The organism is Phytobacter diazotrophicus (assembly GCF_052061655.1).
Classification (GTDB): Bacteria; Pseudomonadota; Gammaproteobacteria; order Enterobacterales; family Enterobacteriaceae; genus Phytobacter; species Phytobacter diazotrophicus.
The window spans coordinates 1-113,650 of the sequence record NZ_CM125428.1 but is presented as its reverse complement, the minus strand read 5'-3'; the positions used below and the strand labels follow the sequence as shown (position 1 = coordinate 113,650).

The following is a 113,650-nucleotide window of genomic DNA, read 5'->3' as shown; positions in this document are numbered from 1 at the left end:
ATGAGCACAAAAGCAATTTATCCCGGTACGTTTGATCCCATCACTAACGGGCATATTGATATCGTGACCCGCGCCGCCACCATGTTCGATGAAGTGGTGATGGCGATTGCCGCCAGCCCAAGCAAAAAACCAATGTTTACGCTCGATGAACGCGTGGCGCTGGCTCAGGAAGCAACCAAACAGATTCCCAACGTCACGGTGATGGGCTTTAGCGATTTGATGGCCAATTTTGCGCGCGCCCAGCAGGCGAACATTCTGATTCGTGGCCTGCGTGCGGTGGCAGATTTTGAATATGAGATGCAACTGGCGCATATGAATCGCCATCTGATGCCTGACCTGGAAAGCGTATTTCTGATGCCATCAAAAGAGTGGTCGTTTATTTCCTCCACTCTTGTAAAAGAGGTGGCGCGCCATGCCGGTGATGTCACTCATTTCCTGCCAGCCAATGTCCACCAGGCGCTGCTGAAAAAGCTGTAGGGCGTTCTTCCCGGAGGCGGCGCTTGACGCGCCTTGTCCGGGCTACCAGTCCGTAACCTTTAGCCCGGCTAAGCGCAGCGCGAGCCGGGATAAACGCAACCACCGCACTTTACTTCTGGCACTGGCGGCAATAAAACGTCGCCCGCTGTGCATGTTTTGACGCAATAATCGGCGTACCACACGCCCGGCACGGCTCACCTTTACGTCCATAAACCTGCAATTCCTGCGCAAAATACCCGGGCTTACCGTCGCTTTGCAGAAAATCTTTCAGCGTGGTACCGCCCTGCTCAATCGAACGCAGCAGCACGGCTTTAATCACCCGCACCAGCAGCTCACACTCCTCGCGCGACAGTGACGAGGCAAGTCTGTCAGGATGGATCCCGGCGGCAAACAGCGACTCGCTGGCATAGATATTGCCCACCCCCACCACCAGCTTGTTATCCATCAACCACGGCTTAATGGCGGTCTTTTTCTTCGCACATTTCTGTTGCAGGTAATCGGCATTAAACGCCTCGCTTAACGGTTCCGGCCCCAGATGCGCCATCACATTGTGACCTTCCAGCTCTTTCGCCCACAGCCAGGCGCCAAAGCGTCGTGGATCGGTGTAACGCAGCACTTTGCCATTGCTCATTACCAGATCGACATGGTCATGTTTTTCCGCCGGGAGGTCTTCGGTGAGAATACGCAGGCTGCCGGACATCCCCAGATGGATGATTATCCAGCCGTCCGGTAACTCCAGCAGCAGGTATTTGGCACGGCGCTGCACGCTGAGAACCGGTTTATCGCTCAGCCGATGAATTTCATCCGAGACAGGCCATCGGAGGCGTCCGTTACGGACGATAGCATGAAGAATTTTGGCACCGACCAGATGCGGTTCAATACCGCGGCGGCTGGTTTCTACCTCGGGTAATTCTGGCATGTTTATTTCTCCTTATTTCCCCAATGTAATTTGAGTCACAGGAAGGCGGCAAGAAGTGAATCCCGGGCGCTTACCTGAGTAGGGGACCAGGGTGAGCGTACACAGCTAACGTACCTGCGGCTCAAACTACGAAGGGCAAAATGCAAAAAACCCCGCCGAAGCGAGGTTTTCGTACAAAGAAAGCGCAAATTATTTAATTTTTGCTTCTTTGTAAAGAACGTGCTGACGGACAACTGGATCGAATTTTTTCAGTTCCAGTTTTTCCGGCTTAGTACGTTTGTTCTTCGTGGTGGTATAGAAGTGACCAGTACCAGCAGAAGAAACCAGCTTGATTTTCTCACGAATACCTTTAGCCATGATTTATTTCCTCTAAGTACTTAGTACTTTTCGCCACGGGCACGCAGTTCAGACAGAACTGTATCGATGCCTTTCTTATCGATTACACGCATACCTTTAGCAGATACGCGCAGGGTGACAAAACGCTTCTCGCTCTCAACCCAGAAACGGTGAGAGTGCAGGTTCGGCAGGAAACGGCGTTTAGTCGCGTTCAGTGCGTGGGAACGGTTGTTACCGGTCACCGGACGCTTGCCAGTAACTTGGCAGACTCGGGACATGTCTATTCTCCAAAAATCAAATTAGCTCGAGCTTCGTATGGGGTATTGGCGCCTCGTCAGGCTTTCACAGCCTGGTCTGACGGTTCTAAGCGAACTCGTGTAGCCAGGCCCAATTGCCAAACCCGAGATTCTCAAAGGTGGCGTAGTATACGCTGAGTCGGCGATGTGCTCAAGTCCCGAACAGACAAAGATCCCGATGGATCGCCCAAAGAGGTCTAAATCCAGCCCCGTTCTGCGAACGAAACGTACTCTCCACGGCCAATCACCAGATGATCGAGCACACGAATATCCATAAACTGACAGCACTTCACCACCCTTTCGGTGATGATTCTATCCGCTTTACTGGGTTCAGCGCTACCCGAAGGATGATTATGCGCAAGGATCACGGCGGCGGCATTCACTTTAATCGCCTCGCGGACAATTTCGCGCGGATGCACTTCCACCTGATTAATGGTGCCGGAAAAAAGACGGCAATGCTTCAACACCCGATTTTGGTTGTCGAGAAAGATCGCCATGAAGATCTCGCGCTCTTCGCCCGTCAACTGGCTTTGCAGAAATTCCCGGGTCAGCTCCGGGCTTAACAATGATGTTTCTTCCAGTAGCCGAACGCTGTAGTAGCGCCGCGCCAGCTCGGCAATGCCTTTTAATTGCGCGTATTTCGCCACCCCAATGCCATTAACGTTGGCAAAATCTTTATAGTCCGCCGAGAGCAGCCCATAGAGTGAGCCGAAGTGCTGCAGCAAATCACGGGAAAGCGTCATCACTGATTTCCCCTGTGTGCCAGTGCGTAAAAACAGCGCCAGTAGCTCGACATCCGTCAGCGACTCAATGCCCGCACTCATCATTTTTTCTCTGGGCAATGGGGGTAAATAAACTATATCCATGTCGAATCCTCCCTTTTACGCACCATGCTGCCACAAGCGAAAAGGGCCATCGACACGGGATCGCCACACTTGCGTAATACCTCGCAAAGAGCACGACGGGCAAAAGCACGACAGCACCAGGATTGTGATAAAATGCCCGCCTTCTGGTGAAATCCAACAGGAAAGAGTCATGATGAGTCTGGCGGGTAAAAAAATCGTTCTCGGCATAAGCGGCGGCATCGCGGCTTACAAAGCGCCTGAACTGGTGCGTCGTCTGCGCGATCGCGGCGCCGATGTGCGCGTTGCGATGACCGAAGCAGCGAAAGCCTTTATTACGCCGCTGAGCCTGCAGGCGGTTTCCGGCTACCCGGTTTCCGACAGTCTGCTCGACCCGGCCGCCGAAGCCGCAATGGGCCATATTGAGCTTGGCAAATGGGCCGACCTGGTCATTCTCGCCCCCGCCACCGCCGATTTAATCGCGCGCGTCGCCGCCGGTATGGCCAATGACCTGGTGTCAACAATCTGCCTTGCCACGCCTTCTCCGGTTGCGGTTGTGCCTGCCATGAACCAGCAGATGTACCGCGCCGCCGCCACTCAGCATAATTTAGAGGTGCTGGCCTCGCGCGGCCTGTTATTGTGGGGCCCGGATAGCGGCAGCCAGGCCTGCGGCGACATTGGGCCGGGCCGGATGCTGGATCCGCTAACCATCGTTGATCTCGCCGCCGCGCATTTCTCGCCTGTCAACGATCTGCAACATCTGAACATCATGATTACCGCCGGTCCGACCCGCGAGCCGCTGGATCCGGTGCGTTATATTACAAACCACAGCTCCGGCAAGATGGGCTTTGCCATCGCTGCGGCGGCTGCCCGTCGTGGCGCTAACGTGACGCTGGTGGCAGGCCCGGTGTCGTTGGCAACGCCAGCATGGGTCAAACGGATTGACGTGACTACCGCTCTGGAGATGGAGGCCGCAGTACAGGGTCTTGCTCAGCAGCAGCACATTTTTATTGGCTGTGCCGCCGTCGCGGATTATCGCGCCGCCGCCATTGCCGACGAAAAAATCAAAAAGCAAGGCGATGAATTAACAATAAAAATGGTCAAAAACCCGGATATCGTCGCCGGTGTCGCCGCATTGACCGAGCATCGCCCCTATGTCGTTGGGTTTGCCGCCGAAACAAATAATGTGGAAGAATATGCCCGGCAAAAACGTGCCCGCAAAAACCTCGACCTGATCTGCGCTAACGACGTTTCGCAATCAAATCAAGGCTTTAATAGCGACAATAACGCTTTGCATCTTTTCTGGCAGGATGGCGATAAACATTTACCGCTAAAGAGCAAGGAACAGTTAGGCCACTTATTACTGGACGAGATCGTTACCCGTTATGATGAAAAAAATCGACGTTAAGATTCTGGACCCGCGTGTAGGCAAGCAATTCCCACTGCCGACCTACGCCACCGCCGGTTCTGCCGGCCTTGATCTGCGTGCCTGTCTCGACGACGCCGTAGAGCTGGCACCGGGCGCGACCACCCTGCTGCCGACCGGTCTGGCGATTCATATTGCCGATCCGTCGCTTGCCGCAGTGATTCTGCCGCGCTCTGGCCTTGGCCATAAGCATGGTATTGTGCTGGGTAACCTGGTAGGGCTCATTGACTCTGACTATCAGGGGCAACTGATGGTATCCGTCTGGAACCGTGGTCAGGACAGCTTTACCATTGAACCCGGTGAGCGCATCGCGCAAATGGTGTTTGTCCCGGTCGTTCAGGCTGAATTTAATTTGGTTGAAGAGTTTGACGCCACAGATCGTGGTGAAGGTGGCTTCGGTCACTCCGGGCGTAAATAAGCAGCCCATTTAACGCATCCTGCGGCGAAATAACGCCATAACATTTCCGCAAACACCGGTTTGCGGCCGCCGCGTGGATGTTCGCCTGATAAGCGCTTATTTCAGGGGTATTTTGCAACATGGCAGAAAAACAAACCGCGAAAAGGAATCGTCGCGAAGAAATACTTCAGTCTCTGGCACTGATGCTTGAATCCAGCGATGGAAGTCAACGCATCACGACGGCAAAACTGGCGGCGTCTGTTGGCGTCTCCGAGGCCGCTTTGTACCGTCATTTCCCTAGCAAGACACGCATGTTCGATAGCCTCATTGAGTTTATCGAAGATAGCCTGATTACCCGTATCAACCTGATCATGAAAGATGAAAAGGACACCACAGCGCGCCTGCGTCTGATTGTGCAACTGATTCTGGGGTTTGGTGAGCGTAATCCAGGGCTGACCCGCATTCTTACCGGTCATGCGCTGATGTTTGAACAGGATCGCTTACAGGGGCGTATCAATCAGCTTTTCGAGCGTATCGAATCCCAGATTCGCCAGGTGCTGCGCGAAAAGAAGATGCGTGAAGGCGAAGGCTACGTCACTGACGAAACGCTGCTGGCAAGTCAGTTGCTGTCGTTTTGTGAGGGGATGTTGTCGCGCTATGTGCGTAGCGAGTTCAAATACAGTCCGACCGATGAGTTTGAAGCACGCTGGCCCTTGCTGGCTGCACAGTTGCAATAAACGATAAGTTATCCCGGATGGCGGTTAACCGCCTTATCCGGGCAACTCTTTCGATCTATCCCAGGTACGCCGGGAATACTATTAAATCCCGTACTCTTCCCGATATGCCTTCACCGCGGCCAGATGGTCAGCCATTTCCGGCTTCTCTTCCAGATAAGCAATCAGCTCTTTCAGGGTGATAATTGAAATCACTTTGCAGCCGTAGTCGCGCTCCACTTCCTGGATCGCGGAAATATCCGCGCGTCCACGCTCCTGACGATCAAGGGAGATCAGCACGCCTGCCAGCGTCGCGCCGTTCGCCTGGATTATCTCCATGGATTCGCGAATTGCAGTACCGGCAGTGATCACATCATCCACCAGCATGACGCGGCCCTGCAATGCGCTGCCGACCAGCGTGCCACCTTCACCGTGGTCTTTGGCCTCTTTGCGGTTAAAGCAATACGGCACGTCACGCTCGTGATGCTCAGCCAGCGCGACTGCTGTGGTGGTCGCGATAGGGATACCTTTGTAGGCCGGGCCAAACAACAGGTCGAAATCAATTTTCGAATCCACCAGCGCGGCGGCATAAAAACGGCCCAGCAACGCCAGATCACGCCCGGTATTAAACAGGCCGGCGTTAAAGAAATAGGGGCTCTTACGCCCGGATTTCAGGGTGAACTCGCCAAACTTGAGTACCTGTTTGTTAAGCGCAAACTCAATAAACTCACGCTGATACTGTTTCATGGATTCGCTCCTCATCTAAGAACCTGTCCCCATCAGGCTATCTTACTTGCCAGTTTTAACCTGGGCAGTGCTCAAATCCTCACGTACTTCGTGTACGTTCCGGATTTTCCGCGCTGTCCGCGTTCAAACGGTCTTCGCCGATAACGCCGGCTGGGAAAGGGTTTCACTTTTCTATGGACAAAAAAAAGGCGACTTCTCAGTCGCCTTAAAAACTAGTTTGCCAACGCCGCTTTCTGCGTCGCAATAATCGATTCGATTCCCCCTCGGGCCAACGCCAGCAAGGTCAGGAGTTCTTCGTGGGTGAACGGTTCGCCCTCGGCGGTGCCCTGAACTTCAATGATGCGCCCATCTTCGGTCATCACTACGTTCATATCGGTTTCCGCTGCGGAGTCTTCCACGTATTCCAGATCGCAAACCGCTTCGCCATTGACGATGCCGACTGAAACCGCCGCCACCAGCCCTTTCATCGGGTTCGCTTTCAGTTTGCCTGCGCTTACCAACGCGTTCAGCGCATCGGCCAGCGCAACGCATGCTCCGGTGATGGAGGCAGTACGGGTACCGCCATCGGCCTGAATCACGTCGCAGTCCAGGGTAATGGTGTATTCACCCAGCGCCGTTAAGTCTACCGCCGCACGCAGCGCACGGGCGATAAGACGCTGAATTTCCATGGTGCGCCCGCCCTGTTTGCCCTTCGCCGCTTCGCGCGCGTTACGGGTGTGGGTGGAACGCGGCAGCATGCCATATTCGGCGGTGATCCAGCCCTGGCCCTGGCCTTTGAGGAAACGCGGCACACCCTCTTCAAGGGTGGCGGTGCACAGCACTTTGGTATCACCAAATTCAACCAGCACGGAGCCTTCTGCGTGTTTTGTGTAATTACGGGTCAGGGTGACGGGACGCACCTCGGTGGTGCTACGGCCTGATGGACGCATGATGATTTCTCCGGCTGTTACGAATGTGGCTGCGCATTATACTGGCTTACCAAGGTTATTCCTATCCTGATAAGCCCATGAAAGCTATAATCCCCGCATCTCTCCTTAAAAAACGGGAACGTCTATGATCCGCAGTATGACCGCCTACGCCCGGCGTGAAATCAAGGGTAGCTGGGGCTCTGCCTCATGGGAACTGCGCTCGGTAAACCAGCGTTATCTTGAAACTTACTTCCGTCTGCCGGAACAATTTCGTAGCCTGGAACCTGTGGTTCGCGAGCGCATCCGTACGCGTCTGACTCGCGGGAAAATCGAATGTAATCTGCGTTTTGAACCTGACGCCAGCGCCCAAAGCGAACTGATTCTCAACGAGAAACTGGCAAAACAGCTGGTGAACGCCGCCAACTGGGTCAAAATGCAGAGCGATGAAGGCGAAATCAACCCGGTGGATATTCTGCGTTGGCCGGGCGTTATGGCCGCTCAGGAACAGGATCTGGACGCCATTGCCGCTGAAATTCTGTCTGCCCTTGATGGCGCGCTGGACGATTTTATCATCGCCCGCGAAACCGAAGGCCAGGCGCTGAAAGCCTTAATTGAGCAGCGTCTGGAAGGCGTCAGCACTGAAGTGAAAAACGTGCGTGCACAGATGCCGGAAATCCTGCAATGGCAGCGCGACCGCCTGGTAGCAAAACTGGAAGAAGCGCAGGTCCAGTTGGAAAATAACCGACTGGAACAAGAGCTGGTGCTGATGGCACAACGTATCGACGTTGCCGAAGAGCTTGACCGTCTGGAAGCGCACGTTAAAGAAACCTACAACATCCTCAAGAAGAAAGAGGCTGTGGGCCGCCGTCTCGACTTTATGATGCAGGAGTTCAACCGTGAGTCGAACACCCTGGCGTCTAAATCTATCAATGCCGATGTCACCAATTCAGCCATTGAGCTGAAAGTGTTGATTGAGCAGATGCGTGAGCAGATCCAGAACATCGAATAATCCCGAGCCCGCGCCCTGAAAGCCCGCAACGCTGCGGGCTTTTTTATTTTCTGCCCTCCGCTCCCGGCCATCGCTTTACAGGTCCGTACCGCCCCCGGTATTGTGATTTTCAGGTTTCCACCTGTCCGGACTTTTTATGTCTTCACCCTCGCGACCGATTCATGTTCGTACGCTAACGGCCATACTGATGCTCTGTGCCGCAGGGGCACAGGCAGGAGATACGCGCACCGTCACCCAACCCGTCACACCGTCGCCTTGTCAGACCCTTTATGCCAGCGGAACAGACGATGCAACGCAGGCAATCCAGACGGCGCTCAATACCTGCGCTCGCGGAAAAACAGTGCATCTGGCCGCAGCAGAAAACACGGATACCTTCTACAGTGGCCCACTCAGCCTGCCATCGGGCGTTAGCCTTGCGATTGATAAAGGAGCAACGCTGAGGGCTGTCGCCAACCCGGCCCGCTTCGACACAGGCAAACAGACCTGTGGCACGCTGGATGATTCAGGGAAGGGCTGTAAACCGTTTATCTGGATTAGGGACGCGGTCGGCAGCGGGATTTATGGACAGGGGACAATTGATGGTCAGGGTGGCACGGTCATGGCTGGGCGAAACCAGACATGGTGGCAACTGGCAAAAGAGGCGCAAAAAAGCGACAGCAAACAGAATGCGCCTCGCTTAATCCAGATTGATAACTCCTCAGATATCACGCTGTACCAGATAACCCTTAAAAACGCGCCGAATTTCCACATAGTGGGCAACCGCAGCAACGGGCTGACCCTGTGGGGGATCACTATCGACACCCCCGCTTTCGCGCGCAATACGGATGGTTTTGATCCTATGGGCTCGACGAACGTGACGCTCACCCACAGTGTGATCGGCACCGGGGACGATAATGTCGCCATTAAGGCCGGGAATACCAGCGCATCCCATATCTCCATTGTGGATAACCACTTTGGCTCCGGGCACGGCATGTCCATTGGTAGCGAAGTCAATAAAGGTGTGAGTGATGTGGACGTCAACCAGCTCACCCTGAACGGCACAACCAACGGGCTGCGCATTAAAAGCGACCGCTCGCGCGGTGGTCTGGTCACCGGAGTCACCTATCGCAATATCTGCATGGAAAACGTGAAAAACCCGATTGTTCTGGACACGCGCTACGAACCTAAAGAAGGGCATCTGCTCCCCATCTTTCGCGATATCACGTTTGATCATGTGAAAGTGCTTACGGCAGGTACGCTGACATTTCAGGGAGACAGCGACAGCAATCCGATTGTGACCACCCTGAAAAATGTGACGCTTGCCAGGGGTTCGGAAATGCACAAAAAATACGCCATTATCCAGGGCACAATCGCGCCAGGCCCCACGGGATCATGCCCTTGAGATAAACACGTGGGAACATCGCAAAGCAAAATATGGCCGTCATAGCGAAAGATCTCATCGCTGCTGCAAAAGTGACGGCGCTAAAAGCCAGCAATTCCGTGCTCACCCAGCCAGGCCACCAGCGTCTTAACCACTGGCTCCTGAATAAAAGTCATGACCTGGCGGGCTTTCCGGGCACCGATGCCCGGCAGGCGCTGCCACGCCTGGTCGCTTCGGTCCTGCATCTGCTGCCAGTGGGTATCCCCGGCAGCCTGAATTGCCGACGTCGTTAACGGCAGACCAAGGGCATAAACCCAGCGCACAAAGGGCCGCTCCCGGGCAAGTTCGAAGCGATGCCAAAGCTGCCGTCCGCGAGCAGGTGTTATCCCGGCTGTTTCCTGTAGCTGCGTTTCGGTTAACGCCAGCCAGGAAAAGAGATGTTCAAACCGATGCGCCTGATGCAACGCACGCCAACCCGCCTCCCCCAGCCCCTCAATATCCAGCGCCTGCTTTGAACTCAGCCACGTCAGCCGGGCCAGAAATTGATCCTGACATTCTGGCGAGGCATAAAAACAGGTGAGCGGCGTGAAAACCGGGGCAGGCGGCTGCGGTTTAACGCGAACCTGCCCGCGCCAGACCACATCATCAATACGTGGGATCCCTTGTCCTGCAAGGCTCACCACTACCCGGTCGCCAGGCGCAATATCCAGCTCCTGCCAACGCCGCACGGAACCAACATTGACCCGCTGCACACGTTTATCGTCCAGTTGTACCGGCTCCAGATGAGCAACGACAGCAATTTTCCCGGTACGCCCGACGGTAAAGCGGATATTTTTCACCTCGGCGACCTGTTCAACTGGCGGATATTTCCATGCCGCGACCCAGACACCCTGCCCAGGGAGCCACTGTTTTCCTTGCGGCTCTTGAGCACTTCGTACCACCACGCCATCGGTCACAAAGGGCAGCGCGGTAGTGAACCAGCGTTCGCGAAGGACCTCCACCTCATTGATATTGGTGACGGGCACACTGTAGCGTTCCACCCAGTCAAACCCGGCCTGCGTTAATAATTGCAGGCGATGCGCTAACGCTTGCGGCCCGTCCGGCCAGCTCCAGATAAAGACGGCAATGTCGCTTAACACATCCGACCCGCCTCGTCTCATCATGGCGCCCGCCACTTTGGCCCGGGCGTTCATGCCACCCATCTGTTTTTGAATATGGCCATCGCGCTTTAAAAACAGCTCGCCTTGTAAGACGCTGTTTGCCAGTGCGCCGGTAACAGTTTGCGGCAGTGCGGGAATACGGTGGGCATTCTCCGTCCAGTCTTCGCCTGCCAGTCCATTCCCCCGGCTGATGACCCGCTCCAGTTTGCCGTGGCGATAGACCAGTGTGACCGCCACGCCGTCCACTTTCGGCTGTGCCCAAAGAGCTGCTTTACCCGCCATCCATTTACGCAGCGCGTCTTTATTACGCAGTTTATCAACCCCCGTATGGGCAATCGGGTGCCTTACCGTACCGCCCGCTACGGCTGGCGCATCACCGACCGTCTCCTGCCCAAAACAGCGCCGCCAGTTCGCAAGCTGGGCATTGAGATTGTCGTAAACATCGTCGCTCACGGCGCTCGCGCCCTGCAGCCAGTAATCCTCATTCCACTGCGCAATCTGTTTTTCCAGTTGTGCAATCTCTTGTTCTGCTCGCGCTGGCGTCCACACCGGGCAGGCCGCGTTGCTGCATACGCTCCAGACCACCGTGCCGATCATCATAAATATCCTTATCCACATTTCGCCGTCTCCTTAGCTGAATGCAGCGGGTATATCGCGACGGAAATAGGTTTTCGAGGCACTAAAACAGAGTTTGCGAGGTGGGTTCCGGCGTTTTTCACCGTTTGCAGAAAAAGGGTGGCAAATCAGGGAAAAGGCGCGCAAAACACCATTATCCACAGTAAAAAGTGTGACGAGGGCTACGTCACGTTGCGCCGTTGTGTATAATAGGCACGTATGTAAGTTTCCTTTCGCAATTCACATACAAAAGACTCTCATGGCTCAAGGCACGCTTTATATTGTTTCCGCCCCCAGTGGCGCGGGTAAATCAAGCCTCATTCAGGCTTTATTAAAAACCCAACCGTTGTATGACACCCAGGTTTCTGTTTCACACACCACGCGCGCGCCGCGTCCGGGTGAAGTGCACGGTGAACACTATTTCTTCGTTAATCATGCCGAATTTAAAGCGATGATTGATGATGACGCCTTCCTTGAGCACGCCGAGGTATTTGGCAATTATTACGGCACATCGCGCGCTACGATTGAGCAGGTTCTTAAAACCGGCGTAGATGTATTCCTGGATATTGACTGGCAGGGCGCACAGCAAATCCGCATGAGAATGCCGCAGGCGCGCAGCATCTTTATTTTGCCGCCGTCGAAAATCGAGCTGGACAGACGTCTGCGTGGTCGCGGTCAGGACAGCGAAGATGTTATCGCAAAGCGCATGGCGCAAGCAGTTGCGGAAATGAGCCATTACGCAGAATATGATTACCTTATTGTGAACGATGATTTCGATACCGCCCTGGGCGACCTCAAAACCATCATTCGCGCCGAACGTCTGCGTATGGGCCGCCAGATGCAGCGACATGACGCTTTAATCAGCAAACTGTTGGCAGACTGAACTCACATTCAGTATCATGCCCAGTCCATCACCATCTGTGGAGCATTTTAAATATGGCACGCGTAACTGTTCAGGACGCTGTAGAGAAAATTGGTAACCGTTTTGACCTGGTACTGGTCGCCGCGCGTCGCGCTCGTCAGATGCAGGTAGGCGGAAAGGATCCGCTGGTACCGGAAGAAAACGATAAAACCACCGTTATCGCGCTGCGCGAAATCGAAGAAGGTCTGATCAACAATCAGATCCTCGACGTACGTGAGCGCCAGGAACAGCAAGAGCAGGAAGCCGCTGAATTACAAGCCGTTACCGCTATTGCTGAAGGTCGTCGTTAATCAATAAGCGGGTCGCCCTTGTATCTGTTTGAAAGTCTGAATCAACTGATTCAAAACTACCTGCCGGAAGACCAGATCAAGCGTCTTCGGCAGGCGTATCTCGTTGCACGTGACGCTCACGAGGGCCAGACACGTTCAAGTGGTGAACCCTATATCACGCACCCGGTTGCCGTAGCCTGTATCCTGGCCGAGATGAAACTCGACTACGAAACGCTGATGGCCGCGCTGCTGCATGACGTGATTGAAGATACCCCCGCAACCTACCAGGACATGGAACAGCTATTTGGCAAAAGCGTTGCCGAACTGGTAGAAGGGGTGTCAAAGCTTGATAAGCTCAAGTTCCGCGATAAGAAAGAGGCGCAGGCCGAAAACTTTCGCAAGATGATTATGGCGATGGTGCAGGATATCCGCGTCATTCTCATCAAACTCGCCGACCGTACTCACAACATGCGCACGCTGGGCTCTCTTCGCCCGGATAAACGTCGCCGCATCGCCCGTGAAACTCTCGAAATTTACAGCCCGCTGGCGCACCGTTTAGGTATTCATCACATCAAAACCGAGCTTGAAGAGCTGGGCTTTGAAGCGTTGTATCCGAACCGTTATCGCGTCATCAAAGAAGTGGTAAAAGCTGCGCGCGGTAACCGTAAAGAGATGATTCAGAAGATCCTTTCTGAAATCGAAGGGCGTCTGCAGGAAGCGGGAATTCCGTGTCGCGTCAGCGGTCGCGAAAAACACCTGTACTCCATCTACTGCAAGATGGTGCTCAAAGAGCAGCGTTTTCACTCGATTATGGATATCTACGCCTTCCGCGTTATCGTCCATGATTCCGACACCTGCTATCGCGTGCTGGGCCAGATGCACAGCCTCTACAAACCGCGTCCGGGTCGCGTTAAAGACTATATCGCCATTCCAAAAGCGAACGGCTATCAGTCTCTGCACACCTCGATGATCGGTCCTCACGGCGTCCCGGTTGAAGTGCAAATTCGCACCGAAGACATGGACCAGATGGCGGAAATGGGGGTTGCAGCACACTGGGCCTATAAAGAGCACGGCGAAACCAGCACCACCGCACAAATCCGCGCCCAGCGCTGGATGCAAAGCCTGCTCGAACTGCAACAGAGCGCAGGCAGCTCGTTTGAATTTATTGAGAGCGTTAAATCTGATCTCTTCCCGGATGAGATTTATGTTTTCACCCCGGAAGGCCGCATCGTGGAACTGCCAGCAGGCGCGACCCCGGTCGACTTCGCCTATGCGGTTCACACCGACATCGGCCACGCCTGTGTGGGCGCACGCGTCGACAGGCAGCCATATCCTCTGTCGCAGTCGCTTTCGAGCGGGCAAACCGTAGAAATCATTACCGCGCCGGGCGCTCGTCCGAACGCGGCATGGCTTAACTTTGTCGTGAGCTCAAAAGCGCGCGCCAAAATTCGCCAGTTGCTGAAAAACCTCAAGCGTGATGATTCGGTGAGCCTTGGCCGCCGTCTGCTCAACCACGCACTGGGTGGAAGCCGTAAGCTGGCGGAAATTCCGCAAGAACATATTCAGCGCGAACTGGACCGCATGAAGCTCGCCTCGCTTGACGATCTGCTGGCGGAAATCGGCCTCGGCAACGCCATGAGCGTGGTAGTGGCGAAGAACCTGCAGCAGGGCGAAGCGACGGCGACAGCGCAAAGCACCGGTACCGCCGCGAGTGTCAGTGCCAGTGGCGGACATTTGCCGATCAAAGGTGCGGATGGTGTGCTGATCACCTTCGCGAAGTGCTGTCGTCCGATTCCCGGCGACCCGATTGTAGCGCATGTTAGCCCCGGCAAAGGGCTGGTTATCCACCATGAATCTTGCCGTAACATCCGTGGCTACCAGAAAGAGCCAGAGAAGTTTATGGCCGTTGAGTGGGACAAGGACACCGCGCAGGAATTTATCACCGAAATCAAGGTAGATATGTTCAACCATCAGGGCGCACTGGCGAATCTGACCGCGGCAATCAACACCGCGTCTTCCAATATTCAAAGCCTGAACACGGAAGAAAAAGACGGCCGCGTTTACAGCGCCTTTATCCGTCTGACGTCTCGCGATCGCGTCCACCTGGCGAACATCATGCGCAAAATCCGCGTCATGCCGGATGTGATTAAAGTCACTCGTAACCGAAACTAGTATGTCCTACACCAAAGCATTCGAATTGCATCGAGGCAGCAAGCGAATGAAACCCCAGGAGCGAACAGAAGTACGTAACTGGGGCGAGAGAGTGCAGCTAACGCTGAGGCAATTTGAAGGATGAAGTGTATATGAATGCACAACGTTATGCGCGAATCCGCGAGATGCTAGCCAGACGTCAGCCGGACCTGACCGTATGCATGGAGCAGGTCCACAAACCGCATAACGTCTCCGCGATTATCCGCACCGCAGACGCCGTCGGCGTACATGAAGTTCACGCCGTCTGGCCGAGTCGTCGCATGCATACCATGCTGTCATCCGCTGCGGGCAGCAACAGTTGGGTGGAAGTGAAAACGCACCCGACCATCGGTGACGCCGTTTCCCAACTGAAAGCGGCGGGAATGCAGATCCTGGCGACACACCTCTCAGACAAAGCCGTAGATTTTCGCGAGATCGACTACACCCGTCCCACCTGTATTTTGATGGGGCAGGAGAAAACCGGGATCAGCCAGGAAGCATTAGATCTGGCGGATCAGGACATTATCATCCCGATGATCGGTATGGTGCAGTCGCTGAACGTCTCCGTCGCCTCGGCGCTTATCCTCTACGAAGCCCAGCGCCAACGGCAAAATGCTGGCATGTACCTGCGCGAAAACAGCATGCTGCCGGATGAAGAACAACAGCGTCGGCTGTTTGAAGGTGGTTACCCGGTACTGGCGCGCGTGGCAAAACGCAAAGGTCTGCCTTATCCCCGCGTCAACGAGCATGGCGAAGTGGACGCCGACGACGCCTGGTGGGCCACCATGCAGGCTGCGAGATAACGCCTATGCAAGGTCGCCTGTTGGATGCCGTTCCCCTCAATACCCTTACCGGCGTTGGTGCGGCGCAGGCCAGCAAACTTGCAAAAATCGGCCTGCACACGGTGCAGGATTTACTGCTGCACCTGCCTCTACGCTACGAAGATCGCACCCAACTCTACCCCATTGCCGACCTGCTGCCGGGCATTTATGCCACGGTGGAAGGCGAAGTGCTGAACTGCAACATTACCTTTGGCGGGCGTCGGATGATGACCTGCCAGATAAGCGACGGTTCCGGCATTCTGACCATGCGTTTTTTCAACTTCAACGCGGCGATGAAAAACAGCCTCGCGACCGGGCGTCGCGTGCTGGCCTACGGTGAAGCAAAACGCGGGAAGTTCGGCGCAGAGATGATCCACCCGGAATACCGTGTTCAGGGCGATCTCAGTACCCCGGAATTACAGGAAACCTTAACGCCTGTTTATCCGACGACCGAGGGGATAAAACAGGCGACGTTGCGCAAGCTCACCGACCAGGCGCTGGACCTGCTTGCCACTTGCGCGATTGCTGAACTGCTACCGCCAGAGCTGGCACAGGGGCTGATGACACTGCCGGAAGCCTTGCGCACTCTGCATCGTCCGCCGCCGACACTGCAGCTTGCTGAGCTGGAAACCGGGCAACACCCGGCGCAAAGACGTTTAATTCTCGAAGAGTTACTGGCACACAATCTCAGCATGCTGGCGTTGCGTGCCGGGGCGCAGCGTTATCACGCAAAGCCGCTGAATCCTCAGGATAGGCTGAAAAATGCCCTGCTGGCCTCGCTGCCGTTCAAACCTACCGGCGCGCAGGCGCGCGTGGTGGCAGAAATTGAACGCGATATGGCGCTCGATGTGCCGATGATGCGCCTTGTACAGGGCGACGTGGGTTCCGGGAAAACGCTGGTGGCGGCGCTGGCGGCATTGCGGGCGATTGCCAACGGCAATCAGGTGGCCCTGATGGCGCCGACCGAGCTGCTGGCTGAACAACACGCCAACAATTTCCGCAACTGGTTCGCGCCGCTCGGCGTGGAAGTGGGCTGGCTGGCGGGTAAGCAGAAAGGCAAAGCACGCCAGGCGCAGCAAGAGGCCATTGCCAGCGGCCAGGTACAAATGATCGTCGGCACGCACGCCATCTTCCAGGAACAGGTGCAGTTTAACGGCCTTGCGCTGGTGATCATCGACGAACAGCATCGGTTTGGCGTACATCAGCGCCTGGCGCTGTGGGAGAAAGGCCAGCAACAGGGCTTCCATCCCCACCAGTTGATCATGACTGCAACACCCATTCCGCGCACCCTGGCGATGACCGCCTATGCCGATCTCGACACCTCGGTTATCGACGAACTCCCACCGGGCCGAACGCCTGTGACCACCGTTGCCATTCCGGATACCCGACGCAGCGATATTATCGATCGCGTACGCAACGCCTGTACCGGGGAAGGTCGCCAGGCCTACTGGGTCTGTACGTTGATTGAAGAGTCCGATCTGCTGGAAGCCCAGGCAGCGGAAGCCACGTGGGAAGAGTTAAAGCTGTCCCTGCCGGAGCTGAATATCGGCCTGGTCCACGGACGCATGAAGCCTGCGGAAAAACAGGCGGTGATGCAGGCCTTCAAACAGGGCGAGATGCATCTTCTGGTGGCGACCACCGTGATCGAAGTGGGCGTGGACGTGCCCAACGCCAGCCTGATGATTATCGAAAACCCGGAGCGTCTGGGTCTTGCGCAACTCCACCAGCTACGCGGTCGTGTCGGTCGCGGCGCGGTAGCCTCACACTGCGTGCTGCTCTACAAATCACCGCTGTCGAAAACCGCGCAAAAACGCCTGCAGGTGCTGCGCGACAGTAACGACGGCTTTGTGATTGCGCAAAAAGATCTGGAGATTCGCGGCCCCGGTGAATTGCTCGGCACCCGTCAGACCGGGAATGCCGAGTTCAAAGTGGCTGATTTGCTGCGCGACCAGGCGATGATCCCGGAAGTGCAGCGCATTGCTCGTCATATTCACGAACGCTATCCCCGGCAGGCCGAAGCCCTTATCGAGCGCTGGATGCCGGAAACAGAGCGCTATTCAAACGCCTGATTACTGTTTGTGATAGACGTTATCAAAACTGACGTTCATGCCGCCGCAATAGCCGCTATCACGAACGATTAAGTTGCCATTAACCAGTTGTGCCGCCCCGCTGCAAGTGTATCCCTCTTTCGGGTTTCCCCAGTGCAGCGCATTCCCTTGTGGCGTTATTGTCTCATCGAGATCGCCGGTATGGACAATGTCATATCCTTGCGAATCTTTTCCGCCATACCAGGTCGCCTGTCCCTCGACGTTAATCTGCCCTTTCCCCACAGACGTAATATGAATTTCATTGTCACCCAATTCGGCATGCCATTTACCGGTCCATTCGGCGAGCGTCACGTTGTGAATCGGCTGCTTTTCTAAGGACTTAGTGGGCATCCAGCCGACAAATTCATGCTTTTTCCCTGAGTACCAGACGCAGCTCCAGCCCGGCACTTCTTGTGCTACCAGTACCGTGTCACCCGCCACCAGATACGGTTTTGTTGCGCACACTTCACCCTGTCCCGGGCAGCCATCATCGTCGCGGTAAAAATGCACGTTGGCATTGGCATCGGTTTTCACTTTCGCCTGGTTGAAGACGCCTGGCCAGGTGGGGAAACTGCCATTACGACAGGTATGCAGATCGTATTCGTCAGCGAGACATCCGGCGGAGAAAAAGGCCAGGGCGAGCAGTATTTTTCCTTTCATATCAATCCCTAATTTTTAATTATCATGCGCGATTGCCGATGATTTTAGCATTGCGCAAATTCTGCGGAACGATAAAAGCGCGAACCACCTAAAATCGGGGGGCCTTAGAACCCAACTTGCCGCTCTCAACATTCTTTATAAAAGTACGTTTTATTGTTTAGCAACCGTTTGCTTTTACCAAACAGTCCGATAGAATCTCCGCTTTTCCATCAGGGGATTGTTTGCGATGTCTGTCAACACCATCGAGTCCGAAAATGCGCAAACGGTTGCGCATACCCAGCCCAGTGAGCTGATCTACCGCCTTGAAGACCGCCCACCGCTGGCGCAAACCATTTTTGCCGCGCTACAGCACCTGCTGGCGATGTTTGTTGGCGTTATCACGCCAGGCCTGCTGATTTGCCAGGCGCTGGGTTTACCGGCTCAGGATACGCAGCACATCATCAGCATGTCGCTGTTCGCCTCCGGCGTCGCATCCATCATCCAGATTAAAGCCTGGGGCCCGGTCGGGTCCGGCCTGCTGTCTATTCAGGGCACCAGCTTTAACTTCGTTGCGCCATTAATTATGGGCGGAACCGCACTAAAAACCGGCGGCGCCGATGTGCCGACGATGATGGCCGCCTTGTTCGGCTCCCTGATGCTGGCAAGCTGTACCGAGATGGTCATCTCCCGCATTCTGCCGTTTGCCCGCCGCATCATTACCCCGCTGGTCTCCGGCGTGGTGGTGATGATCATCGGCCTGTCGCTGATTCAGGTCGGCCTGACGTCTGTGGGCGGTGGCTTCGGCGCGATGGCAAACCATACCTTTGGCGCGCCGAAAAACCTGCTGCTGGCAGGTATCGTTCTTGCCATCATCATTCTGCTGAACCGCCAGCGTAACCCGTACCTGCGTATCGCCTCCCTGGTCATTGCGATGGCGGTCGGCTACCTCGTCGCCATGATGATGGGTATGCTTCCGGCTTACAACGCGCCGGGCAGTACCTTTATGATCCCCACGCCGCTGTATTATGGCCTGAGCATCGACTGGAACCTGCTGCTGCCGCTGATGCTGGTGTTTATGATCACCTCGCTGGAAACCATCGGCGATATCACCGCGACCTCTGACGTTTCTGAGCAGCCGGTTTCCGGCCCGGCCTATATGAATCGCCTTAAAGGCGGCGTACTGGCAAACGGTCTGAACTCCTTTGTTTCTGCGGTGTTCAATACCTTCCCGAACTCCTGTTTCGGCCAGAACAACGGCGTGATTCAGCTCACCGGCGTCGCCAGCCGTTATGTGGGTTTCTTCGTTGCCGTCATGCTGATGGTGATGGGTCTGTTCCCGGCCGTTGCCGCCTTCGTTCAGCAACTGCCTGAGCCGGTGCTCGGCGGTGCAACGCTGGTGATGTTCGGTACCATTGCCGCATCTGGCGTACGTATTGTTTCCCGCGAGCCGCTGAACCGCCGCGCAATCATGATCATCGCCCTGTCGCTGGCCGTTGGCCTGGGCGTCTCCCAGCAGCCAATGATTCTGCAATTCGCTCCTGACTGGCTGAAAAACCTGCTCTCTTCCGGTATCGCTGCCGGTGGCATCACCGCTATCGTGCTGAACCTGGTTTTCCCTACCGATAAGCAGTAATCCCAACAGAGGCAGCGGATGTTTTCCGTTGCCTCTGTAACGCTCTTTCACCATTCGTGCCTTGAGGAATGCGCATAAATCGTGCATAACTCCTGTACAGGCTTACGAGGGTGGAAGATCATGAAATTTATTGGAAAGCTGCTAATTTTCGTCATTGTCGTCCTGCTGCTGGCGATGGTGGCCGGTTATTTCCTGCTGCAGACCCGCTGGGGTGCAACGCAGGTTGCTAACTGGGTAAACGAAAAGAGTCAATATCACCTCACCGTTGAGGCCATTGACCACCAGCTTTCCTCGCCTTCCCATGTGCTGTTACGCAACGTCAATTTTGGCCGTAAAGGGCAGCCCGCTACTCTGGTCGCCAAAACCGTTGATATCGGCCTGAGTAGCCGCCAGTTCACAGACCCTCTCCACACCGACACCATTTTGCTGCAGGACGGCACGCTGAATCTGTCCCCGGCCACCGCGCCACTCCCCTTCCAGGCTGACCGTCTGCAACTGAGCAATATGGCCTTTAACAGCCCGGCGACCGGTTGGGATCTGAGTGCGCAACGCGTCACTGGCGGCGTAAGCCCCTGGCAGCCTGTCGAGGGCAATGTGCTCGGCACGCAGGCGCAAATTCAGATGAGCGCCGGTTCGATGACGCTTAACGGCGTGCCCGCCAGCAATGTATTGATTCAGGGCAGCATTGATAAAGGCACGGTTACATTAACCACCATCGGTGCGGATATGGCGCGGGGTTCGCTGACCGGGAATGCACGACGCGACGCGGATGGCGGCTGGGTGGTGGATAACCTGCGGCTGACTGATATTCGCCTGCAGAGCGACAAATCGCTGAAAGATTTCTTTGCACCGCTCACGACTCTGCCGTCGTTGCAAATCGGGCGGCTGGATGTGACCGATGCCCGTCTGCAGGGGCCAGAATGGGCAATTGCCGATCTGGACCTGACGCTGCGTAACCTGACGCTAACCAAAGGCGACTGGCATACAGATGACGGCCAGTTGTCGATGAATGCCAATGAGTTTATCTACGGTTCGCTGCATTTGTTCGACCCGATTATAAACGCGGAATTTACCCCGGCGGGCATCGCGATGCAGCAGTTTACCACTCGCTGGGAAAACGGAATGGTGCGCACATCCGGCTACTGGACGCGCAGCGGAAAAGCGCTGGTGCTGAACGATGCAGCCATCGTCGGGCTGGAATATACGCTGCCTGCCAACTGGAAGCAGTTGTGGATGGACACCCTGCCCGACTGGCTGAATAGCGTCACGCTGACCAGGTTCAGCGCCAGTCGCAACCTGGTGATTGATATCGACCCGGCTTTCCCGTGGCAGTTGACGTCACTGGATGGCTACGGCACCAACGTGCAACTGGCTCGCGACCACAAGTGGGGCGTGTGGAATGGCGATGTGAAGATCAATGCCGCCGCTGCGACCTTTAACCGGGTGGATGTGCGCAGGCCGTCGCTGGCGTTAAGCGCCAACGGCAGTTCGGTGAACATTACCGAGCTGAGCGCCTTTGTCGAGAAAGGGATGCTGGAAGCCACCGCTGTGGTCGGGCAGACGCCGGACCGCACCGTGCGGGTGAGCCTGAACGGGCGTGGCGTGCCGATGAATGTATTGCAGCAGTGGGGATGGCCCGCGTTGCCGATCGGTGGCGACGGTAATCTGCAGTTGAGCGCCACGGGCCGTATTCAGGCCGATGCGCCGTTAAAACCAACGGTTGATGGTGAGCTTTCCGCTGTAAATGCCCAGCAACAACAGGTGAAACAGACGATGCGCAGCGGCGTGGTGTCAGGCGGTGAAGCGGCTGCGCCAGCGTCGGCACCTGTGCCAGTGCCCGCTGAGACACAGCCCACGCCGTAACCCTTTTCCCCGGTGGCGCTGCGCTTACCGGGGCTACCGTTGAGGATGGACGCGTTGTTTACGCCGCATCCGTGAACCTGGCAACCGTGCCGCCAATGCCCCTCACCCCTGCCCTCTCCCTCAAAGGGAGAGGGAGAAAGGCACGCCGCATCCGGGAAAATCACGTCACATTCAAACGCCCATACTCATGGCATAACAACCACTTCACGGGCACATCCTCGTCGATGGTTGGGAAACGCCCGCCGGGCTCGAGGAAATGGTTATCGCGCTTATCATCATTCACCATCGAAATCTCCCAACCGAGCACAAACGCTTTCTCGGCCCAGAAACGGTGATACAGACGCGGTGGCAGACACACCCCCTGCCCCGGTTTTAACACCAGCGTCTCACCGGGCTTAAACGTACGCCGCCGCCCGTCCACACGCACCTCCACCGAACGCCGCTCGTCAAACAGCGCCTCATCCGTCGCCCAGCCGAACTGCATACACAAATCGCCACCGCCCCGGTTCAGAATATCTTCCATTTTATGGCGATGAAAATGCCACGGCGTCTGCTGCTCCTGCTGGATTTGCAACATCTTTTCGGCATACGGCTTCGGGTAGGTGGCTGAATTCAGCGCACCGTTACGCAACGTCAGCAGCGTCAGGCCGGTTTTGCTAAAATCGCCGTGGCCAAAATCGGTGATATCCCAGCCCAGTTGCAGATCCAGCACCTCACTCCATTCCTCCAACGGCTGCTTTCGCCAGGCATCGACGGTGAAAAAGGCAAACTCCGGCAGGCACACCCGGAACGTCTCGGCGATGGCGTGCGCTTTATCAATGGCATAGTTAATCTGTGAACGTTTCATTCTGTTCTCCCGGTTCGAATGGCAAGCCAGGCAGCGCCGCGCATGCCGCTGCTGTCGCCGTGATGGGCTTTCACGATAGGGGTAGAGAAATGATCGGTAAAAACGAAAGGGGCAACGTCGGCTTCAAGATTAGCGATAAGCGACTCTGCATTCGATAACCCACCGCCAATCACAATCACGCCGGGGTCGAGAAGATTCACCACCGTCGCCAGGGTGCGGGCAAGCTGTTGGCGAAACCGCGCCACCTGCCGCACGGCGTTGGGTTCATTCTGCTGCGCCAGCGCCACAATCGCATCACCTGTAAGATGTTGCCCACTGAACAACTGATAGCGCTCGCTCAACCCCGTCCCGGAGACAAACGACTCCACGCAGTTATCCTTACCGCAATAACAACGCACCGTCGGGCCATCGTGCTGCTCGCGGTATCCCGGCAGGGTAATGTGACCGCACTCGGCGGCATTTCCCCACGCGCCGACAAATGGCTGGCGGTGAATGGCTATCCCGCCGCCGCAGCCGGTACCGAGCGTGATACCAAACACCACTTCATGCTGCTGCCCCGCACCGTCACACGCTTCCGACAAGGCGAAACAGTTGCCGTCGTTCGCCATCACCACTGTCTGCCCCAGTAATTGCTGGAGATCCGCCTGCAACGCGCGGCCATTAATGACCTGAATATTGGAATTTTTAATCAGCCCGCTCAGCGGCGAGACGCTCCCCGGCAGGGCAATCCCCGTCATCATCGGCTGCTGCATGTCATGGCGAATCTGGTCAATAAAGGCGACCACCGATTCAACAAACTGCGGATAGCTCGCTTTTTGCGTCGGGCAGCGGTAACGCGCCTTTTCCTGCCCTTGCTCATCCATCACCACCGCCGCGATTTTGGTGCCGCCGATGTCCAGCCCCAGGTAGTACATATCCCTTTCCTTATTGCGAAAGAGGCGGGCGAACCCGCCTCCATGGCCTTAGTAGAGTGACGCTTTCCCGGTTGATCCAAACAGCTTCATTTTGTAGCGGATCACCTCTCGCGCGGCGTTGATCGCGTCCGGGTAGATCACGTTCGGATCCCACCAGGTTTCGCGGGCGAGGATCTCACGCACTTTCTGGAAGTAGGCGTATTTCATGTCGCTGGAGATGTTGATTTTGCCCACCCCCAGGGTCACGGACTCGGCGATTTCCGCATCCGGGTTCGCCGAACCGCCATGCAATACCAGCGGAATATCCAGACGCCCGGCAATGTCGCGCAGAATGTTCATTTGCAACTTCGGCTGCATTCCTTTCGGGTAGATACCATGCGCCGTACCGATCGCCACCGCCAGAGTGTCTGCCCCGGTGCGGGCAATAAAATCCTCTGCCTGTGCCGGGTCGGTATAGGTCACTTCCGACACGCCGCCTTCCACGGATGTGCCCGTTTGCCCGATGGTGCCCAGCTCCCCTTCCACCGAAACGCCCACCGCATGCGCCAGACGCACCACTTCTTTGGTCAGCGCCACGTTCTCCTCATAGGGCAGTAGCGAGCCGTCAATCATCACCGAGGTGAATCCGCACTGGATCGCCCGCAGCACATGCTCGACCGACGCGCCGTGATCCAGATGCAGGGTGAACGGCACCGGGCTGCGCATGGTGATATCGCGGACATAGCCGAAAAAGCTATCCCCGACAAAATCGTGTTCGCTGGGGTGGATGGAGATAATCGCAGGCGTGTTAGTGGCTTCCGCTTCTTCCACCACCGCGCGGATGAAGCAGCTATCCGCCACGTTGAACGCACCAATGGCGAAACCGTGTTGGCGGGTGGGTTTCAGTAACTCTTTCATCGAAATTAACATGTTAATTCTCCAGTTTCGGGGTGTAGCAAGCCCTGCCGGTGCGTCGTTGCAGAGGCATAGAAGGCGTAACAGAAAAAAGAATCAGGCTTTGCCGATAGCGCCGCTGGCCTGTAGATACGGGATAATGGCTTCTTCGCTGGCCTGCTCCATGGCGATCAGCACATCCACCAGTTCGCGGGAACTGTCATGACACAGGGTATGCAGCAGCGCGGCCTTTCCAGCTTCGAACACCGCCGCGCCGACATTGATCTTGGCGACGCCAAAGGACGGGCAACGCTGCATCTGGTCAAACGGGGTGCCGCTACCGCCGTGCAATGCCAGCGGGACCGTCGATTTACGGGCAACCTCTTCCAGGCGCTGAAAATCGATAGCTGGCGTGATGCCGGGGGCGTACATGCCGTGCGCGGTGCCAACGGAAACCGCCAGCAGATCAATCCCGGTCTGCGCAATAAACGGTTCAACGTCGGCGGCCTGCGTCATGAGATCCGCATTGGTGGCGTGGTCATAGCGCGGCGCATCGGCCAGATGGCCCAGCTCACCTTCCACACACAGCCCGGCGCTGGCGGCCAGCTCAACCACCGCGCGGGTCTGGCGGATGTTCTCTTCCAGCGGGAAGGCAGAGGCGTCAATCATCAGCCCGCTAAACCCGGCGCGAAACGCCTGACGAATGCGCACCGGATCTTTCCCGTGGTCAAGGGCCAGCGTGACCGGCACCGTGGCCTCGTCGGCCAGTGCTTTCACCACCGCCACGGCAACCGGTGGCGGAAAATGCGCCAGATGTCCCTGATACAGGTTCAGGATAATCGGCGCGCGATGTTTCTCGGCAACCCGCACCGCCGCGCGGGCGCTTTCGAGGTTCATACAGTTGATGGCCAGAAGCGCATAGTGTTCACGCCAGGCTTTGGTCACCATACTTTTCATGTCGGCAAACATACGGTCTCCGTTTATTCCAGGGTGAAGGTGATCTCTTCGTCTTTCAGTTTCTTATCGCTAAGCTCGTCAAACTCTTCGTCACGTTCGGTCACCGGTTTCTTCCACAGCGAGAGCATCACGCCGCAGATAACCGTGCCTATCCCCAACGCCAGGCAGAACAGCAGCGGATGGGTAAACAGCGGCACCACAAACATGCCACCGTGCGGAACCGGGCTTTCCACGCCCCACACCATGATCAGGCCACCCGCAATCGCCGAGGCCACCACACAGGAACCGACCACGCGCAGCAGATCACGCGCCGCAATCGGGATAACCCCTTCGGTAATCATGCAGATCCCCATCGGGAAGGCCGCTTTCAGCGCTTCACGTTCGGCGCGGGTGTATTTGTGGCGCGTCAGCAGGAAAGAGAGGGTGATGCCGAACGGCGGAATAATGGAGCCGACAAATTTCACCGCTTCCGGCCCGTAAACACCGCTGACCAGAAGACCATCGGCAAACAGCGACATGGTTTTGTTCACCGGGCCGCCGAAGTCAAACGTTGCCATCGCGCCAAGGATCGCCCCCATCAGGAAACGTGAACCGCCCTGCATCGACTCCAACATGTGGATCAGCGCTTCCTGCAGCCAGGCAATGGGTTTGCCAATCAGGGTCATCATCAACAGGCCGCCGATAATGGTGCTCAGGACGGGCAGCACCATGATGGGCATCAGCCCCTGCATGGATTTCGGCAGACGGATATAGTGTTTAAGCAGCAGGACGGTGTAGCCGACCAGAAATCCACCCAGCATCCCGCCGATAAACCCGGTATGAATTTGCCCACAGACAAAGCCGACAATCAGGCCCGGCGCGAATCCGGGACGGTCAGCAATGGAGTAGGCAATGGCGGCGCTGATCAGGGGGACAATCAACCCCATTCCCCAGCCGCCAATCTGATTGAGCATCCAGGGGATGGTGCCCGTTTTTTCTCCAACGTTTGTGCCGCCGAGTACCTGGCCGAGGGCAATACAGATGCCCGCCGCCACAATTAACGGAATCATCCACGAGATGCCCGTCAAAAGATGTCTTTTTATTTCCTGCGAAACAGGAACTTTATTTTCACTCATGTGACCTCCAGATAAGGATCACGCATTAGCTAATGATTTCTCGACCTTTTCAAGAAACTGAACGGGTGATTTAATGACAATTTCGGTTTTAACTCGCACGATGCGTTTATTAATGAAACGTTCTTCTCCTTTTATTTTGACATCGACCGCAAGAATAACGACGTCGGCTGCGGAAATATCTTCCGCCAGTAACTCATTTTCGGTACCGATTGTTCCCTGAGTTTCAACTTTAATATTATGCCCAAGCGCTTTTGCGCCTTTAATTAACTTCTCGCGGGCAATATACGTATGTGCAATACCTGCCGTACAGGCAGCGACACAAACAATATTCATAACATGCTCCACTTTTTATTTAGCAAACATCGGATTCGGCATATTGACTAAACAAGTCAATAATCTTTTGTGGACTACGTTCGACCAGTAATTGCTCGATGATCTCTTCATCCGCCAGTGCACCCGCCACCTGAGAAAGCAGGCGAATATGCGTCGTGTTTTGATCTTCAAGCCGTACAGCAAATAAAATAATGCAGCGCACATTACTGCCATCCAGAGTTTCCCAGGGAATATCCTGGCGTGTGCGTCCAATCGCCAGGGTGGTATTGACCACTGCTGAAGATTTACCATGGGGTATCGCGATATGGTTTTCGAAGCCGGTCGACCCTTCTGATTCACGTTGCCAGACATCCTGAATAAACGTTTCCCGGCAACTAATAGCGCCATCTTTTTGCAACAGGTCGGTTAATTCCTCAATCGCCTCCGTTTTATTTGTAGCTTTCATATCTAAAATAACGCGATTCGTATTCAGGATTTTTGTTATGTCCATTAAACATACCTCATGGATTCAGATATTAATGTTCGACGACCAGAGACGTCGCACGATGCAATTTTTCCGTAATAACCGTTTCCGTCACACGCTTAATATCGGCATCATTAAAAAACGCGGTGACGTATACCACCGGCAGAGTAATGACCGGCAGATTGATCGTCGAGACAACCAGTTCAATATCGTCCGTCAGTACGGACGGCAGGCTTCCCGCAGAGACCACGCCAACGATGGTCCAGTCCGGGAAGGCACGCAGAATGCGGCTTTTCAACAGATGTGAGGTTCCGATACCCGTCGAGCAGACCAGCAATACGCGCTTGCGGGCGATCTGTCGCTCCATCGCAGCCTGGAAATGAACGGTCAGATAACCAATTTCATCCTCCGACACCGCCTGTTCCCCCCAGCCGCTGAACACCCGATTCACCGCGCACCGGGTCAAGCGCCAGACGTCCTGCAATTCGCCTTTGATATCATCAAGCAGCGGGTTACGAATGCGAATCTGGTAATTCAGGCGGTTAATCAACGGCTTAATATGAATCAGCAACCCGTCATAGAGCGCGACATCCTGGCTAAAGTCGCTATCGACCATATCGGCGAAGGTGGCGATAAGCCGGTGAGTAATCAGCCGGGCTTCGTCGCTGGAGTGCATATGACCAATCATGCTGACGTCGTTATGCTCTTCAATCACCACGCCGGACGAGATAATGTACTGATAAATAAACCAGACTTCGTCTTCCGGCAGCGGGTGGGCGATGCGCTGTTCAATCCGCTGGATCATACGACTGGCAACGGCAAAGATGTTTTCATCAAAGGTACTGGCGTTGTCGTCTTTTTTTGGCAGCGCATTGCCGCGGGTAATGCGGTACATCATGATTAAAATATGGGTGAAAATATTGACGTAATAGGGTTCACCTAATGACCAGCAAAGATCGTTTTCCATCTCCTGTAATAATGACTGAACGAATAAAACATCTTCCTCACCAAAGTAATGGACCAGCGCGTTATAACTGCCCGGATCGAGGCGGGAATAAATTACGCTTCCCGGTTCGTTATGGTTAATAACACCATTGATCAGCGAAGCCATTGCCTGACGCACGCTACTTTCGCTGCCTTCGATATGCGTTCCGCTCTGGCTGCGAATTAACGTCAATCCCAGCGGAGCAATCCAGGACTCAATCACTTTCAGATCATTCACAATAGAGGCGCTACTGATAAAATAGCGCTCCGATAATTTGCTGATGGACGTTTCATGTGGCGTTTCGCTTAATAATTGCGACGCTATTTTCACGCGCCGGGAATTATTCATCATGCCGTCTGCATCATCACCTTCAGTGCCAAGCAACTGATCGAGGTGCAACAGGTCAGTGACATTGTCTGCGCTGAGCATGACCCCGGCACCGGCACGCTTATTAATGCCGATATTCCATTCTGCCAGCCACGGTTCAAGGATGCGTAAATCCCGCTGAATAGTTTTTTCCGATACATTTAAGTATTCAGCGATTTTTAACAATGTAATAAATTCCCTTCGCGGAAGAAGGAATTTCAATAATCTGTTTTGTCGCGAGGTAATCATTTGCATTCTTTACCCTTACACAGATTAAAAATAATGATGAAGCTCTAAAACAGATAAGCTCCGCTTGCAATCCGTAATGATAAATATAAAAGGGCATTGAAATAACGACAATACTAAATCGTGTCCTGCCTTCCGGACAAAAAATAAGACAACAAGCGGGATCTCAGAGATATTTACAGCGCAGATCACACTTTTCGCGCTAATTAACGTGATAGCGCTCGCAAATATGGAGGAATAAAAAATTTTAAATAAGGTGATTTTTTTCGGGATGTCTGGAAAGACGTGGCGGGGCACGGGAGATATGCCAGTGATTGTGCTGCTCCCGCCCCGCTGCACGCTCTGCGCCAGGGAAGCAAAGATGTCGCTGTGGTTGTCATGCTGGACAATGGTCAACCGTGGCTAAAAGAGGCTGAAAACGTTCACAGTCTCTACGGGTTGTGCGTGGTGCGCACGAATTTAGCTACCGAATTGCGCCTGTTGTTTACTATGACGGCGATTGTGCCGTAAGAGAAAGTTTCAATAACCATATGAATAAGTTGGTATTTAACCTAAACGTATGGAAAAGCGGACAGCAGACCGAGAAAAAAGTGTGATGGGGGATGTGGTAAATGGTTGAAAGTGGCTATAATGCGCCCCGCCTCCATGTAGCAATCGAGGCGCGGAAGATCGTCGTCTCCGGTGAGGCGGCTGGACTTCAAATCCAGATGGGGCCGCCAGCGGTCCCGGGCAGGTTCGACTCCTGTGATCTTCCGCCAAAGTTCCTCATATATATCCCCCCTTACGTTAATTTTTAAAGAAAAGACGGTAACTCATTTTCTTTTAAACTTAGCGCATGATTTATCATCAGAATTACAATCAAAATGTATAAATAAAGCGTTTGAGTTGATAGCTACGTTAGAAAAATAGCGATGTGAATCATTCTTTTGATTCTATTAAAGGCCTGATGTCGAATAACCGGATGCGGCGCAACGCCTTATATGGGCTACCGTTCGTAGCCCCGGTAAGCGCAGCGCCACCGGGGTTTTGGTGCCCACAAACACCCTCAAATCATGTTCTATTTTTTTGAACGTTATCGGCAAATAGTTTAGATTTTCATCACCCGATGGTCGGCCTATTATTTATCACATCAGGGCAACACGCCCTACTACGAACAAATAACTTAAGGAATACGACCATGAAATCTATCAAAACTTTCGTTGCAGTTGCCGCTCTCTCCATGATGTCCTTCGGTGCTTTCGCTCAGAGCGTGACCGCAAGCGCCTCCACCATCGACGGTGCAGAAGCCAAAATCGCCGCTCAGGCACAGCAGGAAGGGGCTTCTTACAAAATTACCGAAGCGACCGTGAACAACGTTGTTCATATGACCGCTGAACTGAGCAAATAAGACCGAATGGTCGCAGAGGGACCTGCCGGACAGGTCGCCGCAAGGCGGCCAGGTTCGCCCTCAAAGAAAACCCTTCAGGCCCCTTCGGGGGCTTTTTTGCGTTTGTGGTTCGGTAAATATTGCTCTGGTGGATCCCCGGATGGCGGCGCAGGTATCTTGTCGACCAATAGGTGTTATGCCCATATCAGTTGTTCACCTAATGAACCGCAGGCTGTGTTTCTGGCATACTTGATAGATTCGGCTCGCGATTCGGAGGTGGCATGACAAATGGAGAATTAACCCAATCGCCCGCAGGTGAATTCTTAATGTTCACCAGCGGCGACGGGAAAGTGCGTATTGAATGTCGCTTCGAGAACGATACTCTTTGGCTTTCTCAGGCAATGATTTGCGACCTGTATGGCAAAGCCAAATCCACTATCAGTGGGCATATAAAGAATATCTTCGAAGACGCAGAGCTGGACGAAAATTCAGTTGTTCGGTTTTACCGAACAACTGCCGTCGATGGAAAAACATACAATGTTCAATTCTTTAGTTTGCCGCTGATTCTCGCCGTAGGCTACCGCGTCCGTTCCATACGAGGCACGCAATTCCGCCAGTGGGCAACGCAAACACTTCAGGAATACCTTGTTAAAGGTTTCGTGATGGATGATGAGCGTTTGAAAAATCCACCCGTGGGTTCTTCAGCTGTTCCCGATTATTTCGATGAGATGCTCGAACGCATCCGCGATATCCGTGCCAGTGAACGCAGGGTTTATTTACGGGTTCGTGAGATCTTTGCCCTTGCCGCTGACTATCAACCTTCGCTCAAAGAAACCACGCTTTTTTTTCAAACCATCCAGAACAAACTGCATTTTGCCTGCACCGGCTATACTGCGGCGGAACTCATCAACCAACGCTCTGACGCCAGTAAACCTCATATGGGGTTGACCAGTTACAAAAGTGAAGAAGTGCGCAAAAGCGATGTCACGGTAGCCAAAAATTATCTCAATCCTGAAGAGATCGGCGAACTCAATCGCGTGGTCAATATGTGGCTGGACTTTGCCGAAGACCAGGCCCGCCGACGCAAACAGGTTTTCCTGCATGACTGGCAGATAAAATTGGATCAGTTTCTGCAATTTAACGACCGTGAGGTGTTAAAGGATGCGGGTTCAGTCAGTAAGAAGGCCGCTGACGAAAAAGCACAGGCTGAATATGTTCAATTTGCCGAGCAGCAACGTCGGCTGAAAGAGGCAGAGGGTGAAAAAGATATTTCAGGATTGCTCCAATGGGAAACAAAGGCCGGGAAATAGCATTTAACCCGGCAAGTATCGCGCCGCCAGGTTCCTTCCCGGATGCGGCGTAAAAACCTTATTCGGGCTACGCCTGCTTTTTACGACTGCGATCCGGCAACGCTCAATATGTGGACATCTTACGACGTAAGTAGAGTAACCTTATTAACCCTGGTTGGGTGACAACAGGCACCCATCGTTTACGTGTTAAAAGGTCGCCTCAAGATGAAAACTATTGCCGCCCTCGTGACATCTTTATTATTTACACTCTCTTTCTCGTCATTCGCCGCTGAGAAAAAGTCTGCCGAAACCTGTAAGACACAGGCAATTTCAGAAGCCAAAAAACTGCTGGTCTTTTATCGTGATAATGATGACAGGGCGGAAATTCATGACCATGTCACCCCGCAGGCAAAACGCCAAAATCCGCAAAACAGATCACAATATTTCGATGTATTGCAGGCATGGGGAAATATCTATAAAGGCAAATATCGGATGCGGTTTATCTTCCTTAATGACTGCACGCTGATGGGCGAAGAAATCCTCGAATACGCTAATCCATAACGTTGGCAGCCTATCTGCGAGTAAAAGGACTATATGTAGCCTGCAAGCAAAAAAAGATTTTATCAAATTTGGTATACCAAAAACCCCTAACTCACTGTTAAGCAATACTTTACAATATTTCAGTGTTACTACAATTTTACCATTAATCATTTCGTGTCAAAAATATAATTTTATATCAAAAAAATATATAATTAGGATTATTACAACAAATACATCTATGTTTTATTCAACATGGATTACTAAAAGCTGAGAAAATGAACTTCTCCACAGTTTTATTATTTATTTAAAATGAACTATTGCTTTATGCAAAAACATCACTTAATTTAAGTTTATGGCGTAGTAGCCTACGGCGGTGGGGTAAAGTACCCAGCATCTTGGATGCTGATGCCTTGTGCTTCGGAAACGTAGCACATGACAGTGACTTTAGTTACTGGAATCCCTGACTAACAACCCCACCGTCGGTCCTTTTATCATGTTTCTTATCTACAATAACAGACGACAAAGAAGAAATGATAAACGCAATTAAAAAAGAAATCAAAAGACTATCCAAAAAAGCTTTTCATAAAGAATTAGTTCAAAAAAAAAGGGATGAAAAATATCGTTATCAATTTGAAAAACGCACCGGGGTAAATGCAGGAATTCCCAAAGTACATCCGAACCCTGTTTCCCATAAACATTTTGATGCTGCATATTGTGCCCGGCATGCAAATTTTCTCGCAAAGTCAATCTGGTATAAAATTTTAAAACTCGAATACGAACCAGTTGCAGCAATTAATTATTTGATTCCAAAGCCTGACGGTTCTAAAAGAAGTATTATGGCTTTTTCCATTCCTGATGCAGCTCTTGCTAATGTTGTATTGAGAAGAGCCAGAGACAGAAATTTGAAACGGTTATCTCCGTCTTCTTTTGCGTACCATCCAGATAAAAATGTTTTTGACGCAATAATTGCTTTAAATTCATACAATAGAAAAGGTAAATTATTTGCAGTTCAGATCGATTTTGAAAAATATTTTGATTCAATTCCTTCTTGGTATCTCAAACAACAAATTAATGACGAATCAAAATTAAGTTTAACCCCACACGAAAAACATATATTTACCGCTTTTTTACATCATAAATACTCACCTCATGATACTTATAATAGCAATAAGCATAAGAAAAGGATAACTGGCACTCCGCAAGGATCCTCAATTTCTCTTCTTTTAGCAAATATAACAAATCATGATTTGGATGTAGCACTATCAGCAACGTCTGGAAAATTTGTTCGTTTTGCAGATGATGTAGTTGCACTTTGCGACAATTACTCCCAAGCTAAGGATATTGAGGATTGCTTCTTTAATCATTGTCAAAAAAGTGGGTTAAAACTAAACACAAAAAAATCCCCAGGCATTGCAATAATTTCCAATACAAATCAAGAAATGCGTACATACGCATACTTTGATTACCTCGGATATAGATTCCATGAAGATGGATTAACAATCCCAGACAAAACCATATTAAAGATAAAGCAAAAAATATCACGATTAGTAAATTTATACTTAATATACTATTTAGGTTTTGGATTTAATCCTAGCAGAGTATCAAAACAGGATGGTTATGACTGGGATCTCTTAGGTTTATTATACGAAATTAGAAATTTCCTTTATGGCGGACTTGCAGAAGAAGATATATTAGCATTTATTAACCAAGGTAAAAGACTAAATAGAATGCAAGGTCTAATGGGATTTTACTGCTTAATCGAAAACCCTAAAAAATTAAAAGAGCTTGATGGATGGATGTTAAATGTAATTAAACGCGCAATGATAAAAAGACAGGCCATTTTAATTAGTAAATATCAAATCCAAAGTTTAACACCAAATAATATTGATTTCATTAAAGGGAGCTGGTTAAATATTAATGCATGGAAGGGCAATGATACTCCTAACGCAACAATGCCGAGCTTCATTCGGGGCTGGAGAGCAGCAAGGAAGCATTATTTCACTTTTGGACTTGAGACTGTAGCCCCACCGGCTTATGGTCACTCTTCTGATATTGAAAGCTTTGACAGCTATTAGCCCCTTTCTGGCTCAATACCTCGTCGTATTAATTCCTTTCGACCCAAGGTCTTGAGCCAATTCCCCAAACTCATCCCGGCATCTTTCGCCGCTGCTTCAAACTGCGCCTTTAACTCAGGGGTAATCCTAATCTGAAAAGTCGGTGATTTACCCGATTTGGACTGGTTGGTATCGCGTTTAGCGGTTGTCATGTACGTACCTCAAGAGTAATCTTTAACCACTCAGGTACGTACCTTAACATAAGTCGTCCTGACTTTTTAAACGCCCTCATCAGGTAATTGCGATACCTGACGAGAGCTAACCTCACCAACTATCAAGGAGTTGATTATGGCTGATTTGCATTCTACCCTGGACTTTACGCCTGCTGGAACCGAACGCCAGTTAATTGTGGGATATCGCCCACATCATGGTGAAACCAGCACGCCAAGTTTGACGCTTTCCGGCAAGTGGCTACGTGAAGCGGGGTTCGACACCGGGCGTCAGGTGAGTGTAAAGGTGATGGATGGTTGCATTGTGCTGATGACAAATAGCGACAAAGAACAAGCGCTGGCAGAAGAGTTAAAGCAGGCGAAGCGAGCGTTGAAGGAAATTAAAGGCGCACTTGCGGCGGCGTGATGTCGAATAACCCGGATGCGGCGCAACGCCTTATCTGGGCTACCGTTCGTAGCCCCGGTAAGCGTAGCGCCACCGGGGTTTTGGTGCCCACAAACACGCTCAAATCATTTTCTATTTTTTTGAATGTTATCGGCAAATAGTTTAGATTTTCATCACCCGATGGTCGGTCTATTATTTATCACATCAGGGCAACACGCCCTATACCGAACAAATAACTTAAGGAATACGACCATGAAATCCATCAAAACTTTCGTTGCAGTTGCCGCTCTTTCAGTAATGTCTTTCGGTGCGTTCGCTCAGAGCGTAACCGCAAGCGCCTCCACCATCGACGGTGCAGAAGCCAAAATCGCCGCTCAGGCACATCAGGAAGGGGCTTCTTACAAAATTACCGAAGCGACCGTGAACAACGTGGTTCACATGACCGCTGAACTGAGCAAATAAGACCGAATGGTCGCAGAGGGACCTGCCGGACAGGTCGCCGCAAGGCGACCGGTTTCGCCCTCTACCAGACAACCGTTCAGGCCCCTTCGGGGGCTTTTTTGCGTTTGCGGTTTGGTGAATATCACGCGGTGGGTTCCCGGATGCGGCGCAAGCGCTTTATCCGGGTTACATCAGTCACCAGACTTACAAATTTTCATATAAAGAAGAGTCGAAGGTACTAAATAAAGAATGAATATCAGGAATATATATTCCAAGGCTCTTTGCAAAATCGCTTAGCCAAACCAGCTCGTCTTTCAGTGAAGTGACCAGTTCGTTTTCAATAATATCGTTTACCGTCGTGATATTTTTGATAAAGCCGTCGCGGGTAAGCTCATGCTGTTTTGCCAGTTCGACTTTTTTATTTTCGAACGCTGCGGCTGCCCTTTTAACCTTCTCAGTCAACTTATCTTTAATTGAGGCGTCATGCTTAATCTGCTGCGTTGCCGTTTCAACCGTGCGGGAGGTACTGGCTGGATTCCTGATAAGGTTCAGTAGCACCTCCAGATCGACATTCTGGCTAAGGATAGTCTGTTGAGAAGGCACTAAACCTGTATTCGCAGCGATTGGCGCTAAATATCGGGCATTATCTTTATTGTTTTCGATAATGATAGATTGCAGTCTTTCCGGTAACCCCGGATTTTCAAGATACTCCGGAACGAAAAATGCACCAAAGATCCTGTTGAACATTAACTTGAATCCCTTATCTATCTTTCCGTAATTAAACTTACCAATTGACGGATTACACAATAAATCGTCGTGGTATTTTGTTAACGCAACCATTTCGTTGAAGAGATCTTCACTAAGGTTTTCATTTCTGCAAAGCTTATTCTTGACCCGTTCATCGCGGTCGCCCGCCGATGTGTAATAACTTCTGGAATACAATGTCCGCTGTGCTTTTGGTGAAATGTTAGGGTTAACGGTCAGACTCTCATCAATTCTGATTCGATTAATTGCCAGCAACATATCGCACACGCTTTCCCCAACGATCGGGTTCCGCGCCATAATCGCCAGCACATCGCTGTCTTTATGCCCGACCGCCATCAACTGCACCTCTTCGCAGAGCGACGCGTTCTGCATCAGGCTTTGCTGGGTGGCCTTCCGGCCATTCTGATACAGATAAACCTGCACGGTCGGCACCAGCGCGGGGTTGATGGCCAGCGCATCGCGCACCGCCGGGTTGCCTTCACTGGCAAGAATTTGCTGAGTCTCTGCCGTTAATTTCGGGTTCACCGCCAGGGTCGCCAGCGCCGCTTCATTCGTCACTTTCTGAGCAAACCGACGCTGCACCAGCGCGGAAAGATTGCGCCGCTCCGCCAGCGCCAGTAAAGCGTGAACATCACCTTTGTCGAGCTGTGCCAGCAGCGCGCTGTCATCATTGCCGCCGCCAGCGCTCTCCTGCGCCGGTGCGTCGGGTTGCTTCTGCGCCTCTTCCAGGGCATCCACCACCGCGCTGTCATTGTCCTGCGCCAGTTGCTGTTTTACCTCTTCGGCCAGCGCCGGGTTTTTCGCCAGCGCGATACGCACCACGGATTTATTGTCCTTGAGCAACACCGCCTGCTGTGCGGCAGTGAGGGCCGGGTTAAGCGCCACGGCGGCTCTTAGTGCATCATTTTGCTCGTAGAGATACTCTTCACGCTGCGCTTCCGGGCAGTTGGCGTGACGTAACACCGCCTGCTGCAACGCACTGTTTTTACGCGATAATAGTGCATCCAGCACGCTCTCCACGCAGTGCGCTTTCTCCGCCAGTTGCAGCAAAATCTCATCATTAAGCTTGTTCTTCTGAATCAGCGACAGCAGCAGGTTAGTTGGCGCGTTATGGTGTACGCAGGCCAGTGCCAGCGACGTTTTATCGTGAACCTCGCCGGTTTCCGCCGGGGCAATACAGGCCGACAGAATACGCGCGGTGCAATACGGGTTGCTGTATACCGCGTGGCGCACTTCTGCATAACTGTCTTTCGCCAGTTTTTCGAGCAGATCTTCGCTGCACTCTTCTGCCTGCGCTACCCGCAAACGCTCGTGCGGGTTGGTGTCATCCGCCAGTCGGATCATCTCCGCCAGGCTGAGCCCATCGATATGCGACGCCGCTTTCAGCTTCATCTTCTCGAACAGCGCTTCATACTGGCCCACCTGGTCACGCAGGGTCTCTCGCAGCGGAACCGTGCGCTCCAGCGCCCGGCACAGGCGGGAATAATCGATATTCACTCCGGCCAGGAAGGCGCTCTCGCGGGCATCATTCACCGCGTTTTGAATATCCGCTCCGGCAAAATTACGGCACAGCACCGCCAGTTGCTGTTGCTGTTCTGCCGTGAAGGTGTGCCAGGCCGCTTTCAGGTGGATACTGAGAATGGCTTTACGCTCAGCCAGATACGGGAAGCCGACGTAAAAGACATCGTCGAAACGCCCCTTACGTAGCAGCTCCGGCGGCAGTGCGGTAACGTTATTGGCCGTTGCCACCACAAATACCGCGCTGGTTTTCTCCTGCATCCAGGTCAGGAAGTAGCCCAACAGCCGGGAAGTCACTTCCGATGCATTAGAAGACCCGATACCGACGAACGCTTTTTCCAGTTCATCCACCCACAGTACGCAGGGGCTGATGGTCTCAGCCATCGCCAGCGCCCGGCGCATATTGTGCTCACTCTCCCCGACGTATTTACCCAGCAGAGAGCCGATGTCCAGACGCAGCAGCGGCAGCCCGAACAGGTTGGCGACCGCTTTGGCGGTAAGGGATTTACCGCAGCCCGGCATCCCCGCCACCAGCACCCCTTTCGGTGCCTGCAACCCAGCCTCTTCCGCCTCCGGCAGGCGCTGCAAAATAGCGGCTTTACGCTCCAGCCATATTTTCAGGTTCTCCAGCCCGCCGATGTCCGTCAGGTTCTCGCGCACCTTGACCATTTCCAGCACGCCGCTTTTGCCGATGATCTGCTCTTTTTCCTGGAGCAGCGCGGCGAGCGCTTTCTCGTCAAGCTCACCGTGTTTTTCCAGAGCAACGGCCAGAGACTGGCTAATCTGGCTGGCGGTCAGACCGGTCAGCGTGGTGCTGATCCTGTTAAGCAGCGCGTCAGACACGGTTAAGTGACGTTCGCGGGCGAACTGTTCCGCCTGCTGGCGAATGGCCTCGCGGCGCGGAAGCGGCAATTCAACCAGAGTAATCAGCGGCTCAATCAGTGAGGGAATGTCCACGCGGTCATCCACGCAAACCACGCAGCACTCACCGCTGTGGTGACGGCGGATACGCAGCAACAGTTGTTGCAGACGCGCGGCCACCAGCGGCGAGGAGTCCAGCACGGTTCTGATATTGCGGAACACCAGGATGGTATTTTCCAGATCATCATCCAGCAATCCGGCCAACATCTGATCGGCCTGTGGGGGGGCTGAAATACCAGCAGCCACCAGCGGATGACGATCGTCGAAATCCACCCAGCCCCAGGCCAGGTTCCATTCCCGCAGCCGAAAACCGGTCTCTTTGGCTACCGCGCTTAACAACGTATCAATGCGATCATCTTCACCGCTGTGCAGATAAAAACCGGCGTGTCCGGCGCGGATCCAGGTTATCAGCCGGGTCGTTAACAGACTGTCCATTCTTCCCCCTTACCAAAAACTGCTCAGGAAACTGCCCACGGAACTGACGACGCTCGAAACGCCCCGCCCAATAGCCGACGCGGTATCCGCAATCACCGAGACCGCGGCTTTAGCGACCGTTTTCCCGGCTTTGTAGACTTTGTCTGCCACCGTGCTACCCAGCATGCCGCCGATGACGCCCCCCGCCAGGCCACCCATAAAGGTGCCCACCGGGCCGAAAACAGTGCCGATAGCCGCGCCAATTCCGACGCCCGCCTCCGCCACTGCGATGCCTGCCACGGTAGTAACGGTGGTGTTGGCGACGCGATCCAGCGCCTCTTCTTTGGAGATATTGCCTTTCGCCAGGTCGTAGAGGTTCTTGAGGTTATCCACCGCCACCGAACCGATCATCGCAATGCGTCCGGCTGGCGTGTTTTTCATCACGCTGCCCAAAAAGCCCCGACGGGAGGCCACCAGCAACGCCCCTGAGGTGGCGACGGTCAGCATGGTACTGCCTGCGGTCTTGAGTGAGTCTTCGACAAATTCCTGCACATCTTCGCCCGCCGATGCGTTTTCCTTGCCGGTCAGGCTGTTCCACAGGCGACGGGCCAGAATGCGCCCACCCTGGAAGCAGACCCCGAGGCCAGCCGCCACCAGCGCGGTTTTGCCAATCTGTTTGCCAACGGTGATAGCATCCGCGTTATGCCAGTCCATCTCGCTGATCTGTTTCTCTTTATGCGCCTTCTCGCGCTGGCGGACCGCCTCTTCTTTCGATAACGGTGTGGATTCCACTCCGTCATAATCAATGGTTTCGACCGCTTTACGCTGCATATCCGCCGAGTGGCCTTCCGGCACCAGGGAACCCTGGCCGCGGTAATCGCCGTGCTCGAACAGTTTTTCCGTGCTGCCCGCATCCGCGCCATATTTCGCCTGGTAGCGACGCACAACTTTGCCACTGCCATCTTTGATCTGAATATCCACGGAGTTTTTGCCGAACGCCTTGCCCGGTTTCACCACCAGTTCAGCCCGCGCCGAGGAACCTGCTGCCTTCGCGTTGATATTAAAGGTGTTGACGTGGTGCACCTCGGCGATAAACCCGTCGAGATTGCGCGCCATGCTGATCTGCCCGTCGTTGCGGGTGATAATGTCGCGCAGCAGGTTATTGGCATGTGTCAGCGCATTATCAATTGATTGCCCGTACTCCCCGGTGCTGAGCACGCCATGGCGCTGGGCCGAATGCTGCATCTCTTTGCCCAGCCAGTTATCGCGGCTTTTGCCCTTCTGCCGCGCGGCTTTCAGGGACACTGTCAGTTCTTGCTGGCGTTTTACGGTTTCGACGATTTCGCCGGCATCACGGGTGAGCGCGTCATCATTCGCCCATAGTTCCGCATGCTGGCGAAACTGCACCTGTAGCCAGATAAGCGGGTCGGCATCCGACGAATGGCTCGCCTGCTGCGTAAACTGCTGTAGCAGTTGCGTCGTCGCCAGCGGATCGCCGCCCGCCTCGCGCCATGCTGCGTCCATATCCACCGCCAGTTGTTCCTGATGTGTCTCGTCTAAGAGATCTAACGGCGCTGGCGTCGCGCGATGTTGTTCGCTAATTACGTCATTTTCAGCCATGTGTAACACTCCTTATTAATGTTTTTCTGGCGATGCGAAAGCCGTCAGCGCGTCGGCCAACTGCGTCTGCAAAGTCGCGTGTAACGATGCGGGGGAGAGAATGGTCAGGTTGGGCAGCCAGTAGCGCACCCAGGGTAATAGCTGGCGTTCATCGGCAATTTTGCAGGTAATTTCCAGGCTACCGTCGCTGTTTTGCGTGTCGATAACCTGGCCTGGCAGCACATCACGACGCAGGAAATAGCCCGCCACGGAAGCATTCACATGAAGGCGTACCGGGAATTTGTTGAGGCTGAACCAGACGTCATCTTCTTCATCGATGCACTGCTCAATGCGCGCTTCCGGCACAAACGTCTCGTCACACAGTTCCAGCCACTCCAGGCCGCTCAGCAAAAAGCCTTTGAGGTTTTCCTGTTCCATGGCCGCCAGGTACCAGACGTTTTTCACGTTCACCAGGCGGTACGGCTCAACGACGCGCGACTTCTCTTTATAGAAAAATGTGCATTTGCGGCGTTCGCTAATGGCCTGGCGGAGCAGACTGAAATGACGGGACAGCGCATTTTCACTCTCATGTTCTGCCGCCGGGTGTTTAATCGAAAATTGTGGGATACCTTCCGTCTGTAATAGCGCCGACCAGAAGGCCGGGTTCTGCCCGGCAAAAAGCGGTGAAACGCCCGCTATGTCCAGCAACTGGCGAATATCGCGGGTACGCAACGCCTGATGATATTGCGGAGCCAGGCAGTAACTGTCGCCGCTGATGTGTTCAATGATCGCGCTCAGGCGGCTAAGGTCGCGAAAGACAGTGCGCCCGGAAACGTTAAATGTCTCGGCTAACTGTTGGCGCGTCACCTGCTCTTGCTGGTGAAACAGGATGATTGTTTCGGCCAGACGGTGCGCCAGCTTTTCGTATGCTCCGGTTGCTTTCCCCACTTCGAATCCCTCACTCGCAGAAAATAACCGCAGTGTAATGGCAACGGATGACACGTTATGTCAGTGAGCGCGCGATAAAAAACACATTTTTCATATTCTGCGACACCGAAAGAAACTTAAGTCAAATCCCCTTCAGTTTTCTCTTCCCGATGCAAAGATCGCAGACGAATGCTTACTGTCGTTATCGACGTAAGGAACAGTTTAATAAAGCAAACCCGTAGCACGCTTTCGTTTACGGGGAATCCCGTTCATTTTTAGAAACTAAATTTTCTCCCAAAAAAAGTGACGTTTACTTTATGATAATAAAAGAAGGATTATATTAGGCCAACTTTTACTCTGTCTGACTAAATCGTCAATAATATATAACACACATATATACCCGTTAAATTATTGACCACATGAATATTATTCACTAAATATATATTTAGTCTCGCTTGCGCCTTGTAAAAAAGTGGGCCAGATAATTCACGTTCTGTTCAGAGATATTAGGTATGAAGACGCTTATTTCCATTTTATTAACATTTGTATTGTTGTTGACTTCCGCACAGGCAGGCATCCTTATCGACACCACGCGGATTATCTATCCTGCGGACAAGCAGGAAGTGACGCTTAACATCACAAATAATGCAAACACCCCGCGTCTGATTCAGGTCTGGGTGGATGACGGCAATCCTGATACTAATGCTAATAATGCTAACGTGCCTTTTATCGTTACCCCGCCCATTTTTCGCATTGACCCAGCGAAACGTCAGACTTTACGTATCATATACACCGGCGGTAAGGTGCCGCAGGATCACGAATCGGTCTTCTGGCTTAATGTCCTTGAAATACAGCCAAAATCCTCAGCACAAAAAGAAAGTGCGAATGATTATGTGCAGTTTTCCATCCGTTCGCGCCTGAAACTTTTCTTTCGTCCCAAAGGGCTGTCAGGTTCACCAGAAGAGGCGGTTTCCACGCTACGCTGGCGCGTCGCGCATGGCGGGGTGGAATGTATAAACCCTTCTCCATTTAACGTTTCTTTCCACAAGATAAGTCTTTCGACGACATCAGAAAAAGATAATGAATACCAGCATGGAATGTGCCGGGCCAAAGCAACATCTGTCTTCTCATTTAAAGAAAAGACAAGTCAGAAAATATTTTTCACCACAATAGATGATTATGGCGGCTTAACGAAACACGAAGCAAGACTGAGCCATTAAAAAGCACCGGGATAATATTATGCAAAAATATATCTATTCTATAGCGCTTATTATTTTAGCATCACTGTTTGTGCCCGTTAGCTGGGCAGGTTGCACGGTAAGCAACCCAACAAGTTATACGGCAACAATTCCAGCCACAACACTCTCTATCGCGCAAGATAAACCATGGGGGCCGATTGGCGACGTTATAACTATTCCGACCGGGCCAGATGCAGGCGTCGTTTGTACAGAACAACCAGTACAAGTTATGTTAAAGTATGGAACAGCGATGCCGCCGTCACCTTTCTTCCCGGATGTATATAATACGAACGTACCGGGGATCGGTATTAAAGTATGGGATGACTTTGTCTCGTCGACAGGCTGGGCCTATGGCTTTGATATTGCGGTCAATAATGATCTTCAGTACTGGTATTCCTGGCCACCAGACTACCTTACTTTGCCTAACCGTCTCACGGGTATAAAAATTCAGTTTTATAAAATTGGTGAAGTTACTACCGGGAAAATACAATTACCTTCGCCGTTAGTTGAAGGCTGGGTTAACACGAGTGTCAGCGCTGCCGGGGCGGTACGCTATGGCGTGGTAAACGTAGTCACTTCTAATATCTCTCTGAAAATTGCGGCCTGCCAGACACCTGATATTTCAGTTGATATGAAAAAAAACGCCTATTCTGATTTCCCTGATGTCGGCTCTACCAGCAAACCTGTGCCATTTAAATTTCAAATCAATAACTGTGATGCAGGTATGAGTGCGGTAAGTTATACCTTTAAACCTGCATCAGGGGTTACGCTCCAGGGCAGTGGTACCGGGCAATATCTCACCTTGAAAAACGATTCAACGGCCAGTGGCGTAGGAATTCAGTTGCAGTATGAAAATGGAGACAATGTCCCTTTTAATACTAAAACAAAATTCACAGGCTACAGCGGTGCAGGCAGTTACACCATTCCGATGCAGGCTCGCTATATCCGTACCGGGACAATCAAAGGTGGCTCGGCCAATTCAGCCGTGGAGTTTGAAATGACCTACGAGTAGGCTTCGCTGTTAAATTTCCCCTCTCTCTCAGGGAGGGGAGACACCGCCCTCCCTTCTTACCCAGGCAGTTCCCCCATTATTCAAAACCTCGCTATAGATCACGTTTCCCTGCCCTAACTCGGTTCAGCCTGTTGAACCACATGTATTCTCCCTTACACATGATGGATAAACTTTTACTCAATCAATAGAGGAGCCGTTATGGGCGGTAAAGGGTGTAATTCACTTATTCGGGCTGAGAAAATACTGACTTACATTGCCTATGTTGGCGCGGCGAGTTTTATGGAGTTGCTACGGGAATTTCAGTATCCGAAGAGCAGCCTGCTGAATTTATTAAATGTCATGGTTGATTGTGGATTTCTAACGAAAAGCGATCGCAATCAATATTCACTTGGCATTAAAAATTATGAGCTTGGCTGTCAGGCATTACACCGCAAAAATATTTTTGAGGTGACCAAACGCCCGATGCAGGAACTCTCGCAAAAAAGCGGGCTGGTCTGTCATTTAGGGGCCATTGAAGACTGCTATGCCATTTACCTCGATAAAGTGGAAAGTCCCGGTTCTGTACCCACGAAAAAAAGCTGGATAGGTAAGAAATTAGAATTACATATCACGGCGCTCGGCAAAGCGTTACTTGCCTGGAAGCCCCGTGAAGAGATGGATTATTTTCTGGATGCGTTAGCGCTCACCAAACATACCGAAAATACCTTTACAGATAAGAAGTTATTTCGGGAAGAGTTGCAAAAAACGCGTCTACGCGGATGGGCCATAGACAATGAAGAATCAACCTATGGCGCTGTATGTCTGAGTATGCCGGTATTCAATATGTATAACCGGGTTAATTATGCGATCTCACTGTCGGGCGATCCGGTGGTGTATTCAGGAAATAAGATCGATGGTTATCTCGAATTGCTCCGCCAGTGCGCCGGGCAAATATCATATGGGCTGGGATACCGGAGTGAAAGTGAAAACCTAAGAAAAGGAAACTGATGTAATGAAAAAGTTCAGGGGAATTATTCCGCCGGTCTCCAGCACCTTTGATAACGACGGAAATATCGATAAAACCGCCATGAAAGCGGTCGCGGATTTCCTGATTGAGAAAGGGGTCGACGGACTGTTTTATCTGGGGACCGGCGGGGAATTCAGCCAGATGAACACCAGCCAACGGATGGCGCTCGCCGAAGCGGCGGTCGCCACAGCAGATAAACGCGTTCCTGTGCTGATTGGCGTGGGTTCCCCCTCCACCGACGAAGCGGTAAAACTGGCGCAGCACGCTGAGGTTTGTGGCGCGGATGGTATTGTTGCCATCAACCCCTATTACTGGAAAGTCGCCCCGCGCAACCTGGACGATTATTACCACCGCATCGCGCAAAGCGTAAAGCTGCCGGTGATCATCTATAACTTCCCTGATCTGACCGGCCAGGACTTAACGCCAGACACCGTTAAACGCCTGGTTTTACAGAACGACAACATCGTTGGTATTAAAGACACCATCGACAGCGTCGGTCACCTGCGCACAATGATTAACACGGTTAAAGCAGTGCGCCCGGATTTCTCCGTTTTCTGCGGCTATGACGACCATTTACTCAACACGTTGCTGTTGGGTGGTGACGGGTCGATTACCGCCAGCGCCAACTTCGCGCCGGAGTTATCCATCGGCATCTACCGCGCCTGGCAGGAAAACGACCTCGCCACGGCCGCCACACTCAATAAAAAATTGCTCCAGTTGCCGTCGATTTATGCGCTGGAAACCCCGTTTGTCTCGCTCATCAAATATGCCATGCAGTGCGTGGGGCTCCCGGTGAACACGTATTGCCTGCCGCCAATTCTGGAAGCATCGGCGGAAGGAAAAGAGAAAGTGAAGGCGATCCTGGCCTCTCAGGGAATTTTAAAACAATAAGGGGAACACCATGTCTGTTCGCGAAATATTTGATAACGACAACCGGGAGATTTACCGCGTCAGGACGCATGCCGCTGGCCCGCAAGGCGAGCTGCCTCTGACCCCGGATATGCTGATCAACCGACCCAGCGGCGATATTTTTGGTATGACGATGAATGCCGGGATGGGCTGGTCGCCAGACGAGCTTAACCGTGATGGCATTCTGCTACTGAGCACGCTGGGCGGGCTTCGCGGGCCAGACGGGAAACCTGTCGCGCTGGCGCTTCACCAGGGCCACTACGAGCTGGATATCCAGATGAAAGCGGCGGCAGACGTTATCAAACACAATAACGCTCTGCCTTACGCGGTCTATGTCTCCGACCCGTGCGATGGCCGCACGCAGGGCACGACCGGGATGTTCGACTCGCTGCCCTACCGCAACGATGCCTCAATGGTGATGCGCCGCCTGATTCGCTCCCTGCCGGATGCCAAAGCGGTGATTGGCGTGGCGACCTGCGACAAAGGGCTGCCCGCCACCATGATGGCGCTCGCCTCTCAGCATGACAAAGCCACGGTGCTGATCCCAGGCGGCGCGACGCTGCCTGCGTTGCACGGCGAAGATAACGGCAAAGTGCAGACTATTGGCGCGCGTTTTGCCAATGGCGAATTGTCATTGCAGGGCGCTCGTCGGGCGGGATGCCAGGCCTGCGCATCATCCGGCGGCGGCTGTCAGTTCCTGGGCACGGCGGGCACCTCGCAGGTGGTGGCCGAAGGGTTAGGGCTGGCAATCCCCCACTCCGCTCTGGCGCCATCAGGCGAACCGGTGTGGCAGGAAATCGCCCGAGCTTCCGCCCGTGCAGCGCTGCAACTGACCCGGAAAGGCATTACTACAAAGGATATTCTCACCGATCAAGCCTTTGAAAACGCCATGATGGTTCACGCGGCCTTTGGCGGTTCCACCAACCTGCTGCTGCACATCCCGGCGATTGCCCATCAGGCGGGTTGTCATATCCCAACCGTGGAAGACTGGATCCGCATTAACAAGCAGGTGCCGCGCTTAGTGAGCGTACTGCCGAACGGCCCGGTCTATCACCCAACAGTGAATGCCTTTATGGCAGGCGGCGTGCCGGAAGTGATGCTGCATCTGCGCAACCTGGGTTTACTGCATGAAGATGTCATGACCGTCACCGGCAACACGCTCAAGGAAAACCTCGACTGGTGGGAGCAGTCTGAACGTCGGCAGATTTTCAAAGAACTGTTATTTAAGCAAGAACAGGTTACAGCGGACGAGGTGATTATGTCGCCGCAACAGGCCGCTAAACGTGGGCTGACGTCTACTATTACTTTCCCGGTGGGCAATATCGCGCCGGAAGGATCGGTGATTAAATCCACGGCTATTGATGCGTCGGTGATTAATGAAGAGGGCGTCTATTACCATAAAGGCGCGGCGAAAGTGTACCTCTCGGAAAAAGCCGCCATTTACGATATCAAACACGACAAAATTAAAGCGGGCGATATTCTGGTGATTATTGGCGCAGGCCCCTCCGGTACGGGAATGGAGGAGACCTATCAGGTCACCAGCGCGCTGAAACATTTGTCATATGGTAAACATGTCTCGTTAATTACCGATGCCCGTTTCTCCGGCGTCTCAACCGGAGCCTGTATTGGTCACGTCGGGCCAGAAGCTCTGGCGGGTGGGCCGATTGGTAAGCTACGTACCGGAGATATTATTGAAATTAAAATCGACTGCAAACAACTACATGGGGAGGTGAATTTCTTAGGAACCGATGGCCATACTATTATGCCATCGCGTGAGGAAGCGGCTGCAATATTAAATGCCCGTAATACGCATCCGGATTTAATGCCTGACCCGGAATTACCGGATGATACGCGCCTCTGGGCAATGCTGCAGGCCGTGAGCGGCGGGACATGGCGCGGCTGTATTTATGACGTTAATAAAATTAGTGAAGCGCTACAGGACTATATTAATAAGCCCTGAGTTAAGACATACCCATTATTAAATTATTTATTATTCGGCTGCCTGATTCAGGCAGTCTGGTAGATCACATCTGTATCCTGGAAAGAGAGGACGTTATGCCACTATTTATCGTCGTGGCAGGTATTGCTGTACTCCTGCTTTTAACTATAAGAATAAAATTAAACACCTTTGTTTCGTTAATTATCGTCTCAATCGGGGTCGCCATCGCCAGTGGAATGAACCTGAATAAAGTTGTCACCTCTGTCGAATCCGGCCTTGGCGGTACGCTGGGCCATATTGGTTTGATATTTGGTTTCGGTGTGATGCTTGGGCGTCTGTTGTCTGACGCGGGTGGCGCACAGCGTATCGCGCTGACCATGCTGAAATATTTCGGTGCGAAGAAACTCGACTGGGCGGTGGTCTGTTCGGCGTTTATCGTCGGGATTGCGCTCTTTTTCGAAGTCGGCCTGATTCTGCTGGTGCCGATTATCTTCGCCATCGCCCGGGAAGCGAAAATATCACCGATGTATATGTGCGTGCCGATGCTCTCCGGTTTGCTGGTTGCACATGGCTTTCTGCCGCCGCACCCAGGCCCTACCGTGATCGCCCGTGAATATGGCGCAGATGTCGGGATGGTGCTGATTTACGGCATTATCGTGGGTATTCCGACCTTTATTCTCTGCGGTCCGCTACTGAATAAAGTGTGCCAGCGTTTGATTCCGGATGCCTTTAAAAAAGAGGGTAATATTGCCTCTCTCGGCGCGACGAAAAGTTTTAGCGAGAGCGAAATGCCGGGCTTTGGCATCAGCTTCTTAACCGCCATGCTGCCAGTGATTTTGATGGCGCTGGTGACCATTATGCAAATGGCTCGCCCGAAAGACGCAGGCGATCCTGGCACGCTCTATAACATTTTTCTGTTTTTGGGGAACTCCACCATCGCCATGCTGATTTCGCTGTTGTTCGCGATTTACACCATGGGTGTGGGACGTGGGAAAACCATTTCGGAACTGATGGACTCTTGCAGCAAAGCGATTGCCGGGATTGCCGGTCTGCTGCTAATTATCGGCGGCGGCGGCGCGTTTAAGCAGGTGCTGATTGACTCCGGTGTGGGTCAGTACATTTCCACGCTGGTGTCGGGGATGGATATCAACCCGATTCTGATGGCCTGGGGTGTGGCGGCGTTCCTGCGAATCTGCCTGGGTTCAGCCACGGTGGCGGCGATCTCTACGGCCGGGCTGGTCATCCCGCTACTGGCGGCGCATCCTCATACCAATCTGGCGCTGATTACGCTGGCAACGGGTGCGGGGTCCTGCATCTGTTCACACGTGAATGATGCCAGTTTCTGGATGATTAAGGATTTCTTCGGCCTGACCACCAAAGAGACGTTGTTGTCCTGGACGCTGATGTCGACCCTGCTCTCCATCTGCGGCCTGCTGTTTATCTTACTGGCGAGTATGGTGATGTAGGTCGTACGGTAATTCGGGGGAGTGGCGTCACCGTGGGCTTCGTGCCGCGTAGACATCTCTCCCTCAGGAGAGGGAGCACATCGCGCTACCATCCCGCCACTGGCATTAAATGGCGTAGCGATAACCTTCCAGTGCTTTTACCGTCATTGGTAATCCCTGTTTAAGTAACATCGTCAGAAATTCATCAACGGTGAGCGGCGGATGCCTGAGGGACTGGCGTTGTCGTCTCACCGCTTCGAGCACCAAAGCATGGTTGAGATCGAATAGATCAGAGATGAAATCATCAGGATGGAGCGCTTCAATATCAAATGTATTGAGCACCGCCTGAGGAAAATCTTTGCGATTAAGCGTGACAATGATTTCTGCTTTGGCGCGAATCGCAGCAGCCAGAACATGTCTGTCATCTTCATCTGGCTATTCAAGGCCCGCAATTAACGACTCGTAACCAGTGACATTGGCATCGGGCAACGCAATGTTCATTAACTCAACCGTTCGCTTAAGTGATGCGGGGGCGATATCCATCCGATTCTGCAATAGATTTCGGCACCACTCCTCATGGATACGGAGACTCCACTTTGGTTGATACAGACCAGCAATCCCTAAATGCATCAGCAAATCCCTTAGCCTCGCAGGGTATAAAACACATGCATCCAGCATCACCGGGTAAGGTGAGTGTTTCATTAGTACATTCCTAAGTCTTGTGCCTGATCGGCCAGCGCCTGCATGGCATCCAGGCTTTCATGTTCCCGTTTGTTTTTATATTTCATTAAATCTGCAAACAAAACTCTGCGATGGCGACCTGTTTTGTGAAAAGGCAATTGCCCTTCCTCAAGCAGTTTGACCATATGGGGACGAGAGACATTAAGTATGTTTGCTGCTTCCTGCGTGGTGAGCTCGGCCTGGACGGGCACAATTTGCACAGCATTACCGGATGCCAGCTCGCCAAGAATATCCATTAGCAACGTCATCGCACTGGTGGGCAATTCAATTGTGTGGGTCTTTTCATCATCCCCAATAATCGAGATACGTTGTGTTTCCAGCCGGGTCGACAGCCATGTTGCGAGCTCTTTCTGTCCGCGCTGTGCCAGTTCACTCTCACGCGTATCGGGAAGATTTAATGAGGTCGATTTTGTTATGTGATTACCCTCCTTCTGCAATGGGAAGAAGTTTAAACGAAATAATCGAAATCAACAATAAACGAAATAAACGAAACAAACGAATGATCAACCAGTGAGTATCTGTTTTGAGCCGTCACGCCCTGGTACGACTAATCACCACTTCTTGTTTGATATTACGGGCGGAAAAACGGACTTTTAAAACACAACGCGCGAAGCTCTCCATCGAAAAACGTCCATTGTTTTTATCAAAAAATGAAAAAGAAAAAGAGATAAAAGTGAATTAAATAGCTTAAAAGCATTCATAAAATATATAAAACAAACATTCAAATCACCCATAAAAATATTAAAAAAGCAAAAACCATCACCCCCAAACATTCACAAAAAGAATATCAAAAAACGAAAAACCATAAGCGTGTGACAGCGCTCAACAAATTAGTATGGAATACAAACTAAATAAGCAAAAACACTTTACATAAACAGTATTCCTGGCAATAAATACGCAAAAAAGGACATCGAAGTCAGTTAATACTTACGATTAAGTATGGAAAGCAAACTAAAGGGTATTCATTATGACGCCTGTGGTTCCCAATACCTTACGCCAGATGAACGCGACGCTGGTGCTCAACATCATTCGCGAGCAGGGTCCATTATCACGCGCGCAAATCGCCAAAATCAGTGGACTGACCAAAGCGACCGTTTCAGAAATTATTAACGATTTACTGCTGGAGAAAATCATTTTTGAAGGCGGCGTCAGCGAACAAACCGGGCAAGGAAGAAAAGGCATTCTGATTAATTTTGATCCACACGCCAGGCTGGGGATTGGCATCGATCTGGGCGGAACGAAAATTACCTTTTCACTGTTTAATCTCGATGCCACGATTTTGTATGAAAAACGCGAAGCGACTTACCAGACCGACGATCGTAATGCCTTTATTGACCTTTTATCCAACAGCATCGCCAGCTTTATCGTGGAAAGTGGCGTTGAACATCGCCGTATCGGCGTTATTGGTCTTGCGACGCCCGGCATTATCGATATCAGTAATGGCGTAGTGCTGGAAGGCTCGCCCAATCTGCCCGACTGGTCCAGTCTTCCCCTGGCGGATGAGCTAACAAAGCGGCTTTCTCTGCCGGTCATCCTGGAGAATGACATTCGTGCCGCGCTGGTGGGCGAGATGTGGTGCGGTAAATGTCGCAACAGCAACAGCGCCGCGCTGATTGGCATCGGGACTGGCTTAGGCTCAGCCCTGCTGATGGACGGTAAGATCATTCGTGGCGCCAATAACGCAGCCGGCGAGATTGGTTACATGATTTTTAACCGCGGCCAGCTCTATAAAAACTGGCGCAATAAGGGGTGCTTTGAAAGCTACTGCTCAGGCTCTGGTATCAGCGACAGATTTAAAGAACTGACAAACCAGACGCTTTCTCTGGAAAAGATAATGTCATACGTGCATAAGGGCGACCCATTGGCCAGCGCGCTGATCAATGAGATGGCCGATTATTTAGCCATGGGGATTATTAATCTTGTGGCGATGGCAAACCTGCAGAAGGTGGTGTTAACCGGCGGCGTTACCCACGCAGCAGAATATTTCTTGCCCCGTGTGCAGGCTATTCTCGACAGACAGCTTTTCACCAATACCCACGTCACCGTGGAATTATCAGAATTACGCGAAAAAGCACCGCTTTATGGCATCGCCATTCTGGCGCTTTCCGCTATTTATCCCGCAATTCAATTTATGCCAGACGCACAAATTAATTAGTGCCGATCACCTGACGACAAGGAGAACATAATGGCAGGAATCCATTTGCATCCGCACGATATTCTGGACGAAGGAATGGAGAACATTCTGCAACGCATAGACGGCATGCAGAACGTCGAGCATTTATTTGTCGAATTAAATACCATTTTTGAACGTAATCCGTATCCCGTGGGCGTATTACCGCATAACCCGGTACACGAATCGGTAATGGGCAACGGCATGTTGCACGTCAATATTGATAATCCCGATACGCGTCTGCAGCAGAAAATAGACCCCGGCGTGCTGGCGGGCAACGACCCTTTGCGCCGGGTTCAACAGGCGACAGAAGGCACTCGCTATAAAGTGATTCCCTGGGTAAACATCCTGAACGGGGATTTTAGTGGTGATATCGCCAACAACCAGGTCGTTGATTATCGTGGCCGGGTCATCAAGTACTGGCTATGCCCCAATGCACCGGATGTGGCGGATTACTGGCAAAAAACGTTCAGCCGCATCAAGAGCCTTTACGGTTACGACACCTTCCTGATTGACCGTATCCGCTTTCCTGACTGGGCCGGAAAAGAGGTCAATCCCGCCGGGCTTTTTACCTGTTTCTGCCCGCATTGCCAGCAGGCCATGAAAGCGCAGGGCCTCGCGCCAGAGGTGGTCAAAGACGAGCTGGATAAAATCGCTGCCGCCCTTGCCGAAGGGGACTTCGCTTATCCCGTCGAGGCGTTTCGCGATAACCCCATCATTGCCCGTTGGGTTGCGTTTCGCCAGCAAAGCGTTACCGGGCTGGTCGAACGTATCCTGAAAAACGCGAAAGAGAACATTGGCGATATCCATTTCTGGCTCGACCTGTGGCCACCGGCCTACAGTTGGATCCTCGGGCAGGATTACCGCGCGCTGACGCGTCTTTCCGGCACGTTGAAACACTTCCCTTACCACAAACTCGGGGGCGGTGCAGACGTACAGGGGCTGGTCAATTTCTTTGCCAGCGATGAAGCCGCGCATGAACCCGCTTTTGAGGCGTTTAAAAAGTTGTTCAACCTGCCTTACGCGCTTAGCTACGAGGACTTTAAAGCCTCCGGCTTCCCGATCAGTTTCGTCAAAGAGCAAAACGACCGGGTACGCCAGCTCTCGCAGGAAGGTACTTTTATTTTCAGCGGCATCCAGATGTGGAATCTGCCGCCAGAGCAGTTGCTGGAAGCGGTACGCGCCGCAGAAGCCAGCGCCTGCGATGACCTGCTCTATTACTGCTACGGATGGGCAGATCAGGCGCTGTTTGACGCCATCGGAGAATATGAACTACGCAAGGAAGCTAAATAATGACGAATGCGCAAAAATGGAAAGTTTTTTTCCTGCTCTTTATGACCATGTTTTTGCTGGGCGGGATTCAGAACACTAAAGGGCTGATCCTTGAACAGGTACAGCACAGCATTGATCTCAATATGGGTCAGGTGGGGACGTTAATTACCCTGTTTCAGATTGGTTTTCTGATTTCCAGCCTGCTGACCGGCTACCTGACTGACAAAAAAGGTCTGAAAATCATGATGCTGGTCGGCTCGCTGCTGATGATTGCCGGCCTGATGGGCACCAGCCTTGCCTATACCGTGGCGCTGTTCTTTGGTTTCTATCTGGTGATTGGTCTGGGCATTGGCTCGATGATGGTCTCCATCGTGACCGTCATTCCGACCTTCTATAAAGACAAAGCCGGGATGATGTTCAATATTTCCAACGCCATGTTTGGCGTCGGGATGATTGTCACCCCGCTGATCCTGCATCAGTTGTTCGCCAACAGTGTCTCCTGGCGCGCCTTCTACGTTGGCATCGCCGTTATCGTCGCCGTGCTGGTGCTGGTTCTGAGCACATTGAAGCTGGAGAGCAATGCCCAGTCCAGCATGAAGCTGAGTGACTTTATCGAGCTGCTGACCCAGAAACGCATCATGGTCGTGATCGCCTTCCTGCTGTTCTATGTGGCAGCCGAAGCGGCGTTCCTGAACTTCTTCCCGATCTTCTACGCCGCACTCGATATCGCAGACCTGGACGCCGCCGGTAAGGCCGCGAAAGCCGCTTATGTTATTTCCTCGTTTGCCGGGCTGTTTACTATTGGCCGCGTAATTGGCGGTTTTATCACCCTGAAACTGGGCGAGCGCCGGACGCTGATTTGGTTCTCGATTCTGTCGCTGGTTTCCATCATCGTCAGCCGCATGCTGGTAGTGGAGTTCGTCTACCTGTTCATGCTGTTCGGCTTTGCCATGTCCGTGCTGTTCCCGACGGCGGCAGCGATTGCCACGCGCCTTACTCGCAAAAGCGGTTCGGTGATGGGGCTGATTTATGTCGCCTCTGGCTTCGGCGGCGCGCTGGCCGGGTCGGTCATAGGCCAGGTCTCCGACAGTTACGGTATCTCGACGGGCTTTAACTTCATCATCGCTTTCGTCGCCGTGTTCTTTGTCCTTGCAATGCTAATAAAAGAAAAAGCGCAGTAAACGTTGTACTTTTGGCAGCAGTTTGCCCCTGGCTCTCCCGTGCAACTGCTGCCCTTTTTTAAAACCTACAGCGGCGCAATGACCGCTGCGGCTGACCGGTTATTTAGAGACATCGGTCCCGAAGTAGGTATTGGAAATCTTCTGGTAGGTCCCGTCAGCTTTAATGCCGTCCAGGGCTTTATTGATCGCCTGTTGCAGCTCCCCTTCATTCTTACGAATCAGGACACCCACTTGTTCTGCATCATTTTGCGACGCCACAATTTTCACCGGTGCATCCGGCTTGTGTTTCTTGAAGTCGAGGAATGAGAGGTTGTCGTTGATGGTGGCATCCGCACGCCCCTGGGCGACTAACGATACCGACTGGTCAAAGCCATCGGTCCCCACCACTTCCGCGCCGTATTTACGCGCCAGTTGCGCATAGTTACTGGTCAGCGTATGGGCAGATTTCTTGCCTTTGAGGTCATCGAAGCTCTTGATCGCCGTGTTATTGCTATTAACAATCAGCACCGCTTTGGAGGAAATATAGGGTTCGGAGAAATCAAATTTCGCCTTACGCTCCGGGGTAATCGACACCTGATTGATGACCGCGTCGTAGCGTTTAGCGTCCAGCCCGGCAATCAGGCCATCCCATTTGCCTTCGACAAACTCCGCCTTCACGCCAACACGTTTAGCGATTTCGCGACCAATCTCCACATCAAAGCCCACCAGTTTTCCAGAGGCATCATGGTAGGTGAACGGCGGATAGGTGCCTTCAGTGCCGATTTTTAACACCCCGGCAGATTTGATAGTGGCCAGATCGTCTGCCGCGAAAGCAGCGTGGGAAACGCTCAGTTGAATGGCGGCTGCCAGCAATGCAGTGACTAATACTTTCATCATTAGCTCCTTAAAGAGTTGCCGTGTTGTTGTTTTAAATTTCCCAGGAATCGGGAAGGGTGTCGGTCAGGGTGGAAATAAACAGTTGTGTTCGCGTCTTTTTCGCCTGGGTGAAGATGGCTTTCGAGGTGCCGCTCTCCACAATGTGCCCGGACTCCAGGAAGACAACCTGGTTGGCGATATTCGCCGCCAGCCGTAAATCGTGTGTCGCCATCAACATGGTTGTCCCCTCCTGGGCGAGCTGGCGCAGGACGGCAACGACTTCCAGCGACAATTCAGGATCGAGCGCCGACGTCGGTTCGTCGCAGAGCAAAACTTTCGGCGACGGAGCCAGTGCACGGGCAATTGCTACGCGTTGCTGCTGGCCGCCAGAGAGCATGGCAGGCCAGGCGTCGCGTTTATGTAGCATGCCCACTTTGGTGAGCAACTCTTCCGCCCGCGCTTTGGCTTTGGCAACGGGCCATTTCTGCACCACCACCAGCCCGCGCATGATGTTTTCCAGCGCCGTTAAGTGCGGGAATAGCTGAAAATTCTGAAAGACCATGCCGGTCTGCTGGCATATGCGCCGGATGTCTTTTTTCTTCGGTTTGGCGTGTCCGTTAAATGAAATATCTTCGCTGCCAATTTTCACCGTTCCGGCCTGCGGAATTTCCAGCAAATTGACACAGCGTAATAATGTACTTTTTCCACTACCGGAGGGACCAATTAATGCCGTGACGCTACCTTCCGGAAGCGTAAGAGAAATATCGTGCAGTACTTTCTGCGAACCAAAACTTTTCTCAATTCCGGATAGCGTTATCATTATTATTTTCCTTAACCACGGTATTTCTTTCTAATCGGGTTTCCAGGTGCGCCTGTAAATACGATAAGACGGAACTGATCAACAAATAGAGGAGCGCTGCTTCGCTATAAAGAATAAGCGGCTGGTAGGTGACGGCAGCAATACGTTGCGCGGCGAGAAACATCTCCGGAACCGTAATCACCGATGCAAGCGAAGTGTCTTTTACCAGTGAAATAAAGGTGTTTGATAATGGCGGAACCGCCACGCGCGCCGCCTGCGGCAAAATGATGTGCCGCAGCGACTGGCTCCAGCTCATGCTGATGGAGTGTGCCGCTTCCCACTGGCCTTTTGGTACCGAGAGCAAGGTCGCCCGGATCACTTCCGAGGTATAGGCGCCAATATTCAGCGTAAAGCCAATCACCGCCGATGGAAACGCATCGAGTGTGATACCCGCATTCGGTAATGCATAGAAAATAAGGAACAGTTGCACCAGTAAGGGGGTGCCGCGAATAATCCAGACATAAAAGCGCACCAGGCTTTTCAGCGGCGCAGGTCCATATAAACGAATTAACGCCACAACGAACCCCAGAATTAATCCAAGGACGAAGGTAATCAATGTTAATGGAATAGTAAATGTCAGCCCGGCATACAGCATTGGCCAAAATGAATCTATTGCTAACGATAACCAATCAGGCACACTTCACCTTCCCTGAAAATGATTATTTCAGTTGTTATAAATTAGATGACATCGATATATTTTATAAGGCGAGTCTACCACGGGGTTATTGCGGATGTATCGAGATATACCAGGAATGGATAGCTACTTTTCACAATTGCTATTTATGGAAATGCTTTTGTGTTTTAGGCATAAAGGATTTATGCATCAACAATCCAGAGGGAGTCTATTTATAAGACTCACCTCAGATATCATTGAATCGTCCAGTCAGACAAACGAATTCCAGGGACCCGCTCAAATTCGCGGGTATTGTTGGTAACCAAAACTAATCCCTGAGACCGGGCGTGAGCAGCAATCATACTGTCATAGGGGCCAATAGGTGTACCGAGCTTTGTCAACTCCGCCCGAATTTGCCCGGTATGTGTTGCGGCTTCGATACCATACGTAAGCACTTCAAGCCTTGCGACAAAACTTTCAACAACACGTAAGTTTTTCTCTGGCATCGCTGACTTTTCCGCGCCATAAATCAATTCCATCAGGGTGACAGAACTGATACACATGCGGTCATAATGTTGTCTGAATGCTTCACGTACTACAGGAGGCTTATTCTTGATGGTAAAAATGCAGATGTTGGTATCCAGCATATATTTCAGCATTAAAAATCTTCCCTGTTTTGCTCCCCTGGCTGCTCTCGCGCCCCCATAAAGTCGGGACTCACGCTCTCGCCATCAAACCAACTATCCCAGGCTTCTCCAGCAGGAGTAATTATCCGTGTCCTGCCTAATGCCACAATCTCAACCTGTTTCACATCATCAGGCAGAGCAACCGCTTTAGGTAAACGTACGGCCTGGCTGCGATTACTTTTAAAGAGTGTCGTTTTTTCCACACGATCCTCCGCTGGTGAAAATTTACACGATAAGCTTAAATCATGCACAGGATATGTCAATGGGATATACGTCATTGCCCCACACCTTTCCTTCCTGATGCGGGGCAACACTTATACATTAAATCTGCGCCAGGCCACCATCAACAAACAGTTCGATACCGTTGATGTAGCTCGCATCATCCGAGGCGAGGAACGTGATGGCGCTGGCAACCTCAGAAGGCTGGCCAATACGGCCTGACGGTACCTGTTCGGAGAGCCAGGATTTGGTGCCTTCCGCCTGCTCACCACCGCCAAACAGCTCATTCAGTCCGGCGGTATCGGTCAGGCCAGGGCTTACGGCATTGACGCGAATACGGCGCGGTTTAAGATCCAGAATCCAGCTACGGGCGAAGTTACGTACCGCCGCTTTGGTGGCCGAATACACACTGAATGCCGGCGTACCTTTCACGCTGGTGGTCGAGGCCGTCAACACAATGGAGGCGCCATCTTTGAGCAGCGGTAGCGCTTTTTGCACGGTGAAAAGCACGCCTTTTACGTTGGTGTTAAAGGTCTGCTCGTAATGCTGTTCGGTGATTTCACCAAGGGGCGCAAAGTCGCCGCCGCCGGCATTCGCCACCAGCACATCAATCTGACCATGCTGTTGCTGAATCACATCATAGAGATGGTCGATATCGGCCAGTTGTCCCATATCGCCACGCACGCCGACCACGCTGCCGCTGATGGCTTGTACCGCCTTGTCCAGTGCTTCCTGGCGACGCCCGGTGATGTAAACATGCGCCCCTTCTGCTGCGAAGGCTTTTGCTGTTGCCAGGCCGATGCCGCTGGTACCGCCAGTCACTACCACCACTTTGTTGCTGTATCTGTTCATTTTAAGCTCCGGTTTATTCCGTTGGGTTAGTGATGATGAAGATACCAGTGGAACGATAGTGCAAAAAGATAGCAATTATGCTACCTATCGTTCTATTAAAGGAACGATGAGGCGACAATGCGTACCGATCTGAATGACTATCGCTATTTTGCCGAGGTGGTGCGCCACGGGGGTTTTGCCGCCGCAGGCAGGGCATTACACGAACCAAAATCAAAACTCAGCCGCCGGATTGCCGAGCTGGAATCTCGCCTCGGCGTACGGCTGATTGAGCGAACCAGCCGCCGTTTTCGCGTCACCGAAGTGGGCGAGGCGTTTTATCAGCGCTGCCGGGCCATGTTGCAAGAGGCTGAGCAGGCAGAGGCGTTGATTATGAATGCCCATGCCGAGCCGCATGGCCTGGTGCGTTTTAGCTGCCCGACCGGGATGGTGGAGGTGGTTTCTGACACGCTGATGGCCTATATGCACCGCTACCCGAAGGTCCGGCTACAAATCCTTGCTCTCGACAGGCCCGTGGATTTGATTAATGAGCGCATTGATGTGGCCCTGCGTGTGCGCACGCAGCTTAATAGCGATGCAGAACTCATCATGCGCACGCTGGGTACTTCGCACCGCATTCTGGTAGCCAGCCCTTCGCTGGCGCGGCGTGCGGGAGAGGATATCGCCATACTGAATACCCTGCCCACGCTCAGCACCAACGATGGCGACGCCGAAGTGGAATGGCCGCTGGAAAATCGCGTTAAGCAAAGCATGATGTTTCGTCATGAGCCGATGATGAGTTGTAGTGATTTTGCGGCGGTGCGTACGGCGGCAAGTCAGGGGCTCGGCGTGGCGTTTTTGCCGGAGCACTTTTGCCATCGCGCGTTAGAGAAGGGGGAGCTGGTGCAGGTATTCCCGCAGTGGCGTAGCGTGCCGGGGATAGTTCACCTGGTATTCACTACGCGCAAAGGGTTGCCGCCTGCGGTCAGGGCCCTGATTGACAATCTCGCTGCCTATTTTGCGACGTTGACGAGGTTGTAGTGCTCATCCGGGACATCCCCGGCGGCGCTACGCTTGCCGGGGCTACGGGCGCACCGCATCCGGGATATTCCCTTTCACACCGTGAGCAGCGACGAACGGATAATGCTGCCAGGCATCATCTCCTGCAAACCGGCAGCCAGCTCATCGCCTGCGGCGTGCAAAGCATCAATCGGCATCTCCGGCAGGCTTTCCAGGATAAACCACATCTGGCTGTCGGACGCACTCAAGCGGGTACGCACACCCTGCCGCCAGTTCCAGCGGCGGCACGTCACCCCAAGATCGTCACGCCACACCACTTCACCGGGCTCCGGCGACTCTTCCGCCAGTTGTCCGTCTTTCATCATGTCAAAACGCTCTGTTCCCTCGGCGATAACCAGCCTCGGTGCGCCCACATACGCGGCAAGATTCTCCCCGCCCACCGGAATCGCATAGCGCAAACTGATGGCGTTATAGAGATCCACCACCGGATCAATCGCCGCCATCGAGCCGTCACGCAACACCCGTTTTCGCAGCGCGTCGGCAGAACATGGCGTGCGTTTTGGCTTCGCACCGAAACGTTTAAACACCTCGCTCCACGCATCCAGATGCGCCTGCGCCCAATCAGGGCCACCCGCCACCACCTCTGCACAGGCACGCGCCAGCGCCGCTTCTCCCACCTGAGGATGCCTTAACGGTGCGGCCTCCACCATCATGCTAAGCGCGCGAAACTGTGGCGCAATACGGGCGATACCGGCGTCGATTGACGGCTGAACAGAAAGCATCGGATAATCCTTTTAGTGACTAATTTATCCCATAGTAGTGACCGATGACCAAAAAAGTCAATATACCGACCGACTCAGGTGCCAACCTCCAGGCCGTTAGCCAGGCCGTGGCGGTGCGAATTAAAGCGTTCCGCCAGCAACAAAAACTATCTCTGGACGAACTGTCCCGCCGGGCAGGTGTCAGCAAAGGCATGCTGGTCGAGATCGAAAAATGTCTGGCCAACCCCAGCATCGCGATGCTGTGTAAAATCGCCGCGGCGATGGGCGTTTCCGTGGCGGATATTGTCGATGTGGCCAGTAAACCCGCCGTCCACCTGATTGACGCCGGGGATATCCCGGTACTGTGGCACGGGGATAAGGGCGGTTCGGCCCGCTTACTGGCAGGCACCAGTGGGCCCGACATGCTGGAAATGTGGCGCTGGCATCTGTTTCCCGGCGAACGTTTTAGCTCACCGGGCCATCCGACTGGCACCTTCGAACTGCTGCATGTGGAGCAGGGCATATTGACCGTCACCGTCGATGAAACCGTCCTGGCCGTCACGCAGGGCAGCTCCGCCGTAGCCCGGACCGATGCGCCCCATGCCTATGCCAACGACAGTGATGAAGAAGTGTGGTTTACCATGACGGTCAGTGAACGCCATTCATGAGTTAGTCTTTTAACCCCATTCTGCCGCCCGCAATCCGATTCCATCGCTCCGGCTCGCCGTTACTCTGTAGCCGCACAGCCAGGCTCCCACCCTGAGATACTCATGAATGTCTCTCATAAGTTCTTTTCGATTTCCCCGACTAATCAATCCCGGCGGCACTGCGTAAACTTAATCCTGTGGTTTTTACCTTTCAGGAGAAGAAAATGAAAATTATCCGTAGTGGTTCTGTCCCTTCCGCACCCGGCCCGGAGGCCTATTTTACCGGCCGCGTGCGCCTCGACTCCCCGTTCCAGACCGATGCCCCGGCGCGCGTTGGCGGCGCGACTGTCACCTTTGAACCGGGCGCGCGCACGGCATGGCATACCCATCCGCTTGGTCAGACGCTGATCGTCACCCATGGCAAAGGCTGGATCCAGTGTGAGGGAGAACCCATTGAGGAGATGAACCAGGGCGATATCGTCTGGATCCCGCAGGATGTGAAGCACTGGCATGGCGCAACGCCAGACAATGCGATGACCCATATCGCTATCGCCGAATCACAAAACGGCAGCCCGGTTACCTGGCTTGAGCAGGTATCGGATGAACAATATCGTCGCTAGCCTCGGCGTAACGCCGCTGTAAATCTTGCTTAAACGCGTCACGCAGGGAAGCGGGCGAATGGATGCTGACGTCCGGTAACCAGTAGCGCAGCCAGCGAAACAGCATGTGCGGGTCGCGAATGTCACATGAAATCGTCATACCGCCATCGTCGTGCCGTTCCACCAGGCGTTGAGCAGGAAAAAGCGGGCGTCGGCTGACGAACTTCGCCGCATGAGCCGAAATCCGTAATTGCACCTCTGTCTTTTTGCCAAAGCGAATGCCCGAGCCTGCTTCCAGCTCCTCCAGCACCAGTGGATCGGCCGTGAAACGGTTTGCCCCTGGCGCAAACTGGGAAATCAGCGCCAGTTCGAAGGCCTTGAGCGTGCCCGCATCCACCGCCGCCAGGTACCACAAACCATAATGGTTTATCAGGCGATACGGCTGAACGCAGCGGTTTTTCTCACGATAGCGGTACGTGACTTCCTGCCGGGCGGCGATAGCCTGATTGAGCTGGCCTATCAGGTCATCCATGGTGTAATTTTCCCGGCTACTGACGCCATGAAAAGCGATGTTATCCCGGTTTTTCATGCTGTTACGTAGCGACTGTCCGTCCCGACGAGGGAAAAGATGCGCAACGCCCGCGAAATCAGCAAATTCCGCCAGGTGCCCGGTATGGAGTGTCGGCAGCAGATGCGTGCTCAGGCGATAGCGTCCAGGCGAGACCTGATCCAGCAAGTGGGCAAGCCGCGCCAGGTCCCGGTACGCGGTGCGCGCCGTAATGCCAAATTTCGTGCATAACCATGCTTTATCGATGGTATTTCCCTGATAAAGGACCGAGAAAATTTCGCACAGTCGCTCAATCAGCACGTCGTGTTTCTTTGCGTGACTTTCCTTCATGGTTCCCTGTCCCGAACGACAAGTCAGAAGGTGCTTACGCGGCGGCAAACCCCTGCCAGACTTGTGCGGTAATACGTGGCGTTCATCAAAGAGGTTAACGGCAGGGGCGACAAAAACTCCAACCGAACGACGGGAAAAATTGTCTCAGGTCATGCAAAACTACAATTTTTAGGTGGGAAAAGCGCACCGGATGGCGCATAACCATCCGGTTTTGTGCCTTACTGACCAGCGTTATTAAGTACCGCGATATCCTCACTGGAAAGGGCCAGCGACACTGCCGTCACGAAGCTCTCCACATGGGCGATTTTTGTGGCGCTGGCGATAGGTGCAGTCACACCAGGCTGAGCGATAAGCCAGGCAAGCGCTACCTCAGCAGGTTTCACATTATGTTTCTCCGCCACCTTGTCCACCGCATCCAGAATGGCAAAGCCACGTGCATTCAGGTACTTGTTGATGCCCTGCCCGCGCTGACTCTGGCTGAGATCGTTTTCGCTGCGGTATTTGCCCGACAGGAAACCCGACGCCAGGCTGTAGTAGGTCACCACACCGATATTTTCCCGAACCGTTAACTCCTGCAGTTTTCCTTCAAAACTGTCACGGTCATACAGGTTATATTCCGGTTGCAGTACCTGATAGCGCGGCAAGCCGTTGTCATCCGCCACCTTCAGAGAAGCCTGTAACTGTTCCGCATTGAGGTTTGACGCCCCGACCGCACGGATTTTTCCGGCTTTAAGCAGCTTTTGGTATGCTCCCAGGGTTTCGTCATACGGCGTTTCGCTGTCCGGCCAGTGGGAGAAATACAAGTCGATGTAGTCGGTTTGCAGACGGCGCAATGAGTCCTCGACAGCCTGTTCAATCCAGCGTGCGGAAAGGCCTTTTTTGCCTGGAGCGCCCAAATCAGCGCCGACTTTCGTAAAAAGAGTCACTTTTTCACGCACGCCAGGATGGGCGGCAAACCACTTACCTATGATGGTTTCCGATTCGCCGCCTTTGTTACCCGGCGCCCACGCAGAGTAAACGTCCGCGGTGTCGATTGCCGTGAAGCCTCGCTCCAGCAACGCGTCCAGCAAACTAAAACTCTGCTTCTCATCCACGGTCCAGCCAAATACGTTACCGCCAAAAACCAGCCGGGGGATCTGTAAACCCGTGGTACCTAATGAACGTAAAGCCATTCGCACATACCTTTTAGATGACGGACTGAACCCGGCACTCCTCGCGTCGCCAGCCCGGACAACATTGGGCGCTGATATACGCCTTTTCGCCGCATTCCTCACTGAACGCGATCCCTGATTTTTTTGTGTGGCTTCAACAATAGTCGCCTATCACCACATCAGGGGTTAGCAAAACGTGGCTTTTTGAAAGCTGAATGTTGTCTGACGATAGACGCAGATGGCATACCCCACCACTCAGGGCCGATGGGGCGTGTGCAGATTAGGATGAGCAAATCAGGGCTGTGGGTGAAACGCCGGGTGGGTATGCAGCAACGCAGTAATCGCGCGCAGAGGCTCGCGTAACACGCTGTGCAACTGGCGAATCGCCGGAGAGAACTGCTTGCGGTGCGGGCAAATCAGGTTGAGGGGCGCTGCTTCGCCAGGGTGCTGCGGTAAGAGTACTTCCAGCCTGCCCGCCTGAACATCCGCGCTGATATCAATCCACGATTTGTAGATGATGCCCATCCCTTCCAGCGCCCAGCGACGGGCAACATCCGCATCGTCGCACAGCATGCGGCTTTTAACGATAAGCTGGCGGCGCATACCGTCTTCGGGGAAGCTCCATTTGTCATAGACGTGGCTGTTCATGGTAAACAGCAGGCAGTGGTGATTGACGATGTCGTCCAGGATTTGCGGTCTGCCGTGTTGTTGCAGATAAGCCGGCGAGGCGGCCAGTACGCGGCGGTTATCTTCTGCCAGCGGTAGTGCGACATAGCTACTGTTATCCAGCACGCCATAGCGAATCGCGATGTCCACCGGGTCGCGAAAGACATCGCTGATTTCATCGGAGAGCGACAGGCGCAGCGAGATTTTGGGGTACTGCTGGCAAAACCGGGTGATAAGCGGCAAGAGCACGTTGCGGCCAATATCAGACGGCACGGCCACACGCAGTTCGCCCTGAATGTCGTTGTCACTGCTGTGCAGACTTTCCGCCCCCGCATGCACCACGGCCAACATCTCCTGAGCGAAGGGCAGATATTTTTCGCCCTCAGTGGTCAACCGCAGACTGCGGGTCGAGCGCGCAAACAGGCGCTTGTCGAGGTCGCGCTCCAGACGGTGCACGGCGGCGCTGACCTGCCCCGGCAACAGCCCCGCCTCTCGCGCCGCACTGGAGAAACTGCCCAGCGCAGCAGAGCGAACAAATAAGGTGACATCTTCAAGGCGAATCATGCTTTCTCCTGCCGGGCTTACGGTCAGCCCTCTTTTTGCCAGAAAAACCCGCAGGCGCAAAGCGCCATGACATTATTTTCACTCCCGGAGGGAAAGTGCTGCACAGCGGAGGTGATTTATCTCGTCACTATTTGTGTTTATTCTCGACCTACCAGACGGGGCGGCAAGTCCCGTATTTATTTCATTTTCCTGTTGGAGAGAGACGATGACTTTAGATGATGCTGTGCTTGCCCGCCATACCGTTAAAGCCTTTGAAGGGGGTAAGACGCTGCCGCAGGAGCAGATTGAGACGCTGCTGAATGTACTACAAAACAGCCCCTCTTCGGTGAACTCGCAGCCGTGGCATTTTGTGGTGGCATCGACCGCCGAAGGCCGCGCCGCGATAGCAAAATCCACCACCGGCGCTTTCATTTACAACGAGCCTAAAGTGCTGAATGCCTCGCACGTTATTGCACTTTGCATGCGTACGGATCTGGATGATCAGCATCTGCAAAAGGTGCTGGCACAGGAGAGCGCCGATGGACGTTTCGTTGCCGAAGGCGCGCAGGCAGGCCAGGATAAAGGCCGTCGCTCTTATGTGGATATGCACCGCTATGAATCCCGTGATATTCCGCAGTGGATGGAGAAACAGGTTTATCTGGCGCTGGGCGGCCTGCTGCTGGGCGCGGCGATGTTAGGTATCGACGCAACGCCGATGGAAGGTTTTGATCAACGTGCGCTGGACCTCTCGCTGGGTCTGCGTGAAAAAGGGTTGACCAGTGTGGTGCTGGTGTCGCTCGGTTACCGCAGCGAAAGTGATTTCAACGCCGCATTGCCGAAATCCCGCCTGCCGCGTGAAGAGATTTTTACCTTTATTTGATGGTGAATGCCGCACGCGTGCTGCTTGCGGCATTTCCCCCTCACCCTCAGGGCTGAGGAATCCCCACAAAAATGCGAGCACGAGCGGTCCCCTCTCCTCTTTGGGGAGAGGGCCAGGATGAGGGGAAAATGCCGCTCTGATGGTCATTCCGTTCACCTTATGTTCCTTGCTTTTCTGTCGCGACAGAACCCGTGAACGTACCAGGGTGGCTTACCGCCTCCTTCACTCTTTTATCCTTCATTTTCGGGCGTCAAACTGGGCGATTTACAACCGCCTGGAGTTGGTTTATTTGTATCCCACGCAAACGACATGCAAGGATGGCAATAATGAAAAAAGCACATAATGAAGTCAGTAAGTTTCTGAGCTACGTTCTGCGCCATCAACCTGAAGCCATTGGTCTGGAACTGGATAGCGAAGGGTGGGCGAATATTGATGCACTGATCGCAGGCGCGGCAAGCCAGGGGCAATCACTGGACAAACAACTCATTGAAGCAGTCGTGGAAGGCAGTGATAAAAAGCGCTTCGCCCTCTCCGAAGACGGGCTGCGTATTCGTGCCGTTCAGGGGCACTCGACGGCGAAAGTCGATATCGCCTTTACTGAAAAAAAACCACCGGACATCTTGTACCACGGCACCGCCAGCCGTTTTCTTTCCGCCATTCTTGCAGAAGGATTAACCGCACAGTCGCGACAATATGTTCATCTCTCCGCCGATCGGGGGGTGGCCATCCAGGTCGGACAGCGTTACGGCACGCCGGTGGTGCTGGAAATTAACGCATTAGCCATGTTTGAACAGGGTTATCCGTTCTATCAGGCGGAGAATGGCGTCTGGCTGACCCGGCAGGTTGCGGTGGAATTTATCAGCCAGTGATCCCGGCGTAAAAAAAAGCCTCCGGGCGGAGGCTCTCTTTAAACGTTAACGCTTGATCATCTCAGGAATAATTAAATCCCCGCGCACCACACAAGAGCCCAGCGCGCTTTGGGTTTTTTCGTTGAGCCACGCGACAATCCGCGCCGCCATCGAGTCTATGGAGTACTCAATCGCCGGGATTTTTGGAACCCCCGGCAGATGCAGTGACCCCGCCAGGCTAAAGACCATGATGTCGCCCGGTACGGATTTATTGAACGCCTGCAACTGCGGGATCACCCGCTGTGCTTCCTGCTCATCGGCAACCAAAAGCGCATTGAAATTCAAGGTGGTAGCATTGTTGAGCAATACCTGTAGCGCCACAGATGACGAGGTGTCATCCATAAAGACCAGGTTGCGATTAAACGGCAGGAAATTGTTTTCCAGCGCATGCTTATAACCGAGCAGTACCTGGTCCGCCGGGCCGCTGGTATCCGGGTGGATGAGGGCAATCTGGCGTCTCCCCTGGCTTATCAGGAAATTACAGGCCGTTTCCGCCGCGAACGCGTGGTCGAACTGGATACTGTTTGGTGTTTCTGACTCCGCGCAATCCACCAGAATGACATTCTCGTCATTGATATTCAGCGGGAAACGGGCGCCGATAATTAACACATCGTCGCACAACCCACAGGTAAGTTCTTCCAGCGCGCTCAGCACCCCCGCTTTGCTGTTGGCAAAACGCAGCAGCAAATGTTTCTGACTTTGGCTGAGGTGTTTTTCCAGCGCGTAAAGGTATGCGGTGGTCTGGTTGATATTGTCCTGGGCGCAAATCACACCGATGCAGCCTGTCGACTGGCTGAGTAAGGACTGTGCGATAACATTGGGCCGATAATTCAGCTCATCGACCGCTTTCAGTACTGCAAGGCGGCTGGCTTCCTTAACGCCGCGCGAACCACTCAACACCCGTGAGACTGTGGCTTTGGACACCCCAGCTAAACGTGATACATCGTTGATTGTAGACATCTTTCTCCCCTGACAGACGACTAATTTACGCCTGAAAATACCAAGTACAGCAATGGTTCATAATATAACCATTCGCAGTATATCCTTTTCTTTTTTTCATGGAAACCGATTTTCCATTTGGACTCTATTGCTATCAGAATCCATCCAAATTCCGTGACCTGAATCCAGAAAAAAGCGCTTATATCATTGAGACTTTGATACCCATCACACTTCTTTTGCGATGATATGGAAACCGGTTTCCGTATGATATCCAATCATCCCCGCAATAACTTTTTACATTCGAGGAAGGTCAAGATGTTCAGGATTATGTTGTGTTGCTCCGCCGGTATGTCTACCAGCCTGTTAGTCAGGAAAATGGTTGAAGAGGCGCAGCAACGGAATTTGCCGGTCGAGATCGATGCGTACGGTGTGGCTGAATTTGATATGCAGTTTCCACGATACCAGGTAGTGCTTCTCGGACCGCAAGTGAAATATATGTTAAATACGCTGTCAGAAAAGGCCGCCGCCGCCGGTATCCCCGTGCAGCCCATCAATCCGATGGACTACGGGATGCAGCGTGGCGATAAAGTACTGGACTATGCACTGTCGCTGATTGAAGCGGCGCACTAAAAGGTGAACCCATGAGTTCGTTATATCAGTCTATGATTGGCGTCATTGAGCAGTCCATTACCCCGCTTGCGGGCAAACTCGGACAGCAGAAATACGTTATCGCTATCCGCGATGGCTTTACCGCCGCGCTGCCGTTCATGATCATCGGCTCGTTTATGCTGGTGTTTATTTTCCCGCCGTTCTCCCCGGAAACGACCAACGGTTTTGCCCGCGCCTGGCTGGATTTTTCTACCGAATATCGCGCACAGCTAATGTTGCCTTTCAACCTGAGCATGGGGGTCATGACCTTCTTCATTTCTGTCGGTATCGGCGCGAGCCTGGGCCGTCAGTTTAATCTTGACCCGGTGATGACCGGCCTGCTGGCGTTTATGGCGTTCCTGCTGGTAGCGGCCCCCTATCATGAAGGACAGATTTCCACTCAGTACCTCTCCGGCCAGGGCATCTTCACCGCACTGCTGACGTCGATTTACTCCGCTCGCGTTTATGCCTGGCTCAAGCAACACAACATCACCATTCGCCTGCCGAAAGAGGTGCCGACCGGTGTTGCCCGCTCGTTTGAAATCCTGATCCCGGTTCTGGTGATTATCGGTACGCTGCATCCGCTGAACCTGTTTATTGAAGCGCAAACCGGCATGATCCTGCCGCAGGCGATTATGCACCTGCTGGAACCGCTGGTCTCCGCATCAGACTCACTGCCTGCCATTCTGCTCTCTGTGCTGCTGTGCCAAATCTTCTGGTTTGCCGGTATCCACGGTTCGCTTATCGTCACCGGCATCATGAACCCCTTCTGGATGGCAAACCTCTCCGCCAACCAGGCTGCTCTGGCCGCAGGCGCTGCATTACCGCACGTTTATCTGCAAGGTTTCTGGGACCACTACCTGCTGATCGGCGGCGTGGGTTCAACCTTACCGCTGGCCTTTTTGCTGCTGCGTAGCCGCGTTGCGCACCTGCGGACTATCGGCAAAATGGGCGTTGTGCCAAGCTTCTTCAACATCAATGAACCGATTCTGTTCGGCGCACCGATCATCATGAACCCGATGCTGTTTATCCCGTTCGTCTGTGTCCCTCTGGTAAACGCCATTCTGGCGTATGCGGCAACCCGCATGGGCTTACTGGCGCAGGTCGTCTCACTGACGCCATGGACAACACCGGCACCGATTGGCGCATCCTGGGCAGCCAACTGGGCATTCAGTCCGGTGGTGATGTGCGTGATTTGTATGGTGATGTCCGCACTGATGTACCTGCCGTTCCTGCGTGCTTACGAACGTTCATTGATGAAGACCGAAGAGCAAAAAGCGCAGAACAGCGCACCGATGGCGGAAACCGTCGGCAGTAACTGAACAAGGAGAGAAAAATGAAATATGCATTTCCCGAAAACTTTTGGTGGGGCAGCGCCAGTTCCGCGCAACAAACCGAAGGGGAAAGCTTACAGGGCGGGAAGAGCGCCACAACATGGGATGCCTGGTACGCCAGCCAACCCTGGCGCTTTCATCAGCAGGTGGGCCCGCAGGATACGTCCACCTTTTACCAGCACTGGCGCGAAGACATCGCCCTGTTAAAACAACTGAACCACAACAGCTTTCGTACCTCAATAAGCTGGAGCCGACTGATTCCTGACGGTACCGGTGAGGTGAATACCCAGGCCGTTGCGTTTTACAGCACCATGCTTAACGAACTGGTGGAACAGGGCATCGAACCGTTTATCACCCTGTTCCACTTCGACATGCCGATGGTGATGCAGGAGAAAGGTGGCTGGGAAAATCGCGAAGTGGTTGAGGCATTCACCCGCTACGCGCAGATCTGTTTCGACCTGTTTGGTCATCAGGTGAAGCACTGGTTTACCTTCAACGAACCCATTGTGCCGGTTGAAGGGGGTTATCTGTATGACTTCCATTACCCGAACGTGGTGGATTTCAAACGGGCAGCCACAGTGGCATACAACACGGTACTGGCTCATGCCAGCGCGGTGCGGGCGTTTCGCGCCGGGCGTCACCCTGGTGAGATCGGCATTGTGCTCAACCTGACGCCGTCGTATCCGCGTTCCCAGCATCCGGCGGATGTGAAAGCCTCACACCATGCGGATCTGCTGTTTAACCGCAGCTTCCTCGATCCGGTACTGCGGGGTGAATACCCGGCGGACCTGGTGGCCTTGCTGAAAGAGTATGATCAGCTTCCTGAGTGCCATCTGGGCGATAAGGAGCTGATTGCCGACGGGAAAATAGACTTACTGGGCATTAACTATTACCAGCCACGGCGGGTGAAATGCCGGGACAGCGCCGTTAACCCAGAGTCACCGTTTATGCCGGAATGGCTGTTTGATTATTACGAGATGCCGGGGCGAAAAATGAACCCTTATCGCGGCTGGGAAATTTATGAGCCGGGTATTTACGATATTTTGGTTAATCTTCGTGATAATTATGGCAACCCCCGCTGCTTTATTTCTGAAAATGGAATGGGTGTCGAGAATGAACAGCGCTTTATTGAAAACGGGCAAATAAACGATCAGTACCGGATTGCATTTATTGCCGATCACCTTAAATGGCTGCATAAAGGAATTAGCGAAGGCTGTAATTGCCTTGGTTATCATATGTGGACCTTTATTGATAATTGGTCATGGTGTAACGCGTATAAAAATCGCTACGGTTTTGTTCAACTCGATTTAGAAACCCAGAAACGTACCGTTAAGAAAAGCGGGGAATGGTTCGCCGCCACCGCGAAGAATAATGGTTTTGATGAAGAGTAAATAAATATGGTCGCATTAGAAGAAGCGGTAATGGAAATTATCGTTAACGCGGGTCAGTCACGCAGTCTGTGCTTTGAAGCATTGCGTGCCGCAAGAGCGGGCAATTTTGAGGAAGCCCAAACACTGCTGCGTGAAGCCGATGGTTATTCACGTCAGGCCCATCAAATGCAAACCAAATTAATTGAACAGGATGCCGGCGAAGCCCGGCAACCCATGACATTAATTATGGTACATGCCCAGGATCATTTAATGACGTCGTTACTGGCGCGTGAATTATCAGAGGAGATTATTCAGCTTTATCAGCGTTAAAAGCTCATTGATTATGGAAGATATAACTCTGTACCTGAATTATAAAATATAAATCAGCTTGTTTTGATACTGGCATGTTGTTCTGTCAAATCAGGACAGGATGGTTATTGTTTAAAAACAACCAACGAGACCCTAAATAATTCGAGTTTCAGGAACACGGCAGGCGAAAGAATCCCGATGAGCTTACTCATGTAAGTGATTCGGGTGAATGCGTGCAGCCAATGCCCATGCAATTTGAAATATAAAGGGTATAAATTGAGATAACTATGAAATTAAACAATAAACTTCCAGTGGCACTGGCGGTTGCGGCTGCGCTTTGCTCTGGTTCGGTGATAGCACAAGAATTTACGCAAGAACAAATCGACGCCATCGTGGCAAAAGCGGTGGATAAAGCATTAGCCGAGCGGCAGGCAAAAATGGATGCCGCCATTGATAAAAAAGCGGATGTCATTACCGAGCCGCAAAGCACTGCGCAAACGCCTGACTTAGCCATTCCTTATGGCGTGAAATTTAGCGGTTACGCCCGTTATGGCGCCCATTACCAGAGCGGCGATCAGAAATATGTTGGCGTAGACGGTTCATATAACGGCTCGTCTGCGATTGGCCGTCTGGGTAACGAAGGCAACGGTGGCGAGTTCCAGCTTTCCAAAGCGTTTAAGAGTTCGCACGGAGCAATCTGGGACGTCAACGTGATGTTCGATCACTGGGGCGACGAAGTTAACCTGAAAAAAGCCTACGCGGGTGTGACCAACCTGCTGGAATCCAACCCGAACGCCTATTTCTGGGCAGGTCGTGACTTCCACCAGCGTCCACAACAGGGTATCAACGACTACTTCTGGATGAACCACGATGGCCAGGGTGCCGGGGTGAAAAACTTCGATATCGGTGGCGTACAGTTTGACGTGGCCACTGTAGCTGCCGTGCAGTCCTGTAACCCGGAAGTGGAAGACAACGGGGATAACCCGTCACGCATTACCTGTACCGGCGGCTCCGGCACCGGTGACAAAGGCAACTACGCTGTCACCTCAAAAATCCACGGCATGAAAGTCGGCCCGCTGGATCTGGAAGTTTACGCAAACTACGGTTTTGACTCGAAGGCCGTTGAAAGCGACGCCCGCCTGAAAGCCTGGCAGGGTGGCGTGGTGTTAAGCCATACCAACGACAGCGGTGTGAACAAGGTTATCGCCCGTTATTCCGATAACGCAGATAACAGCGTTTATAACAAAACGGATGATCTGAAGACTATTTATGCCAGCTTCGAAGGGCTGCACAAGTTTAGTCGCCAGATGCAGGTGGAATATCTCCTCGCCTTCCACGATTACGACAACAGCGCAGACAAGTCTGACAACCGTAAGAACTACAACGCCATTGTGCGCCCGATGTACTGGTGGAACGACGTTCATTCCACCTGGCTTGAGCTGGGCTGGCAGAAAGTGGCTTACGACAAAGGCGGTGATAACAACGGCTGGAAAGCGACCCTGTCGCAGAATATTTCCATCGATATGGGGCCAGAGTTCCGTCCGATGCTGCGCTTCTACGTGACCGGTGGCGAAGTTGACAACAAGCGTACCGCGCGTGTTAACGGCACGGATGACACCACGCTGGACTCCTTCAACGTCGGTGCAATGTGGGAAGCCTGGTTCTAATGTAAATCCACGGGCGGCAGGGATGCTGCCTCCGGTTATCTATCACGCCTGTGCTATGATGCAAAACTCATCAATAAGAAAGCAGCATGGCAGGACTGGGTAGAAAATGGGTTTCACAAAAAAAGGGATGCTTTATGTACTGATTGCCGCCATTTTATGGGGCAGTTCCGGCGTTTGCGCTCAGTACATCATGGAGAAAAGTCACATCGCAGCCCCCTGGTTGACGATGGTTCGCCTGCTATCCGGCGGCGCTGTGTTATTAATTCTGTCGTTTTTCCATGGCGATAAAATTTTCGCGATCGTGAAAAACCGCAAAGACACGCTGAGCCTGCTGTTCTTTTCACTGTTTGGCGCGCTTATCGTTCAGCTCACCTTCCTGGTGACCATCGAGAAATCGAATGCCGCCACCGCCACAGTACTGCAATTTCTCTCGCCAACAATCATCGTGACGTGGTTTGCCCTGGCACGAAAAGCGAAGCCGACGCTCGCTGTTACGGCGGCGATTGCAACCTCTCTGATTGGCACTCTCTTGCTGGTGACCCACGGAAATATGACATCGCTGTCGATTTCCACCGAAGCGCTGGTATGGGGCATCGCGTCGGCGTTTTCCGCCGCGCTCTATTCCACCTATCCGTCGAAACTTATCGCCCGTTACGGCACGCTGCCGATTGTCGGCTGGAGTATGTTTCTCGCCGGATTAATGCTGACGCCGTTCTATGGCAATAAAGGTGGCGATTTCGTTATCGATGGCAATCTGGTGATGGCGTTTATGTATCTGGTGATGGTGGGTACCGCGCTGACCTTTAGCCTGTATCTGAAAGGGGCGCAGATGATTGGTGGCTCACGCGCCAGTATTCTGAGCTGTGCGGAACCGCTGAGTAGTGCGCTGCTCTCGGTTGCCCTGTTGGGTATCGCCTTTACGCTGCCGGACTGGCTGGGTACGCTGATGATTGTGTCGTCGGTGCTGCTGATTTCACTGGATTCCCGCAAACGCATGCAGGCTGCGGCCTGACATTCCCCCCGGTGGCGCTGACGCTTACCGGGGCTACGGTTAGCGCAGCGATAACCCGGATAAGGGTGAGAGGAAAATCACTTCACCTTCACTTTTCCTGCCACCAGCAGCGCGGTAAGCAGCATCAGCGCCCCGGACAGCACCAGCGGTGAAAGCAGGCCCAGGTTGTCCAGCGCATAGCCGCCAACCGCCGCGCCGCAGGTATTTGCCAGTTGAATAACCGCTACCTGAATCGACCCCGCCTTTTCCGCCTGATCGGCAAGCGAGCGGGTGATCCACGTCGACCAACCCACCGGCACCAGTGCGAACGATAATCCCCAGACGATGGCAATCCCCGCAGCCACCACTTTATTACTGCCCCACAAAATCAGCACCAGCGCGCTCACCGCAAGGATCAGCGGCGCACAGGCCAGCGCCAGTTTTACCGAGCGCTTTAAGATATGTGATGAAAGCGAAGTACCCACAAAGCTGGCAATACCAAAACTCAATAACACCAGCGTCAGGCCATCAACATCAAAGCCGGCGAGGGTCATAAAGATCGGACGAATGTAGGTGAAAAACGAGAACTGCCCGGCGAAGGCCATAAAAATCGCCAGCATCCCGGCCAGGACGCCAGGGCGCTTCAACAAACCAAACATATTCTGATGATGTTCCGTCTGTCCCGGCATCGACGGCAGCGCCATCCACACCCAGCCAATACAGACGAACCCCATCAGCGCTGCGCCGTTAAACACATGCCGCCAGCCAATGATCCCGCCGAGAAAACTGCCCAACGGCGCCGCAATCACCAACGCAATGGAGACCGCACCGAAGATGACCGACAGCGCCTTCGGAATGGTGCGGGCAGGCACCAGTCGCATAGTCAGGGAGGCAGACATCGCCCAAAAACCGCCCAGCGCTAACCCAAGGCAAGCTCGCCCGAGCAACAGCAAGGTAAAATTATTGGCAAATGAGACCAGCAGACACGAGAGCGTCAGCAGCACGGAAAAGGCAATAACCACCAGGCGGCGATCCGTTTTGCCGATGATATGGGTGATAAACAGGCTGGCGAACATGGCGACAAATGCCGTTACCGTCACCGATTGACCGGCAACACCTTCCGACACGCCCAAATCCTGCGCCATGGGCGTCAACAGACTCACCGGCAGAAACTCCACGGTGATCAGGCACGCCACACAGAAGGCGACGGCAAATACCGCCGACCAGTTTGGGCGACTTACGCCGCCTGTTGCAGGCTGCGTCCGCTGCATTTCCATCATTTTTCCACCCGGCTTCATGTTTTATTGAGAAAGCCGTGTAGTGTAACAAACAACAGTGTGATTCATTTAACATTTACGCAACTATTTACACCGTCGGACAGTAAGATCAGTGTAACCAGTGCACCCCTTCCTCAGGGACAAACAAAGTGTTGTAGCGCATCTGGAAGGCATTAAGCTCAGCAACATCCGGCTCGAGTTCGCGTAAAAAGCCCAGCGCGAGACGGACTTGCGCATCGGTAATGGGCGCGGCCAGCCGGGCCTTTTGCAGAATGCGATGCCAGGATTGCAGATGCTGTTCACTGCCATCGACAATAAAAACCTGCCAGATAAAGAGCATCTGGGCGGCATTTTGCAGATGTGCTTCATCCGGGCGAGCCAGATACTGAATAAACTCCGCCCCTGCGCTTTTCCCCATCTGATCAATCATGGTTTCCACCGGCACCGGCGTGATTGACAGCCGTTCACTCAACCGGCGGATCGCGCGACGTGAGTCAGACGTTAATACCCTGAAACCAATAATAAAAACCACAACCAGTGTCGTCAGTGTTAACCAAATCATGAAAGCTCCCGCCACATCTCAGGAGGCACATCATAAAGTCAAAATGCACAAAATGGACAGTCGAAGCGTGAGCTTACTGGTTTTTCGTAGTGCACGGGATCACGCAGATGGCTGATTTTATTGATGAGAACACACAGCAAAGCCCGGCGAACCGGGCTCAGGAAAGGCCATCAGGCAATGCCTGTGGTGACGCTAAAATGGCGGGTTTGCTGTGGCGCAAGGCTGAGCAAACTGCCGCTACGCTTCGCAGCAAGGAATCCCTCGGGGCGACAGGTTGCCGGAAGGGCAAACGCCGCGACCTGCTGATCGCCGTTGTAAAGGATCCAGCGCGTGACGTAATTAAACTGCTCACTGGAAAAACGTGTCACAAAGGTGGTGCCATCCGGTGCATGCATACAAAACTCAGGCGTATCCGTGTGGCGGTCAAGCCTGTCGGCAAAGAAGACGATTTCCGGATCGTAGAATTCCGGCTCCGTCAGCGCATTGACCGTCGCTTCGCCCTGCTGTACGCGGCGATTGAATGCCAGCCACTGCTCCGTCGGTTTCACATGCGCCGGGATGGACTCGCGCAGCGTTAACGCTTCATCCGGAATGTTCTGGCTAAATGTCGCCTGCGGAACATAGGCGTAGTTCATATGGCACATGTACTGCAGCGGCATCGGCACCGACGCCAGATTGGTGACATCCATGGCGATATCAAACAGCGCGCTCGCTTTATGCAGCGTGACCGACGGTTGTGCAAGGTAGTGATCGCCAAAACCCATCACATACTCATAGCGCCCGCCCAGACGCAGCGCGTCGCCGTCGAGCTCCAGCCACGCCTCATCCATCGTGGCGCAGGCCATTTCGCCGTGCAGCGCGTGAGTATCTTCTGCTGACGGACAACCGTTCGCCAGCAACCCGGAATGAAAAGCAAAACAGCCGTATGTTTCAACAATCACATTCGCCGGTTTGGGCTGGCTGAACATGTTACGCATCGTCAGGTCGTGCCCGTCGAAGGTCGCATCCCAGATCATCTGTCCAAGCCAGGGCAGTACGACCAGGTGCCCGCGGGCGTTCTCCAGCCGTACAGCCTCCACGCCGCTCGGGTAGCGGAACGCGGTGACGGTAAAATCGCTGTTTTCCAGTAAGGTGCGCGGCTGTTGGGTGAACAGCTCACGCCACAGAGTCAATCGTGTTGCCATCGTCCTTCTCCTCAGGAAGCGGTCGCTTCGGTCAGTTCGCGACGCACTCGACTTTCGCGCCAGAAATAGACGCCAACGTAGACAAAGCACAGCATGGAAACGAGGAACGACAGTTGCAGCGAATAGAACATATCTGCCACATAGCCCTGAATCGCCGGGACCACCGCCGCGCCAACAATCGCCATCACAATTACCGCGCCTGCCATCTCCGTATGTTCGTTATCCACGGTATCCAGCGTGCCGGCATAGATGGTCGCCCAGCACGGTCCAAACAGGATGCTGACTGCCACCGCCACGTACACCGCGCTAAAGCTGGGGGCCAGCGCCACGTATGCCAGGAACAGGGCGCCAATCACGGAATAGAGAATCAGCACTTTGGCCGGGTTAAACCGCGTCATCAGAATGTTGGCGACGAACTTGCCAATAAAGAAGCAGGCGAAGCTATAGACCATAAAGTTTGACGCATCGCGTTCGTTGATATCGCCCAGTTCCAGTGCCAGACGAATGGTGAACGACCACACCGCTACCTGCATGCCGACATACAAGAATTGCGCGACAATACCACGGCGAAAACGGGCATTCTGTGCCAGATAACGCAGTGTTTCCATGGCGGTCGGACGTTTATGGGTCTCCGTTTGAGCCACTTTGCATTTCGGGAAGCGGGTGAACATAAACAGCGCCATGACAACCACCAGCACCATAATCATGTATTTATAGGGCTCAAGGGTGTTTTCGAGCATCAACACTTTAAAATTATGAATCTGCTCGGGTGTCATGCCGGTCATCTGCTTTTGCAGACTCTCACCTTCGGAGAAAACCAGATATTTACCGAGCAAAATGCCCGCCGCCGCGCCAATCGGGTAGAAGGTCTGGCTGATGTTCAGGCGCAGAGTTGCATGTGATTTTGGCCCCAGCATCGAACTGTACGTATTGGCCGCGGTTTCAAGAAAACTCAGCCCAATGGCGATGGCAAATATCGCCGCCAGGAACATGGTATAGGTTGCCATATGCGAGGCCGGGAAGAACAGTGAACAGCCGACGATATAAAGGGTCAGCCCGATTAATATCGCAATTTTATAGCTACTCTTTTTAATAACCAGAGAAGCCGGGATCGCAATTAAGAAATAGCCGCCATAAAACGCACTCTGCACTAACGCAGAGGCAAAGTTACTTAATGAGAACACGCTTTTAAATTGCGTAATGAGAATATCATTTAACGCAGCGGCGCATCCCCATAACGGGAATAAACAGGATAACAAAATAAACTGGAACAAAGGGGTTTTATTCAAATACCCGTCGGGCATCTGAACGATATTTTTTTCGTTCATAGTGCTACCTTTCAATGTGCAGGGTTTATCACTGTCTTATTCCGAACAGCAGGCGGCAATGATGCGCCCGCTGCAGAATAAACTCAGCGGTTATTATTCATGTAAAGCCAGGTACTCATTAAATTGTTCAATGCTGGGGTAAGACGATTGTGTGCCTTTGCCGGTCACACTAAAAGCAGCGAATAGTGCCGCTTTTTTCATCGCCGCTTCGACATCGCCGCCCTGGACATAGTAGTGGGCAAAACAGCCGATAAAGGCATCGCCAGCGCCACTGGTATCAATGGCGTTGACCTTGTGCGCCGGAACGTGAACTTCGCGCTCGCGGGTCATCCATAGCGCACCCTTTTCACCCATGGTCACGATAATATTATTCAGGCCATTATCAATCAGGCTCCGCGCCGCCGTACGAATATTATCGTAGGTGTCGACCGGCATGCCGGTCAGAATTTCAAGTTCGGTCTCATTGGGAATAAAGAAATCACATTTACAGGCGTAGGTCATATCCAGTTCACGCAGTGCGGGGGCAGGATTTAATAACACTTTAATGCCATGCTTTTTACCAAATTCGATGGCGTGATATACCGTTTCTAATTGCACTTCCAGTTGCAGGACAATTAACTGGCATTTTTTTAAATCTTCGGCAGCGCGATCGATATCTTCCGGCGAGAGAAATTTGTTTGCGCCTTTAATAATTAAAATACTGTTACTGGAGTTGGGATTAACAAAAATCGGCGCGACGCCGCTGCTGGTACAGGGGACTTTTTCCACATAGGTGGTGTTAATTCCCCAGGACTCCAGATTACGGATGGTATTGTCCGCAAAGATATCATCACCCACTTTGGTCAACATCATCACTTTCGAATTCATTTTAGCGGCGGCCACCGCCTGATTCGCGCCTTTACCACCGCACCCGATTTTGAAGGCAGGGGCTTCAAGGGTTTCTCCCTCTTTCGGCATCTGGTTGGTATAGGTGATGAGATCCACCATATTGGAGCCGATGACTGCGATATCCATTTTGCTACCTCTCAGAAACAATCACATAACAATGATATTTTAGTAACATTAACATGTTATTTTAGTATCATTTGTGACCATGATCGCGATTAGAGAATCACATTTATTACCCTCCAACACCGCAATATCCCTGACATACCGCGCCACATCACTTTTATTTGCCGGGTAACAGGATTATAGTGTTGATATCATTACGTGTTCCTGATTGATAGAAAATGTTACTTTAGAAACACAGCAGAGCAAAGCAGAGCGGAGAAAGAGAGTGGAAACGAAGCAAAAAGAACGTATCCGACGTCTGGTGGAGTTACTGAAAAAGACCGACCGGATCCACTTAAAAGATGCCGCGCGTATGCTGGAAGTGTCTGTCATGACCATTCGCAGGGACTTTAGTCAGGACGACGAACCGCTGCCGTTAGCGCTGTTGGGTGGCTATATCGTGATGGTGAACAAACCATCCGCCCCCATTGCCGCACCGCAACCTACCCTACGCCCCCACCATCGTGATGATTTACCTGTCGCCATCCTTGCTGCCGGACTGGTGAGCGAGAACGATTTGGTCTTTTTTGATAATGGGCCGGAAATGCCGCTGGTTATCAGCATGATCCCGGATGACATTACCTTTACGGGCATCTGCTATTCCCATCAAGTATTTGTCGCGCTTACCGCCAAGCCTAACGCAACGGCTATGCTCTGCGGTGGCACCTGGCGCGCCAAAAGCGATGCCTTTTACGATCCGAATAATCCCTCGCTGTTAGATTCATTAAACCCGCGAAAAGTGTTTATTTCCGCCAGCGGCGTGCACGAACACCACGGCGTAACCTGGTTTAACCTGGATGATTTGCCCATGAAGCGAAAGGCGATGGAGCACGGCATGCGCAAAATTCTGCTGGCACGCCATGCCCTGTTTGATGAGGTCGCACCGGCGAGCATTGCGCCGCTGTCCGGGTTTGATGTGTTAATTAGCGACCGTCCATTACCGGCGGATTACCCGACCCATTGCCGTAACGGGTTTGTGAAAGTGATTACACCGGACTCAGAAAACGATCAGGCCCGCTAAGCGAGCCTGGTGTCGCCTTACTCGAAGAACACGGCCAGTTTGTTGAACATCCCTGGTGAAGACTGGTTACGCACGACCTGCACTACGTCTTCCAGCTTCTCAATCTGGCTAATCATCTGCTCCAGACGCTGATCGTCATTCACCAATAGCCAGATGCGACTCTGCTCGCTGTCTTTGATTGGCAAACAGAGAATGCCTTCCACGTTAAACGCGCGGCGGGCAAACAGGCCGCAGACGTGGGTCATCACACCCGGATGGTTACGCACAGTGAGTTCGAGAATTACGTTGTCAGAAACTGTCTGTTGCATGGCTTATTCCCCCACCATCTCAGTATTTGCCGCACCTGGCGGCACCATCGGATACACTTTTTCTTCGGCGTCGATGCGCACGTGGATGAGCGCCGGACCAGGGCGAGCTATGATCTCCTGCAGCGCGGCATGCGGGTCAGCCTCGTTGTTGAGATCACAGGTTTGCAGGCCAAAACCGGCGGCAATCTGCATAAAATTAATCATTCCCGGATACGTCGCCGCGAACACGCCCTGCTTGTAAAACAGACTCTGCTGTTGATGCACCAGACCTAACGCTTCGTTGTTCATCAGAATGATTTTCACATCCAGATTATTTTCTGCGGCGGTGGCCATCTCCTGAATGTTCATCATCAGGCTACCGTCTCCGGAGAAGCAGATCACTTTGCGTTGCGGGTTCGCCAGCGCAGCACCTACCGCCGCAGGCAGGCCGAAGCCCATAGTGCCCAGCCCGCCGGAGGTCAGCCACTGACGTGGTCGATTGAGCGGATAGGCCTGTGCGGTCCACATCTGATGCTGGCCCACGTCGGTGGAGATGATCGCCTCGTCATCGACGCAGGCGGCAACGGCATTGATCAGGCCATAATGGGTCAGCGGGTCACCGCCCTGCGGAATGGCAGACGGGAATTCCTGCTGTAATTGCGCCACCAGACCACGCCACTCCTCACGCGGCTGCGCGTCAATTTGCGGCAGCAATTGTGCCAGCACTTCACCCACATCGCCCTGAATGGCAACGTGCGGTTGTTTGATTTTACCCAGTTCGGCACGGTCGATATCCACATGAATGATTTTCGCATTCGGGCAGAACTGCTCGGTTTTACCAATCGCCCGGTCATCAAAACGTGCACCAAGAACAATCAGCAAATCAGACTCTTGCAGAATAAAGTTGGTACTACGCGCGCCGTGCATACCCAACATCCCCAGCGACAGCGGATGCGCTTTTGGCAACATGCCCAGCGCCATCAAGGTCATGGTGGTCGGCAGATTCGCTTTTTCCGCCAGGGCACGCACCTGTTCCGGCGCGTTAATCACCCCGCCGCCCAGGTACAACACCGGACGCTGTGCGGCATTAATCATCGTCGCCGCTTCCTGCACGCTTTTCGCGTCAAACGCCGGAGCAGGTGCTCTGCCGCCCGGCTCCGGCAACTCACTCAGTTCGATGGTCGCGGTCTGAACATCTTTAGGAATATCTATCCACACCGGGCCGGGACGGCCGGATTGCGCAATGCGAAACGCGTCGCTCATCACCTGCGGAAGTTCGGCGATATCCCGAACCAGGTAATTGTGCTTAGTGATGGGGATAGAGATGCCGTAAGTGTCGACTTCCTGGAACGCATCGGTGCCGATCATAGAGGCAGGCACCTGGCCGGTGATACATACCAGCGGGATGGAATCGAGACGCGCATCGGCGATGGCGGTTACCAGGTTGGTGGCGCCTGGCCCGCTACAGGCCATACAGACGGCGGGTTTGCCTTCGGTACGGGCCATGCCCTGGGCGATAAACCCGGCGCCTTGCTCGTGGCGTGCCAGGACGTGGCGAATTTTCGTACTCTGACTTAATGCGTCATACAGTGGGAGAACGGTCCCGCCAGGAATACCCGCTACCGTAGTAATGCCCTGGCGTTCCAGTAAATGAACGATCAATTGTGCGCCGGTAAAGCGTGTCGTTTGTGTTGTGCCCGAACTTGCCATGCTCCAGTCCTTTTCTTCTGGGCCGACTTTCCGGGAGGCTTTGAACGAAAAACCCCGCCGGTTTGCGCCGGCGGGGTTTTGGAATCGTGTGTTGTTCCAGTCCCTACGGCGCATTGCCGACGACCACCACCACACGCACGACGACCACCGCGGCGTTATGCGCGGTTTTTAGTAGGTTCATCGTCATAGTGGAAGCGTTCATTGGGGACTCGTGTTTGAATAGTTAACAGGATTTATACAAACACAGCTCGCGGAATGAAACAATGGAAAATTATTCATCAGCGCAAAAATGAGCCGAAGATCACGTTTCTATTAGCTGTTCAATTCCTGCAAAAGGCGTGTATTGAGGTACAGTTTTTCACGCCCGGCAATTTTTTCTTCCAGCACACCTATCTCAACAAGTGACTTAAGGTAAATTGAGGCCGTCTGCCGCTTTGCAATCCCATTATCGACCAGGTTTTCAATGCGACAATAGGGCTGAGAAAATAGCGTTTGGTTAAGCTCCCACGTATAGATTTTGGGCAGCTTTTCACGGATCCATCCTGCTGTTTCATCTATTAATTTCCGCAGAGCAGCTATTTTTTCTGTCGTCCATTTTGCCGTGTCTTCCACGGCTTCCAGCATAAAGAGAACCCAGGACTCCCAATCATTCTTAGTCGTAACGTTACGAAGCAAGGCGTAGTAATCGCTCCGCCTTTCCAGGATAAAGCGAGACAGATAGAGAATCGGTTGCGACAACACGCCACAGTCCATTAAATAGAGGATATTCAGGATGCGGCCCGTACGGCCATTTCCGTCGGAGAAGGGGTGAATGCATTCAAACTGATAATGGGCTACGGCCATTTTTATCAAAGGATCTAAATCAATATCTGAATGGATGAAGTGTTCCCAATTAGATAACAGGTCACGAATTAACGTTTCGCCATCAGGTGGGGTGTCTACCACGTTCTTATTTTGATCGCGAAGCACTGTGCCTGGCGTTTTTCTCACGTCAGTTTCAATAGCTCTCAGCGTTGTGCAGATTTCCATAGCTGTGCCAGAACACAGCGGGTAGTCCTGTAAAAGATTAACGCCTTTATACAGCGCAGTGCGATAACGTAACGCTTCTTTTGTTGCTGGGTCAGCGCCTTCCATACGATCGGCGTATTGGAAAAGCTGATCGCTGGTTGTGACAATATTTTCAATGCGAGAGGAGTCTTTCGCTTCCAGCATTGGCAGCAAGTTTATCAATAGCCTTTGATCGGGCAGCAGTTCGCCAGATGTATTCAGTTCAGCTAAAGCAGCTCGTGCCTTAATGCAAGCTTTCAGTACCTTACGCGTCTCGACGAGCGCTATATCAGGTGGGAGAGGCGGAAGCTGGTTATATGAGCGTTCGGGCATCCATGACATGTTTAAAAAATCCTATTTTATCGACATATATTCATAATATGTCGATAGCAACGACATGTCACGACCATATGTTTAAAAAACCGAATTTTATAAGCATATAAACGACCTGTTAAATAACAGAGAAAGGCATGTGCTGATATGAAAAAGGAGCTATCGGAATCGTGTGGAGGGAGGTGCATGGCACAAAATAAAAACGGACAGCAGAGAATGCCGTCCGTTATCCCCCGCCGGAGCGAGGTTTTTAGCAGGTTTTTGCGGTTGGTAGCCGCAAGCACACTGTGTTACGTCAACAGTGAAACTATACGATCAATTAATCCTGCGCGCAAATTATGCACACACTACGAGCAGTTTGAGTATGAAACAGGATGCAAATTTCGTCCAGAAATCACTGTATATATTTACAGTATGAATTTATAATGGTGTTGCCGACCACGGTGTATGAGGGGACCGCTATGATACGGGCGCACATAAAGTCCTGGCTGAAACGGGTGGTGCCGTCAGTGCCTTAACCCCTTGAGAGCACACTGTGTTACGCCAACAACACGGCTGGTCACAGGCAGCGGAAAGGTACGCCAGCCGGTCGTGCTCCTTGCCAAAGGAGAAACGTATGGGCGAAATGGATATGGTTATCCTTATCCTGAAACTCATAGTTGCCTTGCTGCAACTGCTTGAAGCTGTCCTGAAATTACTGCGGTAATTCAGGTTCAAGTCGTACCTAAGAGGGGCGGGCAGCCGCCCCTCTTTAATAAAGGCAGGCTGTCTTCGTCACTGCACAGAATAGTCGCTCCGATCATCGCTTTCATGGTACGTTTTTACGCCGCCCACTGACACTGCATACTCATGACTGTTACTGTTTTTTGTATTCTGCTGTTTGCCGCACTTCTGCATGCGAGCTGGAACGCGATTGTTAAAGCGGGCAGCGACAAACTCTATTCCGCCATCTGCGTCAGCGGCTCTGCGGCTTTAATCGCCCTGGTCATGCTGCCCTTCTCACCGCAGCCGTCGCTTGCCAGCGTGCCTTATCTCGCCGTTTCCTGCCTGCTACAGGTTGTCTATACGGTGCTGGTCGCTAAAACGTATCAAGTTTCCGATATGAGTCAGACCTACCCGTTGATGCGCGGCACCGCGCCACTTCTGGTGGCCTTGATCAGCGTACTGTTCCTCGGGGATACATTATCTACCTTTGCCTGGCTCGGTATCGCGGTCATTTGTCTATCCATTCTTGGCATGGCTTGTAACGGGCGACACAGCTCAACGCGTGGGATCTGGCTTGCGCTGCTGAACTCCTGTTTTATCGCCGGATACACGCTGGTGGACGGCACCGGTGTACGCCTTGCGGGTAGCGCGTTCGGTTACACCCTCTGGACCTTTTTCATGAACGGTTTTTGCCTGTTGGCCTGGGCGATGATCGCTCGCCGCCGTGAAGTCTCTCACTATCTGGTGAACAACTGGAAAAAAGGGCTGCCTGGCGGCATTGGTACCATGGGCTCCTACGGCCTGGCGCTATGGGCGATGACGCAGGCACCGCTGGCGGTGGTCGCCGCACTGCGTGAAACCTCCATTCTCTTTGGCGCGCTGCTCGCCTTTTTAATGCTCAAAGAAAAGGTTGCCGGATTACGCATCGTTGCCGCCTGTGGCATCGCTGCGGGGGCTATTTTGCTGCGCCTGTCCTGATCACGCTGGCAACAAATGTTGCCGATGGTTGTTTACAAATCCTGCCTGGCGGCGGTCGCTCTTTCTGACCCCGCATCTTGTTGTGTCACATTACTGTGGTAGATTCCTCTCGCATTTTACGGTTATGGCAGCACCATATTCTTTATTTATCTATTTTTAAAACGTATTCAGCGAAATGAAAAGACAGCGTAATGTCAGTTTACTCTTGATGCTGGTCCTGTTGGTGGCCGTGGGGCAGATGGCGCAAACCATTTATATTCCCGCGATTGCCGGTATGGCGCAGGATCTCAATGCCCGTGAAGGGGCGGTGCAGAATGTCATGGCCGCCTATCTGCTCACCTATGGCGTATCACAACTCTTTTACGGCCCGTTAGCCGACCGTTTTGGCCGCCGTCCGGCGATCCTCTGCGGCTTAACAGTATTTATGCTGGCAACACTGGTCGCTGTCACGACCCATAGCCTGACCGTGCTGATAGTCGCCAGCGCCTTCCAGGGCATGGGCACCGGCGTCGGCGGCGTCATGGCACGTACCCTGCCGCGCGATCTCTATTCCGGCACCGAATTACGCCACGCTAACAGTTTGCTGAATATGGGGATTCTGGTAAGTCCGCTGCTTGCGCCGTTGATTGGCGGCTTGCTGACTACCCTCTGGGGCTGGCGCGCCTGTTTTGCTTTCCTGCTGGTGCTCTGTGCTGGCGTCACGTACAGCATGGCGCGCTGGATGCCGGAAACGCGCCCGACTGGTACCGTAAAAATGGGCCTGATTGCCCGTTATAAGACCCTGTTGGGTAACGGCATGTTTAACTGCTATTTGCTGATGCTGATTGGCGGGCTGGCGGGTATCGCGGTGTTTGAGGCCTGCTCAGGCGTGCTGATGGGCGCTACGCTTGGGCTTTCGAGTATGGCGGTCAGTATCCTGTTTATTCTGCCCATTCCGGCCGCCTTTTTCGGTGCCTGGTTCGCCGGGCGCCAAAACGCGCGCTTCTCCACACTGATGTGGCAGGCGGTCGCCAGTTGTCTGCTGGCAGGCGTAATGATGTGGATCCCCGGCTGGTTTGACGTGATGACGGTCTGGACGCTGCTGGTTCCCGCCGCGCTGTTCTTCTTCGGGGCGGGCATGCTCTTTCCACTGGCGACCAGTGGCGCAATGGAGCCGTTCCCTTTTCTGGCGGGCACGGCGGGGGCGCTGGTGGGCGGCATGCAAAATATGGGTTCAGGCGCCCTTGCGTGGTTTTCCGCTCAGCTTCCCCAGACCAGCCAGTTTAGCCTTGGGATGTTGATGACGCTGGCGGGGCTTTTGATTGTGCTGAGCTGGCTGCCGCTGGCGCTGCGCCAGAAGCCCCATGAACATGAACAGGCGGCTTCCCTTCACGGCGATCCGGCTTCGCATCAGCCTTCTCACAGTCCGGTGAAATAATCGCTTTCAGCAACGGTTCGGTTGTCGGACGCCACGCCCCCTCTTCGCCATCATAAAATTGCGTATCCGCATTGAGGGCGAAGGGGATCTGCGCCTTATTCAGTTCGCAGGCCATAAACGCGGCGAACGCCAGTTGTGACTCACCTGGCGGGCTTTTAATGGTTTCCCCCACCGACCAGCCGCCAACCCAGGTTGCGTGACCGGTTTTTTGCTGCCAGTGCACCGCGGTGTTAATGCGTGCTCTGATTGCCGCTTTCTCAGCCGCCGTACCCGATGTCCACGGGTACTTGCCATTATTTTTCAGTGGCCCCCACGGGAAGATATGCCACTCTGCCAGCAGGTAGTTCTGGCTACGCCCTGGCAATTTCAACGACATTAAATCCTCAGGCGCGGCCCGCAGACGCGGCGCAATAAAGATCATGCGTTGCGGATCGATGTCGTGGATGGTCTTGATGATATTTTCATACGCACGGTTAAGCGCAGACAGATCGTGATTGAGCTTATCCGAAGGCTCATAAATCAGGTCGAAACCCAGCGTCGGATGTTCGGTGCCAAAGTAGTTCGCCATCGTTGACCACCAGGCGACCAGTTGGGCTTCGTTTTTTGCGACCGGCTCAGCCTTAAAGGTATCTGCCTGGTAGGAGATTATCGGAATCACACCGTATTTTTCGCAAGCCTCCACCAGCTTACGCAGGTGAATGAGGCGGGCTTCGGTTAACGGGTCGGCCACCCGGATACGTACGTGGCGAATCCCCTCCGCGTAGAAATCACGGACGATAAGCGGATCGAACTCGCGGATACCGCGCTCGGTTCGCGCCCAGTCGACATCCATCCCCACGCCCAGTTCCTGAGCGTAGCGTGTTGCCGTAAGCGGCGTATCAGTAGCAAACGCAGGCATGCCCGCCAGAAGAAGAGCAATCGCTAACAGTGGTTTTAACACAATTGACCTTGCCAAAATCGGTGGTGATTACATGTATTTAGCATGATTTATCGCCGAATACGTAGCGTATAAACGTAATAAATTCGCAGTTATGCGACAGAATATGAAGATTATGCCCGGATGTACCGTCGTAAACGTTGTCGATGCTGGCGCTTATAACAAAAATCGACCACTGTAGAGCATACACCTTTCGTTTATTGTGCAGAAATTAACATGAATCCTGACCAAATACAGACACTCATCGCGACGTTCCCACAGCTACAAGCCTTGATAGATTTGCAGGAAACGACCTGGTTTAACCCAGCCACGACCTCTCTTGAGCAGGGGCTGCCTTATGTCGGTCTCACGCAGGCGGACGTTGAGGACGCCCATGCACGTCTCAGCCGTTTCGCGCCCTATCTGGCAAAGGCCTTCCCTGAAACGGCAGCTTCTGGCGGCATCATTGAATCTGAACTGGTTGCCATTCCGGCGATGCAAAAGCGGCTGGAAAAGGTTTACGGACAGCGTATCAGTGGTGAAATGCTGCTGAAAAAAGACAGCCATCTGCAGGTCTCGGGCTCCATCAAAGCCCGTGGCGGCATTTATGAAGTGCTGGCCCACGCGGAAAAACTGGCGCTCGAAGCCGGTTTGCTGAGTATCGACGATGACTACAGCGTGCTGCTCTCCCCTGAATTCAAACAGTTCTTTAGCCAGTACAGCATTGCCGTTGGCTCGACCGGTAATCTGGGGCTGTCGATTGGCATTATGAGCGCCCGTATCGGCTTTAAGGTCACGGTACATATGTCTGCCGACGCCCGTGCCTGGAAAAAAGACAAACTACGCAGCCACGGCGTGATTGTCGTCGAATATGAGGAAGATTACGGCGTGGCCGTAGAGCAGGGGCGCAAGGCAGCACAGTCCGACCCTAACTGTTTCTTTATTGATGATGAAAACTCGCGCACGCTTTTTCTGGGCTATGCAGTTGCCGGGCAGCGTCTGAAAACGCAGCTTGAAGCGCAAGGCCGGGCGGTGGATGCCGAAAACCCGCTGTTTGTCTATCTACCGTGCGGTGTAGGCGGCGGTCCTGGCGGTGTGGCCTTCGGCCTGAAACTGGCGTTCGGTGATAACGTGCACTGCTTTTTTGCTGAGCCGACCCATTCCCCCTGCATGCTGCTGGGGGTGTACACCGGGCTGCACGATGCTATTTCCGTTCAGGATTTAGGTATTGATAATGTCACTGCGGCAGACGGACTGGCGGTAGGCAGAGCGTCCGGGTTTGTGGGCCGCGCCATGCAACGACTGTTGGATGGCTTCTATACGCTTGACGATCAAACGATGTATGACCTGCTCGGCATGCTGGCGCAGGAAGAAAATATCCGCCTTGAGCCCTCCGCACTGGCAGGAATGGCGGGGCCACAGCGCGTTTGCGCGAACATGGAATATCAAAATTTACAGGGGCTTACGGCGCAACAGTTAGACAACGCCACCCACATCGTCTGGGCGACCGGAGGGGGAATGGTGCCCGAAGAAGAGATGACGCAGTATCTGGCAAAAGCCCGGCAGCTCTGACGCTTACAGAGAATTCAGGATATGGCGGATATGCGTTAGCCCGAACAGCAGCGAAAGAGAGAGCACGGCCAGCGCAATCAGCAACTTATCGCGGATCGCGCCAGGCTTTGCGAAATCACTGCTTTCTACATCCATCAGGGTGCGTTTGCGCGTATAACGCCACAGCATACCGCCGACCAACAGCAGCACCACCAGCGAGATCCAGAAGGTGATCCCCGAGTGCTGCCAGTTGTGCTTCACCGCAAAGGCAAGCAGGGCAATATAGCCAAAAAAGGTACGCAGCCAGGCAAGCGAAGTGCGCTCCGGCTGTAGCCCTGGATCTGCCGCGCGGCGCGCCTTGCGGTTATCCGCCATATAGCACCAGTCCCATCACCACGGCAGCCACCGTCAACAGAACGGCGCTTATCACCAGCAGGCTTCGCGTATAGGGCAGGTCTTCTTTCAGGCGCATCGCTTTTTCATTGCGTAGCCAGCGCATATAGCCGTAAACCGCCAGCGCGCCAGCAAACAGACAGAGCAGCAGTGCCAGCACCTGACGAATCAGCGGCGTGGCAAACTCCGGCGCCAGTTGATCAAGCCCGACCCCTGCCGCCAGAAAGCCCAGCGCGGTGCGTATCCACGCCAGAAAAGTGCGCTCATTGGCCAGTGAGAAGCGATAATCCGGCGCTTCACCGAGGTGGGAAATTTTCATGAAGGCTCCTTGTCATGCTCAGGCTGGCATCAGCATAGCGTAAATCGACAAGGACAAAAAACCGGCATCGGGTGATGCCGGTCGGGAAGATTAGTGTAGTTCTGGCCAATACTCTTTATTGGCTTCAATCAGGTCATCCAGAATCGCTTTCGCAACCGAGGCGCTCGGTACGGTTTTGGACAGCGTGATCGCCTGCCATAATTTCTGATACGAGCGCTGCTCCCAGGCATCCACCACCAGTTTTTCCACCGCCACTTGCTGACTCATCAACCCTTTCTGGAAGTGTGGAATATCCCCCACGGTGAGTGGCTCTGGGCCGTTATGACCGACCAGGCAGGGGATTTCCACCATCGCGTCAGCATCAAAGTTATGAATTGCGCCGTTATTCGGCACAATCAACAACATGCGCTCCTGGGTATTGAACGCAATCGCGGTCGCCAGATCGACGATATACGACGCATGTTCATCGATTTCCAGCTCCCCGGCGGAGGATTTACCGGCTTCAATAATCGCCCGGCAAGCGCTGAAAACATGCTTCTCACGATGATCCATTACTTCATTGGCACGGGTGCATTCTGGATTGGAGTGCGCCACCACATAATCCGGAAAGAGATAATATTTCAGGTAAGTGTTCGGCATGGTATCGGGATCGAGCGCCTGCACGTCTTTTGCTTTAGCAAAGGTATCATTCCAACTGGCTTCTGTATGGGCGTTGTCAGATGGCGGCACATAACCGTTTTTCGCCACATATTCCCGCAACTTTGGCATCAAATCATTACCGTTTAGATCTTCAATCGACGTCCACCAGCCAAAGTGATTCAGACCGTAATAACGCACACGCATCTCTTTGCGGTTTTTCAGTCCGACGATCTGAGCCATACGTCCTTCAATGCCGATCGGCATATCGCAAATGTTGAGAATTTTGGCGTTCGGGCGCAGACGGCGAGTCGCTTCCGCGACAATAGCCGCCGGGTTGGAGTAGTTCAGCATCCAGGCATTCGGAGAATACTGCTCCATATAGTCCACCAGTTCCAGCACACCGCCGATAGAGCGCATACCGTAGGAAATTCCACCCGGTCCGCAGGTTTCCTGGCCCAGCACGCCATGGCGCAGCGGGATTTTCTCGTCTTTTTCGCGCATCGGGTATTTACCCACGCGGATATGCGCCATCACAAAATCGACATCGGTAAAGGCCGCTTTCGGATCGGTGGTGTAACTAAAGGCAATCTCCGGCGCCTGTTCTTGAAGGATGATTTTGCATGCCTCCGCGATGGTCTCCTGACGTGCGCCATCGTTGTCATAGAATTTCAGAGCGCGCAGCGGGAAGCGATCACGGTTAGCTAATAACATCAGGACAATACCGGGAGTAAAAGTACTACCGCCGCCTGCAATGACAACTGAGAATTTTTTCATGATACAGCCTCCGTCATGGTGGTTTGTTCGTTCGTTAAAGGGGTTTTCATCAGCGATTCAAGCTGGTCGCGCACCTGGGGAACATGCAGACCGACAATCACCTGAATGCCGTTGCCGCGTCGCACCACACCGTGTGCGCCCAGGGCTTTAAAGACTTCATCGCTTTGGGTTTGCGCCATATCAACCAGCGCGATGCGTAAGCGGGTGGCGCAGTTGTTGATGCTTTCGATGTTTGCCGCGCCGCCAAGAGCCTGTAAGAATCCGGCGGCTTGACCGATCTGTTGGCTGGCTGCGGCCGGTGCGGTGGTTTGCCCGCGCGCCGCTTTATAATCAGCCTTGCTGTAGAGTTTGATTTCGCTCTCTTCCCGACCGGGGGTTTTGAGGTTCAGTCGTTCAATCAGCGTTTTGAAAACCACGAAATAGAGACCGGTAAAGCAGACGCCAATACCAATCTGGGTGAAGACCATTGAGGCGTGGTTGTGGAACATCGGAATCCAGTTCTGGGGCAGGAACTGGTCAAGCAGTCCGCCGCCCATATTGCCCACAACGCCAAAAACATACATCGTTGTCGCCATTGATGCCGCCAGCACGGCATGAATGGCAAACAGCAGCGGCGAGATAAACAGGAAAGTGAATTCAAGTGGTTCAGTAATGCCCACCAGCACGGCGGTAAGCGTGGCCGGAATCAGCAGGCCCGCGACCTTAACGCGGTTTTCCGCTGACGCCGTATACCAGATTGCCAGCGCAATCCCGACTGAGCCGAACACTTTGGAGTTGCCGTGCAGCGCAAATCCGCCTTCCGGGAACAGCGTTTTCAGCGGCAAGGTGCTCTGGCTGAATTCTTGCAGGTGCTGCGCCCAGTAGACCTGGATACCGCCTTCTACCGCAGCCGGGCCAAAGATGAACGGACCGTAGACAAAGTGGTGTAATCCGGTGGGGATCAAAATACGTTCCAGGAAAGTGTAAACCCACACGCCCAACGCGCCGGCGGAACGTAAGAAAGCCTGCAGGGATTCGATGCCCATCTGTACTTTTGGCCAGCCCATCAGGGTGAGCCAGGCGCAGGGGATCATCACGAAAAACGCGAGGATAACGACAAACGAGGTGCCCTGGAAAATCCCCAGGAAAACCGGAAGCGGCTTGTCGAAAAAGCGGTTGTGAATAGCGGTAACGATGCCTGAAATGATAATAGCCCCGATGATGCTGGTATCAAGCGTTTTGATACCCGCGATCATCGCCAGCCCGCTTCCGGCTACGGGTTCTGCTGAGAAGTTAACGCCAAAGAAATGCCCCCAGGTCATCCCCATCGCGTTGATGAAGTAATTCCAGGTCAGGAAACTAATCAACACTGCGAGACAGGCTCTGCCCTGCGCCTGTTTCGCCAGGCCAATCGGTAAACCGACGGCAAAAATCAGCGGCATATTGCGAAATACTGCCCAGCCGCCCTCTTCAATGATGTGAACAATTTGAGCGAACAGATTATCCGGGGCGGTTAAGGCCTCGCCGACAAACAGCGGGTTGCTAAGCATGATAGCGATTCCCACCACGATCCCGGCAAACGGAAACAGTAATACCGGGGTAAACATGGCACCGCCAAAACGTTGTATTTGACTGAGCATTTTTAAATCCTCACGTAACAACCTGTAGGGAGTAGAGGCCTTTATGGTTTTTTGCTGGCCTGGAGTGAGCATAAGAATTTACTCATACGCGAACATGGCGTGCCGCTGCGATTCGTGATCACATTCATGGTTTTAATTTGACCTCTCAGGTCTACTTTCGGTTATAAATATGGACGTGTCATAACCGCATCCACGGCCTGATAAGGGCAGAGAGGTCTACTGGTGATCTATAAATCCATCGCCGACAGGTTACGGCTGCGGCTGAATTCGTCGGACTACAATATCGGCAGCCCGCTTCCGGGAGAAAAAGCACTGGCGCAAGAGTTTGGCGTGGCGCGAATGACAATTCGCAAGGCGTTAGATCTGCTGGTGAGCTGGGGGCTGGTTGAACGCCGCCATGGCAGCGGGACATTTGTTGCACGCAAGGATGTGCACCATGAAACCACCAATCTGACCGGGCTGGTGGAGGTACTGCGCCAGCAGGGTAAAGAGGTACAGAGTAAGGTTCTGCAATTCGAGGTGATGCCCGCGCCACCAGCCATTGCCAGCCTGCTGCGGATTCAGGTGGATGAGCGGATCTACTTTTCACGCCGGATGCGTTATGTGGAAGGGAAACCCCTGATGCTGGAGGATAGCTTTATGCCCGTGAAGCTGTTTCGCAATCTGTCACTGGCGCATCTTGAGGGGTCGAAATTTGATTACATTGAGAAGGAGTGTGGGATAACCATCAGCGGTAATTATGAGAGTCTGACTCCCGTGCTGGCAGATAAATCGTTGGGAGGATATCTGAATGTTCCGGAACAGACGCCGCTGCTGAGAATCACTTCCCTTTCCTACAGTGACAGCGGCGAGTTCCTGAATTATTCCGTTATGTTCCGTAATACCCGTGATTACCAGGTGGACTACCATCTGCGGCGTATCCACCCGGAAAAGTGCTAACTGACGCCCCAGAACAGTACGGCCAGCAATTGCGGCGTGATGATACGTAAGAACATCACCAGTGGATAAACCGTGGCATACGAGAGCGCGGCGGCGCCGCTGGTGGCATGCAGGCCGTTGGCAAAAGCCAGCGCCGGGGGATCGGTCATCGAACCGGCCAGCATGCCGCACAGGGTCAGATAGTTCATCTTCGCAAACAACCGCGCCAGAATCCCGACGGTCAGCAAAGGAATAGCGGTAATAAAAATCCCGTAGCACATCCAGTTAAACCCATCGCCGTGGGTCAGCGTCGCGATAAAATCACCACCGGATTTCAGTCCAACCACCGCGAGAAACAGCACGATACCCAGCTCACGCAGAGCAAGGTTGGCGCTGGGCGGCATGAACCAGTAGAGCTTACCCACGCTGCCGATACGCCCAAGGATCAGCGCCATGATAAGCGGCCCGCCCGCGAGCCCCAGTTTTAATGCCACCGGGAAGCCGGGAACAAAGACGGGAATAGACCCCAACAACACCCCCAATCCAATACCGATAAAGACAGGCAGCATCTGGACTTGCTGGAGTTTGTGCTGCGCGTTCCCCACCTCAGAAGCCACCGCATCAATGGCCGCCTGACGCCCGACAAGGTTGAGAATGTCACCGAATTGCAGGCTGGAATCACTGCTGGCTACCAGTTCGACCCCGGCGCGGTTAAGACGGGAAATCACCACGTCATAGCGCTCTTTGAAATGCAGATCGCGAATGCGTTTCCCAAGGACTTTTTCGTTGGTGACGACCACACGCTCAACGCGCAGGTCGGTCCCCCGCGTTGAGAGCGAGGTGTCCACCTCCTGGCCCATCACCAGTTGCGCGCTATGCAGGTCTTTCGGCAGACCAACCAGGTGCAACAGGTCGCCAACCTGAATAATGGTGCCCGGCGAAGGTACCATCAGCAATTCATCGCGTTTCAGGCGCGAACAGATGATTTTATCGCTGTTCAGCATCGGCACATCCTGAATCGCCATATTGTTCAGGTTGGGGTTTTCCACGCGAATATTGATGGTCTTGATCAACGAGTTACCCGAGCTAACGCCCGCATCATGCAGTTGCGCTTCCTGCTCAACGTTGATGCGAAAACCGACGCGAATCAGCCACATGGTCAGTAAAATGCCGCAGATGCCAAACGGGTAGGCCATCGCATAGCTCATCCCCATTTGATCGAGAACGTTAGACGGTGTTCCCAGGTCATGCAGGATCTGCTGCCCGGCTCCAAGAGCCGGGGTGTTGGTGACCGCACCAGAGAAAATCCCCAGAATGACGGGCAGCGGAATATTGAAGAGTTTGTGCAAAATAGCGGTGACCAGGCCGCCAAGTATCACAATCAGAATGGCAAACAGGTTCAGGCGTAGCCCGGAAACGCGCAGCGAGGCAAAAAAACCCGGCCCAACCTGAATACCGATGGTATAGACGAAGAGGATAAGGCCGAACTCCTGCACGAAATGCAGCATCGGGCTGCTCAGGGTAATCCCAGCCTGATCAACAAAATGGCCGACGATAATACCGCCGAAAAGCACGCCACCAATCCCAAAACCCACGCCGCGTATTTTTACATTGCCGATCCACAAACCGACGACCGCGACCAGCGCCAGCATGCTTACGGTTAACGCTATATCACTCATGATGGCTCCCTGTGAATAACATTGTAATTATCAAGGATTCTCTCAGAGCTATAGCAGTATGTATGGGCTTTGGCGCACAAAAAAGCCCCGCCGAAACGGCAGCAAAGTAAACGCAAAACGGCCACCCTGAGGTGACCGTTTTGGTGTTTGCGCCCTCTCGATGTGAAAGAGCGCAGGTATTAGCTGTTTAGCGCAGGACGTTCGCTAATGGCGATCCGCTGTGGCGCAATGGCTTCCGGCACGTTACGGGTCAGGTCAATATGGAGTAAGCCGTTAGCGAAGGTCGCGCCAGAGACTTCCATATTTTCCGCCAGCGTAAAGCTCAGGGTAAAAGGTTGGATAACCAGCCCCTGGTGCAACCATTTAGGCTCGTTGGCCGGTTTTTCCGGCGAACCTTTGATCACTAACCGGGCGCCTTCCAGTTGAATATCCAGCTCTTGCTGGTTGAATCCCGCCAGAGCCAGCGTAATGCGGTAATGGTTGTCATCGCCCTTTTCAATGTTATAGGGCGGGAATGTCTGTTGCTCAGTGGTGCTTTGCAGCGCGTTAGCCAGTTTGTCAAAACCGATCCACTGACGCAGCAACGGGGATAAATCGTAGTTACGCATGATATTTCTCCTTCTAAGAAGCGAGTAAGTTCCTGCAAGCCGGTGGCTCGCATATGCTCCCTGACGGCAAGCATTCAGTTCAGGTAATTAGTTAATCTCAATGCGACGCGGTTTCTTTGCTTCCGGAATAACGCGTTCAAGATCAACGTACAGCAGGCCATTCACCAGATTTGCGCCTTTAACATAAATGTTTTCGGCAAGCTGGAATTTGCGCTCGAAGTTACGTTCGGCGATGCCCTGGTAGAGGTAGGTACGTTCTTTCTGTTCGGTCGCGTGCGCGCCTTTCACGATAAGCAGGTTGTCCTGCGCGGTGATGTCCAGTTCGCTTTCCGCGAACCCCGCTACCGCGATCGCGATGCGATAATGGTTTTCGTCAACTAATTCAACGTTGTACGGAGGATAGCCGCCGTTGCTTTGGTTTTGATTGTTTTCCAGCAGGTTGAACAGACGGTCGAAACCAATAGCTGAACGATAAAGCGGAGAAAGATCGAAGTTACGCATAAATAAAGCTCCTGAAATCAGCGAGATTGTCGTTTGCCTTCCACAATGGACAGGCTGCGGTAGCCCAACACCCTTCCGGCGTGTCTTCCGGCTACATTCTTAAAATAGGGGTGACGCTTATGTTTTCAAGGGTCTTTTTCTGACTTTTTTTTGCAGTTTCTCGCGCTTTGCATAGACTGGGATCACAGCACAAAAGGTGAAAGTGAGAATGTCGCCACAGAGCGCAGCATGGAGGCTGTTTATTTCGGCGCAGGACAGATATAACGCCAGCAGCAGTCTTCATACTGCCTATAACGATGATTAATGAATGATGAAAAATACTCTGTTTATTTCGACGCTGCTTAGTGGAATGGTGTTACTCAGTGGTTGCTCCAGCGTGATGTCGCATACCGGGGGCAAGGAAGGCCTGTATCCGGGTATGAAAGCAAGCTCCACGATGTTATCCGACGATGACACCAATATCGGTATGAAATCCCTGGTGGTTCTGGATATGCCTTTTACCGCGGTTATGGACACGATACTGCTGCCGTGGGATATGTTCCGCACCGACAGCTCCGTTAAATCTCGCGTTGAGAAAAGCGAAAAGGCCACCATGGCGACGGACAACGTGATTCCACCCGCCCCCATGGCTAAGCAGTAATTACATACCCGTTTCCGTCATCCAGATCTGGCGGAAACCCGCAATCTCTTCCATCCAGGCGATAGACCGACCGTCCGGCGAGAACACGACGGCGTCGGCAGACAGCGGATTGCCGTGATCGGTTGTCAAAAAGGTGATGTTGCCGCAAGCGGCATCGCACAGCGCGATACGATTATCCAGCACAAAGCCCAACGCCGCCCCCGAAGGATGCCAGTTAAAGGCAGACTGAATGCCCGTTTCCGTGTGGGTTAACTGCTGCGGTTCGCCCCCCTGTGGCGAGATCAGCCAAAGCTGGACAATACCCGCATCATCACGCATCAAAAACGCAATCACAGTGCCCTGCGGGTTACTGCGCACCCAATGGCGCGGTACGTTAACCAGCCCAGGAAAGGCACGTTGATGGGTAAAGGTCAGGCGCCGTTGCAAAACCCCGGCGGGTGGAGCAGGCAGGCTTGTCGGCGTACCCTGCAGCGGCGTATCGCCTGGTTGTTTCCACCCCTGCGCCGCTTTCGGCAGATCAACGATAAACAGCTCCGGCACTTTCTCGCCTGTTAATGACAGCGTATCGCCAATAAAGGCCAGCTTATCGTTACCCACCCAACCTTCTTCATACGCACGGTTGATCTCATCGCTGCCGGGAACAGGCGCTGGCGTGGTACGGCTTACCAACACGCTCCAGTGGCTACCCGCATACTCGCGTGGATGTGTGAGTGGGGGGTGTACCGGGCCAAAAGGTACCGCGACACCGACGTTACGCAAATCCTGCGCCGGGTCCAGCTCATGCATAACATGATCGTTATAGGTAAAACTGACGTTCTCACCGTTGGGGCTAAAGACATGCACATGGCTACCGCCGCGCAGCGCACCCGCCGTAAAGGGGGCGGTGATGTCCATCGCGTCCAGATTGGCGGTTTTTCCGTCGGCGTGGATGACGCCGCGACGATGGTGAAAATCATAATGCCAGTCAGCATCCTGGTTTTCCGGGCCGTGGATAAAAACGTATTTCTCTTCATGAGGGTGAACGGTCACTACGCCAACGTGTGCCCCCTCTTTCGCCTGATAGATAACCTCAACGGCGCCCGTATGGATATTGACGCGTTCAATGGTTTCACCGGTAAAAGACGCGCCGGAGGGGCGTACATCAAACACCAGCCACTGACTGTCCGGTGTCCAGGTGTGAATATTGGTGAGTTGATGGTTGCGCGGCGCGCGAGTGATTTGCTTCATGCGGATACCCTGATGCCCTATTTGGCATCAGGGTAGCGCAAGGCGGGGAGATTAACCTACCCGTTTTACGTCGCCGACCAGCAGGATGTAGGAGAGTGCGCCAATCAGCGCTACCACGGAGATATACACCAGCGCCGGGGCAAAACCGTAGCTCTGTGCCAGATAACCAATCACCAGCGGCACGGTGATACCACCCAGACCGCCAACAAAGTTAAAGACGCCACCCGTCAGCCCGATAAGACGCATCGGCGCAAGGGAGGAGACCAGCGACCAGGTGATAGAGGCGAAACCGTTGCCAAAGAATGCGATGGCCATCAGCGTCATGATCCACACCGGGTCATTGGTGTAGTTCGCGCCCATAATGCAGGTGGAGATCAGCAGGCCGCAGATGATGGGCGTTTTACGTGCCGCACCAAGGGAAAAGCCTTTGCGCACAAGCCTGTCCGCCAGCCAGCCAGAGAGCAGCACGCCAAAGAACGCGGCGAGGAACGGTACCGTGGTCATAAACCCGGCTTTCAGCGCGGTGATACCTTTTTCCTGGGTCAGATAGTTCGGGAACCAGGTCAGGAAGAACCACAGCGTAGAGGTGACGGCGAACTGTCCCAGGTAAACACCGACCAGTTTACGGTGGAACACCAGTTTCCAGTCGGCTTTGGTGAGCGGCTGGCGCGCCTCTTTGGTCACAGGCGCATCGCCGTCTACCAGACCACCGCCTTCGCGAATGTATTCCAGCTCTTCATGGGTGACGCTTTTAGTCAGACGCGGCGGTTGATAGACCTTAAACCAGATTAGCGACCAGATGATGCCAATCCCGCCGGTAACGATAAATACCCAGTGCCAGCTCAGCAGTTCCTGAATCCAGATAAGCAGCGGGGTAAGAAATGCCAGGCCGACAAACTGACCGGAGGTATAAAAGCCCACGGCGGAAGCACGTTCATGTTCCGGGAACCAGCTTGTCACCATGCGGTTGTTGGTCGGAAAGGCGGGCGCTTCAAAAATCCCGGTGATGGCGCGCAGACCAATCAGCGACATTAATCCTGTCGCAAAGCCCTGGAACAGGGTCGCCACCGACCAGCCAAAGATGGCGATAAAATAGGTAAGGCGAGAGCCGACCCGGTCGAGGAACCAACCGCCGGGGATCTGACACAAGGTATAAAGCCAGGCAAAGGCAGAAAAGACATAGCCCATTTCCGCTTTGGTAATACCGAACTCTTGCTGAATATGCGCGGAGGCCACCGCGAGGTTAGCCCTGTCGACATAACAAATAACAACCGTAATAAAGATCATCACCAGCGTCAGATAACGCCGACGACCGACTTTTGCAGCAGTAACTGAAATATCCATCGCAATCTGTCTCCAGATTTTGGGCATAGCGAGACCGCTCACCATGCCCGGTAATTTACAGAGGGTGTTTGAATTTATTTATTAATTAAAATACTACACGTAATGCGCTAAATAATTTGTGCTGGGGGACAAAAACGCATTAGCGTTTTTGAACAGCGCTTGCGCTGGCCCCAAAGGGGCGAGGCGACAAGCCGAGTAACGCGGCAAGTTTTCGCATCCCCGGGAGCATACAAAAGTATGTGACCGGGGTAAGAAAACGCAGCCAACGCGCCACCAGTGCGAAGTATGAAGCGCATTTACCATTCGGCGACGGTGCCGTCTTCATTCCGCCAAACCGGATTACGCCAGTCCGGCGCATTCTGACTTAACGCAATGACTTTCTCTTCATCAATATCCACACCCAGCCCTGGTTTCATCAATGGTTTAAAGAAACCACCTTCCATATTGAAATCTTCTTTATTTTTCACGAAGTCGAGCAATTCAGCGCCTTTATTGTAGTGAATGCCCATACTCTGCTCCTGGAATACCGCATTGTGGGAAACGAAATCCACGTGCAGACAGGCCGCCAACGCCACCGGGCCGAGCGGGCAGTGCGGTGCCAGTGCCACATCATAGGCTTCGGCCATTCCGGCAATTTTATAGCACTCGGTAATCCCGCCTGCGTGGGATAAATCCGGCTGCAATATAGAAATACCACCGCCTTCCAGCACGCGTTTAAATTCAAAACGCGAGAACATACGTTCGCCTGCGGCAATCGGAATATGCGTTTGCGCCGCCAGCCGCGGATAATATTCCGCCTGCTCCGCCAGCACCGGTTCTTCAATAAATAACGGGCGATACTGCTCGAGTTCTTTAATTAATACTTTTGCCATTGGCGCACTGACACGACCATGGAAATCGAGACCGAATTCAATCTCATTGCCAAAGGCTTCACGAATTTGCGCCACGGTATTCACGGCGGCATCTACCGCGCGGGAATTATCAATCACGCCCATCTCTTCGCAACCGTTCAGCTTAAAGGTATCGAAGCCGATATTGCGCAGGGTTTTAATGCCGTCGATCACTTCCGCCGGACGGTCACCACCGACCCAGCTATACGCTTTGATTTTGTCACGCACCAGGCCACCCATCAGTTGCCAGACCGGCGCGTTATGGACTTTCCCTTTGATATCCCACAGCGCCTGGTCAATACCGGCAATCGCGCTCATCAGAATCGGGCCGCCACGGTAAAAACCGGCGCGGTACATTACCTGCCATAAGTCATTGATGCGCGCCGGGTCCTGGCCAATCAGATAATCACTCAGTTCATGAACTGCCGCTTCTACCGTGCGGGCACGACCTTCTATGACCGGCTCTCCCCAGCCAACCAACCCTTCGTCGGTCTCGATTTTCAGGAACATCCAGCGCGGGGGTAAACGGTAAGTGGTGAGTTTCGTTATTTTCATTTCACTGCCTCTCGATACGCGTTAACAAATGCGGTTGCCTGCTGCACGGTGCGTTCCACGGGCTGCCCGGCACGATACAAATCGCTGCCCAGCCCTGCCCCCACACAGCCAGCTTTAATCCATTGCGCCAGGTTGTCTGGCGTCACCCCGCCCACGGCAAAGACCGGTACGTCCGATGGCAAGACCGCTTTCAACGCTTTGATATAGTCCGGGCCAAAGGCCGAAGAGGGGAAAATTTTCAGCGCCTGCGCACCCGCATCGAGTGCGGTAAAAGCTTCGCTGGCAGTCGCACAGCCCGGGCAGACCGTCATGCCGTAGCTCACCGCGCGGCGAATGACCTCAGGCTGAATATTGGGAGTGACGATCAGTTTGCAGCCCATCTCAGCCAGTTGGTCGACCTGCTCCGGCTTAAGGACGGTACCCGCGCCAATCAGCGCCTTATCGCCATACGCTGCGACGACGGCCAGAATGCTTTTTTCCCATTGCGGCGAGTTGAGCGGGATCTCTACTGCATCGAATCCCGCGTCAATGACCGCGCCGACATGCGCCAGCGCTTCATCGGGGGTAATGCCACGTAATATTGCGATGAGCGGAAGGTTAGTTTGCCACTGCATGAGCGATGCTCCTTATTCCTGTCTGAAATGCGGTGTCGCCAGAAATGACCACAGCTTTGCGGCCAATCGTCTCCAGCGCCTGTTGATAACGGCCGGACAGTGCCTTTCCCGCAACGATGGTGACCTGATGATCGATAACGTACTCAGCCATGCTGGCGACTTCGGCGCCAATCAGCAGGCCCGATAAAAACTCGCTAACCTGTTCGCGCGGCAGATTGCCCAGCACGTGAGCAGCACGGACCTCGAACAGTTGCGGCAGAATGGCGGGGGTAGCGAGGCCGCGTTCAAGCCCGGATGTAAAAGCCGCCGATGACGGTTCTTGCTCGGGCAAGCCCGCCCCCACCAGCGAATGGCGCAGCAATAGATGGTGCAATTCACCGGTCATCACGGTGCGAAAATCATGGATTTGCTGCGCATCTGCGCGCACCCATTTGCAGTGGGTGCCCGGCATGACATAAACAGAAGAAGGAGAAAGTTCGCGAGCGCCCAGCAGTTGCGTCTCTTCGCCACGCATCACGTTGTGGTTATCGTCACGAGAAACGCACAGGCCGGGAATAATCCAGACATTGTCACCAACGGCAGTCAACTGCTCGCCAATGGCGGAGAAAAAGGCAGGAACGGGTAAGTATGGCGCCACTTTCCAGCCGACATTGCTGCCCACCATGCCTGCCATCACGACGGGCGTTTTTTCATCGCGCCAACCGTGGGTAATTTCTGCTAACACCGCTTGTGGGGATTTGCCATTCAGGCGCGTAACACCGGCTTCTGATTGCCTGCTCTCCAGGCATTCCGCCCCCTGATAAAGCCAGGCGCGTAAGTTGGTCGACCCCCAGTCAATTGCGATGTAGCGAGATGTCATGTGATTTCCTTAAGCCTTCGGGTAGAGCTGGCGATCATGGTGAGCGCCGCCTGCTCTGCTGCATCGCCATCCTGATGCCGTATCGCATCGAACAGCGCCTTATGTTCCTGGAGCGTTTTTGGCATGTTGGCTTCATCGCCCATCCAGGTTCGTTCAAATACCGCTCTCTGAAGCGAGCTGATCGCCACGGTCAGTTGCTGTAACACCGGGTTATGTACCGACTCCAGCACCGCTTCGTGATAACGAATATCTGCCTCATTGAACGCATCGCGATTCTGGTTGTTCGCAATCATGTCGTTGAGCGCCGCCTCGATTTGCGCCAGATCGCTTGAGGTAGCGCGCTCCGCCGCCCAGCGGGCAATGGCAGGCTCTACCAGATTTCGCACCTCGCTCATCGCGCTGATGAGTCGCGGGTCATAGTCATTTTCCAGTACCCACTGCAGTACTTCGGTATCGAGGTAATTCCACTGATTACGCGGTGCTACAAACGCGCCGCGATAGCGTTTTATCTCGATGAGCCTCTTCGCCATTAAGGAGCGAAAGACTTCGCGAATGATGTTGCGCGAGGTTTCAAACTCCTCGCAGAGTTCTGCTTCTGACGGAAGTGCTGAGCCGGGGACATATTTCCCGCTCACAATCTGGTGCCCTAACGTGATGACGATACGGTCGGTTTTGGTGAGAGTCATGACATGCCCTTATTCACTGTGTATGCATGCCTACTTTACCTCGACCGGCGATTTTCACCTCATCCTTGCAGTACAAACAGAGCGTACTTTTCTTTTGCCGGACTTAAATGTAGTACAATAATTTATTGTTGTACTACAATTTAGATCGCAAAATGAACGACAGATCACAAAATTACCCCCTTCACTTCACCGTAACTTCACCCGAGCCGCTTATCGTCCTTATCAACATGAGGAGGGGATATGCAGCATTTTGATGTGGCGATTATTGGTCTGGGGCCTGCGGGAGCAGCGCTGGCGCGGCAGTTAGCAGGCGGCATGAGCGTGCTGGCGTTAGATAAAAAACAGCAGCAGGGTACGGGCGGATTTATGAAGCCGTGTGGCGGATTGCTGGCCCCGGACGCGCAACGTTCGTTTATCCGTGCCGGGATTACGCTGCCGGTGCAGGTGATGGCCGATCCGCAAATTTTCAGCGTACAAACGCTGGATATGCAAACGGGGATAACGCGTAACTATCAACGCAGTTACGTTAATATCGACCGACACGCCTTTGATTTATGGATGAAATCATTAATCCCCGCTTCGGTCACCGTTCACCACGACGCCTTGTGCAAGAAGGTCTGCCGACAGGATAACCGCTGGCATTTGATGTATGCGGTTGACGGTAAAACCCATGAAGTAACGGCAGATTACCTGGTGGGCGGCGATGGTGCGAACTCGATGGTGCGGCGATTGCTATATCCCGATCATGAGATCCGCAAGTACGTCTCGCTGCAGCAGTGGTTCAAAGACCGTCACCCGTCGCCGTTCTATTCCTGCGTGTTTGATAATGAGACAACCGATTGTTATTCATGGAGTATCTGCAAAGACGGTTATTTCATTTTCGGTGGGGCTTTTTCCATGAAGGATGGCAGGGAGAATTTTAGCCGCCTCAAGCAGCGCCTTGAACCGTTCGATTTCCGCTTTGGCGACGCGGTGAAAACAGAGAAATGCACAGTGCTGTGCCCGTCCCGCTGGGCAGATTTTGTCTGCGGAAAAGAGAATGCGTTTCTGATTGGCGAAGCGGCGGGGTTTATCAGCGCCAGTTCGCTGGAAGGCATAAGCTATGCACTGGATAGCGCGGAAATCCTGGCAGGGGTGTTGCGCGGAGAAACAAAAAACCTCAACGCGGCATACTGGAAGAAAACGCGTCGATTACGCATGAAGTTGCTGGGAAAAATCATTAAAAACCGCTGCCTGACGACGCCCTGGATACGCAGTCTGATCATGAAAAGTGGGATTGGTCATATCCCGGTGCAGCAGCAGACGCCTACGCAGGCAAGGGCATAATCGCCCCTGCCAGGCGGCAGATTAATTCAGTACAAACTTCTCAATGGCATACGCTACGCCATCTTCAAGGTTGGATTTGGTGACAAAGTTGGCCACTTCTTTCACCGACGGAATGGCGTTACCCATTGCCACACCTACACCCGCATACTCGATCATGGCGATGTCGTTTTCCTGATCGCCAAGGGTCATGATCTCTTCGGGTTTGATGCCCAGCACGTCAGCCAGGGATTTCACCCCAGTCCCTTTATTGACGCGCTTATCGAGCATTTCGAGGAAGTACGGTGCGCTTTTCAGCACGGTGTATTTCTCTTTCACTTCTGCCGGGATACGGGCAATGGCTTTATCGAGGATTTCCGGCTCATCAATCATCATCACCTTGAGGAACTGGGTGTTCGGATCCATGTTTTCCGGCTCGCAGAAGACCAGCGGAATAGTGGCAACATAGGATTCGTGAACCGTGTAGTAGCTGATATCGCGGTTGGCGGTGTAGAGCGTATTGCGGTCAAGCGCATGAAAGTGCGAACCAACGTCACGAGACAGTTTTTCCAGATAACGGTAATCGTCATAGCTCAGTGCCGTTTGTGTCACCGTGCTGCCGTCATGGGCGTTTTGCACCAGCGCGCCGTTATAAGTGATGCAGTAATCACCTTCCCGTTCCATATGCAGCTCTTTGACGTAGGCATGAACCCCGGCGTAAGGGCGGCCTGTCGTCAGCACCACTTTCACTCCACGTTCGCGTGCAGCCGCAATGGCGTTTTTAACCGCTGGCGAGATGGTGTGGTCCGGCAACAACAGCGTTCCGTCCATGTCGATTGCAATAAGTTTGATAGCCATGAATTCCCCGGGATAAATGAGTGCTGCCTCATGCTAACGCGATTTAGCCCACAAAAATAGAGCTACATTGCGCAACAAAAGCACCCCTTTTACACCTATCCCAGGGAGCAACGGCTTACTCGCGGGTGAGAACTATTTTGCCAAACGCACCGCGGTCAAGGTGTTCAAGCGCCCTATCAAGCTCGTTAAAGTGGTAACGGTGCTCAATAACAGGTTTCAGTCCGTTGACATCAACAGCACGCACAAGATCTTCCAGTGCACGACGGTGACCGACACCAATCCCCTGAACCACCGGCGATTTCAGCAACAGCTCGCTGGCAGAGAGTGATATTTCATTTCCGGCCAGCACACCAATGACCGAGATTCGCCCATGAACCGCTACGGCTCGCAGGGAATGCTTCAGATTTTCCCCGCCCGCGGTTTCAATAATATGGTCAATACCGCGATCGTCGGTCAGCGTAAGAATCGCCTCTGCCCAGTCGCCTTTTAGCCGGTTAACCCCCTGATCGGCCCCCAACTTTTTGGCCTGCGCCAGTTTTTCATCACTGCCGGACGTGACAAACACGTGCGCACCATGCGCTTTAGCGATTTGCAGCGCGAATATCGCCACACCGCCCGTCCCCTGCACCAGCACCGACTGACCGGCGCGTAAATTTCCCCGCTCCACCAGCGCGAACCAGGCCGTTAACCCTGCACAAGGCAAGGTGCTGGCCTCTGCGTCATCCAGCGTTTCCGGGGCGGCAACCAGCCAGTTTTCATTCATAATCACGTACTCAGCCAGCATGCCCTGGAAGTAACCGCCAAGAGTTCGATAGGGCAAATGGCGTGCGTCCGCTTTTGGCTTGCCGTCGATCCACTCCGGGAAGAAGCTGGAGATGACGCGTGCTCCGGATGTGAAACGTGTGACGCCCTCGCCCGTACTGTCCACGACGCCCGCCATGTCAGAAGCCGGCGTAAAGGGGAAGGAGCGCGAAATTGGCATGTTGCCTTCAATGACCATTTTATCGCGATAGTTGAGCGCAACGGCATTCACCCGTACACGGACTTCACCGGGGCCAGGTTGCGGAAGGGGTACCTCGGTAAGTCTGAGGTTTTCGCGCCCGAGGGCGTCCATTGACCAGCGTTGTATCGTCTCTGTCATCGTATTTCTCCTGTCATCAAATGAGTTTCAGTATCGACAGTCTATCGTTGACTCAGTGTCGCCAGTGGCGATAAGTTTTCTCTTTATTGATGCCATAATGGATACAATTTATGAGCGATACGCTAAAGGACATTCCGGTTTTCGTGGCGGCCGTTGAAGCGGGCAGTTTTGCTCAGGCCGCTGTCCGTCTGCATTTATCGCGCTCGGCAGTGGGAAAAAGTATCGCCCGGCTTGAACAACGGCTGGGGGTGCGTCTGTTTCAGCGCACCACCCGCAGCCAGCGGCTGACCGATAACGGCGCGCTTTTTTATGAGCGTTGCCTGCGCGCACTGGAGGAGATCCGTAGTGCAGAATCGCTACTGGAAACAGGGAAGCAACAGGTGAGTGGCCGCCTGCGCGTAGCGATGCCGGTGCTCTTTGGTCGTCAGTGCGTCGCTCCGCTGCTGATCACGCTGGCGCAAGAGCATCCGGGGCTTGAGCTGGAAATGTCATTCAGCGACAGGGTGGTGGATCTCGTGGAGGAAGGATTCGATATGGCGGTGCGTAACGGTACACTGGCAGACAGCACCGTGCTGGCCGCCAGAAAGCTGGGAGAGCACCAAATGGTTCTGTGCGCCGCGCCGGATTATCTGAGGGGAAAAGGCCATCCTGAAACCGTTGCCGATTTACGTCAGCATACGGCCATTAACTATCTGCAGGCAGGCAGAATTTTACCCTGGCAGCTTGCGGACAACGAAGGAAAGCCGCAAACCCTTGTTCTGCGGTCATCACTCAATATGGATGATTTACAGGCGATCTGCGACGCAGCAATAGCCGGACACGGCATTGCATGGTTGCCCTGCTGGATGGCAAGCAAAGAGATTCAAAAGGGGAAACTCACCCTGCTTTTCAGGCAGGCACCGAATGTGCGCTTCGACGTTCATGCAGTCTGGCAGAAGACGCCGCATCTGCCGCTGAGGGTGAGAATTGCCATAGACACGCTGGTGAGCCGCTTACCGGCGGCGATGTCGCTGGATTTTCCGGATCCCATAAAAAAGCCGCGCTAAAAGCGCGGCTCAGAGATAGCTGTACAACGATAATTAGATATCGATATTCGCCGCTTTCAGGGCGTTCTCTTCGATAAAGGCACGGCGCGGTTCAACGGCATCACCCATCAGGGTGGTGAACAACTGGTCGGCGGCAATCGCATCTTTAACGGTCACGCGCAGCATGCGGCGGCTTTCCGGATCCATGGTGGTTTCCCACAGCTGATCCGGGTTCATCTCGCCCAGACCTTTATAACGCTGGATAGCAAGACCACGACGGGACTCTTTAACCAGCCAGTCCAGCGCCTGCTCAAAGCTGGCGATCGGCTGCTTACGCTCACCGCGCTCGATAAACGCATCGTCTTCGATCAGACCACGCAGTTTTTCACCGAGCGTGCAGAGACGGCGATATTCGCCACCGGCGATAAATTCATTATCCAGCGGATAATCCGTATCGACACCGTGGGTACGCACGCGAATAATCGGCTCGAAATGGTTCAGTTCCGCATTTTCGCGAATATCGAACTTCCAGGTGCTACCGTGCTGCTCTTTCTCGTTCAGCTCGGTGACCAGCGCATTCACCCAGCGGGTGACGGCCTGCTCGTTGCCCAGATCGGCTTCGGCCAGCGTCGGCTGATACACCAGCTCTTTCAGCAATGCGCGCGGGAAGCGACGTTCCATACGGCCAATCATCTTCTGCGCGGCATTGTATTCAGAGACCAGTTTTTCCAGCGCTTCACCGGCCAGGGCTGGTGCGCCTTCGGTCGTGTGCAGGGTCGCACCGTCCAGAGCGATAGCGATTTGATACTGATCCATCGCCTCATCGTCTTTAATGTACTGTTCCTGTTTGCCTTTTTTCACTTTGTACAGCGGTGGCTGGGCAATATAGACATGACCACGCTCAATGATTTCCGGCATCTGACGATAGAAGAAGGTCAACAGCAGCGTACGGATGTGCGAGCCGTCGACGTCCGCATCGGTCATGATAATGATGCTGTGATAACGCAATTTGTCCGGGTTGTACTCGTCGCGACCGATACCGCAGCCGAGCGCGGTGATGAGCGTCGCCACTTCCTGAGAAGAGAGCATCTTGTCGAAGCGCGCCTTCTCAACGTTAAGGATTTTACCTTTCAGCGGCAGAATCGCCTGGTTCTTACGGTTACGCCCCTGCTTCGCAGAGCCGCCCGCGGAGTCCCCTTCCACCAGGTACAGTTCAGACAGCGCCGGGTCGCGTTCCTGACAGTCCGCCAGTTTGCCCGGCAGGCCCGCTAAGTCGAGTGCGCCTTTACGACGGGTCATTTCACGGGCTTTACGCGCCGCTTCACGGGCACGCGCCGCATCAATAATTTTGCCGACCACGATTTTCGCATCGGACGGATTTTCCAGCAGGTATTCAGCCAGCAGTTCGTTCATCTGCTGTTCAACCGCCGATTTCACCTCAGAGGAGACCAGTTTGTCTTTGGTCTGCGAGGAGAATTTCGGGTCAGGCACCTTCACGGAAACGACCGCAATCAGGCCTTCACGGGCATCGTCACCGGTGGCGCTGACTTTTGCTTTTTTGCTGTAGCCTTCTTTATCCATGTAGGCGTTCAGGGTACGGGTCATCGCCGCACGGAAGCCTGCAAGGTGGGTACCGCCGTCGCGCTGCGGAATGTTGTTGGTAAAGCAGTAGATGTTTTCCTGGAAACCATCGTTCCACTGCAGCGCTACTTCGACGCCGATACCGTCTTTTTCGGTGGAGAAATAGAAGACATTCGGGTGGATTGGCGTTTTGTTCTTGTTGAGATACTCAACAAATGCCTTGATACCGCCTTCATAGTGGAAATGGTCTTCTTTGCCGTCGCGCTTGTCTTTCAGGCGGATGGATACGCCAGAGTTCAGGAAGGACAGCTCGCGCAGACGTTTCGCCAGAATTTCATACTCAAATTCGGTGACGTTGGTGAAGGTTTCATAGCTCGGCCAGAAACGCACCATGGTACCGGTTTTTTCTGTATCACCGGTCACGGCCAGCGGCGCCTGCGGCACACCGTGTTCGTAGATCTGACGGTGAACTTTATTATCACGCTGGATAACCAGCTCCAGTTTCTGCGACAGGGCGTTTACAACCGAAACGCCTACGCCGTGCAGACCACCGGACACTTTATAGGAGTTATCATCGAACTTACCGCCCGCGTGCAGCACGGTCATGATGACTTCGGCTGCTGAGACACCCTCTTCCGGGTGAATACCGGTTGGGATCCCACGACCGTCATCCTGTACGGAGACGGAGTTATCGCTGTGGATCGTGACAACGATGTCTTTACAGTAACCTGCGAGCGCTTCGTCGATAGCGTTATCTACCACCTCGAATACCATGTGGTGCAGACCGGTGCCGTCATCCGTATCGCCGATATACATACCCGGGCGCTTACGCACCGCATCCAGCCCTTTCAGGACTTTGATACTGGAGGAGTCATAAGAATTCGACATCAACGTTTCTCGCTCATTTTGTCTTGGGTTAATCCGTTATTTTACCCTTTTCCACGGTGAACATCTTCGAATTTTTGTCCGACATGTCCAGTACGTGTTCAGCGCTGATGGCGCTGACGAAAACTTGTGATTGCGTGGCTTTTAAGCGGCTGGCAAGCAGTCCGCGACGCGCATCATCCAGCTCCGAGGCAAAATCATCTATCAGGTACAAACAGCGGCGACCACTCTCGCGGGTTAAAAACTCCCCCTGTGCCAGACGTAGCGCGCACATCAGGAGTTTTAACTGCCCACGGGAAAGCGTATCTTCCACCGGCGCGCCGTCGGCACGTATACGGAAATCCGCTTTGTGCGGGCCGTGCGCGGTGTAAGTCAGCAGGCGATCGCGTTCGAAGTTCTTCTCCAGCACCTCGGCATAATCCGTCTCTTTCTCCCAGCCGCGCTGGAAAGAAAAGGTCAGAGAGAACTCCGGTAAAAATTGTTTGCAGGTATCGGCCATATCTTCGGCGATACCGGCACTGTATTCGGCACGCCACAGGCTGATTTGTTCCGCCAGCGGGATCAGTTCTTTATCCCACGGGCGCAACTGGCCGTAATGGCTTACCTGTCGTAGCGCGGCATTACGCTGTTTGAGCAACCGCTTAAGGTTGCTCCAGGCGGTAAAGAAACCGGCTTCGTTGTGAAAGCATCCCCAGTCGAGGAATGCTCTTCTGTATTTGGGGCCGCCGTTGAGTAATGTAAACCCCTCAGGCGTAATCAACTGCATTGGCATCAGCAGCGCCAGTTCCGCCACCTTGTGGCCATCCGTTCCGTCGATACGCACGGTGCTGTCGCCTTGTTTGTCTTTCGTCAGACCAATGGCGATTTCCCGCTCCGCCTCCTGCAAACGCCCGTGCAGAATAAATGATTCCTGCTCATGGCGAATGACGCGACCAATTTGCAAACTGCGAAACGCCCGGCCATGACCAAGCGTATAGATAGCTTCCAGCACGCTGGTTTTGCCGCTGCCGTTCGCGCCAACCAGGAAGTTAAAGCCGGGAGATAAGGCGAGATCCGCATTTTCAATATTGCGGAAGTCTTTGATTAGGAGTCGGGATAGCGACATATCAGCTCATAACCAGGGCGTTATCGGCGCAGTTAGTCTGGTTACGGCCAGCGCGCAGCAACCGGAGCGTACTAAGGTACGTGAAGATTGCGAGCACTGCCCGGAGCCAGAATAACAAGCAAGATAGCCCGATATTTTCTACAGCCTCATGGGCATGACAACGTAAGCTGCGGATTGCGAAGCCGCATCCTCAATCTGCACGCTCGAAACGGAATCCGTCAGCATAATGCGCACATTTTCGCACTTCAGCGCGTTAAGTACGTCCAGCACATAACTAACGTTAAAACCAATCTCCATTTCGCTACCGGAGTAGGTCACATCCAGTATCTCTTCCGCTTCTTCCTGTTCCGGGTTGTTAGCGGTGATTTTCAACTGGTTTTCGCTGACATACAGACGCACGCCGCGGAATTTCTCGTTCGAGAGAATGGCGGCACGGGCAAAAGCCTGCTTAAGAATGTCGCATCCCGCATCCAGATGTTTGTCCGGGTTTTTCGGTAATACGCGGCGATAATCCGGGAAACGACCGTCAACCAGCTTCGATGTGAAGATAAAATCACCAACATGCGCACGGATGTTATTGCTGCCGATCTGCACGGTCAGCGGGTTGTCACCGCCGTCGAGCATACGCATCAACTCAATCACCCCTTTACGCGGCACGATCACCGAATGGTTTGGCAAACTCACGCCGATAGGCATAGAGCAGACCGCAAGACGGTGGCCATCAGTTGCCACGGTACGCAGCTCTTCACCTTCGGTCTCAAACAGCATGCCGTTTAAGTAGTAACGCACATCCTGATGCGCCATCGAGAACTGGGTGGCTTCAATCAGACGTTTCATCGTGGCCTGCGGCAGGGTGAACTCCACCTCGCTTTGCCAGTCATCCAGATTCGGGAAATCGGCGGCAGGCAGCGTGGAAAGGGAGAAGCGGCTGCGACCAGAACGCACCAGCATACGCTCGCCTTCGAGCTGGACGGCGATTTCCGCGCCTTCCGGCAAACCACGGCAGATATCAAAGAATTTCCGCGCCGGGACGGTAGTCGCGCCGGGCTCATGCGGCTGAACAAGCGCAACACGGGCCACCATTTCCATTTCAAGATCGGTACCGGTCAGCGAAAGCGTACCGTCTGCAACCTGAAGCAGCAGATTACCGAGAATGGGCAACGTCGGGCGGCCGCCCAGCGGGCCGCTAACTTGTTGCAGCGGCTTTAAAAGATGTTCACGTTCAACGGTAAATTTCATAGCGTCACGATGATAATGTTCTGATTAAATTGGAAAAATCTTCTTTGATATCGTGGCTCTCTTCACGCAACTGCTCAATCTTGCGGCAGGCGTGAAGCACGGTAGTATGGTCACGGCCACCAAACGCATCGCCAATTTCCGGCAGACTGTGGTTGGTGAGCTCTTTCGCCAGCGCCATCGCCATCTGACGCGGACGCGCGACTGAACGGGAGCGACGCTTCGACAGCAGGTCCGCGACCTTAATCTTGTAATACTCTGCCACCGTCTTCTGAATATTGTCGATGGTGACCAGTTTTTCCTGCAGCGCCAGCAAATCACGCAGCGCTTCACGCACGAAATCGATAGTAATCGCCCGGCCCGTAAAATTGGCATTGGCAATAACGCGGTTCAGTGCCCCTTCCAGTTCACGCACGTTAGAGCGTAAACGCTTGGCAATAAAGAAGGCCACTTCACCCGGCAGACGAATGTCATTCTCGTCGGCCTTTTTCATCAGGATCGCAACGCGGGTTTCCAGTTCAGGCGGCTCAATCGCGACTGTAAGCCCCCAACCGAAGCGGGATTTAAGACGATCTTCAACGCCATTGATCTCTTTAGGATAACGATCCGACGTCAGGATGATCTGTTGATTCCCTTCCAGCAGCGCGTTAAACGTGTGGAAAAACTCTTCCTGCGATCGTTCTTTATTGGCAAAGAACTGGATGTCATCGATAAGCAACGCGTCAACGGATCGGTAGTAGCGTTTAAACTCTTCGATCGCATTGTTTTGCAGGGCTTTTACCATGTCCTGGACAAAACGCTCGGAGTGCATATACACCACTTTGGCGTTGGGTTTACGCGCCATGATGCCATTACCCACCGCATGCAACAGGTGAGTTTTACCCAAACCCGTTCCACCATAAAGGAATAGTGGATTGTAGGCGCCGCCTGGGTTATCTGCCACCTGACGCGCCGCCGCGCGCGCCAGCTGGTTCGACTTACCTTCGACGAAGTTATCAAAGGTGTGCTTAAGGTTAACGTTGGAGCGGTAGGTCGGTTCCGCCGGTGCGGGAACGTTGTCCCAGCCAGGGCGTACTGCCGGCGCAGAGCGCTGCGGCTGAACGTGAGTCGTCTGTACAGGCGCGGCGACATGAGCAGGTTCTCTGTGGACCTGCGTGACGGGCTTCGTACCGACCTCAAAGCGCAGTTGCGGGGCGTCCGCACCGCAGAAATCGTTCAGCAGTCCATTGATATTATTGAGATACTTGTCTCTTACCCAATCGAGCACAAAACGGTTTGGCGCATACAAAGCCAGCGTGTTATCGCTCAGTTCCGCCTGCAACGGGCGGATCCACATGCTGAATTCTGTGGCTGGTAACTCATCCTGCAATCGGGCAAGACACTGCTGCCAAAGCGAAAGTGACAC

At 53.3% G+C, this 113,650-nt stretch carries 109 protein-coding genes, 1 tRNA gene, 2 pseudogenes and 1 other annotated feature; of the genes and pseudogenes, 50 read left to right on the top strand and 62 right to left on the bottom strand.

Annotated elements, in window-relative coordinates:
• Positions 1-477 carry a pantetheine-phosphate adenylyltransferase gene (gene coaD / locus ACS0RQ_RS00560; RefSeq protein WP_071195076.1) on the top strand — a complete coding sequence of 159 codons (477 nt, stop codon included), beginning with the start codon at positions 1-3 and terminating at the stop codon, positions 475-477.
• A 109-nt stretch (positions 478-586) separates the two neighbouring features.
• Here the strand turns inward: coaD and mutM are convergent, their stop codons facing one another.
• The 4 genes from mutM to radC all read right to left on the bottom strand — a co-directional run bounded on the left by mutM (position 587) and on the right by radC (position 2,894).
• The gene (mutM, locus tag ACS0RQ_RS00555; protein WP_271849216.1) at positions 587-1,396 is read right to left on the bottom strand and encodes a bifunctional DNA-formamidopyrimidine glycosylase/DNA-(apurinic or apyrimidinic site) lyase; all 810 of its coding nucleotides are present in this window, start codon (positions 1,394-1,396) and stop codon (positions 587-589) included.
• A gap of 189 nt (positions 1,397-1,585) precedes the next feature.
• Positions 1,586-1,753 carry a 50S ribosomal protein L33 gene (gene rpmG / locus ACS0RQ_RS00550; protein WP_003024094.1) on the bottom strand — a complete coding sequence of 56 codons (168 nt, stop codon included), beginning with the start codon at positions 1,751-1,753 and terminating at the stop codon, positions 1,586-1,588.
• 20 nt (positions 1,754-1,773) lie between these two features.
• Positions 1,774-2,010, bottom strand: coding sequence for a 50S ribosomal protein L28 (gene rpmB, locus ACS0RQ_RS00545; protein ID WP_002436699.1), 237 nt, complete (start codon positions 2,008-2,010; stop codon positions 1,774-1,776).
• 215 nt (positions 2,011-2,225) lie between these two features.
• The gene (gene radC / locus ACS0RQ_RS00540; RefSeq protein ID WP_039080115.1) at positions 2,226-2,894 is read right to left on the bottom strand and encodes a RadC family protein; all 669 of its coding nucleotides are present in this window, start codon (positions 2,892-2,894) and stop codon (positions 2,226-2,228) included.
• Between the two features lie 172 nt (positions 2,895-3,066).
• Between radC and coaBC the strand changes: the two genes are divergently transcribed.
• The 3 genes from coaBC to slmA all read left to right on the top strand — a co-directional run bounded on the left by coaBC (position 3,067) and on the right by slmA (position 5,430).
• Complete coding sequence (gene coaBC, locus ACS0RQ_RS00535) at positions 3,067-4,278, top strand: bifunctional phosphopantothenoylcysteine decarboxylase/phosphopantothenate--cysteine ligase CoaBC (RefSeq protein ID WP_271849260.1); 1,212 nt, start codon at positions 3,067-3,069, stop codon at positions 4,276-4,278.
• Positions 4,256-4,714 carry a dUTP diphosphatase gene (gene dut, locus ACS0RQ_RS00530; RefSeq protein WP_039080113.1) on the top strand — a complete coding sequence of 153 codons (459 nt, stop codon included), beginning with the start codon at positions 4,256-4,258 and terminating at the stop codon, positions 4,712-4,714. Before coaBC ends, dut begins: the two co-directional genes overlap by 23 nt.
• A gap of 119 nt (positions 4,715-4,833) precedes the next feature.
• Positions 4,834-5,430 (top strand): nucleoid occlusion factor SlmA, encoded by a 597-nt coding sequence (slmA, locus tag ACS0RQ_RS00525; protein ID WP_039080112.1) that lies wholly within the window; start codon positions 4,834-4,836, stop codon positions 5,428-5,430.
• 81 nt (positions 5,431-5,511) lie between these two features.
• Here the strand turns inward: slmA and pyrE are convergent, their stop codons facing one another.
• Both pyrE and rph read right to left on the bottom strand, forming a co-directional pair.
• Positions 5,512-6,153 carry an orotate phosphoribosyltransferase gene (gene pyrE, locus ACS0RQ_RS00520; protein WP_039080111.1) on the bottom strand — a complete coding sequence of 214 codons (642 nt, stop codon included), beginning with the start codon at positions 6,151-6,153 and terminating at the stop codon, positions 5,512-5,514.
• 212 nt (positions 6,154-6,365) lie between these two features.
• Entirely contained in the window at positions 6,366-7,082 is a 717-nt protein-coding gene (gene rph, locus ACS0RQ_RS00515) for a ribonuclease PH (protein WP_039080110.1), read from the bottom strand.
• Between the two features lie 124 nt (positions 7,083-7,206).
• Here rph and ACS0RQ_RS00510 point away from each other — a divergent pair, with 124 nt between their 5' ends.
• Together ACS0RQ_RS00510 and ACS0RQ_RS00505 are read left to right on the top strand one after the other, a co-directional pair.
• Complete coding sequence (locus ACS0RQ_RS00510; protein WP_108700444.1) at positions 7,207-8,070, top strand: YicC/YloC family endoribonuclease; 864 nt, start codon at positions 7,207-7,209, stop codon at positions 8,068-8,070.
• A gap of 136 nt (positions 8,071-8,206) precedes the next feature.
• A complete protein-coding gene (locus ACS0RQ_RS00505) occupies positions 8,207-9,451 on the top strand; it encodes a glycoside hydrolase family 28 protein (protein WP_271849206.1) in 1,245 nt (414 codons plus the stop codon).
• An 80-nt stretch (positions 9,452-9,531) separates the two neighbouring features.
• Here ACS0RQ_RS00505 and ligB read toward each other — a convergent pair whose 3' ends face one another.
• Positions 9,532-11,190 carry an NAD-dependent DNA ligase LigB gene (ligB, locus tag ACS0RQ_RS00500; protein WP_499079255.1) on the bottom strand — a complete coding sequence of 553 codons (1,659 nt, stop codon included), beginning with the start codon at positions 11,188-11,190 and terminating at the stop codon, positions 9,532-9,534.
• A gap of 274 nt (positions 11,191-11,464) precedes the next feature.
• Here ligB and gmk point away from each other — a divergent pair, with 274 nt between their 5' ends.
• The 5 genes from gmk (at position 11,465) to recG (ending at position 17,476) form a co-directional block, all read left to right on the top strand.
• Positions 11,465-12,088, top strand: coding sequence for a guanylate kinase (gene gmk / locus ACS0RQ_RS00495; RefSeq protein WP_039080107.1), 624 nt, complete (start codon positions 11,465-11,467; stop codon positions 12,086-12,088).
• Positions 12,089-12,141: 53 nt separating this feature from the next.
• Entirely contained in the window at positions 12,142-12,417 is a 276-nt protein-coding gene (gene rpoZ, locus ACS0RQ_RS00490) for a DNA-directed RNA polymerase subunit omega (RefSeq protein WP_000135058.1), read from the top strand.
• An 18-nt stretch (positions 12,418-12,435) separates the two neighbouring features.
• Entirely contained in the window at positions 12,436-14,568 is a 2,133-nt protein-coding gene (gene spoT / locus ACS0RQ_RS00485) for a bifunctional GTP diphosphokinase/guanosine-3',5'-bis pyrophosphate 3'-pyrophosphohydrolase (protein WP_039080106.1), read from the top strand.
• Positions 14,569-14,699: 131 nt separating this feature from the next.
• Positions 14,700-15,389 carry a tRNA (guanosine(18)-2'-O)-methyltransferase TrmH gene (trmH, locus tag ACS0RQ_RS00480; RefSeq protein ID WP_039080105.1) on the top strand — a complete coding sequence of 230 codons (690 nt, stop codon included), beginning with the start codon at positions 14,700-14,702 and terminating at the stop codon, positions 15,387-15,389.
• A gap of 5 nt (positions 15,390-15,394) precedes the next feature.
• Positions 15,395-17,476, top strand: a complete 2,082-nt coding sequence (gene recG / locus ACS0RQ_RS00475; protein WP_071195082.1) for an ATP-dependent DNA helicase RecG — start codon at positions 15,395-15,397, stop codon at positions 17,474-17,476.
• Here recG and ACS0RQ_RS00470 read toward each other — a convergent pair whose 3' ends face one another.
• Complete coding sequence (locus ACS0RQ_RS00470; RefSeq protein ID WP_271849205.1) at positions 17,477-18,154, bottom strand: hypothetical protein; 678 nt, start codon at positions 18,152-18,154, stop codon at positions 17,477-17,479.
• A 226-nt stretch (positions 18,155-18,380) separates the two neighbouring features.
• Between ACS0RQ_RS00470 and ACS0RQ_RS00465 the strand changes: the two genes are divergently transcribed.
• Complete coding sequence (locus ACS0RQ_RS00465; protein WP_039080103.1) at positions 18,381-19,766, top strand: uracil-xanthine permease family protein; 1,386 nt, start codon at positions 18,381-18,383, stop codon at positions 19,764-19,766.
• A 120-nt stretch (positions 19,767-19,886) separates the two neighbouring features.
• Complete coding sequence (locus ACS0RQ_RS00460) at positions 19,887-21,629, top strand: AsmA family protein (protein WP_271849204.1); 1,743 nt, start codon at positions 19,887-19,889, stop codon at positions 21,627-21,629.
• Between the two features lie 160 nt (positions 21,630-21,789).
• Here the strand turns inward: ACS0RQ_RS00460 and ACS0RQ_RS00455 are convergent, their stop codons facing one another.
• From ACS0RQ_RS00455 to ACS0RQ_RS00420, 8 genes are all read right to left on the bottom strand, one after another.
• On the bottom strand, positions 21,790-22,476 hold the full coding sequence (locus ACS0RQ_RS00455; protein WP_271849203.1) for a D-lyxose/D-mannose family sugar isomerase: 687 nt from the start codon (positions 22,474-22,476) through the stop codon (positions 21,790-21,792).
• Positions 22,473-23,390, bottom strand: coding sequence for an ROK family protein (locus tag ACS0RQ_RS00450; protein WP_271849202.1), 918 nt, complete (start codon positions 23,388-23,390; stop codon positions 22,473-22,475). Before ACS0RQ_RS00450 ends, ACS0RQ_RS00455 begins: the two co-directional genes overlap by 4 nt.
• Before the next feature lie 48 nt (positions 23,391-23,438).
• Complete coding sequence (locus ACS0RQ_RS00445; RefSeq protein WP_039080099.1) at positions 23,439-24,299, bottom strand: ketose-bisphosphate aldolase; 861 nt, start codon at positions 24,297-24,299, stop codon at positions 23,439-23,441.
• Between the two features lie 81 nt (positions 24,300-24,380).
• A complete protein-coding gene (locus ACS0RQ_RS00440; protein WP_039080098.1) occupies positions 24,381-25,232 on the bottom strand; it encodes a class II fructose-bisphosphate aldolase in 852 nt (283 codons plus the stop codon).
• Positions 25,233-25,243: 11 nt separating this feature from the next.
• Positions 25,244-26,335, bottom strand: a complete 1,092-nt coding sequence (locus ACS0RQ_RS00435) for a PTS fructose transporter subunit IIC (protein ID WP_039080097.1) — start codon at positions 26,333-26,335, stop codon at positions 25,244-25,246.
• Between the two features lie 18 nt (positions 26,336-26,353).
• Positions 26,354-26,668: a PTS fructose transporter subunit IIB gene (locus ACS0RQ_RS00430; protein WP_039080096.1), complete on the bottom strand. Its 315-nt coding sequence runs from the start codon at positions 26,666-26,668 to the stop codon at positions 26,354-26,356.
• Between the two features lie 19 nt (positions 26,669-26,687).
• Positions 26,688-27,158 (bottom strand): PTS sugar transporter subunit IIA, encoded by a 471-nt coding sequence (locus tag ACS0RQ_RS00425; protein ID WP_039080095.1) that lies wholly within the window; start codon positions 27,156-27,158, stop codon positions 26,688-26,690.
• 25 nt (positions 27,159-27,183) lie between these two features.
• Positions 27,184-28,737 (bottom strand): BglG family transcription antiterminator, encoded by a 1,554-nt coding sequence (locus ACS0RQ_RS00420; RefSeq protein ID WP_271849201.1) that lies wholly within the window; start codon positions 28,735-28,737, stop codon positions 27,184-27,186.
• 276 nt (positions 28,738-29,013) lie between these two features.
• Here ACS0RQ_RS00420 and ACS0RQ_RS00415 point away from each other — a divergent pair, with 276 nt between their 5' ends.
• The 6 genes from ACS0RQ_RS00415 to ACS0RQ_RS00390 all read left to right on the top strand — a co-directional run bounded on the left by ACS0RQ_RS00415 (position 29,014) and on the right by ACS0RQ_RS00390 (position 33,998).
• Entirely contained in the window at positions 29,014-29,238 is a 225-nt protein-coding gene (locus tag ACS0RQ_RS00415) for a hypothetical protein (protein ID WP_271849200.1), read from the top strand.
• Between the two features lie 153 nt (positions 29,239-29,391).
• Positions 29,392-29,486: transfer RNA gene (locus tag ACS0RQ_RS00410), tRNA-Sec, on the top strand.
• A 419-nt stretch (positions 29,487-29,905) separates the two neighbouring features.
• Positions 29,906-30,115, top strand: a complete 210-nt coding sequence (locus tag ACS0RQ_RS00405) for a YdgH/BhsA/McbA family protein (RefSeq protein ID WP_271849199.1) — start codon at positions 29,906-29,908, stop codon at positions 30,113-30,115.
• Between the two features lie 260 nt (positions 30,116-30,375).
• Entirely contained in the window at positions 30,376-31,404 is a 1,029-nt protein-coding gene (locus ACS0RQ_RS00400) for a virulence RhuM family protein (RefSeq protein ID WP_271849198.1), read from the top strand.
• 204 nt (positions 31,405-31,608) lie between these two features.
• Complete coding sequence (locus ACS0RQ_RS00395) at positions 31,609-31,944, top strand: hypothetical protein (protein ID WP_271849197.1); 336 nt, start codon at positions 31,609-31,611, stop codon at positions 31,942-31,944.
• A 509-nt stretch (positions 31,945-32,453) separates the two neighbouring features.
• The gene (locus tag ACS0RQ_RS00390) at positions 32,454-33,998 is read left to right on the top strand and encodes a reverse transcriptase domain-containing protein (protein ID WP_271849196.1); all 1,545 of its coding nucleotides are present in this window, start codon (positions 32,454-32,456) and stop codon (positions 33,996-33,998) included.
• Here the strand turns inward: ACS0RQ_RS00390 and ACS0RQ_RS00385 are convergent.
• Positions 33,995-34,189: a toxin-antitoxin system HicB family antitoxin gene (locus ACS0RQ_RS00385; protein ID WP_271849195.1), complete on the bottom strand. Its 195-nt coding sequence runs from the start codon at positions 34,187-34,189 to the stop codon at positions 33,995-33,997. The two genes, ACS0RQ_RS00390 and ACS0RQ_RS00385, sit on opposite strands and share 4 nt — an antisense overlap.
• 136 nt (positions 34,190-34,325) lie before the next feature.
• Here ACS0RQ_RS00385 and ACS0RQ_RS00380 point away from each other — a divergent pair, with 136 nt between their 5' ends.
• Positions 34,326-34,613: a SymE family type I addiction module toxin gene (locus tag ACS0RQ_RS00380; RefSeq protein ID WP_222556655.1), complete on the top strand. Its 288-nt coding sequence runs from the start codon at positions 34,326-34,328 to the stop codon at positions 34,611-34,613.
• 231 nt (positions 34,614-34,844) lie between these two features.
• Complete coding sequence (locus tag ACS0RQ_RS00375) at positions 34,845-35,054, top strand: YdgH/BhsA/McbA family protein (protein ID WP_271849194.1); 210 nt, start codon at positions 34,845-34,847, stop codon at positions 35,052-35,054.
• A 183-nt stretch (positions 35,055-35,237) separates the two neighbouring features.
• Here the strand turns inward: ACS0RQ_RS00375 and ACS0RQ_RS00370 are convergent, their stop codons facing one another.
• Genes ACS0RQ_RS00370 through ACS0RQ_RS00360 form a run of 3 tightly spaced genes read right to left on the bottom strand, consistent with a single transcriptional unit; the run spans position 35,238 to position 41,198 of the window.
• Positions 35,238-38,672, bottom strand: coding sequence for an AAA family ATPase (locus ACS0RQ_RS00370; RefSeq protein WP_271849193.1), 3,435 nt, complete (start codon positions 38,670-38,672; stop codon positions 35,238-35,240).
• Positions 38,673-38,681: 9 nt separating this feature from the next.
• Positions 38,682-40,271, bottom strand: a complete 1,590-nt coding sequence (locus ACS0RQ_RS00365; protein ID WP_271849192.1) for a hypothetical protein — start codon at positions 40,269-40,271, stop codon at positions 38,682-38,684.
• Between the two features lie 15 nt (positions 40,272-40,286).
• Positions 40,287-41,198, bottom strand: a complete 912-nt coding sequence (locus tag ACS0RQ_RS00360) for a helix-turn-helix transcriptional regulator (protein ID WP_271849191.1) — start codon at positions 41,196-41,198, stop codon at positions 40,287-40,289.
• A gap of 491 nt (positions 41,199-41,689) precedes the next feature.
• On the opposite strand from ACS0RQ_RS00360, the gene ACS0RQ_RS00355 reads away from it, so the two are divergent.
• The 6 genes from ACS0RQ_RS00355 to ACS0RQ_RS00330 all read left to right on the top strand — a co-directional run bounded on the left by ACS0RQ_RS00355 (position 41,690) and on the right by ACS0RQ_RS00330 (position 48,747).
• Positions 41,690-42,397 carry a fimbrial biogenesis chaperone gene (locus ACS0RQ_RS00355; RefSeq protein ID WP_271849190.1) on the top strand — a complete coding sequence of 236 codons (708 nt, stop codon included), beginning with the start codon at positions 41,690-41,692 and terminating at the stop codon, positions 42,395-42,397.
• 19 nt (positions 42,398-42,416) lie between these two features.
• A complete protein-coding gene (locus ACS0RQ_RS00350; RefSeq protein WP_271849189.1) occupies positions 42,417-43,427 on the top strand; it encodes a fimbrial protein in 1,011 nt (336 codons plus the stop codon).
• A 198-nt stretch (positions 43,428-43,625) separates the two neighbouring features.
• On the top strand, positions 43,626-44,414 hold the full coding sequence (locus tag ACS0RQ_RS00345; RefSeq protein WP_071195098.1) for an IclR family transcriptional regulator: 789 nt from the start codon (positions 43,626-43,628) through the stop codon (positions 44,412-44,414).
• Positions 44,415-44,418: 4 nt separating this feature from the next.
• Positions 44,419-45,324 (top strand): dihydrodipicolinate synthase family protein, encoded by a 906-nt coding sequence (locus ACS0RQ_RS00340; RefSeq protein ID WP_271849188.1) that lies wholly within the window; start codon positions 44,419-44,421, stop codon positions 45,322-45,324.
• 10 nt (positions 45,325-45,334) lie between these two features.
• Entirely contained in the window at positions 45,335-47,302 is a 1,968-nt protein-coding gene (locus ACS0RQ_RS00335) for a YjhG/YagF family D-xylonate dehydratase (protein ID WP_271849187.1), read from the top strand.
• Between the two features lie 95 nt (positions 47,303-47,397).
• The gene (locus ACS0RQ_RS00330) at positions 47,398-48,747 is read left to right on the top strand and encodes a GntP family permease (protein ID WP_039080081.1); all 1,350 of its coding nucleotides are present in this window, start codon (positions 47,398-47,400) and stop codon (positions 48,745-48,747) included.
• Positions 48,748-48,852: 105 nt separating this feature from the next.
• Here the strand turns inward: ACS0RQ_RS00330 and ACS0RQ_RS00325 are convergent, their stop codons facing one another.
• The gene (locus ACS0RQ_RS00325) at positions 48,853-49,068 is read right to left on the bottom strand and encodes a VapC50 family PIN domain-containing toxin (protein WP_271849186.1); all 216 of its coding nucleotides are present in this window, start codon (positions 49,066-49,068) and stop codon (positions 48,853-48,855) included.
• A 359-nt stretch (positions 49,069-49,427) separates the two neighbouring features.
• A complete protein-coding gene (locus tag ACS0RQ_RS00320) occupies positions 49,428-49,883 on the bottom strand; it encodes a helix-turn-helix domain-containing protein (RefSeq protein WP_271849259.1) in 456 nt (151 codons plus the stop codon).
• Positions 49,884-50,434: 551 nt separating this feature from the next.
• On the opposite strand from ACS0RQ_RS00320, the gene ACS0RQ_RS00315 reads away from it, so the two are divergent.
• The 3 genes from ACS0RQ_RS00315 to ACS0RQ_RS00305 are packed head-to-tail and all read left to right on the top strand — an operon-like array spanning position 50,435 to position 54,090.
• A complete protein-coding gene (locus ACS0RQ_RS00315; protein WP_271849185.1) occupies positions 50,435-51,622 on the top strand; it encodes an ROK family transcriptional regulator in 1,188 nt (395 codons plus the stop codon).
• 30 nt (positions 51,623-51,652) lie between these two features.
• Positions 51,653-52,930, top strand: coding sequence for a hypothetical protein (locus ACS0RQ_RS00310; protein WP_271849184.1), 1,278 nt, complete (start codon positions 51,653-51,655; stop codon positions 52,928-52,930).
• A complete protein-coding gene (locus tag ACS0RQ_RS00305; RefSeq protein ID WP_110296008.1) occupies positions 52,930-54,090 on the top strand; it encodes an MFS transporter in 1,161 nt (386 codons plus the stop codon). The genes ACS0RQ_RS00310 and ACS0RQ_RS00305 overlap by 1 nt, the downstream gene beginning before the upstream one ends.
• Positions 54,091-54,189: 99 nt before the next feature.
• On the opposite strand, the gene ACS0RQ_RS00300 is transcribed toward ACS0RQ_RS00305, so the two are convergent.
• The 6 genes from ACS0RQ_RS00300 to ACS0RQ_RS00275 all read right to left on the bottom strand — a co-directional run bounded on the left by ACS0RQ_RS00300 (position 54,190) and on the right by ACS0RQ_RS00275 (position 58,174).
• Positions 54,190-54,963 (bottom strand): amino acid ABC transporter substrate-binding protein, encoded by a 774-nt coding sequence (locus tag ACS0RQ_RS00300; protein ID WP_271849258.1) that lies wholly within the window; start codon positions 54,961-54,963, stop codon positions 54,190-54,192.
• Between the two features lie 34 nt (positions 54,964-54,997).
• On the bottom strand, positions 54,998-55,765 hold the full coding sequence (locus ACS0RQ_RS00295) for an amino acid ABC transporter ATP-binding protein (RefSeq protein ID WP_039080076.1): 768 nt from the start codon (positions 55,763-55,765) through the stop codon (positions 54,998-55,000).
• On the bottom strand, positions 55,743-56,441 hold the full coding sequence (locus tag ACS0RQ_RS00290) for an amino acid ABC transporter permease (RefSeq protein ID WP_271849183.1): 699 nt from the start codon (positions 56,439-56,441) through the stop codon (positions 55,743-55,745). Before ACS0RQ_RS00290 ends, ACS0RQ_RS00295 begins: the two co-directional genes overlap by 23 nt.
• 230 nt (positions 56,442-56,671) lie before the next feature.
• Positions 56,672-57,076, bottom strand: coding sequence for a type II toxin-antitoxin system tRNA(fMet)-specific endonuclease VapC (gene vapC / locus ACS0RQ_RS00285; protein WP_271849182.1), 405 nt, complete (start codon positions 57,074-57,076; stop codon positions 56,672-56,674).
• The gene (gene vapB / locus ACS0RQ_RS00280) at positions 57,076-57,306 is read right to left on the bottom strand and encodes a type II toxin-antitoxin system VapB family antitoxin (protein ID WP_132440406.1); all 231 of its coding nucleotides are present in this window, start codon (positions 57,304-57,306) and stop codon (positions 57,076-57,078) included. Before vapB ends, vapC begins: the two co-directional genes overlap by 1 nt.
• A gap of 118 nt (positions 57,307-57,424) precedes the next feature.
• Positions 57,425-58,174, bottom strand: coding sequence for an SDR family NAD(P)-dependent oxidoreductase (locus ACS0RQ_RS00275; protein ID WP_071195106.1), 750 nt, complete (start codon positions 58,172-58,174; stop codon positions 57,425-57,427).
• A gap of 117 nt (positions 58,175-58,291) precedes the next feature.
• Here ACS0RQ_RS00275 and ACS0RQ_RS00270 point away from each other — a divergent pair, with 117 nt between their 5' ends.
• Complete coding sequence (locus tag ACS0RQ_RS00270; protein ID WP_271849181.1) at positions 58,292-59,191, top strand: LysR family transcriptional regulator; 900 nt, start codon at positions 58,292-58,294, stop codon at positions 59,189-59,191.
• A 74-nt stretch (positions 59,192-59,265) separates the two neighbouring features.
• On the opposite strand, the gene ACS0RQ_RS00265 is transcribed toward ACS0RQ_RS00270, so the two are convergent.
• Positions 59,266-59,952, bottom strand: coding sequence for a B3/B4 domain-containing protein (locus ACS0RQ_RS00265; protein ID WP_271849180.1), 687 nt, complete (start codon positions 59,950-59,952; stop codon positions 59,266-59,268).
• A gap of 44 nt (positions 59,953-59,996) precedes the next feature.
• On the opposite strand from ACS0RQ_RS00265, the gene ACS0RQ_RS00260 reads away from it, so the two are divergent.
• Positions 59,997-60,599 carry a helix-turn-helix domain-containing protein gene (locus ACS0RQ_RS00260; RefSeq protein WP_271849179.1) on the top strand — a complete coding sequence of 201 codons (603 nt, stop codon included), beginning with the start codon at positions 59,997-59,999 and terminating at the stop codon, positions 60,597-60,599.
• Positions 60,600-60,802: 203 nt separating this feature from the next.
• Entirely contained in the window at positions 60,803-61,198 is a 396-nt protein-coding gene (locus tag ACS0RQ_RS00255) for a (R)-mandelonitrile lyase (protein WP_222556666.1), read from the top strand.
• Here the strand turns inward: ACS0RQ_RS00255 and ACS0RQ_RS00250 are convergent.
• From ACS0RQ_RS00250 to ACS0RQ_RS00240, 3 genes are all read right to left on the bottom strand, one after another.
• Positions 61,155-62,075, bottom strand: coding sequence for a WYL domain-containing protein (locus tag ACS0RQ_RS00250; RefSeq protein WP_271849178.1), 921 nt, complete (start codon positions 62,073-62,075; stop codon positions 61,155-61,157). The genes ACS0RQ_RS00255 and ACS0RQ_RS00250 overlap by 44 nt on opposite strands.
• A 218-nt stretch (positions 62,076-62,293) precedes the next feature.
• Entirely contained in the window at positions 62,294-63,247 is a 954-nt protein-coding gene (locus ACS0RQ_RS00245; RefSeq protein ID WP_271849177.1) for an aldo/keto reductase, read from the bottom strand.
• A 273-nt stretch (positions 63,248-63,520) separates the two neighbouring features.
• Positions 63,521-64,456 (bottom strand): LysR family transcriptional regulator, encoded by a 936-nt coding sequence (locus ACS0RQ_RS00240; RefSeq protein ID WP_039080067.1) that lies wholly within the window; start codon positions 64,454-64,456, stop codon positions 63,521-63,523.
• A gap of 205 nt (positions 64,457-64,661) precedes the next feature.
• Here ACS0RQ_RS00240 and nfsB point away from each other — a divergent pair, with 205 nt between their 5' ends.
• Together nfsB and ACS0RQ_RS00230 are read left to right on the top strand one after the other, a co-directional pair.
• Positions 64,662-65,315 (top strand): oxygen-insensitive NAD(P)H nitroreductase, encoded by a 654-nt coding sequence (gene nfsB, locus ACS0RQ_RS00235; RefSeq protein ID WP_110296002.1) that lies wholly within the window; start codon positions 64,662-64,664, stop codon positions 65,313-65,315.
• Positions 65,316-65,641: 326 nt separating this feature from the next.
• Positions 65,642-66,184, top strand: coding sequence for an RNA 2'-phosphotransferase (locus ACS0RQ_RS00230; protein WP_271849176.1), 543 nt, complete (start codon positions 65,642-65,644; stop codon positions 66,182-66,184).
• Between the two features lie 45 nt (positions 66,185-66,229).
• Here ACS0RQ_RS00230 and ACS0RQ_RS00225 read toward each other — a convergent pair whose 3' ends face one another.
• On the bottom strand, positions 66,230-67,183 hold the full coding sequence (locus ACS0RQ_RS00225; RefSeq protein ID WP_039080064.1) for a LacI family DNA-binding transcriptional regulator: 954 nt from the start codon (positions 67,181-67,183) through the stop codon (positions 66,230-66,232).
• A gap of 294 nt (positions 67,184-67,477) precedes the next feature.
• On the opposite strand from ACS0RQ_RS00225, the gene ACS0RQ_RS00220 reads away from it, so the two are divergent.
• From ACS0RQ_RS00220 to ACS0RQ_RS00195, 6 genes are all read left to right on the top strand, one after another.
• Positions 67,478-67,792 carry a PTS sugar transporter subunit IIB gene (locus tag ACS0RQ_RS00220; RefSeq protein WP_071195117.1) on the top strand — a complete coding sequence of 105 codons (315 nt, stop codon included), beginning with the start codon at positions 67,478-67,480 and terminating at the stop codon, positions 67,790-67,792.
• A gap of 11 nt (positions 67,793-67,803) precedes the next feature.
• Positions 67,804-69,132 carry a PTS sugar transporter subunit IIC gene (locus ACS0RQ_RS00215; protein WP_039080062.1) on the top strand — a complete coding sequence of 443 codons (1,329 nt, stop codon included), beginning with the start codon at positions 67,804-67,806 and terminating at the stop codon, positions 69,130-69,132.
• A gap of 14 nt (positions 69,133-69,146) precedes the next feature.
• Positions 69,147-70,535: a glycoside hydrolase family 1 protein gene (locus tag ACS0RQ_RS00210; RefSeq protein ID WP_071195118.1), complete on the top strand. Its 1,389-nt coding sequence runs from the start codon at positions 69,147-69,149 to the stop codon at positions 70,533-70,535.
• 6 nt (positions 70,536-70,541) lie between these two features.
• Positions 70,542-70,844, top strand: coding sequence for a PTS lactose/cellobiose transporter subunit IIA (locus ACS0RQ_RS00205; RefSeq protein ID WP_039080060.1), 303 nt, complete (start codon positions 70,542-70,544; stop codon positions 70,842-70,844).
• 266 nt (positions 70,845-71,110) lie between these two features.
• Positions 71,111-72,490, top strand: a complete 1,380-nt coding sequence (locus ACS0RQ_RS00200; protein ID WP_039080059.1) for a carbohydrate porin — start codon at positions 71,111-71,113, stop codon at positions 72,488-72,490.
• A gap of 106 nt (positions 72,491-72,596) precedes the next feature.
• Entirely contained in the window at positions 72,597-73,502 is a 906-nt protein-coding gene (locus ACS0RQ_RS00195; protein ID WP_039080058.1) for an EamA family transporter, read from the top strand.
• A gap of 77 nt (positions 73,503-73,579) precedes the next feature.
• On the opposite strand, the gene nepI is transcribed toward ACS0RQ_RS00195, so the two are convergent.
• From nepI to rbsK, 5 genes are all read right to left on the bottom strand, one after another.
• The gene (gene nepI / locus ACS0RQ_RS00190) at positions 73,580-74,761 is read right to left on the bottom strand and encodes a purine ribonucleoside efflux pump NepI (RefSeq protein WP_071195120.1); all 1,182 of its coding nucleotides are present in this window, start codon (positions 74,759-74,761) and stop codon (positions 73,580-73,582) included.
• Positions 74,762-74,867: 106 nt separating this feature from the next.
• On the bottom strand, positions 74,868-75,320 hold the full coding sequence (locus ACS0RQ_RS00185; protein WP_071195121.1) for a DUF1198 domain-containing protein: 453 nt from the start codon (positions 75,318-75,320) through the stop codon (positions 74,868-74,870).
• Positions 75,321-75,490: 170 nt separating this feature from the next.
• Entirely contained in the window at positions 75,491-76,504 is a 1,014-nt protein-coding gene (locus ACS0RQ_RS00180) for an aldose 1-epimerase family protein (RefSeq protein ID WP_271849175.1), read from the bottom strand.
• A gap of 11 nt (positions 76,505-76,515) precedes the next feature.
• On the bottom strand, positions 76,516-77,832 hold the full coding sequence (gene fucP, locus ACS0RQ_RS00175) for an L-fucose:H+ symporter permease (RefSeq protein ID WP_271849174.1): 1,317 nt from the start codon (positions 77,830-77,832) through the stop codon (positions 76,516-76,518).
• A gap of 93 nt (positions 77,833-77,925) precedes the next feature.
• On the bottom strand, positions 77,926-78,846 hold the full coding sequence (gene rbsK, locus ACS0RQ_RS00170) for a ribokinase (protein WP_039080054.1): 921 nt from the start codon (positions 78,844-78,846) through the stop codon (positions 77,926-77,928).
• A gap of 262 nt (positions 78,847-79,108) precedes the next feature.
• Between rbsK and ACS0RQ_RS00165 the strand changes: the two genes are divergently transcribed.
• The gene (locus tag ACS0RQ_RS00165; RefSeq protein ID WP_039080053.1) at positions 79,109-79,903 is read left to right on the top strand and encodes a DeoR family transcriptional regulator; all 795 of its coding nucleotides are present in this window, start codon (positions 79,109-79,111) and stop codon (positions 79,901-79,903) included.
• 17 nt (positions 79,904-79,920) lie between these two features.
• Here ACS0RQ_RS00165 and ilvN read toward each other — a convergent pair whose 3' ends face one another.
• From ilvN to fic, 4 genes are all read right to left on the bottom strand, one after another.
• Positions 79,921-80,211, bottom strand: coding sequence for an acetolactate synthase small subunit (gene ilvN / locus ACS0RQ_RS00160; protein ID WP_071195124.1), 291 nt, complete (start codon positions 80,209-80,211; stop codon positions 79,921-79,923).
• 3 nt (positions 80,212-80,214) lie between these two features.
• On the bottom strand, positions 80,215-81,900 hold the full coding sequence (gene ilvB / locus ACS0RQ_RS00155) for an acetolactate synthase large subunit (RefSeq protein ID WP_271849173.1): 1,686 nt from the start codon (positions 81,898-81,900) through the stop codon (positions 80,215-80,217).
• Positions 81,901-82,003: 103 nt separating this feature from the next.
• Entirely contained in the window at positions 82,004-82,102 is a 99-nt protein-coding gene (ivbL, locus tag ACS0RQ_RS00150) for an ilvB operon leader peptide IvbL (RefSeq protein ID WP_103281084.1), read from the bottom strand.
• A 110-nt stretch (positions 82,103-82,212) separates the two neighbouring features.
• Positions 82,213-83,289 (bottom strand): protein adenylyltransferase Fic, encoded by a 1,077-nt coding sequence (gene fic / locus ACS0RQ_RS00145; protein ID WP_271849172.1) that lies wholly within the window; start codon positions 83,287-83,289, stop codon positions 82,213-82,215.
• 607 nt (positions 83,290-83,896) lie between these two features.
• On the opposite strand from fic, the gene tisB reads away from it, so the two are divergent.
• From tisB to emrD, 3 genes are all read left to right on the top strand, one after another.
• On the top strand, positions 83,897-83,986 hold the full coding sequence (tisB, locus tag ACS0RQ_RS00140) for a type I toxin-antitoxin system toxin TisB (protein WP_064572414.1): 90 nt from the start codon (positions 83,897-83,899) through the stop codon (positions 83,984-83,986).
• Between the two features lie 143 nt (positions 83,987-84,129).
• Positions 84,130-84,963, top strand: coding sequence for a DMT family transporter (locus tag ACS0RQ_RS00135; protein ID WP_039080050.1), 834 nt, complete (start codon positions 84,130-84,132; stop codon positions 84,961-84,963).
• Positions 84,964-85,138: 175 nt separating this feature from the next.
• Positions 85,139-86,380, top strand: coding sequence for a multidrug efflux MFS transporter EmrD (gene emrD, locus ACS0RQ_RS00130; RefSeq protein WP_271849171.1), 1,242 nt, complete (start codon positions 85,139-85,141; stop codon positions 86,378-86,380).
• A gap of 214 nt (positions 86,381-86,594) precedes the next feature.
• Here emrD and ACS0RQ_RS00125 read toward each other — a convergent pair.
• A pseudogene (locus ACS0RQ_RS00125) lies at positions 86,595-87,212 on the bottom strand (cellulase family glycosylhydrolase); the annotation flags it as partial.
• Between the two features lie 321 nt (positions 87,213-87,533).
• Here ACS0RQ_RS00125 and dsdA point away from each other — a divergent pair.
• Positions 87,534-88,868: a D-serine ammonia-lyase gene (dsdA, locus tag ACS0RQ_RS00120; RefSeq protein ID WP_271849170.1), complete on the top strand. Its 1,335-nt coding sequence runs from the start codon at positions 87,534-87,536 to the stop codon at positions 88,866-88,868.
• A 3-nt stretch (positions 88,869-88,871) separates the two neighbouring features.
• On the opposite strand, the gene ACS0RQ_RS00115 is transcribed toward dsdA, so the two are convergent.
• The 4 genes from ACS0RQ_RS00115 to ACS0RQ_RS00100 form a co-directional block, all read right to left on the bottom strand.
• Positions 88,872-89,222 carry a DUF202 domain-containing protein gene (locus ACS0RQ_RS00115; protein WP_110295995.1) on the bottom strand — a complete coding sequence of 117 codons (351 nt, stop codon included), beginning with the start codon at positions 89,220-89,222 and terminating at the stop codon, positions 88,872-88,874.
• Positions 89,212-89,559, bottom strand: a complete 348-nt coding sequence (locus ACS0RQ_RS00110; protein ID WP_271849169.1) for a YidH family protein — start codon at positions 89,557-89,559, stop codon at positions 89,212-89,214. The genes ACS0RQ_RS00115 and ACS0RQ_RS00110 overlap by 11 nt, the downstream gene beginning before the upstream one ends.
• A gap of 90 nt (positions 89,560-89,649) precedes the next feature.
• A complete protein-coding gene (locus ACS0RQ_RS00105) occupies positions 89,650-90,972 on the bottom strand; it encodes a 6-phospho-alpha-glucosidase (protein WP_271849168.1) in 1,323 nt (440 codons plus the stop codon).
• On the bottom strand, positions 90,969-92,591 hold the full coding sequence (locus ACS0RQ_RS00100; RefSeq protein WP_071195129.1) for an alpha-glucoside-specific PTS transporter subunit IIBC: 1,623 nt from the start codon (positions 92,589-92,591) through the stop codon (positions 90,969-90,971). Before ACS0RQ_RS00100 ends, ACS0RQ_RS00105 begins: the two co-directional genes overlap by 4 nt.
• A gap of 222 nt (positions 92,592-92,813) precedes the next feature.
• On the opposite strand from ACS0RQ_RS00100, the pseudogene ACS0RQ_RS00095 reads away from it, so the two are divergent.
• Positions 92,814-93,580 (top strand): annotated as a pseudogene (locus ACS0RQ_RS00095) (GntR family transcriptional regulator).
• On the opposite strand, the gene ACS0RQ_RS00090 reads toward ACS0RQ_RS00095, so the two are convergent.
• From ACS0RQ_RS00090 to ibpA, 3 genes are all read right to left on the bottom strand, one after another.
• The gene (locus ACS0RQ_RS00090; RefSeq protein ID WP_039080042.1) at positions 93,527-95,188 is read right to left on the bottom strand and encodes a putative transporter; all 1,662 of its coding nucleotides are present in this window, start codon (positions 95,186-95,188) and stop codon (positions 93,527-93,529) included. The pseudogene ACS0RQ_RS00095 and the gene ACS0RQ_RS00090 overlap by 54 nt on opposite strands.
• A 179-nt stretch (positions 95,189-95,367) precedes the next feature.
• The gene (ibpB, locus tag ACS0RQ_RS00085) at positions 95,368-95,796 is read right to left on the bottom strand and encodes a small heat shock chaperone IbpB (protein WP_271849167.1); all 429 of its coding nucleotides are present in this window, start codon (positions 95,794-95,796) and stop codon (positions 95,368-95,370) included.
• Between the two features lie 87 nt (positions 95,797-95,883).
• Positions 95,884-96,297 (bottom strand): small heat shock chaperone IbpA, encoded by a 414-nt coding sequence (gene ibpA, locus ACS0RQ_RS00080; RefSeq protein ID WP_039080040.1) that lies wholly within the window; start codon positions 96,295-96,297, stop codon positions 95,884-95,886.
• Positions 96,291-96,365 (bottom strand) — a sequence feature (ROSE (Repression Of Heat Shock gene Expression) occurs in the 5'-region of heat shock genes and acts as an RNA thermometer to modulate expression.). It overlaps the preceding gene by 7 nt.
• A 239-nt stretch (positions 96,366-96,604) precedes the next feature.
• Between ibpA and ACS0RQ_RS00075 the strand changes: the two genes are divergently transcribed.
• The gene (locus ACS0RQ_RS00075; protein ID WP_143348914.1) at positions 96,605-96,937 is read left to right on the top strand and encodes a YceK/YidQ family lipoprotein; all 333 of its coding nucleotides are present in this window, start codon (positions 96,605-96,607) and stop codon (positions 96,935-96,937) included.
• Here the strand turns inward: ACS0RQ_RS00075 and ACS0RQ_RS00070 are convergent, their stop codons facing one another.
• The 6 genes from ACS0RQ_RS00070 to dgoR form a co-directional block, all read right to left on the bottom strand.
• A complete protein-coding gene (locus ACS0RQ_RS00070; RefSeq protein ID WP_271849166.1) occupies positions 96,938-98,164 on the bottom strand; it encodes a YidR family protein in 1,227 nt (408 codons plus the stop codon).
• Positions 98,165-98,215: 51 nt separating this feature from the next.
• Positions 98,216-99,553, bottom strand: coding sequence for an MFS transporter (locus tag ACS0RQ_RS00065; protein WP_071845957.1), 1,338 nt, complete (start codon positions 99,551-99,553; stop codon positions 98,216-98,218).
• A 251-nt stretch (positions 99,554-99,804) separates the two neighbouring features.
• Positions 99,805-100,953, bottom strand: a complete 1,149-nt coding sequence (gene dgoD / locus ACS0RQ_RS00060) for a galactonate dehydratase (RefSeq protein WP_271849165.1) — start codon at positions 100,951-100,953, stop codon at positions 99,805-99,807.
• Positions 100,950-101,567 (bottom strand): 2-dehydro-3-deoxy-6-phosphogalactonate aldolase, encoded by a 618-nt coding sequence (locus ACS0RQ_RS00055; RefSeq protein WP_271849164.1) that lies wholly within the window; start codon positions 101,565-101,567, stop codon positions 100,950-100,952. Before ACS0RQ_RS00055 ends, dgoD begins: the two co-directional genes overlap by 4 nt.
• Entirely contained in the window at positions 101,551-102,426 is an 876-nt protein-coding gene (locus ACS0RQ_RS00050) for a 2-dehydro-3-deoxygalactonokinase (RefSeq protein WP_271849163.1), read from the bottom strand. Before ACS0RQ_RS00050 ends, ACS0RQ_RS00055 begins: the two co-directional genes overlap by 17 nt.
• Positions 102,423-103,112: a D-galactonate utilization transcriptional regulator DgoR gene (gene dgoR / locus ACS0RQ_RS00045; RefSeq protein WP_039080034.1), complete on the bottom strand. Its 690-nt coding sequence runs from the start codon at positions 103,110-103,112 to the stop codon at positions 102,423-102,425. The genes ACS0RQ_RS00050 and dgoR overlap by 4 nt, the downstream gene beginning before the upstream one ends.
• 240 nt (positions 103,113-103,352) lie before the next feature.
• Here dgoR and ACS0RQ_RS00040 point away from each other — a divergent pair, with 240 nt between their 5' ends.
• Complete coding sequence (locus ACS0RQ_RS00040) at positions 103,353-104,438, top strand: FAD-binding protein (protein WP_039080033.1); 1,086 nt, start codon at positions 103,353-103,355, stop codon at positions 104,436-104,438.
• A gap of 21 nt (positions 104,439-104,459) precedes the next feature.
• Here the strand turns inward: ACS0RQ_RS00040 and yidA are convergent, their stop codons facing one another.
• Both yidA and ACS0RQ_RS00030 read right to left on the bottom strand, forming a co-directional pair.
• A complete protein-coding gene (gene yidA, locus ACS0RQ_RS00035; protein ID WP_039080032.1) occupies positions 104,460-105,272 on the bottom strand; it encodes a sugar-phosphatase in 813 nt (270 codons plus the stop codon).
• 115 nt (positions 105,273-105,387) lie between these two features.
• Entirely contained in the window at positions 105,388-106,413 is a 1,026-nt protein-coding gene (locus ACS0RQ_RS00030; protein WP_271849162.1) for a zinc-dependent alcohol dehydrogenase family protein, read from the bottom strand.
• A gap of 110 nt (positions 106,414-106,523) precedes the next feature.
• Between ACS0RQ_RS00030 and ACS0RQ_RS00025 the strand changes: the two genes are divergently transcribed.
• Positions 106,524-107,459 carry a LysR family transcriptional regulator gene (locus tag ACS0RQ_RS00025; RefSeq protein ID WP_271849161.1) on the top strand — a complete coding sequence of 312 codons (936 nt, stop codon included), beginning with the start codon at positions 106,524-106,526 and terminating at the stop codon, positions 107,457-107,459.
• A 33-nt stretch (positions 107,460-107,492) separates the two neighbouring features.
• Here the strand turns inward: ACS0RQ_RS00025 and gyrB are convergent, their stop codons facing one another.
• The 4 genes from gyrB to dnaA form a co-directional block, all read right to left on the bottom strand.
• Positions 107,493-109,907 (bottom strand): DNA topoisomerase (ATP-hydrolyzing) subunit B, encoded by a 2,415-nt coding sequence (gene gyrB, locus ACS0RQ_RS00020; RefSeq protein WP_039080029.1) that lies wholly within the window; start codon positions 109,905-109,907, stop codon positions 107,493-107,495.
• A 28-nt stretch (positions 109,908-109,935) separates the two neighbouring features.
• The gene (gene recF, locus ACS0RQ_RS00015) at positions 109,936-111,009 is read right to left on the bottom strand and encodes a DNA replication/repair protein RecF (protein ID WP_039080028.1); all 1,074 of its coding nucleotides are present in this window, start codon (positions 111,007-111,009) and stop codon (positions 109,936-109,938) included.
• Between the two features lie 138 nt (positions 111,010-111,147).
• Positions 111,148-112,248, bottom strand: coding sequence for a DNA polymerase III subunit beta (dnaN, locus tag ACS0RQ_RS00010; RefSeq protein WP_271849160.1), 1,101 nt, complete (start codon positions 112,246-112,248; stop codon positions 111,148-111,150).
• Positions 112,249-112,252: 4 nt separating this feature from the next.
• Positions 112,253-113,650 carry a chromosomal replication initiator protein DnaA gene (gene dnaA / locus ACS0RQ_RS00005; RefSeq protein ID WP_271849159.1) on the bottom strand — a complete coding sequence of 466 codons (1,398 nt, stop codon included), beginning with the start codon at positions 113,648-113,650 and terminating at the stop codon, positions 112,253-112,255.

Coding starts and splice junctions, on each gene's coding strand:
- coaD (WP_071195076.1), top strand. CDS start 1: ATGAGCACAAAAGCAATTTATCCCGGTACGTTTGATCCCATCACTAAC.
- mutM (WP_271849216.1), bottom strand. CDS start 1,396: ATGCCAGAATTACCCGAGGTAGAAACCAGCCGCCGCGGTATTGAACCG.
- rpmG (WP_003024094.1), bottom strand. CDS start 1,753: ATGGCTAAAGGTATTCGTGAGAAAATCAAGCTGGTTTCTTCTGCTGGT.
- rpmB (WP_002436699.1), bottom strand. CDS start 2,010: ATGTCCCGAGTCTGCCAAGTTACTGGCAAGCGTCCGGTGACCGGTAAC.
- radC (WP_039080115.1), bottom strand. CDS start 2,894: ATGGATATAGTTTATTTACCCCCATTGCCCAGAGAAAAAATGATGAGT.
- coaBC (WP_271849260.1), top strand. CDS start 3,067: ATGAGTCTGGCGGGTAAAAAAATCGTTCTCGGCATAAGCGGCGGCATC.
- dut (WP_039080113.1), top strand. CDS start 4,256: ATGATGAAAAAAATCGACGTTAAGATTCTGGACCCGCGTGTAGGCAAG.
- slmA (WP_039080112.1), top strand. CDS start 4,834: ATGGCAGAAAAACAAACCGCGAAAAGGAATCGTCGCGAAGAAATACTT.
- pyrE (WP_039080111.1), bottom strand. CDS start 6,153: ATGAAACAGTATCAGCGTGAGTTTATTGAGTTTGCGCTTAACAAACAG.
- rph (WP_039080110.1), bottom strand. CDS start 7,082: ATGCGTCCATCAGGCCGTAGCACCACCGAGGTGCGTCCCGTCACCCTG.
- ACS0RQ_RS00510 (WP_108700444.1), top strand. CDS start 7,207: ATGATCCGCAGTATGACCGCCTACGCCCGGCGTGAAATCAAGGGTAGC.
- ACS0RQ_RS00505 (WP_271849206.1), top strand. CDS start 8,207: ATGTCTTCACCCTCGCGACCGATTCATGTTCGTACGCTAACGGCCATA.
- ligB (WP_499079255.1), bottom strand. CDS start 11,190: ATGATGATCGGCACGGTGGTCTGGAGCGTATGCAGCAACGCGGCCTGC.
- gmk (WP_039080107.1), top strand. CDS start 11,465: ATGGCTCAAGGCACGCTTTATATTGTTTCCGCCCCCAGTGGCGCGGGT.
- rpoZ (WP_000135058.1), top strand. CDS start 12,142: ATGGCACGCGTAACTGTTCAGGACGCTGTAGAGAAAATTGGTAACCGT.
- trmH (WP_039080105.1), top strand. CDS start 14,700: ATGAATGCACAACGTTATGCGCGAATCCGCGAGATGCTAGCCAGACGT.
- recG (WP_071195082.1), top strand. CDS start 15,395: ATGCAAGGTCGCCTGTTGGATGCCGTTCCCCTCAATACCCTTACCGGC.
- ACS0RQ_RS00470 (WP_271849205.1), bottom strand. CDS start 18,154: ATGAAAGGAAAAATACTGCTCGCCCTGGCCTTTTTCTCCGCCGGATGT.
- ACS0RQ_RS00465 (WP_039080103.1), top strand. CDS start 18,381: ATGTCTGTCAACACCATCGAGTCCGAAAATGCGCAAACGGTTGCGCAT.
- ACS0RQ_RS00460 (WP_271849204.1), top strand. CDS start 19,887: ATGAAATTTATTGGAAAGCTGCTAATTTTCGTCATTGTCGTCCTGCTG.
- ACS0RQ_RS00455 (WP_271849203.1), bottom strand. CDS start 22,476: ATGAAACGTTCACAGATTAACTATGCCATTGATAAAGCGCACGCCATC.
- ACS0RQ_RS00450 (WP_271849202.1), bottom strand. CDS start 23,390: ATGTACTACCTGGGGCTGGACATCGGCGGCACCAAAATCGCGGCGGTG.
- ACS0RQ_RS00445 (WP_039080099.1), bottom strand. CDS start 24,299: ATGTTAATTTCGATGAAAGAGTTACTGAAACCCACCCGCCAACACGGT.
- ACS0RQ_RS00440 (WP_039080098.1), bottom strand. CDS start 25,232: ATGTTTGCCGACATGAAAAGTATGGTGACCAAAGCCTGGCGTGAACAC.
- ACS0RQ_RS00435 (WP_039080097.1), bottom strand. CDS start 26,335: ATGAGTGAAAATAAAGTTCCTGTTTCGCAGGAAATAAAAAGACATCTT.
- ACS0RQ_RS00430 (WP_039080096.1), bottom strand. CDS start 26,668: ATGAATATTGTTTGTGTCGCTGCCTGTACGGCAGGTATTGCACATACG.
- ACS0RQ_RS00425 (WP_039080095.1), bottom strand. CDS start 27,158: ATGGACATAACAAAAATCCTGAATACGAATCGCGTTATTTTAGATATG.
- ACS0RQ_RS00420 (WP_271849201.1), bottom strand. CDS start 28,737: ATGCAAATGATTACCTCGCGACAAAACAGATTATTGAAATTCCTTCTT.
- ACS0RQ_RS00405 (WP_271849199.1), top strand. CDS start 29,906: ATGAAATCTATCAAAACTTTCGTTGCAGTTGCCGCTCTCTCCATGATG.
- ACS0RQ_RS00400 (WP_271849198.1), top strand. CDS start 30,376: ATGACAAATGGAGAATTAACCCAATCGCCCGCAGGTGAATTCTTAATG.
- ACS0RQ_RS00395 (WP_271849197.1), top strand. CDS start 31,609: ATGAAAACTATTGCCGCCCTCGTGACATCTTTATTATTTACACTCTCT.
- ACS0RQ_RS00390 (WP_271849196.1), top strand. CDS start 32,454: ATGATAAACGCAATTAAAAAAGAAATCAAAAGACTATCCAAAAAAGCT.
- ACS0RQ_RS00385 (WP_271849195.1), bottom strand. CDS start 34,189: ATGACAACCGCTAAACGCGATACCAACCAGTCCAAATCGGGTAAATCA.
- ACS0RQ_RS00380 (WP_222556655.1), top strand. CDS start 34,326: ATGGCTGATTTGCATTCTACCCTGGACTTTACGCCTGCTGGAACCGAA.
- ACS0RQ_RS00375 (WP_271849194.1), top strand. CDS start 34,845: ATGAAATCCATCAAAACTTTCGTTGCAGTTGCCGCTCTTTCAGTAATG.
- ACS0RQ_RS00370 (WP_271849193.1), bottom strand. CDS start 38,672: ATGGACAGTCTGTTAACGACCCGGCTGATAACCTGGATCCGCGCCGGA.
- ACS0RQ_RS00365 (WP_271849192.1), bottom strand. CDS start 40,271: ATGGCTGAAAATGACGTAATTAGCGAACAACATCGCGCGACGCCAGCG.
- ACS0RQ_RS00355 (WP_271849190.1), top strand. CDS start 41,690: ATGAAGACGCTTATTTCCATTTTATTAACATTTGTATTGTTGTTGACT.
- ACS0RQ_RS00350 (WP_271849189.1), top strand. CDS start 42,417: ATGCAAAAATATATCTATTCTATAGCGCTTATTATTTTAGCATCACTG.
- ACS0RQ_RS00345 (WP_071195098.1), top strand. CDS start 43,626: ATGGGCGGTAAAGGGTGTAATTCACTTATTCGGGCTGAGAAAATACTG.
- ACS0RQ_RS00340 (WP_271849188.1), top strand. CDS start 44,419: ATGAAAAAGTTCAGGGGAATTATTCCGCCGGTCTCCAGCACCTTTGAT.
- ACS0RQ_RS00335 (WP_271849187.1), top strand. CDS start 45,335: ATGTCTGTTCGCGAAATATTTGATAACGACAACCGGGAGATTTACCGC.
- ACS0RQ_RS00330 (WP_039080081.1), top strand. CDS start 47,398: ATGCCACTATTTATCGTCGTGGCAGGTATTGCTGTACTCCTGCTTTTA.
- ACS0RQ_RS00315 (WP_271849185.1), top strand. CDS start 50,435: ATGACGCCTGTGGTTCCCAATACCTTACGCCAGATGAACGCGACGCTG.
- ACS0RQ_RS00310 (WP_271849184.1), top strand. CDS start 51,653: ATGGCAGGAATCCATTTGCATCCGCACGATATTCTGGACGAAGGAATG.
- ACS0RQ_RS00305 (WP_110296008.1), top strand. CDS start 52,930: ATGACGAATGCGCAAAAATGGAAAGTTTTTTTCCTGCTCTTTATGACC.
- ACS0RQ_RS00300 (WP_271849258.1), bottom strand. CDS start 54,963: ATGAAAGTATTAGTCACTGCATTGCTGGCAGCCGCCATTCAACTGAGC.
- ACS0RQ_RS00295 (WP_039080076.1), bottom strand. CDS start 55,765: ATGATAACGCTATCCGGAATTGAGAAAAGTTTTGGTTCGCAGAAAGTA.
- vapC (WP_271849182.1), bottom strand. CDS start 57,076: ATGCTGAAATATATGCTGGATACCAACATCTGCATTTTTACCATCAAG.
- ACS0RQ_RS00275 (WP_071195106.1), bottom strand. CDS start 58,174: ATGAACAGATACAGCAACAAAGTGGTGGTAGTGACTGGCGGTACCAGC.
- ACS0RQ_RS00270 (WP_271849181.1), top strand. CDS start 58,292: ATGCGTACCGATCTGAATGACTATCGCTATTTTGCCGAGGTGGTGCGC.
- ACS0RQ_RS00265 (WP_271849180.1), bottom strand. CDS start 59,952: ATGCTTTCTGTTCAGCCGTCAATCGACGCCGGTATCGCCCGTATTGCG.
- ACS0RQ_RS00260 (WP_271849179.1), top strand. CDS start 59,997: ATGACCAAAAAAGTCAATATACCGACCGACTCAGGTGCCAACCTCCAG.
- ACS0RQ_RS00255 (WP_222556666.1), top strand. CDS start 60,803: ATGAAAATTATCCGTAGTGGTTCTGTCCCTTCCGCACCCGGCCCGGAG.
- ACS0RQ_RS00250 (WP_271849178.1), bottom strand. CDS start 62,075: ATGAAGGAAAGTCACGCAAAGAAACACGACGTGCTGATTGAGCGACTG.
- ACS0RQ_RS00245 (WP_271849177.1), bottom strand. CDS start 63,247: ATGGCTTTACGTTCATTAGGTACCACGGGTTTACAGATCCCCCGGCTG.
- ACS0RQ_RS00240 (WP_039080067.1), bottom strand. CDS start 64,456: ATGATTCGCCTTGAAGATGTCACCTTATTTGTTCGCTCTGCTGCGCTG.
- nfsB (WP_110296002.1), top strand. CDS start 64,662: ATGACTTTAGATGATGCTGTGCTTGCCCGCCATACCGTTAAAGCCTTT.
- ACS0RQ_RS00230 (WP_271849176.1), top strand. CDS start 65,642: ATGAAAAAAGCACATAATGAAGTCAGTAAGTTTCTGAGCTACGTTCTG.
- ACS0RQ_RS00225 (WP_039080064.1), bottom strand. CDS start 67,183: ATGTCTACAATCAACGATGTATCACGTTTAGCTGGGGTGTCCAAAGCC.
- ACS0RQ_RS00220 (WP_071195117.1), top strand. CDS start 67,478: ATGTTCAGGATTATGTTGTGTTGCTCCGCCGGTATGTCTACCAGCCTG.
- ACS0RQ_RS00215 (WP_039080062.1), top strand. CDS start 67,804: ATGAGTTCGTTATATCAGTCTATGATTGGCGTCATTGAGCAGTCCATT.
- ACS0RQ_RS00210 (WP_071195118.1), top strand. CDS start 69,147: ATGAAATATGCATTTCCCGAAAACTTTTGGTGGGGCAGCGCCAGTTCC.
- ACS0RQ_RS00205 (WP_039080060.1), top strand. CDS start 70,542: ATGGTCGCATTAGAAGAAGCGGTAATGGAAATTATCGTTAACGCGGGT.
- ACS0RQ_RS00200 (WP_039080059.1), top strand. CDS start 71,111: ATGAAATTAAACAATAAACTTCCAGTGGCACTGGCGGTTGCGGCTGCG.
- ACS0RQ_RS00195 (WP_039080058.1), top strand. CDS start 72,597: ATGGGTTTCACAAAAAAAGGGATGCTTTATGTACTGATTGCCGCCATT.
- nepI (WP_071195120.1), bottom strand. CDS start 74,761: ATGATGGAAATGCAGCGGACGCAGCCTGCAACAGGCGGCGTAAGTCGC.
- ACS0RQ_RS00185 (WP_071195121.1), bottom strand. CDS start 75,320: ATGATTTGGTTAACACTGACGACACTGGTTGTGGTTTTTATTATTGGT.
- ACS0RQ_RS00180 (WP_271849175.1), bottom strand. CDS start 76,504: ATGGCAACACGATTGACTCTGTGGCGTGAGCTGTTCACCCAACAGCCG.
- fucP (WP_271849174.1), bottom strand. CDS start 77,832: ATGAACGAAAAAAATATCGTTCAGATGCCCGACGGGTATTTGAATAAA.
- rbsK (WP_039080054.1), bottom strand. CDS start 78,846: ATGGATATCGCAGTCATCGGCTCCAATATGGTGGATCTCATCACCTAT.
- ilvN (WP_071195124.1), bottom strand. CDS start 80,211: ATGCAACAGACAGTTTCTGACAACGTAATTCTCGAACTCACTGTGCGT.
- ilvB (WP_271849173.1), bottom strand. CDS start 81,900: ATGGCAAGTTCGGGCACAACACAAACGACACGCTTTACCGGCGCACAA.
- ivbL (WP_103281084.1), bottom strand. CDS start 82,102: ATGAACGCTTCCACTATGACGATGAACCTACTAAAAACCGCGCATAAC.
- fic (WP_271849172.1), bottom strand. CDS start 83,289: ATGTCATGGATGCCCGAACGCTCATATAACCAGCTTCCGCCTCTCCCA.
- tisB (WP_064572414.1), top strand. CDS start 83,897: ATGGGCGAAATGGATATGGTTATCCTTATCCTGAAACTCATAGTTGCC.
- ACS0RQ_RS00135 (WP_039080050.1), top strand. CDS start 84,130: ATGACTGTTACTGTTTTTTGTATTCTGCTGTTTGCCGCACTTCTGCAT.
- emrD (WP_271849171.1), top strand. CDS start 85,139: ATGAAAAGACAGCGTAATGTCAGTTTACTCTTGATGCTGGTCCTGTTG.
- dsdA (WP_271849170.1), top strand. CDS start 87,534: ATGAATCCTGACCAAATACAGACACTCATCGCGACGTTCCCACAGCTA.
- ACS0RQ_RS00115 (WP_110295995.1), bottom strand. CDS start 89,222: ATGGCGGATAACCGCAAGGCGCGCCGCGCGGCAGATCCAGGGCTACAG.
- ACS0RQ_RS00110 (WP_271849169.1), bottom strand. CDS start 89,559: ATGAAAATTTCCCACCTCGGTGAAGCGCCGGATTATCGCTTCTCACTG.
- ACS0RQ_RS00105 (WP_271849168.1), bottom strand. CDS start 90,972: ATGAAAAAATTCTCAGTTGTCATTGCAGGCGGCGGTAGTACTTTTACT.
- ACS0RQ_RS00100 (WP_071195129.1), bottom strand. CDS start 92,591: ATGCTCAGTCAAATACAACGTTTTGGCGGTGCCATGTTTACCCCGGTA.
- ACS0RQ_RS00090 (WP_039080042.1), bottom strand. CDS start 95,188: ATGAGTGATATAGCGTTAACCGTAAGCATGCTGGCGCTGGTCGCGGTC.
- ibpB (WP_271849167.1), bottom strand. CDS start 95,796: ATGCGTAACTACGATTTATCCCCGTTGCTGCGTCAGTGGATCGGTTTT.
- ibpA (WP_039080040.1), bottom strand. CDS start 96,297: ATGCGTAACTTCGATCTTTCTCCGCTTTATCGTTCAGCTATTGGTTTC.
- ACS0RQ_RS00075 (WP_143348914.1), top strand. CDS start 96,605: ATGATGAAAAATACTCTGTTTATTTCGACGCTGCTTAGTGGAATGGTG.
- ACS0RQ_RS00070 (WP_271849166.1), bottom strand. CDS start 98,164: ATGAAGCAAATCACTCGCGCGCCGCGCAACCATCAACTCACCAATATT.
- ACS0RQ_RS00065 (WP_071845957.1), bottom strand. CDS start 99,553: ATGGTGAGCGGTCTCGCTATGCCCAAAATCTGGAGACAGATTGCGATG.
- dgoD (WP_271849165.1), bottom strand. CDS start 100,953: ATGAAAATAACGAAACTCACCACTTACCGTTTACCCCCGCGCTGGATG.
- ACS0RQ_RS00055 (WP_271849164.1), bottom strand. CDS start 101,567: ATGCAGTGGCAAACTAACCTTCCGCTCATCGCAATATTACGTGGCATT.
- ACS0RQ_RS00050 (WP_271849163.1), bottom strand. CDS start 102,426: ATGACATCTCGCTACATCGCAATTGACTGGGGGTCGACCAACTTACGC.
- dgoR (WP_039080034.1), bottom strand. CDS start 103,112: ATGACTCTCACCAAAACCGACCGTATCGTCATCACGTTAGGGCACCAG.
- ACS0RQ_RS00040 (WP_039080033.1), top strand. CDS start 103,353: ATGCAGCATTTTGATGTGGCGATTATTGGTCTGGGGCCTGCGGGAGCA.
- yidA (WP_039080032.1), bottom strand. CDS start 105,272: ATGGCTATCAAACTTATTGCAATCGACATGGACGGAACGCTGTTGTTG.
- ACS0RQ_RS00030 (WP_271849162.1), bottom strand. CDS start 106,413: ATGACAGAGACGATACAACGCTGGTCAATGGACGCCCTCGGGCGCGAA.
- ACS0RQ_RS00025 (WP_271849161.1), top strand. CDS start 106,524: ATGAGCGATACGCTAAAGGACATTCCGGTTTTCGTGGCGGCCGTTGAA.
- gyrB (WP_039080029.1), bottom strand. CDS start 109,907: ATGTCGAATTCTTATGACTCCTCCAGTATCAAAGTCCTGAAAGGGCTG.
- recF (WP_039080028.1), bottom strand. CDS start 111,009: ATGTCGCTATCCCGACTCCTAATCAAAGACTTCCGCAATATTGAAAAT.
- dnaN (WP_271849160.1), bottom strand. CDS start 112,248: ATGAAATTTACCGTTGAACGTGAACATCTTTTAAAGCCGCTGCAACAA.